The organism is Piscinibacter gummiphilus (genome assembly GCF_032681285.1).
In the GTDB taxonomy this organism is placed as follows: domain Bacteria; phylum Pseudomonadota; class Gammaproteobacteria; order Burkholderiales; family Burkholderiaceae_C; genus Rhizobacter; species Rhizobacter gummiphilus_A.
On the sequence record NZ_CP136336.1, the window covers coordinates 2509182 to 2620484 of the forward strand.

Genomic DNA, 111303 nt, shown 5'->3' on the forward strand with positions numbered 1-111303 from the left:
CTCCACGGCCGACGGCCTGCTGCTCACGATCTCGAATGCGCTCTCGCACGACGTGTACTTCAAGGTCATCGACGCGAGCGCATCCAACAGCCGGCGTGTCACCACCTCGAAGATGCTGCTGCTGGTCGTTGCCTTGAGCGCAGCGGCGGTTGCGGCGCAGAAGCCGGCCGACATCGTCTTCCTCGTGTCCGCCGCTTTCTCGATCGCGGGCTCGGCGCTCTTCTCGGCCTTGGTGCTGGGCGTGTTCTGGAAACGAGCCACGGCGACTGGCGCCGTCGCGGGCATGGTGGCTGGCCTCTCGGTCACGCTGTACTACATGATCCGCAACGAAGCCTGGATGCGTGACATCTTTCACGTCGTGGTGCCGGTGGACCTCTGGCTCGGCATCCAGCCGATCTCGGCGGGGGTGTTCGGCGTGGCCGCCAGCCTCGTGGTCACCATCGTGGTAAGCCTGCTGACGCCGGGCCGCTCCTCGGCGAGCGAGGCCTTCCTGGAGCGCATCCGCTCTCCGCGCGTTCCTCAGTAAGGGCTGCGCCGCCGCGGAGTGGTTTCAGAGTACAATCGCGGGCTTACCTTGCCACACCCGGTCTGATGGTCGCTTCGCCTGGATTTCGCCAGGCCTCCTGCCAGAAAGACAAGACGCTCACGGGGTGGCTTCCACACTGGAAACCAGAAGGAGTCTTATGCGTCATTACGAAATCATCCTGCTCATCCATCCGGATCAGAGCGAACAGGTTCCGGCCATGCTGGAGCGCTACAAGGGCATCGTCACCAACGGTGGTGGCAAGGTGCACCGAGTGGAAGATTGGGGCCGTCGTCAGATGGCTTACCTGATCCAGAAGCTGGCCAAGGCCCACTACCTCTGCATCAACATCGAATGCAGCAAGGAAGTGCTCGGCGAGCTCGAGACCGGCTTCCGCTTCAACGACGCCGTGCTGCGTCACCTGACCGTCGTCAAGGACAAGGCCGAGACCGGCCCGTCGGTGATGATGAAGTCGGTGGAAAAGGACGAGGCTCGCAAGGCCCCCCAGCAGGAGGCTTCGGCCTGATTGAAAGTGCCCCGGCGCTCCTCACGGCGAGGCTGGCATGAACCGAATGGTTCTGTCGGCGCAGCTGGTGGAGCGAGGTGCAGTGCGCTACACCCCCGCTGGTCTTCCAGCTTGCGATTTCGGGCTCAAGCACGAATCGCAGGTCACCGAAGCCGGCATCCCCCGCAAGGTCTCGCTGGAGATGCGCGCGGTGGCGATCGGGGATCTCGCACAGCGGCTCATGAAGCTGGAGATCGGATCGACCGGCACCTTCGCTGGTTTTCTGACCCACCAGCGCAATGGCCGAGGCACCGTCCTGCATGTGACCGAATTCGAATGAGCTGCAGTCGCCGAAGACCAGCTCTTGTTTGTTCCGGATTGAATTTCTAGAGAGGTGAAATATGCCCCCGCCACGTGGTAAAGGTCGGTTCTCGAAGGACCGCAAGCCCAAGCGCAACCAACAGTCCCTGCTGTTCCGCCGCAAGCGCTTCTGCCGCTTCACGGTGACCGGTGTCGAACAGATCGACTACAAGGACATCGACACGCTGCGCGACTTCATCGGTGAAAACGGCAAGATCACGCCCGCCCGCCTGACCGGCACGCGCGCGTTCTTCCAGCGCCAGCTCACCACCTGCATCAAGCGCGCTCGCTTCCTGGCCCTGCTGCCGTACAGCGACCAGCACAAGGTCTAAGGAGCAATCGACATGCAAGTGATCCTGCTCGAAAAAGTGGCCAACCTCGGCAACCTGGGCGACGTCGTCAAGGTGAAAGACGGTTATGCCCGCAACTTCCTGATCCCGACCCGCGCCGCACGCCGTGCGACCGAGGCCGCGATCAAGGAATTCGAAGCCCGCCGTGCCGAACTCGAGAAGGCCGCCGCTGAAAAGCTGTCGGCCGCTCAAGCCCTCGGCGAGAAGATGAACGGCCGCACCGTCCACATCACGCAAAAGGCGGGTGTGGATGGCCGACTGTTCGGCTCGGTGACCAACCACGACGTGGCCGAAGCGCTCAGCCGCATCGACTTCAAGGTGGCCAAGGCCCAGGTGCGCATGCCCAACGGTCCGCTGAAGACCGTTGGCGAGCACACCGTGACCGTGGCACCGCACACCGATGTGGTGGTCGAGGTCAAGGTCGTGGTGGTTGGTGAAACCGACTGAGGTTTACCCGCGCTCTGCGATGAAGGGTCGGCTCTGCCGGCCCTTTTTCTTTGCGGGCTCTTGATTTCCACCCAAGGCCCACCGAATTTCCCCAGGCTTGTCCACAGGCGTGGCAGGAGCCCCTTCGTATCATTTCCCGATGGCCGCCGTCTTCTCGAATAACGATTTCCCGGGCTCTTCCAGGGGGGACGACGAAGTCGCTCGCCTGCGCATCCCACCGCATTCCATCGAAGCCGAGCAGAGCGTGCTTGGCGGTCTGCTGATCGACAACAGTGCCTGGGACCGCGCCGGTGACCTGCTCAATGACAGCGACTTCTATCGCCATGAGCATCAGCTCATCTATGCGGCCATCGGTGGCCTGATCAACAACTCCAAGCCTGCCGACGTCATCACCGTTTTCGAGCAGTTGCAAGGGCTTGGCAAGGCCGAAGCCTGCGGGGGCCTCGTGTACCTCAATGCGCTCGCGCAGAGCGTGCCGAGCGCGGCCAACCTGCGGCGTTACGCCGAGATCGTGCGCGAGCGGGCGGTGCTGCGCAAACTGGTCGCTGCCAGCGATGAGATCGCCACCGCCGCCTTCAACCCGCAAGGCCGGCCGGTGCCGCAGATCCTCGACGAAGCCGAGAGCAAGATCTTCAAGATCGGCGAAGAAGGCTCTCGCTCGCGCCAGGGTTTCATCAGCATGGACACGCTCGTGGTGCAGCTGATCGATCGCGTGAACGAGCTGCACGAGAACGGCGCCGAAGAAGTGACCGGCGTGCGCACCGGCTTCTACGACATGGACAAGATGACCGCCGGCCTGCAGCCCGGCGACCTCATCGTGCTGGCCGCGCGCCCCTCGATGGGCAAGACGGCGTTCGCGCTCAACATCGCCGAGAACGTGGCGGTCAACGAAGGCCTGCCGGTCGTCGTGTTCTCGATGGAAATGGGCGCGGCCCAGCTGGCCTTGCGGATGGTCGGCTCGCTCGGCCGCATCGACCAGGGCCACCTGCGCACCGGCAAGCTGCACGACGACGAATGGGGACGCCTGTCCGAGGCGGTCGAGAAGCTCGGAAAGGCTGCCGTCTTCATCGACGAAGGCTCGGCCCTGAGCCCGAGCGAGCTGCGCGCCCGGGCGCGCCGCCAGGCCCGCCAATGCGGCCAGCTCGGCCTGATCGTGGTCGACTACCTGCAGCTCATGAGCGGCAGCGGCGGTGGTTCGGAAGAGAACCGCGCCACTGTGATCGGCGAGATCTCGCGCGGCCTGAAGTCGCTCGCCAAGGAACTGAAGTGCCCGGTGATCGCGCTCTCTCAGCTCAACCGAAGCGTGGAGACCCGCACCGACAAGCGGCCGATGATGAGCGACCTGCGCGAGTCGGGCGCGATCGAGCAGGACGCCGACGTGATCATGTTCATCTACCGCGACGACTACTACATGAAGGAGCAGTCGAAGGAGCCCGGCGTGGCCGAGATCATCATCGGCAAGCAGCGTAACGGCCCGACCGGCACGGTGAAGCTGGCATTCCTCAAGCCGCTCACGAAGTTCGAGAACATGGCCCCGGGGAGCGGGGGCGACGACTTCTACTGAGCCGCTGCCGGTGCGCGCCGAAAGCCGTGCCGCCACGAGGGGCAGACCTGCGCAAGAGCAAATCAGCGAACCTGGTCTCGGCATAAGGTGGGCAATCAACGCCACTCACCCGCTCGCAGCGGGTCTCACAGGAGCCACCATGCCATCGTCTCGCGCCGTTCTCTGGATCGACCACCACAGCGCTCAGCTCGCGCCGCTCGATGAACCGGCGAGTGAGGTACGGCGGATCCACGAGCACACGCATCACACGCGCCAGCATGGCAGTGCCGTGCGCAGCGAACATGAATTCTTCGCCGACGTGTGCGAGGCGCTTTCCGGGGTGGCCAAGGTGCTGGTCACGGGCTCTCATCAGGCACAGGCCGATTTCGCCCGCTACGTCGAAAAGCACCGGCCCGCCATCTCGCCGCGCATCGTGGGCTGGGAGACCGTGGATCACCCCACGCCGGCGCAGCTGCAGGCGCTGGCGCGCGAGTTCTTCGTCAAGTACGAACTCTTCGCGAGCGGCCCGACCACGCCGGTCTGAAGAAGGCCCAGCCGTCGGCCCTGCGGAGGATCATTCGGGGACCGGCGCGAAGACGATTTCGACCCGCCTGTTCATCTGGCGGCCTGCGGGCGTGCTGTTGTCGGCGATCGGAGATTCTTCGCCTCTTGCCTGGGTCGTGAGGTGGGCCGATGGCACGCCCAGGTTCACCAACGCCGCCATCACCGCATCGGCACGTCGGCCAGAGAGTTCCAGGTTGGCGCTTTCCGTTCCCACGCTGTCGGTGTAGCCCTCGATCGATGCAGTGCGTTGCGGGTCGCGCCTGAACGCATCGGCCAGCTTTGCCATGTTGCGCATGCCTTCGGCGCGGAGCTGCGACTTTCCGCTGTCGAAGAGCACGTCGCCCAGCGTGACCACGATGCCGCGCTCGGTCTTCTTCGCTTTCATGTCGGCAAGAAGCCCCTCCAGGTTGTTCACCCGTGCATCGCGGCGCTCGACCATCTCCTTGTCGCGTTCCGCCTGCGTCTTGGCCACGGCCAGGTCGGTGGTCTTCTGTGCGTTGATGCGCTGAGACTCGGCCAGTTGCTGTTTTGCGGTGTCGGCTTCGGAGGTGCGCACCGCCAGGCGGACGCGATCGCGCTCCATCGATGCCTGTGCGGTGACGGCCTGGTCGGCCAGGCTGGTGGCGGTGTCCTGGGCGATCGTCACGCGCTGGCCGGTCATGTAGGCGAGGTGGTCGATGGTGGCCGTGTTCTCGCCTGCCGACCAGGCTTTTTCCGCCAGTCGGAGGGTGTCGTCGGCCCGCTTGAGCTCTTGCGGGGCGAGTGACACCACCTGCGCGTCGCCCTGAGCCGAGCGCACTCGGGTGCGGGCCTGCTCAAGGGCGCCGTTGGGGGTGGGGCCTGTTGCACAGGCCGTGAGGGTGGCGGCCAGGGCCGAAAGACAAAGTGTGCGGTGGTTCATGACGGGCTCCGTTCAGCGCGTGGACTTGCGGTTGAGTTCTTCGCGAAGGGCGCGTGCGGCCTCACGCGTTTCCTGGGCCGCCAGACGAGAGCGTGCGGCCTCCGCCCGGACCTGGGCCACTTGGGCATCGATCTGTGCCTGCTCGGCCAGCATGGCCGCGCTTTCATAGTCGCTTCGCGCGTCGGCCCGCTGGGCGCTGGCGAGCTTGTCTTGCGCGCGCTGCAACTCGAGTGGGGCGAGCTCGGCCGTGCTGCCGGTGCTGGCGCGCCGGACGGCGGCGTCGGCAACCGCCATCTCCTGGGTGGGTCGCGGTGGGCTCGCGCAAGCGCCAAGCGCGGTCGCGAACACCAAGCAGAGTGCGGCGGTGGCAACGGGTGTGGAGATGAAGGCTCTCATGTGAATCCTCGGTGGTACAGCACGAACCGCATGCTTGCGGGCCGGCCCGAGGCTGGCGATCAGAGCCTGCAGTGTGGTGCGTCTCGTGCAGACGGTCTGTCTGCCAGCGCACCCTCAGCTGGCAACGTCAGGCGGCAGGAGTCGGTCGTACTCGCGCTTGACGACCGCGTAGCACTCGCAGGCGCGCTTCTCCAGCGCCGGGCGGTCAAGCACGCTGATGTGGCCGCGGCGGTAGCTGATGAGGCCAGCGTCCTGCAGCCGACCCGCGGCCTCGGTCACGCCTTCGCGGCGGACGCCCAGCATGTTGGCGATCAGCTCCTGGGTCATCACGAGTTCGCTGGAACGCAGGCGGTCCAGACTCAACAGCAGCCAGCGGCACAGCTGCTGGTCGAGCGAGTGGTGGCGGTTGCACACGGCCGTCTGCGACATCTGCGTGAGAAGCGCCTGGGTGTAGCGCAGCAGCAGGTGCAATACCGGCCCCGCACGGTTGAACTCCAGCATCATCACGCTCGCACGCAGTCGGTAGCCGCGGCCGGCACTCTGCACGACGGCACGGCTGGTGGTGGAGTCGCCACCCATGAAGAGCGAGATGCCCACCACGCCCTCGAAACCCACCACGGCGATCTCGGCCGAGGCGCCGTCTTCCAGCACGTAGAGCAGGGAGGCGATGGCGGTCGTGGGGAAGTAGACGTGGCTCAATCGCATGCCGCTTTCGTAGAGCACCTTGCCGAGCGGCATGTCGATGGGCTCCAACTCGGGCAGCCAGCGCTCCCGCTCGGCTGGTGGCAGCGCGGCGAGCAGATGGTTTTGCAGGGGATCGTCACCGATGGTCATGCGCGCGCCTCCTTTGCCCGAGGGCAACCCGGCCATCGCGTGGAGCATGACGCGCGGTGACAGCACCCGCGGTGCTTGCAACGAGTATAGGCAGGGGCTCCGGCGGCGGCAGGAGAACCCTTCGTCTGCCGTGGCGTCAGCGATTCAGGGTGACGCGCTTTGTGCAGCCCTCGCGACCGGCAGCGACACCCGGAACTCGCTGCCCATCAAGTGGCCTTCGCTTCGCGCGGTGACGGTGCCTCCATGGGCATGCACCAGGTCGCGCACCACCCACAGGCCCAGCCCCAGCCCGCCGGAATTCATGCCCACGGCTCGCGGCTCTTGCGTGAAGAGGTCGAAGATGTGCGGCAGCGCGTCCGCCGAGATGCCCAGTCCGGTGTCGCTCACCGCGACTTTCACCGCATCCGGCTCCACCACCACCGCCAGCGCGATGTGGCCCTCGGCGGGCGTGTAGCGAGACGCGTTGTCCAGGAGGTTGCCGAACACCTGCGTGAGGCGCACCGCGTCGCCTCTGACCTCGGGAACGCGCTCGGGAATGTCGATCTGCAGATGTTGTCGCCGCGATTCGATGGCCGGTCGGCAGGCTTCCACCGAGCTCGCAAAGACGCCGTGCATGTCGACGACCGCGTGCTCCAGGCGAAACTTGCCCGTGCTTCCGCGGGCCACCTGCAACAAGTCACCGATCAGCCGGTCCATGCGGGCGACTTGCCGAGCGATCACGGCACCGAGCTTTTGCTGGCGCGCCTGGTCGTCTGACGTGCGCGCCAGCAGTTCGGCTGCATTGCGCAGCGGAGCCAGCGGGCCGCGCAATTCGTGCACCACCGCCGCGAGGAAGTTCATGTCCTGTTCCGGTGGCAGCGCAGGGCTGGCATCGCCGAGGGCCGCCTGGCCCCCGGCGGCCCCAGGCTCGGAGTGCCGGCGAGGCTCCTGTCGCGCCCCGGCGGGGCGGAAGAACGCCAGCCTCCCGCGCCCCTGCTGCTTGGCCGCGTACATCGCCTCATCGGCCCGGGCGATGAGCGCCGGGGCATCGGATCCGTCTTGCGGGAACAGGCTGATGCCGATGCTGGCCGACATCTCCAGCGCATTGCCCTCGGCTACAAGGGGCTCGGCCAGCGCGGCCAGCACCTTGCCGGCGATGGCGGCGGCGTCGGCCTGACGGGCTGCGTCCGACAGCAGGATCACGAATTCATCTCCGCCGTAGCGGCTCACGGTGTCGGTGTCTCGCACGGCCGATTCGAGACGCCGCGCCACCTGGCACAAGACCTCGTCGCCCGTCGCGTGGCCCCGCGTGTCGTTGATGTGCTTGAAGTGGTCCAGGTCCACGAAGAGCACTGCAAAGCCCGTCTCGTGTCGGTGGGCATGCGAGATGGCATGCTGCAGCCGGTCGATCAGCAGAGTGCGGTTCGGGGTGCCGGTGAGTTCGTCGCGTTGCGAGCAGCGCGCGAGTTCGTCGAGTGACTGCCGCGCCGATTCGGCTGCGTCGCGGGCCGTGAGTGCGGCCAGCACGAGTTGCTCGTTGGCTTGCACCACGAGCCCCATGTGCTGTGCGTCGACAGCTTGCTGCCCCGCGACCCTCTTCATGCGACAGGTGCTACCCATGGCGATTCCTCTGAGTCAGGTGCCCGGTGCGGACGACGCCGCGTAGGCTGGCCGCTCAGCAAGCCTTCGTGGTCGGGCAGCATCTCGCCGAGGTGGATGCCGTCGTCGTCGATGCTGAACAGGCGCAGCTGATCGGAATGTGCACTCACGCGCACCTTGACGACGGCCATCACCCGCTTCAGGTGGCTGTCGATCTCGACGTAGCGCTGCACGACGATGGCGTCGGTGAGGAACGCCGTGCCGTAGGGGCTGAAGCGAAGGTCGCTGTAGCGGTCTTCGAGCTCGGAGGTCATCAGCACCGACACCCCGGTGCTCGCAAGCGCCGCCACCAGGCGAGACAGCGCCTCTCGGAATTCGCCGCGAAAGGTCGGCGCGAGGGCCAGCTCGAAGCCGGAGAGCGAGTCGATGACCACACGGGTGGCCCGCCGGCGCGCGATCTCGGCCAGCAGCAGCTGAGCGATCTCATCGACCGACAGGGCCGGCGCGCTCGTGTCGACCACGGTCACCGCCCCCTGTTCGATGAGGTCGCCCATCTCGTGGCCGCGCAGGCGGTCGGGTTGCTGCTCGAACACCGCGAGCACTCCGGCCTCTCCTGCGCGGGCGCCTTCGGCGAGGAAGGCCGACGCCAGGATGCTCTTGCCCGATCCCGATGGCCCGGCCACCAGCAGTGAGTAGCCGCGCGGCAGGCCGCCGCCCATCATCGCGTCGAGCCCAGGCACGCCCATGTGCAGACGGTGCTCGGTCGGCCGCGGCGGTCTGTCCGACCCGGCATTGCGCACGATGACGGGTGGGGCAAACACGTGCAGGCCTCCTGCACCGATGCGAAACGTGTGCAGGCCCGGCAGGGTGGCCTGGCCGCGCATCTTGGTAATCTCCAGTTTGCGGACCATCGCGTTGTGCTGCACGCTCTGGCGCAGCCAGATGAGGCCGTCGGCCACCGTGAGGATGGGGTTCATGGCGGCGTCGTTCATGTCGTCGTCGACGAGGAAGGTGGTGGCCTGCCAACTGGTCATCAACACGCCGAGCTTCTGGACGAACCGTTGCAGGCTCAAGCCCGAGCGGTCTTCGCGCTGGCTGGCCAGGGCGACGGAGCGGAACGAGTCGACGAACACCAGCGCCGGCTGGTGGGCTTCCACCTCGGCGACGATGCGGTCGAGCACCTGGGCTGGGTCGCCCGCAGCGGTCTCGTCGGCGAGGTTGCAGAACCGGATTGCGCGATTGAGCCGGTCGAGGTCGAAGAAGTCGTACTGCTGCTGGTAGCGCAGCATCTTGATCGGCGGCTCGCCCACGAGGGTGAAATAGACGGCCGGCCGCTCGGCGCTGGCCTGCGCAAACATGATCTGGTGAGCGAGCGTGGTCTTGCCGCAACCCGGCGCGCCGGCGATGACGTTGAACGAAAACTCCGGAAGGCCGCCACCGAGCACTTCGTCGAGCCCGGGCACGCCGGTGGCGAGGCGGCGGATCGTGGCGGTGCCGACGGTCATCGCTCGAGCCCTGCCGAGCTGCGCAGCGCCTGCCGCAGGAGCGGCTTGCCGATGAGCCAGACCAGCAGCCCGTGGAAGCGCTTCATCAGCGCACCTTGCGCAAGCGCTGCCTGCCGACCCCTGCAGTGCCCCAGGGCGCCGTGGAGGGCGGCGAAGTCATCCGTTCCGCAGACGCCCGCGTGCGCATCGGCCAGCCAGGGGGCCTCTGGGGCTTGCTGCGTCACGCAGTGCCGATACAGGGTTGCAAACCCGAGCCGGCCGATGACGGGTGACAGCGCGGCATCGTGGCGCCGCCAGGTGAGCACGGCCACATCCGCGAGACGCCGGGCGTTTTCGCCAACGGCGGGCGGGCGCTCGAACGCGGCGACGTGATCGGTCGGCATGCATGTCATGGGGGGCTCCTGTGGTCGATGCGTTCGAGCCTAGCGAAACGGCAGGTTTCATCGGTGCGCCAGCGCACGGAGCGAAGGCCCCCGGACCGCCACACTGCGGCATGCCTGAGACCTCCACCATGAGCCGCGACGCCTTCTTCCACGAAGAATCGCGCGCGGTGCGCTTCTACGTGTCCATCGAAGGCGAGTTCGTCGGCGCCAGCATCGGACAGCTGACCTTGCACTACTGCTTTCGCCCGAACGGGCGCGAAGAGGATCCGATCGAGACCTTCAGGGCACATGCCGATGAGATCGAGGCCGCCGTGCGGCGGCGCGTCGAGAACGGTGCTTACAAGCCGGTGCTCCTGCGCGAGAGCGATCTGCGGCATGCAAAGGGCCCTGACTAAGTGCGCTGGCGCACAGACCGCCGGGCGCACCCGGTACAACCTGTGCAAAAGGCCGAGAAAGCGTCACCGTCGTGGCGCGCATGGTCAGAGGTTGAACTGCCATGAGTCTGGACAGCAAGCACACGCAGGACGAACGCCAACGCGCGCAGGCCGAAGAGGTCTTCACCGATGAGGGCGGTGCTGCCGCCAGCACGGCCGGGGCACGCCGGCCCGCTGCCAGCGACGTGACGCTGCCCCAGCCGGCATTGGCGGCGATCCGTCGCTTCCGGCGTGGGCGCTGGACGCTCATGGAAGACCAGCGCTGATCGCCGCGCACCGAACCGTGCGGCGCTCGGGTCCACAAGAGAGACTCCGATGATCCGGCTCGAGCTGTCGATCGAGTTGGAGTACGAGGTGAACGACCCGGCCGGTGCCGACTTCATCTTCAACCTGCACGCCGCCCAGACCTCCTGCCAGACCGTCACTGCCGAGCGGTTGGTGCTGAGCCAGCCCGTGGTGCCCGTGGTGGCCACCGACCCCACGACGGCGTCGCGCTTCATGCGCGTGCATGCCGATACCGGCACCCTGCGCGTCAACTACGACGCGGTGGTCGACATCCATCACCACCTGGCCGAGCCCGACACGCTGGCCGAAGTGCCCGTCCACCGTCTTCCGCTGGACGTGATGCCCTACGTGTACCCCAGCCGCTACTGCCAGTCCGACCGGCTGCTGCGGCTTGCGGCGGACGAGTTCGGCGGCTACTGGCACGGCTACAGCCGGGTGCTGGCCATCCAGCATTGGGTGCAGAAGCACGTCACGTTTCGATCGAACTCGAGCGACTTCACCACGTCGGCCGTCGACACGCTCCTCGAGCGCGTGGGGGTCTGCCGTGATTTCGCCCACTTGATGATTGCGCTGTGCAGGGCTCTCAACATCCCTGCGCGCATCGTCTCCGGCACCGACTACGGTGCCGATCCTGCGCTCGGCCCGCCCGATTTCCATGCCTACGTGGAGGTTTACCTGGGCGACCGCTGGTACCTCTTCGACCCGTCGGGCACGGGCATTCCGATGGGGTTCGTGCGCCTGGGCACGGGGCGCGACGCGGCCGACGTGGCTTTCGCCACGATGTTCGGCAGCGTGACGCCCGCGGCGCCGCGCATCTCGGAGCGCGCGCTCGACAGCGACGGCGCCGAAGCTCCGCGGCACTGCCGCGAGGCCTTGTCGACGTCGGACCGGACGCTGGCAGAGAGCGACATCGGCGCACCGCCGTCCCCGGGACGCGCTGCGCACGGCGATATGTGCCCGATCCGGCAATGGCCCCACTGAAATCCTCCTGAGAGAAGTCTTGCCGAATACTGTATAAAGATACAGTATGCAAAAGCCCGATCGCCCTCAGGAACAGACACCGGTCAGGGGCCGCGGCACTGGCTGGGCCATCGTTCACCGCTACGCCCGCCAATCGGGTGAAAGCTTCGACGATGGTTGGGGCTCGATCGACCAGCTCGCCGAAGAAGAGCACCTGCCGCGTGAGACGCAGATCATCGAAGAGCGGGTGAAGTCGGTGCTGTCCAGCAACGACTCGCCCGACATCGGCTTCGACCTCTCGGTGAACCCGTATCGCGGTTGTGAGCACGGCTGCATCTATTGCTTCGCACGGCCGACGCACAGCTACCTCAATCTTTCGCCCGGCCTCGACTTCGAGACGAAGATCATCGCCAAGGTGAATGCCGCCGAGCGCCTGCGCGAAGCCTTCGCAAGCCGGGCCTACGAGCCTTCGATGATCAACATCGGTGCGGCCACCGATGCCTACCAGCCCATCGAGCGCAAGCTCGGCATCACGCGCTCCATCATCGAGTTGATGCATGAGTGCCGGCATCCGTTCTCGATGGTCACCAAGTCGTCGGGCATCGAGCGCGACCTCGATCTCGTGGCGCCGATGGCGAAGCAGCGCCTGGTGGCGATCTACGTGTCGATCACCTCGCTCGACCCGAAGCTCGCGCGGATCCTCGAGCCACGGGCCGCGGCGCCGCATCGGCGGCTGCGGGTGGTGGAGACGCTTGCCAAGGCGGGCGTGCCGGTGGGTGTGAGCGTGTCGCCGGTCATTCCCTTCATCAACGAGCCAGAGCTCGAGCGCATCCTCGAAGCTGCCGCCGAAGCGGGTGCGCAGTCGGCCTTCAGCATCGTGTTGCGCCTGCCGTGGGAGGTGAACCCGCTTTTCCAGCAGTGGCTGGAGCAGCACTTTCCCGAGCGGGCGGCGCGCGTGATGGCGCGCATCCGCGAGATGCGCGGCGGCAAGGACTACGACGCGAACTTTGCCACCCGCATGAACGGCACCGGCGTCTGGGCGCAGCTGCTGCGCCAGCGCTTCGACAAGGCCTGTGCCCGCCTCGGGCTCAACAAGACGCGGATCGAACTCGACCTGTCGCTGTTCCGCAAGCCGGTTGTCTCGAGGGCGGGCATGCCAGCATCCAGCAAGCACGCACCGCCGGATGACCGGCAGCGCGAGTTGTTCTGACGATCAGGCCGCCTCCGCTTCGGGCGGAGTCTCGTCCGCCGCGGGTTCGGCGGGGCGCACATCGCGCAGGTTCAATGCACCGGGCTGGCGGCCACCGGCCTGGCCCAGCATGGCCGCGCTGACCCCCACGGCGTAGAGGTCGCGCAAGGCGTCGGCACGCTCCGACAGGCTCGCGGCGTCGTCGATGCGTGCGCCATGGCGCTGTAGCGTCATGCGGGCCATGTCGATCAACTTGGCGTTGTAGGTGCGCTCGGCGTGCGCGAGCAGGGCCTGCACGGCGGTTCGGTGGTTGCCCTGCACGGTGTGGGTTACGGCTTGCTCGGCCATTTCGCTGATGCGCAGGTGGGCGGCGCGCACGCGCTCGGCAAACGGCGGGTGCACGGCGGCGGCGCCGGCCAGCAGCTCGGTCAGGCCCTTCGAGCTGGCGAAACGCAGGCCGAGCGTGTCGACCCAACCTTCGGAGCCGTCGAGCTGGATCTCGCCTGCGCTCAGCTGCGCCAGCAGGGCCAGCAGGTTGCAGCCGGCCTCCACGTCGAGGTTGGGTTCGTCGAGTTTGCTGAAGAGGGAGCGCACCTCGGCCACCACTGCCGCCACCTGCTTTTGCAGCATCAGGTTGAGTGCCGAGGCGATGCTGGCAAAGCGCTGCAGGCGCTTGCTGTTCGGCGCGCGTTCGAGGGCGTGCTGCAGGTTGTCGATGCAGCGCTGCAGCCCCTTGCTGTCGCGCTGCTGGAAGCGGCTGAAGGCGAGCAGCACCAGCGACTGGAAGTCGAACATCTTCGAGCTGATGCCGAGGGTCGCCGCACGGTCGAGCATCTTGGCGGCTTCGTCTCGGTCGCCCATGAAGAAGGCCAGCATGCCGTGCTTCTGCAGCCGGGCGATCGAGCTCGGCGTGAGCGAGCTGGCCTTGCGGAAGGTGTCGAGCGCTTCGTTGAGGTTGCCTTGCTCGACCTGCACCCGGCCCATCACGTCGTAGGCATCGACGTGGCTCGGGTGGTCGCCGATCAGCGTCTCCAGCGTGCGCATGGCTTGCGTGGGCTGGTTGGCGTCGATCTGCGCACGGGCGATGCCCAGGCGCGCCCAGGGGAGGGCGCCGGTTTCAAGCACGGCTTCGCACAGCTTCTTGGCCTCGTCGTGCATGCCCTGGCGCAGCAGCAGCTCCGAGCCGATGCGCGCGGCGTACAGCCAGTAGACCGAGCGGCTGGCAAAGCGCTGCAGGCACAGGCGGGTCGCGTGCTGGTAGTCGGCCTGCTCGATGGCGGTGAAGATGTCGGCCAGCGTCTTCTTGCGCTTGCGCGCCTGCGTCAGCCGCTCGCCGAGCGAGGTGGCGGTGTGCGGCTTGAGCAGGTAGCTGTCGAGCGCCGACTCGGCGGCGTCGGCGACCATCGTGTACGAGGCTTCGCCGGTCACGATGATGAAAACGGTGGAGAAGGGCAGCAGCTGCGCGCGGCGCAGGTCGTCCAGCAGGTGCTGGGCGGTGTAGTTGGGGTCTTCCGCGTCGAAGCGGTGTTCGCAAAGCACCACGTCGAAGGGGCGGGCTTCGAGCTGCTTGCGCGCATCCTTGATGCGGCCGCATTGCACGACCGTGCCCACGCCGAACTCTCTCAGCTGCGCTGAGAGGATGCTGCGCGAGGTCGGGTTGCCATCGACAACCAGGGCCTTGCAGTCGGCGATGTCACGGTCCAGCAGTTGCACGGGGTCTCCAGGGGCGCGACAGCGTGAACTACTGCCTGCGCACGGCGCCATTGCGCCTTCTCCCTGGAGTTATCGGCCCCGGCAGAGGCCGACTTGAACGCTCAGGCTTACTTGAAGAGGTCCTTGACCCGGTTGGTCCAGCTCTTGGCGTTGGGCGAGTGCCTGTCGGGTGACTTGGCCAGCGACTCGTCGAGCTCGCGCAGGAGCTTGCGCTGGTGCTCGGTGAGCTTGACCGGCGTCTCCACGCTCACGTGCGCGTAGAGGTCGCCCGGGTAGCTCGAGCGCACCCCCTTGATGCCCTTGCCGCGCAGGCGGAAGGTCTTGCCATGCTGCGTGCCTTCGGGCAGGTCGATCTCGGCCTTGCCGCCGAGCGTGGGCACCTCGATCGTGCTGCCGAGCGCCGCGGTGGTGATGCTCACCGGCACCGTGCAGTGCAGGTCGTCGCCGTCGCGTTCGAAGATGTCGTGCTGCTTGATGCGGATCTCGATGTAGAGATCGCCGGCCGGGCCGCCGTTGGTGCCGGGCTCGCCATTACCGGCCGAGCGGATGCGCATGCCCTCGTTGATGCCGGCGGGGATCTTCACCTCCAGCGTCTTCGTCTTCTTGGTCTTGCCCTGGCCGTGGCAGGTGGTGCACGGGTCGGGGATCACCCGGCCCGAGCCGTGGCAGTGCGGGCAGGTCTGCTGGATGCTGAAGAAACCCTGGCGCATGGTCACCGTGCCGGCACCGTTGCAGCTCGGGCAAGTCTTGGCGTGCGTGCCGGGCTTTGCGCCGGTGCCGTGGCAGGTGGCGCATTCTTCCCAGCTGGGAATGCGGATCTGCGTCTCCTTGCCGTGCGCGGCTTCTTCGAGCGTGATCTCCATCGTGTAGCTGAGATCGCTGCCGCGATAGACCTGCTGTGCGCGGCGCTGGCCACCTGCGCCGCCCTGGCCACCGAAGATGTCGCCGAAGATGTCGCCGAAGGCCTCGGCAAAGCCGCCGAAGCCTTCCGCTCCCGGGCCGCCCGGGCGGAAGCCGCCCGCATTGGGGTCGACCCCGGCGTGGCCGTACTGGTCATAAGCCGCGCGCTTCTGCGGCTCGGAGAGCATCTCGTAGGCCTCCTTGACCTCCTTGAACTGCTCTTCGGCCTTCTTCGCACCGTCACCCTGGTTGCGGTCAGGGTGGTACTTCATGGCCAGCTTGCGGTAGGCCTTCTTGATGTCGTCCTCGGAGGCGTTCTTCGCCACACCGAGCACTTCGTAGTAGTCGCGCTTTGCCATGTGCTTGTGCTGCTGATTCAGGTCGCTGTCGTTTCTACCGGCGCGCTTTTAAACGCGAAATCCCCCGCGTGCTGGTTTCGCCAGCCCACGGGGGAATAGTTGGCAGCGGCGCCGCCGCCGTGGGCCAGATTACTTCTTGTCCTTCACTTCCTTGAAGTCGGCGTCGACGACGTTCTCGTCGGACGACGGCTTCGCACCGGAGCTGCCGCCGGCCGGGCCTTCAGGCTGCGCCGCGGCACCGGCTGCCGCCTGTGCGGCCTGCGCGTCGGCGTAGACCTTCTCACCGAGCTTCTGGCTGGCCGTCATCAGCGCTTCGCTCTTGGCGTCGATCGCGTCCTTGTCGTCGCCCTTGATGGCTTCTTCGGCTTCCTTCAAGGCGGCTTCGATCTTTTCCTTTTCAGGGGCATCGAGCTTGTCGCCGTACTCGGTGAGCGACTTCTTCACGCTATGCACGAGCGCGTCGGCCTGGTTGCGGGCCTGCACGAGCTCGACCTTCTTCTTGTCTTCCGCGGCGTTGAGCTCGGCGTCCTTCACCATGGCCTGGATCTCGTCTTCCGACAGACCCGAGTTCGCCTTGATGGTGATCTTGTTTTCCTTGCCGGTGCCCTTGTCCTTGGCGCCCACGTGCAGGATGCCGTTGGCGTCGATGTCGAAGCTCACCTCGATCTGCGGCGTGCCGCGCGGTGCGGGCGCAATGCCTTCGAGGTTGAACTCGCCCAGGCTCTTGTTGCCCGACGCCATCTCACGCTCGCCTTGATAGACCTTGATCGTCACCGCCGGCTGGCCGTCTTCCGCGGTCGAGAAGACCTGCGAGAACTTGGTCGGGATGGTGGTGTTCTTCTTGATCATCTTGGTCATCACGCCGCCCATCGTCTCGATGCCGAGCGACAGCGGGGTGACGTCGAGCAGCAGCACGTCGGTGCGGTCGCCTGCGAGCACCTGGCCCTGGATCGCGGCACCCACGGCCACGGCTTCGTCAGGATTGACGTCCTTGCGCGGCTCCTTGCCGAAGAACTCCTTGACCTTGTCCTGCACCTTGGGCATGCGGGTCATGCCGCCGACGAGGATCACGTCGTCGATCTCGCTCGTGTTGACGCCGGCATCCTTGATGGCGGTGCGGCACGGGGCGATGGTGCGCTCGATCAGGTCTTCGACCAGGGCTTCGAGCTTGGCGCGGGTGAGCTTGATGTTGAGGTGCTTCGGGCCCGAGGCATCGGCCGTCACATACGGCAGGTTGATGTCGGTCTGCGAGCTGTTCGAGAGTTCGATCTTCGCCTTCTCGGCCGCTTCCTTCAGGCGCTGCAGCGCGAGCACGTCCTTCGACAGGTCGACGCCTTGCTCCTTTTTGAACTCGGCAATGATGTAGTCGATGATGCGCTGGTCGAAGTCTTCACCGCCGAGGAAGGTGTCGCCGTTGGTGGAGAGCACTTCGAACTGCTTCTCGCCGTCGACGTCTGCGATCTCGATGATCGAGATGTCGAAGGTGCCGCCGCCGAGGTCATAGACGGCGATCTTGCGGTCGCCCTTGGCGGCCTTGTCGAGGCCGAAGGCGAGGGCTGCCGCGGTGGGCTCGTTGATGATGCGCTTGACGTCGAGGCCGGCGATGCGGCCGGCGTCCTTGGTAGCCTGGCGCTGGCTGTCGTTGAAGTAGGCCGGCACCGTGATCACGGCTTCGGTCACGGTCTCACCGAGGTAGTCCTCGGCGGTCTTCTTCATCTTGCGCAGCACTTCGGCGCTGATCTGCGGCGGGGCGAGCTTCTGGCCACGCACTTCGACCCAGGCGTCGCCGTTGTCGGCGGCCGAGATCTTGTAGGGCATCAGGTCGATGTCCTTCTGCACTTCCTTCTCGGTGAACTTGCGGCCGATCAGGCGCTTCACCGCGTACAGCGTGTTGCGCGGGTTGGTGACGGCCTGGCGCTTGGCCGAGGCGCCGACGAGGATCTCGCCGTCTTCCTGGTAGGCAATGATCGAGGGCGTGGTGCGTGCACCTTCGCTGTTCTCGATCACCTTGGTGGTGTTGCCCTCCATGATGGCCACGCACGAGTTGGTGGTGCCGAGGTCGATGCCGATGATCTTTGCCATGTTCGTTTACTCCTGAAGTCCGCTGGACTGAATTTGGTTGTTCTCGAGTTGTGGATAACTGCGGTCTTTTCAAGGGCCGCGAGTCTGTGGATCGTTTTACTTGGGCGCGGCCACCGTCACGAGCGCCGGGCGCAGCACGCGGTCGGCGATGAGGTAGCCCTTTTGCAGCACGGTGACCACGGTGTTGGCGTCCTGATCGGCGGGCACCACGCTGATCGCCTGGTGCTGGTGAGGATCGAACTTCGCGCTGGCCTGGGGGTTGATCTCGATCACCTTGTTGCGCTCGAGCGCCTGCGAGAGCTGGCGCAAGGTGGCGTGCACGCCTTCGAGCAGCTGCTCGGGCGTGGCGGCCTGGATGGCGATGGCTGCTTCCAGGCTGTCTTTCACCGGCAGCAGGCTTTCGGCGAAACCTTCGACGGCGAACTTGCGGGCCTTGGAGACTTCTTCCTCGGCGCGGCGGCGGATGTTCTCGGCCTCGGCCTTGGCGCGCAGGTAGGCGTCCGACATCTCGGCGAGACGCGATTCGAGGGGGGGTTCGGCGCTCGCGGCGGAGGCGAAAGCCTCGGCGGTGGCCGGGTTCGGGGTGTCGGCGGCGCCGGGGGCGGCCGTGTCCTGGGTGTTGTCGTCCGTGTTCTGCATGGGTCGGATTACCTGTGGAAGCGGGGCATGTGGGTCATGCCCCGGGGATTTCAAGAGCCGGAAGTGCGTTTTTTTGGCTGCTGTCAGTCCGGGTCGATGGAGGCGCTCCAGCGGTCCCAGTCGGCCAGCTTGCGGCGGTCGCGCTTGGTCGGGCGGCCTTGCTCGATGGCGAGGGCCGGCTCGGGCGTTTCGCGGCGCTGGCGGGCCGCCTCTTCCCGGCGGGCGATGCTCTCGGCCGTCTCTTCGTAGAGCGCCTGGGCCACCGGCGCCGGGCCCCGCACATGGCTGAGCGCCACCACCTTGATCGAGCGGGCGCTCTGGGCCGTCTGGCGGATCTCGAGCAGGTCGCCGGGCTTGAGCTCGCGCGACGGCTTGGCGGCCAGGCCGTTCACCTGTACACGGCCCTTGTCGATCTCCTGGGTGGCGAGGCTGCGTGTCTTGTAGAAACGCGCAGCCCACAGCCACTTGTCGAGCCGCACGCCAGGGGTCGCCTTGTCGCTCATGGGCGAGGGGTCGAGGCGGGCACCTGGGTGTCCCAGCCCTGCAGGTGGCGCAGCGCCAGCGCGGCGAGGGCCGCCATCCATTCGTGCTGATCGTTGAGGCATGGCACGTAGTTGAAGTCGGTGCCGCCCGCCTTCAAGAAGGCATCGCGCGCCTCCTGGGCGATTTCTTCAAGCGTCTCGAGGTTGTCGGCCACGAATCCCGGGCACATCACGTCGACCTTCTTCACCCCCTGCTTCGCCAGCTTCACGAGCGTGGGCTCGGTGTAGGGCTGAAGCCATTCGGCGCGGCCAAGCCGGCTCTGGAAGGTGACGACCAGCTGTTCGGGCTTCACGTCGGCTCGGGCGGCCACCAGGCGGGCGGTTTCCATGCATTCGTCGAAATACGGGTCGCCGAGGTCGCGGGTGCGTTTGGGCATGCCGTGGAAGCTCATCACCAGCCGCTCGCCCCGGCCGTGCGTCATCCAGTGGTCGGACAGGCGCTTGGCCAGCGCGTCGATGTAGCGCGGGTCGTCGTGGAAACGGTTGACGAAGCGAAGCTCGGGCAAGGCGCGTTCCTGCTTCGCCCAGGCGTTCACCGCATCGGCGGTGCTGGCGGTGGTGGCGGCGCAGTATTGGGGGTACATGGGCAGCACCAGCACACGGCGTGCCCCACCGGCCTTGAGCTCGCCGAGCACGGAAGGGATCGACGGGTTGCCGTAGCGCATGGCGAAACGCACGGTGACCCGATGGCCGCGCTCGCCCAAGTAGCCGGCCAGGAGCTTGGCCTGCTTGTCCGACCAGACGGTGAGCGGCGAGCCCTCGGGCGTCCAGATGCTGGCGTAGCGCCTGGCCGACTGCGCCGGCCGCGTGCGCAGGATGATCCCGTGCAGGATGGGGCACCAGATGACGCGTGGAATCTCGACCACGCGCGGGTCGTGCAGGAACTGCGACAGGTAGCGGCGCACCGCGGGCGTGGTCGGCGCGTCGGGCGTGCCGAGGTTGCACAAAAGGACGGCGGTGTCGGGGGCGGTCATTGGCGGGTGGGGGCAGGTCGCCGCCGAGGTGCGGCGGGCAGGGCGCGATTATCGTGGCGCCGCCGAGGGGGCGGCCCTCGGCCGTTCAGGCGCCGCCGTGGCTGCGCTGCAGGCACTGCTCCACGTCGGCGAGGATGGTGCCCACGTGGATCGGCTTGGTCCAGTAGCCGATGAAGCCGGCTTCGTAGGCGCGCTGCACGTCGTCGGGCATGGCGTCGGCCGAGCACATGTAGGCCGGCACGTTGTCGAGGCCGGGCAGGGCGCGCAGCAGGTGCAGCACCTCGAAGCCCGAGGCGCCGGGCAGGTGGGCGTCGAGCACCAGCATCTCGGGCGGCCACTCCTGGGCAATGGACAACGCCTGGTCGCCGTCTTCCGCCACTCGCAGCTCGATGCGGTCGCCATGCAGGCGCATCGCTTCCTCGAAGAGGATGGCGTTGATGCGGTTGTCTTCGACGTAGAGCATCCGCAAGGGGCGCACCTGCGTGGGCGTGGCGAGGGTCTCGGTCTTGGCCGGCATGGCCGCGGGTGCATCGGCCGGCTGCAGATCGAGGCGCACGCTGGTGCCCAGGCCCGCGCGGCTCACGATGGACAGCCGCCCGCCGATGGCCTGGGTGAGGCTGCGCGCAATGATGAGGCCGAGCCCGGTGCCTTCGATGGTGGACGTCTCGCGACCCAGGCGCTCGAAGGGCTGGAAGAGCCGGCTCATCTGCTCGTCGGTCATGCCCGAGCCGGTGTCTTCGATGCACAGCGCCACGCGGTCGGGCAGGGCGTCGAGCCGCCAGCGCACGATGCCGCCGGGGTGGTTGTACTTGATGGCGTTGGAGCCGACGTTGAGCAGCACCTGCCGCAGCCGCTGCATGTCGGCCTGCACCCAGGTGGCGGGCGGCACGCTCAGCTCGAAGCGCACGCCGGCCGCTTGCGCCAGGGGCATCAGCAGCTCGCTCGCGCGCGTCACGGCCTGGTGCAGGTCGACCGGATTGAGTTTCAGCGTGAGCGCGCCTTCTTCGATCTTCTGCAGGTCGAGCACGTCGTCGATCAGGGCGAGCAGGTGTTCACCGGCTTCGAGCACGTGGCCGGCGTAGTCGCGAACGGTGGCGCCATCGAGGCCCGACGGGCTCAGGTTGAGAAGCTGGGCGAAGCCGATCACCGCGTTGAGCGGCGTGCGCATCTCATGGCTCATGCGCGAGAGGAACTCGCTCTTGGCATGGCTCGCCAGCTCGGCGGCCTGCTTGTCGCGCAGGGCCTGCTCGGAGCGGCGCTGTTGCGTGATGTCGCGGAAGGTCAGCACCACCGCGAAGGTCTGCGCTTCGGGGCGAAGCTGCAGCGGATGCGCGTTCAGCGCGACCCAGCGCTGCTCGCCATCGGCTCGGCGCAGGGCGTGGATCTGGTTGACCAGCGGCTGGTCGTTGGCGATCACGCGCAGCACCGGGTGCTGGTCGCTCGCCAGCGGGGCGGCGTCGGGGCCCAGCAGCTCGAAGGGCCAGGCATCGCCTGGGGCGTTCATGAGGGCGGTCTGCTCGGCGCCGACGATGTCGCAGCCCGCAGGGTTCACCGCGAGGATGCCGAGGGTCGGGGTGACCACGAGCAGGCCGTCGCTGATGGCCAGCGCCACCGAGCGGTACAGCTCCTCGGACAGGCGCAGCTTGTCGGCCGCACGCGTCTGCTCGGTCACGTCGCGCTGCACGCCGATGTAGTGGGTCAGCTGGCCATTCGCATCGCGCACCGGCGCCACGTGCACGGCGTTGGAGAACACGCTCCCGTCCTTGCGCACGTTGCGGACCGTGACCGACGCCGAGCGGCCCTGGTCGATGGCTTCGCGCAAGGTGGAGCAGCCGGGCTCGTCGCGCAGGTGGCCCTGGAGGAAGCGGCAGTTCTGGCCAAGCGCCTCGGCCCGGCTATAGCCGGTGAGCCGCTCGAAGGCCGGGTTGACGTAGATGAGCGGCATGTCGGGCTGCAACGCGTCGGACACGCACATCGACAGCGAGGCCTCGGCCTCGAACGCGCGCTGCATGATGAGGACGTCGCGCTCGAGGTTGCGCAGCTCGGTGAGGTCGCGCGTCACGTAGAGCACGCGCTTGTTGGGCATGGGCGAGATGCGCGCCTCGAAGGTTCGCATGACGCCGTCGCGTGTGGTGAGGTCGTACTGGATGCGCTGCACCTCGCCCGTGGCCAGGGCCTGCCGGATGGCGGGCAGGGCCAGGTCGGCGATGGGGCGCGGTACGCCGCTGTCGAAGGGAAGGCCGCGCACGCTGTCCCATGAGTGCACGAGCATCGGGTGCTTGTCGGAACTGCAGGCGAGGTAGCGGCCTTCGTCGTCGAGCACTAACCACAGGTCGGGCACGGCGCCCAGCACGGCGCTCAGCTGGTCTTGCGATTCGCGCAGCTGCTCCTGCTGGCGCGCCAGGGCGAGTTCGGCTTCCTTGCGGTCGCTGATGTCGATGGACAGGTGCACCACGCTGCCGTCGTTGAGCCGCCGGTCGCTCACGATCACCCAGCGGCCTTTCCAGCGCATCTCGTGTTGCTCGCCGCGCGGCGAGGCGAGTGAGAGCCGCCAGCGCACGAAGTCGTCGCGGCCCTGGGCCGCCGGGTAGTCGCCCGCGTCGGCCATGCGCTGCACGATCTCGGGCCAGCTCGGGTCGCCATGCATGTAGGCGGCCAGGCTGCGCCGCCACACGGCATTCGCGACCACGACGCGGCCTTGCGGGTCGGAGATCATCACTCCCGCGGTGAGGCTGTCCATCGCTTCGCTGAGCAGGCGCTCGGCCGCCTGCGCCGCGCGCTGGGCTTCGATCCGCTCGGTGACGTTGCTGGTGGTGCCGCGGTAGCCGCGGAAGGTGCCGGTTTCGTCGAACACCGGCGTGCCGCTGATGCTCACCGTGATGCGCCCGCTGGGCGAGGGGCGGTGCGCCAGCACGTCGCGAAAGGGGGCCTGCCGCGAGCGGGCGTCTCGATACCGTTCCCAGGAGCGGGTGGCGTCGTCCTCCACGGGCTCGTTGATCTGCTGCAGCGTGCGGCCGATCACGAGGTTGGGCGGCATGCCGGTGTGGGCCTGCACGCCCGACGACACCCACCGCACGCGTCCTTGGTCATCGCTCTCCCAGAGCCAGTCGGTGCTGGACAGGCTGGCCTCGCGCACACGCTCGGCGTGATAGCGCCAGAGGCTTTCCTTGAGGCGCGAGTCGAGCATCGCGCCGGCCAGCGTGGCGGTTTCGCGCAGCGCGGCGAGGGTGCTGTTGTCGAGACTGCTGCCCGGGTGCGTGAGGCCGAGGATGCCGACCGCGTGCTGCTGCGCCACCACGCGGCATGCGGCCCAGCCGTTGCCCGATGGGTCGATGCCCTGCTGCAGCGCGGTGTCGTCGAGGGAGAGGGTCAGGGCCAGCTCGGTCGCCAGCAGCGGGAGCTTGGGTTCGGCCAGGCCGACTTGGGCCTTGAGGTGCGGGCGCTGGTGCTGGTCGAGCACGGCGAGCCAGACGGAGGCACCGGGAAGCTGGCGCGCGAGCATGCGCACCAGGATGTCGAACTCTTCTTCGGGGGCTCCACCGAGCTTGCTCACCGCGCGCAGCGTGCCTTCGCGGCTGGCCTCGACGGTGGTGGTGGCCATGACCGGCGCGGACGCTGTTCAAAGCGTCGCCAAAGCGACGTCAACGAGGCAAGAACCGGCCCACAACATGTGGACGACTTTAGCGGAGAAGCTCGAATCCAAGGGAGCAGGATCGCCCGCACTTCCGCGCAGTGATGCACGAAAAGCGAACGAACAACCCGGGCGAATTACAGCGCGTCTTGCGGCTGCGTGTCGGCGAACTTGAGGACCTCGAAGCGCACGCATGGTGCGGTCGGGTCGGTGAGCGTGGCGCCCAGGCCGATGAGGCCCGAGCCATGCAGCGTGCAGGTGCCGCGGCGCAGCGACACGATCTCAGAGCCGGTGGAGAAGCGCACGTAAGTGCCGTTGTAGCTGAGGTCGGTCAGCTGGAAGGCGCCGCCGTGCCAGTCGATGCGGGCATGGGAACGCGACACACGCGAGTCGTCGATGCAGTAGGTGACCTGGGGGCTGCGACCGAGCACCACGGGCAGGCTCGGGCCGGCGTAGACGCGGTTGAGGTCGAGCCACACGAGGCGTATGCCTTCCGGCTCGGCCTGCGGCAGCAGCTCGCCGTAGGCGGTGGCGGCGGTGTCGCCGAAGCGGCGGCCTTCGATGAGGTACACATGCACCGGCTCCACACGGCCGCGCAGCTGCACCTTGTCGAGGCTGCGGCAGCGCTCGCGCATGTCGGAGCTGAGACCGGCCACCACGCTGGCAGTGGCAAGGGTCTCGTTGTCACCGGCATGGTCGAGCAGGCGGGCGGCGACGTTCACGGCGTCACCAAAGCAGTCGCCCGACATCTCGACCACCTCGCCGTGGGCGAGGCCGACCTGCAGCTTGAGCACCGGCACGCTGCGCTGGCCGGAGGGCGGCACGATGCGGTCGAGTGAATCGTGCATCTCGTCGGCCGCGACCACCGCAGACACCGAATCGGCGAACACCGCCATCAGCCCGTCGCCCAGGGTCTTGACCACGACGCCGCCCGAGGTGGAAACGATCTGCGAGATCAGGGCGACGCTGCGCGTGACCACGGTCGTGGCCTCGGTGTTGCCAAGCGTCTCATACAGCGCGGTGCTGCCGCGCAGGTCGGCAAAGAGGACGGTGCGCTGAAGAATCTGCGTCATGTCAGTGCTGCCCGGCCGCCCGAAACCACTGGCCGCCCCCTCGGGGGGCAGGAGCGAAGCGACGTGGGGGTTGTGCCATCTGTGAAGTTTATGGCACTCCACAAGCAAAACGCCCCGGCGAAATGGGCCGGGGCGTCCTGTCTTTTTGGTAGATCAGAGATTGTCGAGATAGGTGCGCAGCTTGTCCGACCGGCTCGGGTGCTTGAGCTTGCGGATCGCCTTGGCCTCGATCTGGCGGATGCGCTCGCGCGTCACATCGAACTGCTTGCCGACCTCTTCCAGCGTGTGGTCGGTCGACATCTCGATGCCGAAGCGCATGCGCAGCACCTTCGCTTCACGCGGGGTGAGGCTGTCGAGGATGTCCTTCACCACGTCGCGCAGGCCGGCCTGCATGGCGGCTTCGATCGGCGCGGTGTTGTTGGTGTCCTCGATGAAGTCGCCGAGATGCGAATCGTCGTCGTCGCCGATGGGGGTTTCCATCGAGATCGGCTCCTTCGCGATCTTCATGATCTTGCGGATCTTGTCCTCGGGGATCTCCATCTTCTCGGCCAACGTCGGGGCGTCGGGCTCGAAGCCGAACTCCTGCAAGTGCTGGCGCGACAGGCGGTTCATCTTGTTGATCGTCTCGATCATGTGCACCGGGATGCGGATGGTTCGCGCCTGGTCGGCGATCGAGCGGGTGATGGCCTGACGGATCCACCACGTCGCATACGTCGAGAACTTGTAGCCGCGGCGGTATTCGAACTTGTCGACCGCCTTCATCAGGCCGATGTTGCCTTCCTGGATGAGGTCGAGGAACTGCAGGCCGCGGTTGGTGTACTTCTTCGCGATCGAGATCACGAGGCGCAGGTTGGCCTCGATCATTTCCTTCTTCGCGTCGCGCGAGGACTTCTCGCCCTCGTTCATGCGGCGGTTGATTTCCTTCAGGTCTTCCAGCGGCACGACGGCGCGCGCCTGCTGATCGATCAGCTTTTGCTGCAGTTCCTGGATGGCCGGCAGGTTGCGCGTGAGGATGGCGCTGTAGGGCTTGCCAGCCGCGGCCTCCTTCTCGGGCCACTTCAGGTTGAGCAGGTTGGGCGGGAAGTTCTTGACGAAGTAGTCCTGCGGCATGCCGCACTTGTCGACCAGGATCTTGCGCAGCTCGCGCTCATAGCGGCGCACGTCGTCGACCTGCGAGCGCAGGATGCCGCACAGCTTCTCGATGTTCTTGACCGTGAAGCGGATCGTCATCAGCTCGTCGCTGATGGCTTGCTGGGCCTTGTTGTACGAGGGCGACTGGTAGCCTTCCTTCTCGAAGGACTTGCGCATCTTGTCGAAGTTGGTGCGCAGGCTTTCGAACTTGATGAGCGCCGCGGCCTTCAGCTCTTCGAGCTTCTTGGTCAGCGCCTTGCTGCCGCCGTTGCCGTCGTCGTCGTCTTCCTCATCGAAGAAGTCGACGTCTTCCTCGGCCACATAGTCGTCGGCCTCGTCTTCCGAGACGAAACCGTCAACCACCTCGGAGATCTGCATCTCGCCGGCGGCGATCTTGTCCGCGTAGGCGAGGATTTCCGCAATGGTCGTCGGCGACGCGCTGATGGCCAGCATCATGGCCTGCAGGCCGCCTTCGATGCGCTTGGCGATCTCGATTTCGCCTTCGCGCGTGAGCAGTTCGACCGTGCCCATTTCGCGCATGTACATGCGGACCGGGTCGGTCGTGCGGCCGAATTCGGAGTCGACGGTCGAGAGCGCCGCTTCGGCGGCTTCTTCGGCTTCTTCTTCCGTCGCGGTGGCGGTGCCGCTGCCGGCGATCAGCAGGGTGGCAGCGTCGGGGGCCTGCTCGTAGACGGCGATGCCCATGTCGTTGAGCATCGACACGATGGCTTCGAGGATTTCCGCGTCGACCAGCTTCTCGGGCAGGTGGTCGTTGATTTCCTGGTGCGTCAGGAAACCGCGCGTCTTGCCCATCTTGATGAGGGTCTTCAGCTCCTGGCGGCGCTTGGTGACTTCCTCTTCGGTGAGGGCGGTCTCGTCGAGACCGAACTCACGCATCAGCGCGCGCTCCTTGGCGCGCGACACCTTCATGCGCAGCGGCTTGGCCTTGGCGGCCTTTTCTTCGCCCGCGTCGGCTTCGGCTTCGGGTTCACCGGCCAAGTCGGCTTCGATGTCGGAGAAGTCCTCTTCGGGCTCCTCCTTTTTGGCGGCGGCGCCGGCCTTGGGCTTGCGGCCCGGCTTGCCCTTTTCAGCAGGCGCGGCGGCCTTGGCGGCCGGCTTCGCAGGCGCAGCTGCGGCCTTGGTCTTCTTCTTGTCTTCGGCGTCGGCCTTCGTGGCCTTGGCGGGCGCAGCGGGGGCTGCCTTCGCGGGAGCGCTCTTCTTCGCGGTCATGCAAATCCTCGGATGGTGATGGGCGTCACGGCTTGGTGCCGGGGCCTCGAGGGCGCACCAAACGACGGACCGAACCTGCTGTAGATGCAGACGTGAACCGTGCGTTCAAGGGCGACGAAGAGAGACCCGGCATGGCGCAGCCACTTCAAACGGTCGAAACCGGACGAAGTAGCCGTGTGCGGACAAGCTGGCGTGACCATCGAAGAAGCGCAGCCCTTGCGGGAGAAGGTGGCCTTGTATGGGGACCCTGGGTCAGAGGGTGGCCGGGACCGGAGGTGCTGCTGTCACTCTTGCCGCGTAACAAACCCTCCATTATCGGCGAAGAGCGGGCTTACGTCAAAGAGGTCTGCGAAGCGCTCAATTGGCGGATGCGGGAGTCGAGCTCGCGCCAGCGTGCGAGCGCTGCCGGGTCGCTGCCAGCGCGCTCGATGAGCGCACGCTGGGCGTCTTTCAGGGCATCGATGCGCAGGCTGTCGACCACCCGGCGCAGGTCGGCGAACTGGATCTCGTCGGCCAGCACGCTTTCGGGCATCCAGCGGGTGACGGTCTCGGCCCATTCGGTGTCCTGGAGGGCTTGTTCGAGCACGGCCCAGGGGGTTTCGCCCTGGTCGTGCAGGTGGCGCTCCAGCCAGGAACACAGCGGCCCGTGAGGGGCGGGCAACTCAGCGAGCAGCTCATGGTCGTCGGCGTCGAGCTGCTGCCACCATTCGCTGTGCAGGAGCAGCATCCGCAGGGCCGTGTCTTCCTTGCGGGCCGGCGCGGCGCGGCCGGCAAAGCGGGGCGCACGGGAGCTGCCCCGGGGTGATGACTTCGCGGGGGGCGCGAATGATTCCCTCTCGTCATCGTCGGAAGGCGGAGGGCGCCGCGCGCCGCCAGCCGACTGCCACAGCCGTGACAGGTCCGGCCCGGACAACCCTGCCATTTGAGCCAGCTCGCCGAGCAATTGCAGCTTCAACGCGCCTTCGGGGAGCGCGGTCCAGAGCGGTTTCGCGTTCGCGAGGAACTTGGCACGGCCTTCTGCGCTGTCGAGATCGACGCCTTCACGGGCCGCTTCGACGAGCTGGCGCGACAGCGGCACCGCCTGCGACACATAGGCCTCGAACGCCTCCGTGCCGTGCTCCCTCACATAGGAGTCCGGGTCATGCTCGGTCGGCAGGAAGAGGAAGCGGATGCTGCGGACGTCGCTCGCATGGGGCAGCGAGGCTTCGAGGGCGCGCCCCGCGGCCCGGCGGCCGGCCGCGTCGCCGTCGAAGCTGAACACCACCGACTCGGTGAAGCGAAAAAGCTTCTGCACGTGCTCGGCCGTGCAGGCGGTGCCGAGCGTGGCCACCGCATTGGGAAACCCCAGCTGCGCGAGCGCCACCACGTCCATGTAGCCCTCGACCACCAGCACGTAGCCCTTCTGGCGGATCGCGGCCCGTGCCTCGTGCAGGCCATAGAGCTCGCGCCCCTTGACGAAGACCGGCGTCTCCGGAGAGTTGAGGTATTTCGGCTCGCCCTTGTCGAGCACGCGACCTCCAAAGCCGATCACCTCGCCTTGCACCGAGCGGATGGGGAACATGATCCGGTCGCGGAAGCGGTCGTAGCGCTTGCGCTCCTCCTCGGTGTCGCCCTGGGCGATCACGAGGCCGCTTTCTTCCAGAAGCGGGTCGTCGTAGTGAGGAAAGACGCTGGCGAGGCCGCGCCAGCCGTCGGGTGCGTATCCGAGGCCGAATGCCGCAGCGATCTCGCCCGTGAGCCCGCGGCCCTTCAAGTACTCCACCGCGCGGGGGCTGCCCTTGAGCTGCTTGCGGTAGTGCTCGGCGGCTTTTGCCAGCACGTCGGTCAGCGTGGCCTGCTTCTGCTTCAACTCGGCGGCGCGTTCCCGTTCCTGGGGCGAGCGGTCGTCCTCCGGCACGGTGAGGCCCACCTGCTGCGCCAGGTCGCGCACGGCATCGATAAAGCCCATGCCGCTGTTTTCCATCAGGAAACCGATGGCGTTGCCATGCACGCCGCAACCGAAGCAGTGGTACGTCTGCCGGGTGGGGCTGACGATGAAACTCGGCGTCTTTTCGCCGTGAAACGGGCACAACCCCTTGTGGTTGATGCCGGCCTTCTTGAGCTGGACGTAGCGGCCGACGACTTCGACGATGTCGACGCGGGAGAGCAGTTCCTGGACAAAGCTGGGCGGGATCACCCCGCCAGTCTAGAGCCTCACCGCAGCTTCACCGGGCCTCAGAGCGCGAAGTCGTCGAGCTTCTTTCCCGAGGCGATCGCGGCCTTGAGCCAGTTGGGCTGCAGCCCGCGGCCGCTCCAGGTTTCGCCGGTCGCGCTGTTGCGGTATTTGGGCGCGACCTTCGTGCCCTTGCCGACACCCGCCTTGGGGGCAGCGCCCTTCGTCGACAGGTCGGCCACCGTGAGCCCATATTCGGCCATGATGGATTTGACCTTTGCGATGGCGTCTTGGCGCTCCCGCTTTTGGGTCGCCTCGATTTCCTGTTCGAGTGCCGCGCGTTTTGCCAGCAGGTCTTGCAGTGACGACATGAGAATCTCCCTTGGGTAGCACCTGGGTATTAAGGCCGCGATTTTATGGCCTGGAAACTTTAGTGCGCCAAACTGGATTTGCACGTCGGGTCAAATGAGACTCGCTCCCCAGAATTGAGGAGTCGCCCATATTGCGCTTGCGCCAGATAAACGTCAGGCCGAAGGCGGCACATACCCCGCAGGCTGTTCGGCGCCCTCGCCGAAGAAGAATCGTTCCATCTGGCGCGCCAGATACTGGCGTGCACGCTGATCGGCGAGGTTCAGGCGGTTCTCGTTGACCAGCATGGTCTGGTGTTTCATCCACAACTGCCAGGCTTCCTTGCTGATCTCGTTGTAGATACGTTTGCCCAGCTCGCCCGGGTACGGAGCGAAATCCAGGCCTTCGCCTTCTTTCTTCAGATACGCGCATTGAATGGTGCGGGCCATGAGGTACTCCTGTGAAATTGAGAATCTGAAAATTGTCTTCAGGCCAGTTTCTTCACCAGCACCTGGGAGCGGCGGTCCCAGTTGTATTTGCGCTTGCGTGACTCGGGCAACCAGTCGGGGTCGACCTGCGCGAAACCGCGTTTGATGAACCAGTGCATGGTGCGGGTCGTCAACACGAAGATGCTCGTCATGCCCATGGCCTTGGCGCGCTGTTCGATGCGCTTCAGGATGCGCTCGCCGTCGCCTTGGCCTTGCACGTTGTTGCTCACGGTGAGCGCGGCCATCTCGCCGGTCTTGGCTTCGGGGTAGGGGTAGAGCGCTGCGCACCCGAAGATCACACCGTCGTGTTCGATCACGGTGTAGTGGTCGATGTCGCGTTCGATCTCGGTGCGGTCGCGTTTGACAAGCGTGCCGTCTTTTTCAAACGGTTCGATCAACTGCAGGATGCCGCCGATGTCGTCGGCGGTGGCTTCGCGCAGGCTTTCGAGCTTCTCGTCGACGATCATGGTGCCGATGCCGTCGTGGGTGAAGACTTCCATCAGCACGCCACCGTCGACGTTGAACGGCAGGATGTGCACCCGTTCCACGCCTTCCTTGCTGGCCTTCACCGCGTGCTGGAGATAGAAGGCGGTGTCGGTCGGCTGGGTGGGGTTGGGCAGCTGGGCGAGCAGCTTTTCGGCCTCGGCCAGCGCCAGCTCCTGGTCGATCTCGACGTCTTCATCGCGCGGGTCGCCGGCGTGCGGGTCCTGCGGGATGCCGCGCACTTCGGTCACGAAGAGAAGCTTGTCGGCCTGCAGTTCGATGGCGGCGCTGGTGGCCACGTCTTCCATGCTGAGGTTGAAGGCCTCGCCGGTCGGCGAAAAGCCGAAGGGTGAGAGCAGCACCAGCGAGCCGGCGTCGATGTTCTGGCGGATGGCGATGGCGTCGATCTTGCGCACGAGGCCGGTGTGCTGGAAGTCCACGCCGTCGACGATGCCAACGGGCCGTGCGGTGATGAAGTTGCCTGAGATCATGCGCACGGCCGCGCCGGCCATGGGGGTATTGGGCAGGCCTTGCGAAAACGCCGCTTCGATCTCATATCGGAGCTGGCCCGCGGCTTCCTGCGCGCAGTCGAGCGCCACCGGGTCGGTGACGCGCATGCCGTGGCTGAAGCGCGAGACGTGGCCCTTGGCCTGCAACTGCTCTTCCACCTGCGGGCGAAAGCCGTGCACCAGCACGAGCTTCACGCCCATCGCCTGCATCAGGGCGCAGTCTTGAGCGAAAGCCGTGAGCTTGCCCGCGGCAATCAGCTCGCCAGCGATCGCCACCACGAACGTCTTGCCTCGGTGTGCGTGGATGTGCGGCGCAACCGAGCGGAACCACGGGACGAAGGTGTGCGGAAAGATGAGGTCCATGCGCGCGCCACAGGCGAGAGGCTGAAATAATCCGCGATTTTGCACGACGACCCTTGACGACAGACGCTTCCGCGCGTCGCGGCCGGCCCGCACCGGTCACCGCGACGCCCTTGCCCCCGATCAACTTCCCTGAATCGCTGCCCGTCTCGGGCAAACGCGAGGAGATCGAACGCGCGCTGTCTGAAGCCCAAGTGGTGATCGTCTGCGGCGAGACCGGCTCCGGCAAGACCACCCAGCTGCCGAAGATTGCCCTCGCGATGGGCCGAGGCCGTGCCAACACCGGCAAGCTCATCGGCCACACCCAGCCGCGGCGCATCGCCGCATCGAGCGTGGCCAAGCGCATCGCCGACGAGTTGAAGACGCCGCTCGGCGAAATCGTGGGCTACAAGGTGCGCTTCCAGGATCGCCTGCAGCCGGGCGCGAGCGTGAAGCTCATGACCGACGGCATCCTCCTCGCTGAAACGCAGACCGACCCGCTGCTCAAGGCCTATGACACGCTGATCATCGACGAGGCCCACGAGCGCAGCCTCAACATCGACTTCCTGCTCGGCTACTTGCGGCAGATCCTGCCGCGCCGGCCCGACCTGAAGATCATCGTCACGTCGGCCACGATCGATGCCGATCGGTTCGCGCAGCACTTCGCATCGCGCCACGGGCCGGCGCCGGTGATCATGGTGTCGGGGCGGCTCTTTCCGGTCGAGCAGCGCTACCGGCCGTTCGAGGAAAGTCGCGAGTACGGGCTCAACGATGCGATCGGCGATGCGGTCGACGAACTCTGGCGCGAAGGTGCGGGTGACGTGCTCGTCTTCCTGCCCGGTGAGCGCGAGATCCGCGAGGCGGCCGACCACCTGCGCCGCCACCATCCGCCCGGCGTCGAGGTCGTGCCGCTGTTTGCGCGCCTGTCGCAACAGGAGCAGGACCGCGTCTTCGAGCCCCACAGCGCGCGCCGCATCGTGCTGGCCACTAACGTGGCCGAAACCTCGCTCACGGTTCCCGGCATCCAGTACGTGATCGACGCCGGCACCGCGCGCGTCAAACGCTACAGCTACCGCAACAAGGTCGAGCAGCTGCAGATCGAGGCCGTGAGCCAGGCGGCGGCCAACCAGCGCGCCGGCCGCTGCGGCCGCGTCAGCAACGGCATCTGCATCCGCCTCTACGACGAGAAGGACTTCAACGAGCGCCCGCGCTTCACCGACCCGGAGATCCTGCGCTCGTCGCTGGCGGGTGTGATCCTGCGCATGAAGTCGCTCGGGCTGGGCTTGGTCGAAGAGTTTCCGTTCCTCGAACCGCCCCCGCGGCGCGCGGTGGCCGATGGCTACCAACTGCTCAACGAACTCGGTGCCGTCGACGACCAGAACGAGCTCACCGCCACCGGGCGCGAACTCGCCAAACTGCCGCTCGACCCCCGTGTCGGCCGCATGATCCTGGAGGCGCGCAACCGCCAGGCCCTGGCCGAAGTGCTCGTGATCGCCTCCGCCCTGAGCGTGCAGGACGTGCGGGACCGCCCCATCGAGCAGCAGCAGGCGGCCGACAACGCGCACAAGAAGTTCGACGACGAGAAGTCGGAGTTCGTGGGCACGCTCAAGCTCTGGAAGTGGCTGGAAGACAGCAAAGGTGGCCAGGGCGAACACAAGCTGTCGAACCGCAAGCAGGAGCAGCTGCTGCGCGAGAACTTCATCTCGCCGCGGCGCGTGCGCGAGTGGCGCGACATCCATTCGCAGCTGCACACGGTCGTCGCCGAACATGGCTGGCGCCTCAACGGCTCGTCCGCCACCTACGACCAGCTCCACATGACGATGCTGGCCGGCCTGCTCGGCAACATCGGCCTCAAGAGCGACGAAGACGACTGGTACCTTGGTGCGCGGGGCATCCGCTTCTACAAACACCCTGGTGCCAACCTCAGCAAGAAGCCTGGCCGCTGGATCGTCGCGGCCGAACTCGTCGAGACCACTCGCCTTTTCGGCCGTGGCATTGCCAACATCGAGCCGCAGTGGCTGCCCATCGTCGGCGCGCACCTGCTGAAGACGCAGCTGCTGGAGCCGCATTGGGAGAAGAAGGCCGGCGAGGTGGTGGCCCTCGAACGCGCCACGCTCTACGGCATCGTGGTCTACAGCAACCGTCGGGTGAACTTCGGCAACGTCGACCCGGCGGCGGCCCGCGAGATCTTCATCCGCGAGGCGTTGGTGAACGGCGAGTGGTCAGACGAGATGGCGCGCCGCCTGCCGTTTCTCGCTGCCAACCGCAAGCTCATCGCGCAGGTCGAGGAGCTGGAGCACAAGTCGCGCCGGCAGGACGTGCTGGTCGACGACGAGCTGATCCACGCCTTCTACGACCAGCAACTCCCAGCCGACGTGATGAGCGCCTCGACGCTGGAGCGTTGGTACCGCGACGAAGTGAAGCGCCAGCCGAAGCTCCTGCAGCTCACGCGCGAAGAGTTGATGCGCCACGAAGCCGCGGGCATCACCACCTCGGCCTTCCCGAAGACCATCCGGCTGGGCGGGGTGGACTGCAGCGCAAGCTACCTGCACGAGCCGGGTGATGCCAAAGACGGCGTCACCGTCACCGTGCCCATCTTTGCGCTCAACCAGGTGAGCGATGAACGGTGCGAATGGCTGGTGCCCGGCATGTTGAAAGACAAGGTGCTCGCGCTCGTGAAGAGCCTGCATCAGCGGCCACGCTCGCGTCTGGTGCCGCTGCCCGACTACGCGGCCGAGTTCTGCGAGCTCACGCCGTTTGCGCAGGGTTCCTTGGTCGACAGTCTGCTCAAGGCGGTGCGCGAGCGCACCCAGCTCGCCGTGCAGCGCAACGACTTCAAGCTCGAACAGCTGGCGCCGCACCTCTTCATGAATTTCCGCGTGGTCGACGAGCACGGCCGGCAGCTCGCGATGGGCCGCAATCTCGCGAGCCTCAAAGCCGAACTGGGCGGGCAGGCGCGCTCGGCGTTTCAGGCACTGGCGGTGTTGCGCCCCGGCCTCCCGAAAGCGGATGAGCCGCCTCCGGCGCCCCCCGCCGCGCAGAGATCCAACGCGCCGGTCAAGGCCGAACTCGTGGCACCGCCGCCTTCCACCACCGATGTCCGCTACACCGACTGGACCTTCGGCGAGCTGCCCGAGTTAATGGAAGTGAAGCGCGGCAGCCAGAGCCTCGTCGGGTTCCCGGCGCTGATCGACAAGGGCGACCATGTGCTGATCGAGGTGTTCGACGAGCCCGAGATCGCTGCGGCCAAGCACCGCGCCGGCTTGCGCCGCCTGGTGGCGCTGCAGATCCGCGACGCGCTCAAGTACCTCGAGAAGAACATTCCAGATCTGCAGAAGATGGCCGTCTTCTACATGCCGCTCGGCACGGCTGACGAGCTGCGCCAGCAGATCGTCGACCTCGCGCTCGACCGGGCTTTCCTCGGCGAGCCGTTGCCCACCGACGCGCAGGCGTTTCGCAAGCGCATCGACGAGGGCCGCGGGCGCCTCACGCTGATCGCCAACGAGGTGGCGCGCAGTGCGCTGGCGATCCTCACCGAGTACGCCGCGGCGGCCCGCAAGTTGAAGGATGCCCGCCCGACCAAGGACGTCGCCGACGACATCCAGGCACAGCTCGCGCGCCTGTTGCCCAAGCGCTTCGTGCTCGACACACCCTGGACCCAGCTGGCGCACCTGCCGCGCTACCTCAAGGGTGTGACGATGCGGCTCGACAAGCTGCGCGGCGACCCGGCTCGTGACGCCACGCGCCTCGCCGAGATGCGCCCGCTGGAGCAGCGCTACCTGCGGCTGATGGCCGACCGGCGTGGCGTACGTGATGCACGGCTCGATGAGTTCCGCTGGCTGCTCGAGGAGCTTCGCGTCAGTCTCTTCGCGCAGGAGTTGCGCACCCCTCAGCCCGTGAGCGTGAAACGGCTCGAGAAAGCTTTGCAGCAAATCAACGCGTGAGCGCCCGAAGACCCTGGGTACAATGCGCGCCGATCGGAGCGTAGCGCAGCCTGGTAGCGCAACTGGTTTGGGACCAGTAGGTCGCGAGTTCGAATCCCGCCGCTCCGACCATTCTTCTGTGGGTCACCCCCTCACTGCCCGTAGCTCAACTGGATAGAGCAGCTGCCTTCTAAGCAGCAGGTCGGGGGTTCGAGTCCCTCCGGGCAGGCCAAGTCTGGCCGCCGTCTCACACCATCAGCCGAACAGTTGCCAGGCGAGGGCGCCAATGGTGGCGATCAGCACCGCGGCCATCGCGGCAATCACCGGCAGGCGTTGCTTCCACGGGTTGCGCGGGCGGATGCTCGGCATCGGCGTATAGGGCAATGGCTCGTAGTCGGATTGCTCGTCCACCGAGAGCGTGGGCAGCGAGTCGCGGCTTTCCAGGTCATCGAACGGGTTGACGATGCGCAACGGAGGCAAGGTGGGCTCGGCCTCTTCGGTGAGCGTGGGCACTTCCGGGACCTGAAACGGCTCCACGTCTTCTGCGGAAGGCGCCGGGCCACGCTCGAAGTTGGCGAGCAGCGCCAGCACGCTCTCGCTGGAGCTCAAGGGATACGCGGGCGGAGCCGGTGGGATGGGCTCACGCCTGGGGCGCTTGGCACGCTTCTTTTCAACCGTGCCGCCCGGCTCCAGCAGCGGGACGGGCGACGAATCGGCGGCAAACAGCGCGCGAAACTCGGTGATCGTGCCCGGCCCGTCCTGCACCGGTTGAGCCAGCGCCGCATCGATGGCGGCAAGGAACTCGGGTCTGTACTCCAACGCCGAGGCGCTGTCCTTGAAGCGCAGCAGCACGTCGGACAACGGCGGGTAGCGCACCGCCTGCCCGGGGCGCACCGGCGCCCAATCACCGCTGATCGCGAAGTGCAGCACCGCCGCAACCGCGCGCAGATCGGTGCTCATCATCGCCTCCACGCGCGCGGGGTCGGCATAGGCGTCGACGTAGGGCTTGTCGGGGTCGCTCTGCACCGCCTGGTGGACGGCGTCGAAGTCCATCAGCACGGCTTGGCCATCTTCGCCGATATAGATGTTGAGAGGCTCGACCTGGCCGTGTGCCAGGCCGGCCTGGAAGAGCGTCCGCAGGGCCTCGAGCAGACCTTCCAGCAAGGCTTCCATCTGCGCTTGCGAAGCGGGCTCAGCGAGGCCCGTCCGCCACGCCAGCAGCGTGGTGCCGGTGAGGTAGGGCATCGAGCGGTAGGCGGTGCCGTTGTCTTCCCACACGGCGCTCACACGCAGGAGGTTCGGTTGCTCGAACTGCGACAGCGTTAGCGCCTCGGCCAGGAAGGCCTGCAAGCCGCGTTCGAACGCCTGCACATGCGCTGGGTCGGTGACTTCGACCCGGCCATCGCGCGTGCGGATAGCCAGGCTCGACGGCATGTACTCCTTGATGGCGACCGTGCTGCCGTCTTGCAGCTGGCGGCCGAGGTAGAGCACGCCGAAGCTCGTGAGCCCGATCACCTGCACGATCTCGAAGTCGCACAGCCTTTCACCCGGAAGGAGCGTCTGGCCGGCGATGGCGGGCATCGGGCCTGAAGGCTGAAGTGGCTCGGACAAGTTCATCGGGCGCGCTAAACCATCGCCCAAGCGGGCGAAAGTGTGTATTTTGACGCGGACAGTACGCCCTTTCGCCGTTTTCGCGACCCCGGGTCTAGGGGGCGCAAGACACCGCGAACGTCACCGCAGACAGGCTGGTCAGCGGCGCTCGTACTGCTGCTTGCCGAAGAGCACGTCGCGCGCTTGCGAGTCGACGAGCGGTTTTCGCAAGTCGGCCAGCACCTCGACCCCGCGCTGCACGGCCGGCCGCGCAGCGATCTCGTCGAACCAGCCTTTGAGGTGGGGATAGTCGGCCCAGTCGATGCCCTGGTTCTTCCAGGAGCGCAGCCACGGGAAGATGGCGATGTCGGCGATGGTGTATTCGTTGCCCGCGATGTACTTGCTCTTGGCCAGGCGCTTGTCCATCACGCCGTAGAGCCGCTTGGCTTCGTTGGTGTAGCGGTCGATCGCGTAGGGCAGCTTCTCGGGTGCGTAGATGCGAAAGTGATGCGCCTGGCCGAGCATGGGCCCCACGCCGCCCATCTGGAACATCAGCCACTCGAGCGTCTCGTAGCGCCCGCGTACCGTGCTGGGCAGGAAACGGCCCGTCTTGCCAGCGAGGTAAAGCAGGATGGCGCCCGATTCGAACAAGGAGATCGGCTCGCCATCCGGCCCGTCGGGGTCGACGATGGCGGGGATCTTGTTGTTCGGGCTGATCGCCAGGAATTCCGGCTTGAACTGGTCTCCGGCGCCGATGTTCACTGGATGCGCGCGGTAGGGCAGGCCGCATTCCGCGAGCATGATGTGGACCTTGTGGCCGTTGGGGGTAGCCCACGAATACACGTCGATCATCGCTATAGTCTCCTGTCATCGCGGCACCTGCCGTGTGCCCACTCTAGTGGATGCCACCTCATCATGCTTGATGCCTTCAAGAAGCTGATTTCCCGCCCGGCCCCAGGGCCCGAGTGGCGCGAGGTGGTGGAATGGGCCCGGCACAACAAGCTCAAGTACAAGCGCGAAGCCGAGGGCGAGGGTTTCGTCATCACCGGCGGCATGGAAAGCAAACCGTGGCGTCTCGAGTGGGGCCCGCCGCAGCGCCAGTACATCGACGGGCATGAGCTGCGGCTGCGCATGGAGTTGGGGCTCTCGCACAACCTGCAGGTGCTGTTGATCTCGCAAGGTCTGCTCGAGAACCTGGAGCGCCAGGCCTTCGAGCGTTTCACCGAGAGCACGCAGACCGTGATCGACGCCAACACGCCGGAAGAGATGCGCTGGCTGGCGATGTTCCCGAAAGTGCCGTACAAGGCTGCGAAAGAGGTGCGCTCGCGCTTCGGTCTGGTCAGCAGCGCGCAACCCGAAGCGGCGTCGTGGGTCGAGGGTGCGCTGGCCAAGCAGCTCGAAGAGTCGCTGGCGGGCTTCCTGAGATCCGAGCCGCCTTTCGTGCTGATGCTGCTGCGCGGCCGCGCCTATCTGCGCATGCAGTTGCCAGAGCCTGAAGTGGCGCTCATGACGCAGGCGGTGGGCCTCTTCGAGGTGGCCGTGCTGCAGGCATTGCGCGTGGCCGGCGTGGGCGCCGAGGGTTCGCCCGATTGGCACAGCACCGGCTCCACGGCCTGGCAGACGCAGCTCGGCCCCGAAGACTCACCGAAGGGGCGCTGAGGCCCCTTCGGCCACTCGACGTCACGCGGCTGCGTAGCGCCCGAGTTCCAGCTTGGCGATCGCATTGCGGTGCACTTCGTCAGGGCCGTCGGCGTAGCGTAGCGTGCGGGCCATGGCGTAAAAGTAGGCGAGCGGGAAGTCGTCCGACATGCCGCCGCCGCCATGCACCTGCATCGCCCAGTCGATCACCTGGCAGGCCATCGACGGCGCCACCACCTTGATCATCGCGATCTCGGCCTTGGCGGTCTTGTTGCCGGCCACGTCCATCATCCAGGCCGACTTGAGCGTCAGCAGGCGGGCCTGCTCGATGCGGCAGCGGGCTTCGGCGATGCGCTCGCGCGTCACGCCTTGCTCGGCCACGGTGCGGCCGAAGGCCACACGCGAGCTGGCACGCTTGCACATGAGTTCGAGCGCACGTTCGGCCAGCCCGATCAGGCGCATGCAGTGGTGGATGCGGCCTGGGCCGAGGCGGCCTTGTGCGATCTCGAAACCGCGGCCTTCGCCGAGCAGCACGTTGCTCACCGGCACGCGCACGTTCTCGAACAGGATCTCGCAATGGCCGTGCGGCGCGTCGTCGTAGCCGAAGACGGGCAGGGGGCGGATCACCGTGATGCCCTTGGTGTCGGCCGGCACCAGGATCATCGACTGCTGGCTGTGGCGCGGCGCGGTCGGGTCGGTCTTGCCCATGAAGATGTAGATCGCGCAGCGCGGGTCGCCGGCGCCCGAGATCCACCACTTGCGGCCGTTGATGACGTACTCGTCTCCCTGGCGCTCGATGCGGGCTTCGATGTTGGTCGCGTCCGACGAAGCCACGGCCGGCTCGGTCATCGCAAACGCGCTGCGGATCTTGCCGTCGAGCAGCGGCTCGGCCCAGCGCTTCTTATGCTCGGCAGTGCCATAGCGAATGATGGTTTCCATGTTGCCGGTGTCGGGTGCCGAGCAGTTGAAGACCTCGCTCGACCACATCACGCGGCCCATGATCTCGGCCAGCGGCGCGTATTCCTGGTTCGACAGGCCGGGGCCGTATTCGGCTTCGCGCACCGAACCGTCGGCGCTTGGTGGCAGGAAGAGGTTCCACAGGCCCTGTGCGCGCGCCTTGACCTTCAGCTCTTCGATGGTTTCGAGCGGCGTCCAGCGCTTGCCGGCCTTGGTGTTGGCTTCGATCTCGGCGGTGTAGCGCGCTTCGGCCGGGTAGATGTAGTCGTCCATGAAGCGCAGCAGCTTGGCTTGCAGCTCCTGGGTGCGCGGTGAATAGGCGAAGTCCATGTATGTCTCCTTGGGTGATCCGGGGGTGAGAGAGGGGTCAGGCCTGCTGGGCGAACTGCCAGGCCATGTCGGCCAACGGGCGGGCGCTGGCGGCGACCTGGCGCGCTTCGGCGCTGGAGGCGGTGCCGTTCTCCACGCGCTTGGCGATGCCTTGCGAGATGCCGGCGGCGCGGAAGAGGTTGTAGGCGAGGTAGAAATTCCAGTCGGCTTCGACGGTCGCCACGTCTTTGCGGCCGGTGCGCTCACAGTAGCGGCGCAGGTAGTCCGCTTCGAGCGGGATGCCCAACGACACGAGGTCGAGCCCGCCAATGCCGCGGAAGGTCGCCTGCGGGATGTGCCACGACATGCAGTGGTAGCTGAAGTCGGCGAGCGGGTGGCCGAGTGTCGACAGTTCCCAATCGAGCACCGCGATGGCACGCGGCTCGGTGGGGTGGAACATCAGGTTGTCGAGGCGGTAGTCGCCGTGCACGATCGACACTTGCGATTCATCTCGCGCGCTCGCCGGCATGTGCGCCGGCAGCCACTCCATCAGGCGGTCCATCGCCTCGATGGGCTGGGTGATGGAGGCCACGTACTGCTTGCTCCAGCGTGCGATCTGGCGTTCGAAGTAGCTGCCGGGCTTGCCGTAGTCGGCCAGGCCCACGGCCTTCACGTCGACCTGGTGCATGGCCGCGATCACGCGGTTCATCTCGTCATAGTGCGCGGCGCGTTCTTCGCGCGACATGCCAGGCAGGGACTGGTCCCACAACACGCGCCCCTGCATGAACTCCATGATGAAGAAGGCACGGCCAATCACAGACTCGTCTTCGCACAGCAGGTGCATCTTCGGCACGGGCACGGCACTGCCTTGCAGCGCCGACATCACGCGGTACTCGCGCTCGATCGCATGGGCCGAGGGCAGCAGCTTGGCCACCGGCCCCGGCTTGGAGCGCATCACATACGAGTGCTCCGGCGTGACGAGCTTGTAGGTGGGGTTGGACTGGCCGCCCTTGAACTTCTCGATCTGGAGCGGGCCGCGGTAGCCGGGCAGGTGGGCTTGCAGGTAGCGTTCGAGCGCCTGCGTGTCGATCGTGTGGGAACTGGTGTCGGTACTCATGGGTCACCGGCACCAGGGTGCCGTCAACGTTCGGAAAGTGAAATCAGCTTCTCGCGCGAAAGCACGACGAGACGTGTGGGCTCGATGCGCACGGCACCCGCCCGTTCGAAGCCTTTGAGCTCCTGGTTCACGCGCTGCCGCGAAGCGCCGAGCAGTTGCGCGAGGTCTTCCTGCGCGAGCTGCAGGCCGATGCGGATCTCGTCGCCCTGCTTGACGCCATAGCCGCGCGCCAGCAGCAGGATCTGCTTGGCCAGGCGTGCCGACAGTGGCCGCGTGTTCAGGTCTTCGATCATGTCGAACATCAGGCGCAGGCGACGGCAGTTGAGGCGCAGCAGCGCTTCGTACAGCTCGGGGAATTGCGCGAGCAGCTCCTGGAAGTCGGGCTTGCGCACCACGAGCAGCGTGGTCTCGCCATGTGCGTATGAATCGTGCGTCCGCGGGAAGTTGTCGAACAGCGAGATGTCGCCAAACCACACACCGGGCTCGACATAGGTGAGCGTGATCTCCTTGCCCGACAGGGACACCGAACTCACGCGCACCGCGCCCTTGGCCACGCCCGACCAGCTCTCGGCCTGAGCGCCGCGCGACGCGAGCATCGCGCCATCGGCCAGGCGCCTCACATGCGCTCTCGACAAGATGGCTTCCCGCAGAGGCTGTGAGAGTTTGGAGAACCACGCGCCGGACTCGATGTTGGACTGCTCTTCGATTGTAAGAACGGGGCTGTTCATGGTTGTCTCTGTCGCGACAGCGTTGGCTGCGGTCTCTGCGCTGTGGTCTTACTCGAATGTCGGGGGCCGCTTGTCCAGGAAAGACTGAAGGCCTTCGCCGCTGTTCGGGTGGAAGAGGTTGTCGAGGAAATGCTCGCGTTCGAGGTCGAGCTGCTGAGCCAGGCTGCGCTCGGGCCACTGGTTCACGAGCTCCTTGGCGCTCGCGATGGCATTGGGGGCGCAGGCCGCGAGCTTCTCGGCGATGGCAAACGCCTGTGCGCTCGTCTGGCCTTTGGGCACGACCCAGTTGACGAGTCCGTGCGTGTGCAGCTGCGCTGCCGTCACGGGCTCGTAGAGCCACAGCATCTGCAGCACGAGGTTGCGTGGAAGGCGCTGCATGAGCTGCCAGGTAGCGCCACCATCGGGCGAGAGGCCGATGCGGCCATACGAGAGGATGAACTTCGCGTCGTCGGCGGCGACGATGAGGTCGCATGCCAACGCGAGCGAAAAACCACCGCCCGCGGCAGCGCCTTCGACGGCGGCGATTACCGGCTTCGGAAAGACGCGCAGCGCTTCGACGAAACCGTGGAAGCGCTCAAGCATGTTGTCTTGGACGGAGCGGTCCGCCTGGCGGCTGGACTTGAGTCGGTGCAGGTCGCCACCCGCACAGAAGAAGTCGCCGTCACCGCGCAGCACGATGCAGCGCACGCTCGGGTCGCTCTCGGCCACGTCGAGCGCCTCGATGCCGGCGGCGAAGACCTGCTCCGACAGCGTGTTGCGCGTGGCCGGATCACTGAGGGTCAGGACCAGGGCCGCATCACGGCGTTCGGCGTGCAGTTCTGAGGGCATGTGGCGAGTGTCGATAGGTGCTCGAGGCACACGGGGCATTGTGTCATGCAGCATGGAAGGCCGCTCTGTGCGCCCCGGTTCGCCTCGGAGGATGGGTGCTTCATGCTAGAGTGATTTGATACCCCCGCCGCCCCACGAATGCAGAGATTTGTCACCTCGCTCGCGCTGTCGCTCGCCCTCGGGCTGGGCACGGATGCCGCGACGGCGCTGGGGTTGGGCAAGGTCGGCACCACGGCCGCTTTGGGGCAGCAGCTCAACTTCACCATTGGCCTGCGCCTCGATGCGGGGGAAACCATCGAGTCCCGGTGCGTCAAGGCCGAGGTGAGCTTCGGTGACCGCGTGCTGCCCGACAACGTGGTGCGCACCCGGCTCGAGACCGCGACGACCACGGGCGAGCGCCGCATCCGCGTGACCACCACCCTGGCGGTGGACGAGCCCGTCGTGGCGGTGCACCTCCAGCTGGGCTGCCCGTCGAGCCTCTCGCGCAACTTCACGCTGCTGGCCGATCCGCCGGGGTCGGTGGCCGTGGCATCACCCTCGCAAGACCGTTGGGAGGCGGACCGAGCGGAGACTGCGGTGTCGCCCGTGCTGTCTGCCGTACCGCCCGCCGCGCAGGCGCCGACACCGGCTACGACTGCTCCTCGCACCCGCCCGCGGCGTGCCGAGACGCAGGGCACTCCATCGCCAGACGCTGCCGAGGCGGACGCGACCAACCGGCACCGCGCCAAAGTCCCGGTCGCCAAGCCGCGCGGGCCGGTGCTGCGGCTGGACCCGGTCGAGGCCGATGCGCTGATCCTGCCGCAACTGCAGATGGAGACCCGGCTGAGCCTGTCGCCGGAGGGCGCGGCCTCGGGGGCGACCCCGCGCTACGTCGATCCGGAGGTGGCGCGCAGACGCGAGGAATTGGAGCGCCTGAAGGCCATGGAAACCGCGCTGCAGAAGTTGCGAGTGGATGGCGAGGCCACGCAGAAGTCGCTCGAGCAGATGCAGGCGCGCGTGCGTGAAGCCGAAGCAGGCCGCTACGCGAACCCGCTGGTGTACCTGCTGGTGTTTCTCTGCCTGCTGCTCACCGGCGCCGTGGTGGCGATGTGGTGGCTGCGCCGGCGTGACCGCGCGGCCGCCGCATGGTGGGCCGAGCAGCCGGGCGCGGCAGGGGCTGCGCCCTCCGTTCTGGACGACGGCTTGGATGACCCCACCAAGGCGCCCAGCGTCTCCGGCGTCGTCTCGGCGCCATCGCCCCTGCCGGCTTCCGCACCGCCTGCCCAGAGCGTGCCGCCGGCCCCCGCTCCCGCGGCGCCGGTTCGAGCCTTGGAGCCCGATGCCGCGGTCGAGCCGCGCCGGCCCATGTCGGCCGAAGAGCTGATCGACCTGGAGCAGCAGGCCGAGTTCTTCGTCGTGCTGGGCCAGGACGAAGCGGCCATCGACCTGCTCATGGGCCATGTGCGCAGCACCGGCGGCGTGAGCCCGCTGCCCTACCTGAAGCTGCTGGAGATCTACCGCCGCCGCGGTGAGCGCGAGCCCTACGACCGCATCCGCGAACGCTTCAACCGCCGCTTCAACGCCTACGCGCCCGAGTGGGACGTCGACCCCGAAGCCGGCCTCAACCTCGAGGGCTACCCCGAGGTGATGCAGCGCCTGCAAGACGCATGGAGCCGCCCGTCACAGGCGATGGAGCTGCTAGACACTGCGCTCTTCCGCCGCGATGCCGGTCCGACCTTCGACGTGCCTGCCTACCGCGAGCTGCTGTTCCTCTACAGCACTGCGCGCGACCTGGCCGAGCGTGCCGTGGACGTGGAAGGCGTGGACCTGCTGCTGCCGATCGGCGATCAAGCCGTTTCGACCGTCACCAGCGTGCCGGCATCGCCCGAGGCCGCCGAGCCCCCAGCGAGCTTCTCGCTCGACCTCGACGTGTCGAGCGACCGGCCGCCGTTGACGCTCGATGACCTCGACTTCAAGGACGAGTTCAAGAACGACATCAAGAAGCAAAGCGATCGTTGAGCCGCTCCAGTGCGAGCTTCAGCGTTTCGTCTTTCTTCGCGAAGCAGAAGCGCGCGAGCTTCTGCTCGAAGCCCCCCGGGTAGAAGGCTGACAGAGGAATCGCCGCCACACCCACTTCGCTCGTGAGCCAGCGGCAGAACGCCTCTTCGCTCAGGTCGCTCACCTCGGAGTAGTCGACGCTCTGGAAATAGCTGCCCGTGGTGGATAGCAGCTTGAGCCGGGTCGATGCGAGGCCGTCACGGAAGAGGTCGCGCTTGCGTTGGTAGAAGCCGGGCAACTGCTCGTAGGGCGTGGGGTCGGCCATGTAGTCGGCGAGGCCGTGCTGCACCGGCGTGTTGACGGTGAACACATTGAACTGGTGGACCTTGCGGAACTCGGCCATCAGCGGTGCGGGTGCGGCGACGTAGCCCACCTTCCAGCCGGTCACGTGGTAGGTCTTGCCAAAGCTCGACACCACGAAACTGCGTGCCGCCAGCTCCGGGCTGCGTGACACGCTCTCGTGCTGCGCGCCATCGAACACCATGTGCTCGTAGACCTCGTCGGCGATCACGAGGATGTTGGTCGGGCGCAGCAGCTCGGCGAGGCGCTGCATGTCGTCGGCCGACCAGACGGTGGCACTCGGGTTGTGCGGCGTGTTGATGACGATCGCGCGGGTGCGCGGGCCGATGGCTGCGGCGATGCGGTCGAAGTCGGGCCGGAATGTGCGTGGGGTCAGCGGCACGTGCACGGCGCGGCCGCCCGCCAGCTCGATGTTGGGTTCGTAGCTGTCGTAGCTCGGGTCGAGCACGATGACTTCGTCGCCGGGGTGCACGATGGCGAGGATGGCGGTGAGGATGGCCTGCGTGGCCCCGGCCGTGATGGTGATCTCGTTCACCGGGTCGTAGGCATGGCCGTAAAGCCGGGCGAGCTTCTGCGCAATCGCTTCACGCAGCGGCAGCACGCCGGCCATGGGCGGGTACTGGTTGAGGCCGCGGCGCATCGCGGCATTCACCGCATCGAGCAGGCGCGGGTCGCAGTCGAAATCGGGGAAGCCCTGGCCGAGGTTGACGGCGTTGTGCTGCTGCGCCAGGGCCGACATCACGGTGAAGATGGTGGTGCCGACCTTCGGCAGCCGACTCGTGATCGCAGGAGGGGAATAGCTGGTGCTCATAGCTGGTAGTCGCTGGTGTCGGTGCCGCCCTCGCGAGACGACATGGCCTTGGTGATGAGGGCGCGGCTGAGCCGCTCTGACAGCATCTCGGCAAACGAGAACACGAAGTTGCGCAGGTACGCTCCGCGCTTGAAGGCCACGCGCGTGATGCTGCGGCCGAAAAGGTGCCCGACCGGGCGCGAGACCAGGTCGCCTCCGGGCGGGTCGTCGCGCACCGCGATCTCGGCCACGATGCCTACGCCGAGACCGAGGCGCACGTAGGTCTTGATGACGTCGGCGTCAATGGCTTCCAGCACGATGTTGGGCTTGAGGTGGCGCGCCGCGAAGGCCTGGTCGACCCGCGTGCGCCCGCTGAACGACGGGTGGTAGGTGACGATCGGCTCGCGCGCCAGGTCTTCCAGGCTCAGGCGCTCGTGCTGCGCGAGCGGGTGGTTCGCCGGCATCACCACCGCATGCTGCCATTCGTAGCAGGGCAGCGAAACCAGCTCGTCCACATCGCCGATGGATTCGGTGGCGATGCCGATGTCGGCCACCTCTTCCTGGAGCATCTGCGCCACCTGCGCGGGCGAACCCTGGTGCAGGCTGATGTTGACCTTGGGGAAGCGCTTGCGCAACTGGGCCAGCGGCTCGGGCAGGAAGTAGCGCGCCTGGCTGTGGGTGGTGGCGATGGAGAGCGTGCCGCTGTCCTGCTTGGAGAACTCTTCGCCGATGCGCTTCAGGTTGTTGACCTCGCGCATGATGATCTCGATGCTCGCCAGCACGTGCTGGCCGGGCTCGGTCACGCGGCGCAGGCGCTTGCCGTGGCGGGCGAAGATGTCGACGCCCAGCTCGCCTTCGAGTTCGAGGATCGCCTTCGAGATGCCGGGCTGCGAGGTGAACAGGGCCTTGGCGGTCTCGGTGAGATTGAGGTCACGCCGGACCGCTTCTTGGACAAACCGGAACTGGTGGAGGTTCATATATCCAGAGCAGTATGTGAGCTGCCCGGATTATTCCACTCGATGTATTAAGAAGCGAGACGAAGGGCCGCCTCCGCCATGGCCTGGACGACGCTGTCGACCTCGCCAATGGCTGGCTGGAGCGACCAGCTGACCTGTGGGTAGGCCGCGGCCAGGCTGGCCAGCAGGGCGGGCAGGTCTTTGCGCACATGGCCACCGGCCCCAAGGAAGAGCGGCACCACGGCCACTTCGGTGCAGCCTTGCGCGGCGAGCCGTGCGCCCGCTTCGGGCAGCGGCGGGCTCATGAACTCCAGGAAGGCCAGCTGTACCGGCATGTCAGGGCGTTGGGCGCGCACGAGGGCGGCCACGGCCTCGAAGGGCAGGGCCCAGTTCGGGTCGCGTGCGCCGTGGGCGAAGAGCAACAGGCCGGGCGTGCTCATCGGTATCGCACCAGCCAGCTGAAGGCGGCCATCGACAACAGCAGGTAGAGCAGGCTGGGCGTGGCCGCCACGATCCATGGCGTCCAGCCTCGCAGCAGCCCGAGGTGCTGGGCCACGTTGTTGAGCAGCACGAAGCTGATGCCCAGCATGATCCCGCCGAAGACCTTGAGGCTCACGCCACCGGCACGGCTGTGCAGGTAGGCGAAGGGCAGGGCCAGGCCGATCATCACCAGGCAGGCCAGCGGGTAGAGCGCACGCTTCCAGAAGCGGATCTCGTAGCGCTGCGCGGCCTGTTCGTTGTCGGCCAGGTGGTTGATGTAGCGGAAGAGTTCGAGCGTCGACATCGACTTCTCGGACAGCACGGCCGCCGCCACCACACTCGCGGGCAGCGAACTCGCCCAGTCGTAGGTGGCGCGCTTCTCTTCGGTGACGCTGGGCTGGAAGCCGGGGGTGTCGATGGTGCTCCAGTCGGTGAGAGTTACGTTGGCGAGCGACCAGACGCCATCCTTGCTGACGATGCCGCTGGCCGCGCCAATGCGGCGCAGCAGGCGGCCGTTCTGGTCGAACTCGAAGACGCGCACGTTGAGCAGCTCCCCGCCCGAGTTGGCGCGCTCGACGTTGATCGAGTACGAGCGCTCGCCTTGAGGCGTCATGGTCTTGTCTTTCAGCCACGCGCCCGAGCCGCCGACGCTGAAGCCGCCCTTGGCGCGCGACTGCACCAGGGTCGCGGCCCGCTCGCTGAGCGGCGCCACGTAGTCGCCCACCACGAAGGTCATCACCGCGAAGGCCACGCCGAGACCGGCCAGCAGGGTCAACGCTCGGCCTGGCGCCAGGCCTCCGGTGCGCAGGATGGTGAACTCCGACGACTGCGCCATGCGCGAGAGCGCATAGATGGTGCCGATCAGTACCGCGATCGGCACCAGTTCATACAGGTGCCCTGGCAACTCGAGGATCGAATGCAGCGCGGCATGGAAGGCGGTGTAGCCCTTGCCCACGTCGGCCAGCTCGTCGACGAAGTCGATGAAGAAAAAGAGCGACAGGAAGGCCAGCGCCACGAAGAACACCGACGAGACGATGTCGCGGTAGAGCAGTCGGCGGACGGTCCTCATGCCGTGGCCGCCTTCCGTGCCGGCCGCAACTGCAGGTGAGTGCCGTGGTCGCGCCACCAGATGAGCCCGACCGCCGCCACGAAGGCGCCGCCGTGGATCACCGCCAGCGCTGCGCCCATGTCGAGCCTGCCGCTCGACACCCACGCCTTGGTCAGGTTGATGAGGTTGTAGTAGACGACGAAGGCCAGCAGCGCGAAGAGCAGATTCCAGTTGCTCGCGCGGCGCGGCGAGGTGGCCGACAGGCCGATGCCCAGCAGCAGCAGGTTCCCCGCGCCGAGCGCGAGCCCGAGTCGCCACGCCAGCTCGCCGCGGCCGGCGGCGTCGGTGTCGCGCACGAGGTCGGCGCTGCGCTGCGCCTTGGGCGGGAGCTTCTCCACGTTGCTCAGAGCCTTCTCGCCGGCCTGCACCCGATAGGTCTCGAAGCGTGAGGCGGTCTTCTCGTTCGTCTTCAGGTTCTGCTCGCTGCGCTGGCCGTTGTCGAGCACCAGGAAGTTGGCTTCCGGCGTGTTCTCGATGCGCCCGCTGCGGGCCGAGGTGACCGATTCGCTGTCGCCGTGGCGCGCGAGGATGAAAACGTTGCGCGCGTCGCGGCCGTTGTCGGTGGTGCGCTCGATGAAGAAGACGCGCTGCCCGTCGCGCGAAGTCTGGAACTGGCCCGGCGCCACCCGCGACAGGTCGGAGCGCTGCTCGAAGCGCTCGCGCATCTCGTTGCTCTTCTGGTTGACCCAAGGCCACACGAAGAGCACCAGCAGCGCCACCACGAGCAGCACCGGCCAGCTCACCCGCAGCACCGGCCGCACGAAGCGCGACAGGCCCACGCCGCTCGCAAACCAGATGGCCATTTCGCTCTCGCGGTACATGCGCCCGAGCGTGGCCACGACCGAGATGAAGAGCGACAGGGCGAGCATCGTCGGCAGGTGGGCGAGGGCGAAATAGCCCAGCAGCAGCACCACGTCTTGCGGCGAAATGCGGCCCACCGCAGCCTGCCCGAGCGTGCGGATCAGCATCATCGTCACGACGATGGTGAGGATCACGACAAGGGTCGCGCCAAAGGAGCGCGACAGGTCTCGCCTCAGAGAGGAATCGAATAACATCGTTGGATCATTGAAAGGGCCGCCGCATTATGGACTTCCGTCATCAGATCGCCGCAGCTGCGGCCTTGTCTTCCGTCACTGCCGATGCACTGGTGCTCGTGGTGGCGGGCGAGGCGGTCGATGCGTCGCTCGATGCGAAGCTCGCGTCGCCGCTGAACGACGCGCTGGCCCAGCAAGACTGGAAGCTCAAGTCAGGCAACAAGCTCTACCTGCATCGCCCGGCCGGCGTGAAGGCCGCGCGCGTGGTCGCCGTGGCCGCCGGCAAGGGTGGGGTGAAGGAATTCAAGTCGGCCGTGGCGGCCGGCGTGGGCCAGGTCAAGGGCCTGGGCGTGCGCCATGTGGCGGTCGCGCTCGTCGGCGGAGAACTCGACGATGCGCATGCAGAAGCCGCGGCCACCGCCACTGCCGATGCGGTCTACCAGTACCGCGACACCAAGCCCAGCGCGCAGCCGGCCCCGCTGGTCGACAAGCTCACGCTCCTCTGCACCAAGGCCCAGGCCAAGTCCGTGCAGGCCGGCCTGGAGCGCGGCCAGGCCATCGCGGCCGGCGTGACCTTCGCCCGCAACCTGGCCAACCGCCCGGCCAACCACTGCACGCCCAGCTACCTGGCCGATCAGGCCAAGAAACTCGGCCGCACCCATGAACTCAAGGTCGAGGTGCTCGACCGGAAAGATGTCGAGAAGCTCGGCATGGGCTCCTTCCTTGCGGTGGCCCAGGGCTCGCACGAGCCCTTGAAGTTCATCGTCGCCCGCTACCACGGCGCGGCCAAGACCGAGGCGCCCGTCGTGCTCGTGGGCAAGGGCATCACCTTCGACACCGGTGGCATTTCCATCAAGCCCGCGGCCGGCATGGACGAGATGAAGTTCGACATGGGCGGCGCGGCGAGTGTGCTCGGCACCCTGCGCGCTGTCGCCGAACTCAAGCCCAAGCTCAACCTGGTGGTGATCGTGCCGGCCTGCGAGAACATGCCCGACGGCCGCGCCATCAAGCCGGGTGACGTCGTCACGAGCATGTCGGGTCAGACCATCGAGATCCTGAACACCGATGCCGAAGGCCGGCTGATCCTGTGCGATGCGCTCACCTATGCCGAGCGCTTCAAGCCGGCCGCCGTGGTCGATGTGGCCACGCTCACGGGCGCATGCGTGGTCGCGCTCGGCAACCTCAACACCGGCCTTTTCTCGCCAGACGACGCGCTCGCCGACGACCTGCTCGCCGCCAGCCGCGCCGCGCTCGACCCGGCCTGGCGCATGCCGCTCGACGATGAATACGCCGAAGGCTTGAAGAGTAACTTCGCCGACATCGGCAACGTCGGCCCCCGCGAAGGCGGTGCGATCACTGCCGCGATGTTCCTCAAGAAGTTCACCGGCAAGTACCGCTGGGCCCACCTCGACATCGCCGGCACCGCCTGGAAGTCCGGCACGGCCAAGGGCTCGACCGGCCGGCCGGTGCCCTTGCTGACGCACTTCGTGCTGGCGTTTGCCTCGCGACAGGCGGGTTGACGTCTCGTTCGAGCCGTGACCGAGGTCAGCTTCCATTTCAATGTGCCCGATCGCATGGCCTATGCGTGCCGCCTGCTGCGCAAAGCGGTGCGCCGTGGCGCCAAAGTGGTGGTCAGCGCACCAGGAGACGTTCTCGCGCGCTTCGACAAGCAACTCTGGGTCTTCGAGCCGCTCGACTTCGTGCCGCACGTTTATGCGCGGACTGGCCAGGAGCCTGCGGCACGCCTGCGCGACACCCCGGTGTGGTTGAGCGAGCAGGTGCGCGAAGCACCCCACCATGAGGTGCTGCTCAACCTCGGCAACGAGCTGGTCGACGGCTTCGAGGGCTTCGCGCGCGTGATCGAGTTGGTCTCGCACGACGGCGAAGACCGCCAGGCCGGCCGTGCCCGCTGGAAACACTACAGCGACCGTGGCTATGAGATCACCCGCCACGATGTCGCCCAGGAAGCGCAGCCGTGAAGCCGAACGCCCCGCCGCCACAACCGCCGCAGCGTGTCCCGGTGCTCACCGAGGTCGTGGTGCTGCCCAAGACGCAGCCCGTGGTCGAAGACGATGAATTCCCGCCGCTGCCGCTCGACCCTGCGTTCGCTGCGACGGCACCCACGCCGCTCGGCCGCCCTGAGCGAGCGGCGGTGGTGCCGGCTGCAGCCGTGGCACCGGCGCCGGCTCCGCTACCTACCCCGTCAGCGCCGGCCGCTGTCGTCGACGAGGCCCGAGTGGTGCAGCGCGTGCTCGCCGATCTCGACAAGCAGCTTGACCTGATGTTCGAGCACCGCCTGCGTGAGTCGCTCTCGCCGGTGCTTGCTCGGATGACCGACAGCCTGGTGCGTGAGATGCGCGCGCAGCTCGCTGCCAACCTGCGTGAGATGGTCGCCCGGGCCGTGTCGCTCGAACTCGACCGGCTGCAAAAGCGCTGAGCCGAGAGGCCCGCGTGGCGGGTGTTTTAGAGCAACACCTCGTATTGCTTTTTCGCCGGGATTCGAGATCATGGCGGCCTGTCTGAGACAGCAGGCATAGGCACAAGCTTTGCTCATCAGCTTTCCCAACCCTCAAGGAAACACTTATATGAAGAGATCGACCTTTGCGCTCTCCGCGATGGCCACCGTCGCCCTCGTGATGTTGTCGGCCTGCGGCAAGAAGCAAGAAGCCGCCGCACCGGCTGCGTCGGCACCCGCCTCGGCCCCCGCTGCCGCTGCCGCCACCGACTCGTCGGTGATCAAGATCGGCCACGTCGCACCCACCAGCGGCGCCATCGCCCACCTCGGCAAGGACAACGAGTACGGCGCGCGCATGGCCATCGACGAGCTGAACGCCAAGGGCGTGACGATCGGCGGCAAGAAGGTCACGTTCGAGCTGGTCGCCGAAGACGACGCAGGCGACCCCAAGCAAGGCACGGCCGCGGCACAGAAGCTGGTCGACTCCAAGGTCAACGGCGTGGTCGGCCACCTGAACTCCGGCACCTCGATCCCGGCCTCCAAGATCTACAGCGACGCCGGCATTCCGCAGATCTCGCCCTCGGCGACCAACCCCAAGTTCACCCGCCAGGGCTTCAAGACCACCTTCCGCGTGGTGGCTGATGACGTGCACCTCGGCGGCACGCTCGGCAAGTACTCCATCGCCCAGCTCAAGGGCAAGTCGATCGCCGTGATCGACGACCGCACCGCTTACGGGCAGGGTGTGGCCGAAGAGTTCGAGAAGGGCGTGGCGGCCGCAGGCGGCAAGGTCGCGGCTCATGAGTTCACCACCGACAAGGCAACCGACTTCACCGCCATCCTGACCAAAGTGAAGGCCGTCAAGCCCGACGTCGTGTTCTACGGCGGCATGGACGCGGTGGCCGGCCCGATGATCCGCCAGGCCAAGCAGCTGGGCATCAAGGCCAAGTTCATGGGCGGCGACGGCATCTGCACGGGCGAGTTGCCCAAGCTGGCCGGCGGTGCGATGGCTGATGGCCAAGTGGTGTGCGCTGAGGCCGGTGGTGTCGAAGGCGAACAGAAGGCCGGTCTGGAAGAGTTCAAGACCAAGTTCAAGGCCAAGTTCAACACCGACGTGCAGATCTACGCACCGTATGTGTACGACGCCGTGAACGTGATGGTCGCCGCGATGGTCAAGGCCGACTCGGCCGACCCCGCCAAGTACCTGCCCGAGCTGGCCAAGACGGCCGACTTCAAGGGCGTGACCGGCACCATCTCGTTCGACGAGAAGGGCGACGTGAAGAACGGTGCGCTGACGCTCTACACCTACAAGGGTGAGAAGCGCGAGCAGATCGCCGTGGTGCGCTGAGCTTTCAGTTCAGGGCAAAAGAAAAGGGCGCCGCGAGGCGCCCTTTTTCATGTCTGGCGGGAGGGCGGCGTCCACATGTCAGCGGCTATGGCGCATCAATGCTTGATTCCGGCCGCCCTGAGGGATTCGCATACCCCGATCCGTACCCCACGCATCGGAGCCCTTAGATGGGCTCGGGTGTGGACTGCCCAAAGGTGGCCACACGACCACGGTCGTCTCAAGAATCGTCGCGATGACGCAACTGAGCCCGGGTTTTCCGCGCCCCCGCGGCGGGGGGCATGGCCGACCTGTGTCGCTCGACTCGGCTAACCTGTCGCCCACAGGGAGCGGCGACGTCGCCGCCATGATGGATTCGGAGGACCGATGGCCAGCGCAGCCCAAGTAAAGCAAATCACAGAACTAGCGGGAGTGATCACCGATACACCGATTCGGGATCTGGTAAGCCAGCCGGCAAAGTGGGGCAGCATCAACTTTGAAGGTGCCACAACAGACCTCGAACTCATCTTTGGCCTGTGCAAGCATCTGAAAGAGCTACCGATCGAGATCCTGCCCCCACCAGTTGCGGACAGCTTTACTCAGGTCCTCGGCGTTGTGCGCGATGCAGTAGCCGCCATCAAAGGCTTCAGCTTGGAGATGTCCAACCCAGCTGGCCAGCGTGACTCAATGGTCCAGTCACTACATGGAGCAGCCGAGCAACTTCTCATGACGGTTCAAAGTTGGATCGCCTTTCTGGCTTACCAGAAAGGTGATGTGCAAAAGAACATTGAGGCGCTCAGCTCAGCTGTTGGTCAGGCATCAGACATCCTCGATGACGCGAAGGGTGATGTCGAGCAAAAGAAGACTGAGATCGCGGGAATCGTGACTGCAGCTCGAGAGGCATCGGCAAGCGCTGGCGTCGGCGTGTTCACGAGTGACTTTGCGGGTGAAGCCACATCGCTTGAGGACGAAGCGAAGGGGTGGCTGAAGGCTACCGGCGGTTTCGCTGCCGCGACTATGGCGGTAGCAGTCGGATCGGGCTTGTTTCATGTAGACCCAGCCGCAACAAATGCGCAAGTACTTCAGTTCATGACCTCAAAGATTGTTCTGCTCGTTGCGCTTCTAACTGCGACGATTTGGTGCGGGCGACTGTACAAAGCGACCAAACATCAAGCGTCGTCAAACAGGCACAGGGCGAACTCGCTGAAGACGTTCCAAGCCTTCATCAAGGCTGCGAGCGACGATGCAACGCGAAACGCCGTCCTGATCGAAACGACGCGATCGATATTCGCAGCATCACCGAGCGGATACCTTGAAACTTCGGAGCCGGCGGCGGACACAAGTACCAAGGTGCTTGAGATCATCAAAGGTAGTGCTAGCGCTAAACCGTAGCCTCATCGAGGGGACTAGCTCGAGACAACATGGGAGCACTGGAATGTTGCGAGTAGTTTGGATTTGGGCTTCAGCGGCCTTGCTGGCGCTGGTTACGGGCTGCGCATCGACGCAAAGCCAAGTGTCGCCTGGCGCGAACTTGAAGAGCTACAAGCAGGTCTTCATTGAGCAGCCCGCAGAGGACAAGTGGGCGATCTATCCAGCGCTGTTTGCCGAGCTCACCGACATGGGAATGGTCGTCGTCGGGAAGCCGTTCTCCGACCCCAAAGAGACTGACCTGATCGTGAAGTTCAGCTACGAAACTGGCTGGGACCTCACACAGTATCTGCATTCATTCCAATTCCAGTTCATCGAGGCGCAGTCGGGGCGCATCGTCGCTTTGCAGTCCTTTCACTCGAAGGGAATCTGGCTTGGTGTCCGCGATGGCCGATTGAAGGCCGCCTTCAACGAGCTGAGAGAGAAGAACGGCTATCCACCGACAAAGCAATTTCCGTAGTCGACGAGCCGGCCGCGGGAGGCAGCGGCTAGAGGAGGCGGTATGTTCGATGTGAACAGCGTGCCAGAGAGCCCGACGGATCAAGTGCTCGACTGGCTCCGAACCAGTCCGAAGACGAGGGTGTCCTCGTCAAGAGAGCACGCGAAGGGAAAGTTCACTGAGCGCCAATACGAGTGCGTGAGCGATGGCAACCCGGCAATTCGCTTCCGAGTCTTTGTCTCGTGGAATACGCGATACCCGCGGGTCTCTTTCTCCGCTGGCCTGCAAGCATTGCTGCCAAAGCGCAGCATCACGCTTTGCCGCTACAACGCGGGCGGGCACCTTCACACGAATCGTATCGAGAAGAACTGCCTTCGCAATGTGGCGCACATTCACCGTGCCACCCAGCGGTACATGGAATCTGGCGCCGATGCGGAAGGCTATGCCGAGGAAACGGACCGCTACTTGGACGTCGAGACGGCATTGCGCTGCCTAGTCAAAGACTGCAACATCAGGGGCATCTTGAAGGATGACCCAGATGGCTCCGTAAGATCGACGCCAGACCTGTTTGACCCGTCGTGAACTCGCCCACCGAACTCCAGCACCTGCTTTGTCAGCAATGGTGCGCCAGCGCAGACGTCTCCAACGACGATGCCGGCTTGCGCGTGTCTTTGCCAATGATTGAAGGCGATGGCGATCACGTCACGCTGTGGGTCCAACCCGAGCCGGGCGGCTGGGTTGTGCGCGACCTTGGCACAACACTCATGCGCATGTCCTACGGCATGGACACCGATTTGCTTGAAGATGGCCAGCGCGCGCGAGTGGTCGAATCGATCCTGGGCAGCGCAGACGTGTCGCTAGAGGATGGCGAGTTGCTCGCAAGGGTTCCTGAGGGAGGCTTGGGCCTCGCAATGATGCAGATGGGCCAAGCAGTTCTCAGGCTGCGCGACGTGCAGCTCTGGAACAAGTCTAGGGTCGCGACAACCTTCTACGAAGACCTAGCGCAGCGTCTGAATGCGCTTGCCGGAGGTGTTCGCCTTGAGCGCAACTACGTCGTGCCACAGATTGCGGACGCAGCAAGCTACCCGGTTGACTTCGCGTTCTTGACCGAGGGGCTGCCCTTGTACGTCTTTGGCGTCCCGACCAACGACAAGGCGAAGCTGGCGACCATCATCCTCCAGCATCTGCAGCAATCTCATCACGCCTTCAATTCGCTCGTGGTGGCGGCGGATCTGGAAGCTTTGTCGAAAGGCGACCGGAAGCGCCTCATCAATGCAGCAAACGACGTCGTCACCAGCCTAGACGAAACAGACGCCTTAGCCCGAAAGGTGCGAGCGCGCATCGCAGCCTAGGCACCGAGCCCGCCCATCCGCCCACCAAGCCCGCCGCGAGCGGGCTTTTTCACGCCCTTTCGGGTGCCCACCCCAGTGCGATAGCACCGCAGCCCGCCCGGTCGAACAATCCCGCCACCAACAAGGAGGGCGGGATGAACGAATGGCTGGAACAAGCCGCTAAGGGCCTCAAGGCATGGGCGCCTCTGCTCGATGACAAAGGCGCGCTAGAGATCGCGCAGGAGCTCTACATGGCGTGGGGGAACGACACACCCGGCATCGCTCTGAGGAAGTTTCTGCACGAGGTGCCGGTGGACTGGAACCAGATGCCCGAGCTGGCTTAGCGACGCCTGACCAGTTCCATCACCGCATCGAGCGGCAACGGCTCATCCGCCGGCTGGCAGATGCGACGAGCTCGTCAGCCACGCTCGTGCGCTGAACCGCCGCTGCGGCGCGGTCCTTCCCGCCGAGCAAACGGGCAAGCCGGTCGATCTCGGGCCTCAGTTCTCGATCCTTCGAGGCTGCGCTGTTGAGGATGTAGCGTGCATTCGTCGCCGCTTGGCCAGTCTGGTTCAGTCGATCGGTTGCCTCCTGGCGCTCCTGGTCATTCAGTTGACGCCCGCGGAAGGCTTGCTTCGCATCCTCATGAGCAGCTTCGGCAGCAGAAGCTGCATGCTGTGCCGACTTGAGGCCGACGGCGGCCGCACGTGCCCGCAGATCAGCCAGTTTCGTCCTGAGGGTCTCTTCGGTCAGTGGCATTGGTGAACTCGCCTTGTTGGGATTCATCAATGCTGCGGAGGCCGTTTGCCAACTCAGGGCCTGAAATGGCAGAACTTCGCGGCCCGAGATCCAACGCTGCGCTAATTACGCGGTACGCGGTTCGCTCGGACATTCCTTGCGCCACCAAGCGACCACAGACTCGGACGCGCGGCATGCTGGCCTCCAGCATCTGCAACGCCGCGCGGACCGCGATCAGGTGCTCCAGGTCTCGCAACGCGGCGCGATGGCCGATCTGCTGGACGAAGCGGCGCGTCGTCTCTTCGCCGGTCAGGTCGAGCATCTCCGACAGGACCGCGGCCGATCGGTCATCCATGGCCGCGCCTGCCTGGGTGCCGCGCAGCCTCGATCGCCGCCTCCGTGTATCGCTCGCTGCACGCATGGGCTTGAAGCACCAAAGCTGCCGACGCGCACAAGGCATTGAACATCGCTTCGGCGAAGACGGGCGGCAGTAGCGCCGAGTGTTCTTGCAAGGCGTCGCCAGCTTGAACGATGGCGGCCATCAGATCTCGGGCGGGCGAGCCTTCCTGAAGCTCAAGGAACGTGCTCATGGTTTCGCTGCGCCAAGAAAAAGCCCTCGGCAAACGCGCGAGGGCTGAAGGGGCAGAAGCCCCGAGGAAGACCCCCCGACGCACAGCGGCGGGTGTTGCCAGTCTACGGAGGCGATCAACATCGCTTAGCCCGCGTTACGCGCTGCGCGCACCGCCGCGGCGAGTTCCACTGAGCTCACACCCAGCATCTGATGGGAGAGTGGCGTGCCGCCAGGCCCTGTCACTTCGCGGCGTCCGGTGTACACGCCGCCTACCTCCTTCGCGGCAATCTCTAGGACCTTCATCACCATCTGCGTGTTGCCTCGCTCCTCGGCTTTGATCAACTCACGCTGGAGGGCGCGGAGCCGATAGGCCCGGTGAGAGATCGGGATCTCGTGGAGATCCGAGTGATGCGCCGCACGAGCTGCGTCGAAGACCGCTCGCCACTTCGCACTCACGTCCGAGCCTGACGCAGTTGGGTCGTATCGGCCAACGTGCTGACGTGGGACGTCGACGCCAAAGAGCTCCTTGATGCTGCGGCTGACTTGGCTCGGCGTCTCGTAGCACGCGAGTGCCCTGACGATGTGCAGCTTGATCTCTGCTGAAAGTTGAGGCATCTGGTCGAATCCGTCTAAGTCCTGTCAAGGAAATGCTAGGCAGCGGACGGGCGCGCTACGTGTTCACAATGTTCAGAAACTCGGCTGGCAATGAGCGGAAATTCACCCTCACAGTGGCCTCGGCCACTTGAGCAAGCGGAGGCAACTTGTTGCCCTGGTGGAGGTTTCGCCCGCCCCCGCTTTTGACGCGATGTGCGGAAATCGGCCGACTGCGCGGAAATTTGTTTCGAAGCTCATTTCGAAACGCATGCGTCGTTTCCATTGCGCGAGGGCTTCGATGGAACGCCTTGGGGAGCCCGATGGGGGTACGGCTTGCCATCACGCCTGCTCGCTTCCATCGTCTGCCTGGCGCGCGCTCCGACGTTCGGAGGCTTGCTGGTCAGCCACACCGCACCCTGCAGCCGCCTGGGCGAGCGCTGCGCGCCAAGCTTGCCGCTGGAAGGCAGACAGCCGGGCGCCACCCCGTTCCATGGTCCGCAGAGTGCGGGCCCAGTCCAGCTGATCTGCCGCGGGCCGGGCGCCATCGAAGCGGGCGCGGACGGCGGCCAGTTCACTGATCGGGGAGGGCGTCGCCGTTTGCTGCCGCTGCCGGTGCCTGAAGTTCATGTTCCGCCTCCGTGAGAAAGGTCGACGGTGGACTCGGACCACTGTTGCGTACCCCCTTGGAAGGCGAGTGCGATGCGCCCGCGGCGACCCTGCCGGTTTTTCGCCAGGATCGCAGCGATGAGCTGGGAGCCGTCTGGGAGGTCGTCCTTCGGGTGCAACAGCATCACGGTGTCGGCATCCTCCTCGATCGCTCCCGACTCTTTGAGGTCTGACAGAAGGGGCTCACCGTCGGCCCTGTTCGCGGCCTGCCGGTTGATCTGCGATAGCACGAGCACGCAGACACTCAACTCCTTGGCCAACTGCTTGAGCCCTCGGCTGATCGCTTCGATCTGGTGGTGGCGGCTCTCCTTGCCGCCAGCGCTCGCGCACAGCTGCAGGTAGTCCACCGCCACGACCTTGATGCCGTGAGCCTGTTTCATGTGCCGCGCCGTTGCGCGCAGCTCGAGCAGACTGAGGGCGGGCCGATCGTCGATGTAGACCGGCAGTCTGCTACCACGCTCTGCGGCCTCGCTGAGCCGGCCCCAGTCGCCATCTGCGAGCTTGCCCGTGATCACCCTGCCAAGGTTGACCCGTCCCAGGTTAGACGCGGCACGGTCCGCCAGATCGCCGGCCAGCATCTCCTGGCTGAACAGGAGCACCGGCTCGCCGTCGGCCGCCACATTGAGCAGAATCTGCAGCGCGAGGCTCGTCTTGCCGACGCTGGGCCTCGCCGCGAGCGTCAGCACCATTCCGGGTTTCAGGCCGCCTCCTAGAGCGCTGTCGAGAGTCGGGAGGTGCGTGGGCATGCCCGGGAGCGCGGTGCCGTTCTCGAGTGCTTCCCAGTGGGCCGAGCGCTGCAGCAGGGCATCGCCGATGCTGACCGGCTCACGCGCGACGCCGCTGGACCGCTGGAGAGCCGTGAAGAGCGAGATGACCTCCTCCAGCTTCTCCAGCCCATCGCCGGGCTGCAGGGCGATTTGCTGCGCGGCCTCCGCGGCCTCGACCAGCGAGCGGCGCAGCGCCCGGTCCCGAACGGTTTGGGCGTAGCGCTGGAGGTTCCGCGAGCTCGGGACGCTCTGCGCCAGCGCCGTGAGGTAGGCAATGCCGCCCGCAGCTTCCGCCTGACCGCGCTCGACTAGGTGCGAATTGACGGCGATGACGTCGACGGGAACCCGCTGCGCGCTCAGGGCTGAGATGGCGGCCCAGATGAGTCGGTGCGCCTGGCGGAAGAAGTGCTCGGGCTTAAGCGGCGCGCCGGCCATGCCATCGATCGCATCGGAAAAGCTGAGGGCCACGCCGAGCACGGACTGCTCCGCCTGCTCGTCAAAGGGGACGCGTTGCGGGTCCATCACGCCTCCGAGCGAAACTGATGATCAGCGCGAAGTTCTCCGGCTGGGCGGTGCCGCGCTCCGTTCCGGCCGCGCTCGGGGGCTTCGTCCATCCATCGCTCGTCGTTGAGCCACGAAGCTGGGTAGGGAATGAACTGCCCGCCATCGCGCTGCCACTCATCGGTCGCGCGCTGCTCTTCGATCGCCGCGACCATCCGGTCGACCAGCTCGGGCGTCGGCTTGCGCCTCGTAAAGGCTTTGAGCGCCGAAGGCCTAGCCTTTTTCTTCGGGTAGGCCTGCCAGAAGCGGTCAAACAGGGGGGTCTGCGACACGTGCGCAGAGAGTGTTTCCTGCTTCCTGCTTCCTGCTTCCTGTTTCGCCATACCCTTCGTGGGAGGCTTCGCCGATGGAGTCTCGAAAGGCTTCCCGCAAGCCTCTTGGAAAGCCTTTCCAAAGGCGTCGCTCACCTCTGTCAGAGCGGCCTGCAGATGCGCTTGGATTCGGCCCCGCATGGGGCATTCCGGGAGCAAATTCCAGTACGAACGCCACGACTTCACGACGTTGGGATTCGGCGGCATGTTGTGTTTGATGGCGTTCGGGATAAACCACAAACGAGTCTTTTCGTCGAACTCCACCAGCGCTTCGCGCAAAACTTCGGCAAAGGCTTTGGCGAAGGCTTCGCCGTCCCATCCAAGGGTCTCGGCCAGGGCGGCGCGGCCGACTTGGAAGACGCCGGGAATGGGCCCCGTGTGCGGGCCGGTGAGGAGGTACAGCCACAGGGCCTGCCCAGATGGCTGCAAGGGCGTGAGGCGCATGAATCGCTCGTCGCCGTACATCCGCACGGTCACTCGGCGATAGATGCCTTCGGCTGGAGGGCGAACGCTTTTCACGCCACCCCCATCTGCTCAAGGACGCGCTCGACTTCGCCGAGGTCCGCGAGCACGCGCACGTTTCCCCAACGGGCCAGGAAGAAGCGCTGCGGGCCGTCAGCGGCGTCGGAGCGCCAGAGCTGCCAGCCGCGCAGAGCTGCCTTCGCGGCGAGCGTGGACCAGGTCTTGGAGTCGGTCGTTTCGTTGGTGCGATCGCTGCTCATGCAGAAGCCTCCGAGGCCTTCTTGGCCATCCATGCGTCGATGGCGTTGCTGTCCCAAGCGGTGAGGCGAGGACCGAGTTTCACGGGTGCGGGAATCCGCTTCTCCCGGGCCCAGCGCCAGACGGTCGGCTCTGAAGCGGTGAGGGTCTTCGCCAACTCCTTGACGCGTATCCAGCGTCGAGGCTGAGCGACATCAATCGCAGGATTCGCCTGCAGCGGCGTGACTGATCTCATATTCGGCCTCACTGCTGGATAGGCGGAATGCCCAGAACCCGGCGCAGCTCGGCCGTCGGCCACAGCAGGCGGCCGTGGACGCGAACTGGCTTGATCGGCCCGATGGCTTTGCAGGCCCAGAGGCGCAGCGTCTGAGCCGAGCGGTTCAGGTGAAAGGCAGCATCAGCGGTCGGCAGGTTGGCCCGCTGCTCCCGATCGAGCGGTGGTGGCGCACAGTTGGTAGCCATGTCTGAATCTTTCGATTCGTTGAGATGGCGAAACTGTCGGGCTGCAACCCCGGTTGCACGCAAGACGATGTGTTCCGTCCGCGGGGAAGCCTTATTTCATGCGGGTTCTAGCCTCACGCCGCTGCAACCCCTGCAAGGGGTTTCACTTCTTTGCGCGCTTGGGAGAGGTGCGGCCAAACGGGTCGCTCGGCGGGTGGACTGTCCCGCGATCGCCCCCTGCCTCATACAGCGAGATCGTTGGGCGCGAAACACCAAACTTCCGGGCCAATGAGGCCTTCGATTCCCCGCGGCTAAGGCGGACCCGGATGTCGGTCTCCTGGTCGCAGGTGAGCCGCCGCACAGCGGCACCTGGCGCGGCTGGCGTCGACGCAACCCCCCCGGCGGCGAATCGCCGTCCCTCGAACTGCTCAGCAGCACTCAGCCTGCCCAGCTCGGCTGATCGGGCCAATTCAAATGCTTCCTGAAGTTGGATCTGCTTGATGCGATCGAGAGAGGTCCTGACGTCGGGGATCTGCGCAGCAACTGTCTCCTGGCCGCTGGCTGGCTCAGCCTGCGCAGACAAGAACCTGCGCGCGTCTGACAGGGGGCGCAAAGAATTTCCTACCTGCGATCTTGCCGTCGCAACCGCCGTGGCGAGCGCGAGCGCTGTCATCGCGAAGTCGAACGCAGCTCCCGCCCTCTCTGCGTCGGCGCGAGCTTGATCAATGGAGCGCAGCAGCTCGGTCGACCCCTCATACGAAACGCCGCAGGTCGACAGATGCTTCCAGGTCGGAACGCTATGCATGCTGCTCAACAGGGATGCGAAAGATGTGCAGGGCAGCGCGCCAGCGTTGGGCGCGGCGACGCAGGATCTGCACGCAGCCCCCTGGGGCTACCCCTTGAGCCTTCATCTTTGCCCGTCCTTCGGCTGGTCAAGGGCGAGGGCCGCGACGAATTCGAGCGCCGACCTGTCGCTCTTGGCAAGGTTGCATGCCGGGCAGGCCGCAACCAAGTTGATGGCGCTGTCACCGCCGCCCAGTGCCTTTGGCAGCATGTGCTCGATATGCCACTTCCCATTGAGCGTGAGGGGTGTGGTGCAGTAGTGGCAACGTCCTTCGCTGCGCCCGAAGATCTCGCGACGGCGACGAGACACAGCCTTGGCTTTGTCCGGGCGTGAGACCGGGAGCTCGTTGTCTGGCCAGAGCCCTGGCTGCTCCCATTGGTCGTCGTTGGCCGCGGGTGGGCTGGCAAGGCACAGGACACGTCGCGCGCTCGAAAGGGCCTGCAGCTTGTCGAAGGCAATGCTCAGCACGCCGCCGCTGTCGTCGATCACCATGAAGCGGACCGCATGCAGGCCATTCTGAAGGCATGGCTGAGTTGCGAGGGCGAAGCGCCCATCGCGGCCGAATGGACCGCCATAGAGCGGGCGATAGAGGAGGCTCATGTTGCTAACCCCTCTACCCACGAATAGGCAACGGGTCGCCTAGCGCGATATGTCGTCCAAGTACGTCGCCGAGGACGCTGACAACTCCCCTCGTAAAGGTCGGACTGTCGGCACACTCCCCGGCCACGTAGACCGAATAGTTTCTGTGTTGACGTACCTCGACCCACGCCAGGCCTTCCAGCTCGCCCGCTAAGGCTTGATCGAGAAGTTCTCTAAGTGCCAGCACGGTTTGCTGCGCAGCGCGAGACATGACTGGCATGCCGGATGCCTGCTGCGGCACGACCCGAAGCGGCACGACATTGCCGCGCATCGGCACTTCATTCTTCGCCGGGCGGTCGGACTTAGGCATGGTGACTCTCCCGTTCTAGCGTGGCCAACTTCCTAAGGACTACGTCATTGACTTTGTCGCGCGCCAACTCCATGAGGCGATACACGCCCCAAAGCACCTGCTGGTCCTTGTCCTCTGCAACTACATATAGAACCGAAGCTGCAACTGCCAACTTGCACGAGGCCGCCTCGAATGCATCGGTTGCGCCAGTCGCGCCAGGACGAAGCGCCCTAAACGCTTGATCGGCTTTGTCGTGGGCCACCTTCATCAGATCAAAGGCGCCATATGCAACGTCATCGCATAGGACCATGAGCTGCGTTTCAAGGATGGCTACGGCCTCACTCGCCATCGCCACGGCATCCATTGCTTCGAGCTCGAGATCGTTCCAAGCTTTGGAATGATCTGCGCCCTTTACAGTTCGCTTAGCCATAGTGCACGGTCCTTTCACGGTTTGTGCGTTGTGGTCAGGCGGGCCGCGAGTTGCACCTCGCGGTTCCGCCGCTTGCCTCAGGTCGCTGAGGCGCCGAGAAATCAAACCTCGGGGTCCTTTGCTTTGTCGATGCGATCACGCACCCATGTCGCGCCGCCGAGGCGCTGCAGCTTGTCGCGCTGAGCCGGCCTCATCTTTAAGGTGACAGGCACCATCGCTTCTCCTTCCGGTAGTGGTTTGCGGCCTTGACCGCGCCCAGCACCTCCGCGGCCATCAGGTGGTTTGCTCATGTCTATATGGTAATACCGAAATCAAAAGTCGCGCAAGCGGCTCACGCTGCTTTCAGGGGTTGAACTTGAGGACTGGCGCGCAGGCCATCGAGGTGATCAGCCCAGTCCTGCATCATCTTGGCTCGTTGGGGGACATAGGTCGCGTGGTTGTAGGCGGCCGACACCTCGTTCTGCTCTTGGTGGGCCAGCTGCAATTCGATGAGGTCGTGGCGGTAACCGAGCTCATGAAGGATGGTCGAGGCGACTCCGCGGAAGCCGTGCCCCGTCATTCGAGAGTGATAGCCCATGCGATAGAGCGCGTACAGGATGGTGTTGTTGCTCATCGGCTTTTCGTGGTCACGCTCGCCGGGAAACACCATCTCGCTCAGATTCCGGAATGTCTGAAGCTCGGCGACGACGGCCAGCGCCTGGCGAGACAGCGGCACGATGTGTGGCCGGCGCTTCTTCATCCGCTCGGCCGGGATGCGCCATTGCTTCGCGTCGACGTCTATCTCAGACCAGCGAGCGCCGATGAGCTCGGTTGTTCGCACGAAGGTGAGCGCCATGAGCTTGAGCGCGCATCGCGTCAGCGGGGAGCCGTCGTAGGCGTCGATGCGCCTGAGCAGCTCGGGCACATCCTTGGCATCGAGCCGCGCATGGTTCACCTTGCGGGTGGGGAGCAGCGCATCGGAAGGGCGCACGTCTGCAGCTGGATTTCGATCGGTCAGACCATGTGCTATCGCATAGCGGAAAATTTGGCTGCACCCCTGGTAGGCACGCTTTGCGATGTCGGCCGCGCCGCGGTTCTGAACTTTGAGGCAAACCGATAGCAGCATTGGTGCTGTGATAGTCGAGAGGGGAAGGGTGCCCAGATCCGGGAAAACGTCCGCCTCAAGTCGGCGAAGCACCTGCTCGGCGTGGCGCTCGGTCTTGTTCGCCTTCCAGTTCTGCCACCAGGCTCGAGCGACGCTTTCGAAAGAGTGATCAGTCGCCGTGCGGCGCAAGAGCTTGTCGATCTTCCGCAGCTGACCAGGATCCTCGCCCTCGGCCACCTGCTGGCGCGCGCGATCGCGTCGAGTGCGGGCGTCTTTGAGACCCACCTCAGGATAGGCGCCCAGCGCTAGCAGCTTCTCTTTTCCACCGAATCGGTACTTGAAGCGCCACAGCTTTGAGCCCGTGGGCTGCACAAGCAAGAAGAGGCCGGACGCATCGAACATCTTGAGCGGCTTGGCCGCCGGCTTTGCGTTGCGGATCGCAGTGTCAGTGAGGGGCATGGGGGTAGTTCCGGCAGCGCCAGGGGTATGGCGCTGGAAATCTACCCCCGCAGTTCGTGAGCTGTCAAAACCGCGCATGAGCGGTCCTGATAGGAACTCGCCCAGTAAAAACGAGCCCTTGCGGCCCGTTTTGATAGGACCTGAGCGGTCCTGATATGTATCCCTGGCGGAGAGGGCGGGATTCGAACCCGCGGAGGGCTATTAACCCTCACACGCTTTCCAGGCGTGCGACTTAAACCGCTCATCCACCTCTCCGGAAGCGGCGGATTCTAGCCGACTCAAACTGGTGTCTTCTGCTTGATGAGCGCCATCGACGTCGAGATCAGCGCGGCGACTTCGCTCATGTTGCCGGGCACGATCATCGTGTTGTTCTTCTGCGCCAGCTGAGCGAAGGCCTCGACGGCCTTCTCGGCCACTTTCAACTGCACCGCCTGCTCACCGCCCGGTGACTGGATCGCCTGCGCCACCTTGCGAATGGCATCGGCTGTCGCATCGGCCACGGCCACGATGGCAGCGGCTTCACCCTGGGCCTGGTTGATGTCGGCCTGGCGCTGGCCTTCGGAGCGGGCGATGAAGGCTTCGCGCTCGCCCGTCGCGATGTTGATCTGCTCCTGCTTGCGGCCTTCGGAGGCGGCGATCAGCGCGCGCTTCTCGCGCTCGGCGGTGATCTGCGCCTGCATCGCGCGCAGGATTTCGGCGGGCGGGGTCAGGTCCTTGATCTCGTAGCGCAGCACCTTCACGCCCCAGTTGGCGGCGGCCTCGTCGAGTGCGTTGACGACGGAAGAGTTGATCGCGTCGCGCTCCTCGAAGGTCTTGTCGAGCTCCATCTTGCCGATCACTGAACGCAGCAGCGTCTGTGCGAGCTGGGTGATGGCCATGATGTAGTTGCTCGAGCCGTAGCTTGCGCGCATCGGGTCGGTCACCTGGAAGTAGATGATCCCGTCGACCTGCAACTGCGTGTTGTCGCGGGTGATGCAGACCTGGCTCGGCACGTCGAGCGGCACTTCCTTCAGAGAGTGCTTGTAGGCCACACGCTCGATGAAGGGCACGACGAACTTCAGGCCCGGGGTGAGCGTGCGGTCGTATTTGCCGAGGCGCTCGACCACCCAGGCGTGCTGCTGGGGCACGATCTTGAAGGTGCGGACGATGAAGATGACGGCGATGACCGCCAGGATGAGGGCGATTTCCATGGGCGAGGGCCTTCTCAGTGGGGTGAAGCGGGGGCGAGCACCAGCCAGTTGCCTTCGACGGCCTTGACGAGGTGCGGGCCGGGGTGGGCAGGGCTGTCGGGGACCAGGCGGGCGGTCCAGAGCGTGCCGCGATAGCTGACGCGCGTGGTGCGGTCGCTGCCCCAGGCGTCGACCTGCACGCGTTCGCCGATGTCGAGGTTGACGTCGCGGTTCTCGGCCACGGGGGCAGACCTCGGGAGTTTCATGCGCCGCCAGTGCCACAGCGCGGTGGCGCCTCCGGCGACGACCGCGGCGATTGTGATCTGCAGGCTCGCCGACAGGCCGAGGTGCGCTGACACGGCTCCGGCAGCCAGGCCGAGCGCGATCATCAAAAGGTAGAAGGTTCCGGTGGTCAGCTCTGCGGCCACGGCCACACCGGCCAAGACCCACCAGAACGTTGCCGTTGAAAGGTCCATTCCTCCTCCAGGAAGGTTGTTGACGGGGCAGTGTATTCCCGTCGCATCCTGGTTCTACACTTCGCGCTTTTCCAAAGTTGCCTCCCCGGGGTTGCCATGCTGCGCTTTCGTTTTCCCATCGTGATCATCGACGAGGACTATCGGTCCGAGAACACCTCAGGCCTCGGCATCCGGGCGCTGGCGCAGGCCATCGAGAAGGAAGGCTTCGAGGTGCTCGGCGCCACGAGCTACGGTGACCTCGCGCAGTTCGCGCAGCAGCAGAGCCGGGCGAGCGCCTTCATCCTGTCGATCGACGACGAAGAGTTCGCCGGTGGCCCGGAGCTCGACCCCGCGGTGCTGAACCTGCGCAAGTTCATCCAGGAGATCCGCTTCAAGAACGCCGAGATCCCGATCTACCTCTACGGCGAGACGCGTACCTCGCAGCACCTGCCCAACGATGTGCTGCGCGAGTTGCATGGCTTTATCCACATGTTCGAGGACACGCCGGAGTTCGTGGCGCGCCACATCATCCGCGAGGCCAAGTCGTATCTCGACGGGCTGGCGCCGCCGTTCTTCCGCGCGCTGGTTGACTACGCACAGGACGGCTCGTACTCCTGGCACTGCCCCGGCCACTCGGGTGGCGTCGCGTTCCTCAAGAGCCCGGTGGGCCAGATGTTCCACCAGTTCTTCGGCGAGAACATGCTGCGCGCCGACGTGTGCAACAGCGTCGACGAGCTCGGCCAGCTGCTCGACCACACCGGCCCCATCGCGGCCAGTGAGCGCAACGCGGCTCGCATCTTCAACGCCGATCACTGCTTCTTCGTGACCAACGGCACCAGCACCAGCAACAAGATGGTGTGGCACCACGCGGTGGCGCCGGGCGACGTGGTGGTGGTCGACCGCAACTGCCACAAGTCCATCCTGCACGCGATCATCATGACGGGCGCGGTGCCGGTGTTCCTGCGGCCCACGCGCAACCACTACGGGATCATCGGGCCCATTCCCGAGAGCGAGTTCTCGAAAGAAGCCATCCAGCAGAAGATCGCCGCCAACCCGCTGCTGGCTGGCGTGGATCCGAAGAAGGTCAAGCCGCGGATCCTGACGCTCACGCAGAGCACCTACGACGGCGTGCTCTACAACACCGAGACCATCAAGCACTCGCTCGACGGCTACATCGACACGCTGCACTTCGACGAGGCCTGGCTCCCGCACGCCGCCTTCCACACCTTCTACAGCACGTATCACGCGATGGGCCGCGCGCGCCAGCGTCCGAAAGATCAGCTGGTGTTCGCCACGCAGTCGACGCACAAGCTGCTCGCCGGCATCAGCCAGGCCTCGCAGGTGCTGGTGCAAGATTCTCAGACCCGCAAGCTCAACCGCCACCTCTTTAACGAGGCCTACCTCATGCACAGCTCCACGAGCCCGCAGTACGCGATCATCGCGAGCTGCGACGTGGCGGCGGCCATGATGGAAGCGCCAGGCGGCCATGCGCTGGTGGAAGAAAGCATCCAGGAGTCGCTCGACTTCCGGCGCGCCATGCGCAAGGTCGACAAGGAGTACGGCAAGGACTGGTGGTTCAAGGTCTGGGGCCCGGAGAAGCTCGCGACGTCGGGCATCGGCACCAGCTCCGACTGGATGCTCAAGGCCGGTGAGAAGTGGCATGGCTTCGGCGACCTGGCCGATGACTTCAACATGCTCGACCCGATCAAGAGCACGATCATCACGCCGGGGCTCGACATGTCGGGCAAGTTCGCCAAGACGGGGATCCCGGCGAGCATCGTCACCAAGTTCCTCGCCGAGCACGGCGTGGTGGTCGAGAAGACGGGCCTGTACTCGTTCTTCATCATGTTCACCATCGGCATCACCAAGGGCCGCTGGAACACGCTGCTCACCGCGCTGCAGCAGTTCAAGGACGACTACGACCGGAACGCGCCGCTGTGGCGTGTGCTGCCCGAATTCGTGGCGCAGCACCCCCGCTACGAGCGCATGGGCCTGAAGGACCTGAGCCAGGCCATCCACGAGGCGTATGCCAAGAGCGACATCGCGCGCCTCACGACGGAGATGTACCTGTCGAACCTGCACCCGGCAATGAAGCCGAGCGATGCCTTTGCGCGCATCGCCCACGGCCAGACCGAACGGGTGGCGATCGACGATCTGGAAGGGCGCATCACCGCCTCGCTCGTCACGCCGTATCCGCCGGGCATCCCGCTGCTGATCCCGGGAGAGCGATTCAACAGCAAGATCGTCGACTACCTGCGCTTCACCCGCGCGTTCAATGCCCAGTTCCCCGGCTTCGACACCGACGTGCATGGCCTCGTCGAGGAAGACGGCGATGCGGGCACCCATTGCTACTACGTGGACTGTGTGCGCGATGAGTGAGTCTTCCTACCCCCGGCTGCTGGGCGATGTGGGCGGCACCAACGCGCGGTTTGCGTGGCAGGCCGCCCCGGGCCAGTTGATCGAATCCGTCTGCACCTATCCGTGCAAGGACTACGTCTCGCTGCTGGCGGCGCTCCAGCACTACCTGAAGGAGCAGGGCAAGCCCGTGCCGCATTCGTGCAGCATCGGCATCGCCACGCCGCTCGTGGGCGACGAAGTGAAGATGACGAATCACCATTGGTCGTTCTCGATCTCGGCCCTGGAGCGCGCGCTCGGAGTGAAGCGGCTGCTGGTCATCAACGACTTCACGGCGCTGGCCTTGTCCTTGCCCAGCCTGCCGGCCGAAGACCTGGTGCAGGTGGGTGGCGGTGCGCCGAAGGCGGGCGCGCCGGTCGCCTTGCTGGGGCCCGGAACGGGGCTCGGCGTGTCAGGGCTCCTGCCCGCGCCGCGTGGCGGCGGGCTGGTGCCGATCATGGGTGAGGGCGGGCACGTGACGCTGTCGCCGACGAATGATCGGGAAGAGGCGGTCACGCGTGCGCTGCGCGACCGTTTCGGTCATGCGTCTGCCGAGCGGGCCCTGTCGGGGCCGGGGCTCGTCAACTTGTACCAAGCCTTGTGCGGATTGGACGGCGCCAACGCCAGCCTGAGCACGGCGGCTGAGGTCAGTGATTCGGCGATTGGCGGCAGCAACACGCAGGCGGTGGAGTCCCTCGCGCTCTTCCTGAGCATGCTGGGGACGGTGGCCGGAAACCTGGCGTTGTCGCTGGGCGCTCTGGGTGGCGTGTATGTTGGCGGCGGGATCCTGCCGAGGCTCGGTGGCGACCGCATTGCACGTTCGGGCTTCCGGGCGGCCTTCGAGCAGAAGGGCCGCTACCGCGACTACATGGCGGCGATCCCGGTGTACGTGATCGTGGCCAAGCAGTCGCCCGCGCTGGCGGGTGCCTCGCGGGCGCTGGACGAGCTCTGATCAGCCTTCGCCGCCGCCCATCACCTGGCTGAAACCGCCGTCGACGTAGGTGATCTCGGCGCTGATGCCGGCGGCCAGGTCCGACAGCAGGAAGGCTGCGGCGTTGCCAACATCGTCGATCGTCACGTTGCGGCGGATCGGTGCTGCGGCGGCGAACTCGGCTTGCAGCTTGCCGAAGTCCTTGATGCCCGAGGCGGCGAGCGTCTTGATCGGCCCAGCCGAGATGCCGTTCACGCGGATGCCCTTGTCGCCCAGCGCCTGGGCGAGGTAGCGCACGCTGGACTCGAGCGAGGCCTTGGCCAGACCCATCGTGTTGTAGTTGGGCACGTAACGCACGGCGCCGAGGTAGGTGAGCGTCAGCAGGGCGGCGCCGGGGCGCAGGTGCGGCACGGCGGCCTTGGCCATCGCCGGGAAACTGTAGGCCGAGATGTCGTGGGCGATGCGGTAGTTCTCGCGGGTCAGCCCGTCGAGGAAGTTGCCGGCGATGGCTTCACGCGGGGCGAAGCCGATGGAGTGCACGAAGCCGTCGTACTGGCCCCAGGCTTCGGCGAGGCCCTTGAAAGTCGACTCGATCTGCTCGTCGTTGCCCACGTCGCAGTCGAACACCAGCTTCGAGCCGAATTCGGCGGCGTACTCGGTCACGCGCTCCTTGAAACGATCGCCGACGTGGCTGAACGCCAGCTCGGCACCTTCCCGGTGGCAGGCGCGGGCGATCCCATAGGCGATGGAGCGGTTGTTGAGCACTCCGGTGATCAAGAAACGTTTACCGGCCAGGAATCCCATGCTGTCTCCGCACTGTTGAGAAAAAAGTCAGGGGGCGATTCTGGCACGCAGGCCGGGCCTCACTCCCAGGGCGAGCGAACGCGACAACTCCTTGGCAGCCCTGCAAAACCTGCAGACTTGACAACCCAAGGTCTTGCCGGTACCCGCACTGCCCGCTACAATGCGCTTTTCGCAAGAAAACTGCATGGGCGGATTCTTCCAGCCCTTTTTTTTTGCTTCGCGCTTTTTGAAGCCTTTGACCCTGAACGCTGACGCAAGTTGAACTGGCAAGCTGTTGTTGAAAGTACCGTAACCGGCCTCGGTTACGAGCTCGTGGACTGCGAACGCAGCGCCAAGGGGCTGCTGCGCGTCTACATCGACCGGGTGGCGAATGACCCCGCGGGTGAGTTCATCGTCGTCGAAGATTGCGAGAAGGTCACGCGCCAGCTGCAGCATGTGCTCGAGGTCGAGGGTTGTGCCTACGAGCGGCTGGAAGTTTCGTCGCCTGGTCTCGATCGGCCGCTGAAGAAGCAGGCCGACTACGAGCGTTTCGTAGGCCAGGAAATCGACCTGGCCTTGAAGGTCGCGTTCAAGGGCCGCAAGCACTACAAGGGCACGCTCGAGGCGCTACCGGAAGGGTGGCGCCTGGTCTTCCCCGACGGCAAGACCGAGACGGCCCTGGATTTTTCGCTCCAAGAAGTAAAGGAGGCCCGCCTGGTGCCCCAACTGGACTTCAAGGGCCGGCGTTTTCTGCCGGCCACTGAATCCGACGTGGGCAACGCGGCGACGGCTGATGAAGTAGACGGAGATCACAAGCAATGAATCGTGAACTGCTGATGCTGGTGGACGCCATCTCGCGCGAAAAGAGCGTGGATCGCGAAGTCGTGTTCAACGCCGTCGAGGCCGCCCTCGCTTCGGCCAGCAAGAAGCTGCATGGCGGCGAGGTCGACATCCGCGTCACCATCGATCGCGAGAGCGGCGACTACGAGACCTTCCGCCGTTGGCACGTGGTGCCCAACGAGGCCGGCCTGCAACTGCCTGACTCCGAGATCCTGCTGTTCGAAGCGCAGGAGCAGATCCCCGACATCGAGGTCGACGACTACATCGAGGAGCCGGTCGAGTCGGTGACCATCGGCCGCATCGGTGCGCAAGCCGCCAAGCAGGTGATCCTGCAGAAGATCCGCGACGCCGAGCGCGAGCAGCTGCTGAACGACTTCCTCGCCCGTGGCGAGAAGATCTTCGTCGGCACCGTCAAGCGCCTCGACAAGGGCGACATCATCGTCGAGTCGGGCCGTGTCGAAGGGCGCCTCAAGCGCAGCGAGATGATCCCTAAGGAGAACCTGCGCTCCGGCGACCGGGTGCGTGCCTTCATCACCGGCGTCGACCCGACCCTGCGTGGCCCGCAGATCATGCTGTCGCGCAGCGCCCCCGGTTTCATGATCGAACTCTTCGGCCAGGAAGTGCCCGAGATCGAACAGGGCCTGCTCGAGATCAAGAGCTGCGCCCGCGACCCGGGCTCGCGCGCCAAGATCGCCGTGATTTCGCATGACAAGCGTGTCGACCCCATCGGTACCTGCGTCGGCGTGCGCGGCTCGCGCGTCAATGCCGTGACCAACGAACTGGCCGGCGAACGTGTCGACATCGTCTTGTGGTCCGAAGATCCGGCCCAATTTGTGATCGGTGCGCTGGCCCCGGCCAACGTGCAGTCGATCGTGGTCGATGAAGAGCGCCATGCGATGGACGTGGTGGTCGACGAGGAGAACCTTGCGATCGCCATCGGCCGCGGTGGCCAGAACGTGCGCCTCGCCTCCGAGATGACCGGCTGGCGCATCAACATCATGACCGCCGAAGAGTCGCAGGCGAAGCAGAACGAGGAGAGCGATGCGGTGCGCACGCTCTTCGTCGAGAAGCTCGACGTCGACGCCGAAGTGGCCGACATCCTCATCGCCGAAGGTTTCAGCAGTCTGGAAGAAGTGGCCTACGTGCCCATGCAGGAAATGCTGGAGATCGAAGGCTTCGACGAAGACACCGTCAACGAGCTGCGCACCCGTGCCAAGGATGCGCTGCTCACGATGGAGATCGTGCGTGAAGAGAAGGTCGACGATGTCTCGCAGAACCTGAAAGACCTCGACGGCCTCACGCCGCAGCTCATCGCCAAGCTCGCCGACGGTGGCGTGCACACCCGCGACGATCTGGCCGATCTGGCCGTCGACGAACTCACCGACATGACGGGTGTGGGCGAAGACGAAGCCAAGGCGCTGATCATGAAGGCGCGTGAACACTGGTTCACCACCTGATCGCCTCGACCGAACGCCCGCCCACCGACCGCAGCAGCACCGCAAGACCCACGCAAGGAATTCCACAATGGCTGTGACCACCGTTGCCCAGTTGGCCGCCGAGCTGAACCGCTCCGCCGCGGCGCTGCTCGAGCAGCTCCAATCGGCCGGCGTCGCCAAGAAATCGACCGAAGACGCGCTGACCGAATCCGACAAGGAGCGGTTGCTCGACTTCCTGCGCACTTCGCACGGCACGGCCGGCGCCGAGCGCAAGAAGATCACGCTGACGCGCAAGTCGACGAGCGAAATCAAGCAGGCCGATGCCAGCGGCAAGGCGCGCACCATCCAGGTCGAAGTGCGCAAGAAGCGCACCTTCGTCAAGCGCGACGAGGCTGCCCCCGAGGAGCCGGCCGCACCCGTGGTGAGCGAGGAAGAACTCGCCCGCCGCCAGGCCGAAGCCGATGCTCAGGCCGAGCTCCTGCGTCGCCAGGAAGCCGAGCTGGCCGAGAAGCGCCGCCTGCGTGAAGAACAGGAGCAGCGCGAGCGCGAAGCTGCCGAGCAGCGTGCCCGCGAGGCCGCTGAAGCCGCTGCCAAGGCTGCGGCTGAAGCCGCCGAGGCCGCCAAGGCGACCGCTGCCGCCGGCAAGGCCGCACCGGCTCCCGAGCCTGCGCCTGCCCCGGCACCTGCTGCTCCGGCCGAGCCTGCCAAGCCCGCACTGCGCGTGGTCAAGGCCGCCGACGTGGTGGACGAAGAAAAGAAGCGCGCAGAGGACTTGGCCAAGCGCCGCAAGGCTGCCGAAGACGAGGCGATGGCCATCCGCGCCATGATGAATGCGCCGAAGAGGGTGCTGCAGGCCAAGCCGCCAGAGCCGAAGCCGGAAGCGGCCAAGGAAGGCATCAAGGGCACCATCCACAAGCCGACCGCGGCCCCTGGCGCTGCGCCGGCACCCGGCACTGCGGCCAAGCCGGGCGACAAGAAGTCCGTTAAGTCGGAGAAGCTGTCGTCCAGCTGGGCCGACGATGCCGCCAAGAAGCGTGGCGCCGTCAAGGGTCGCAGCGATGCACCGGCCGGCGCCAGCGCGCGCCCGGGCTGGCGTGCTCCGCGCAGTGGCCGTCGTGGCGACCGTGGCGATTCGGGTCAGTCGACGTTTGTCGCGCCGGTCGAGCAGCAGGTGCAGGAAGTGCACGTGCCCGAGACCATCAGCGTGGCTGATCTCGCACACAAGATGTCGGTCAAGGCGTCCGAGGTCATCAAGCAGATGATGAAGCTGGGTCAGATGGTCACCATCAACCAGCAGCTCGACCAGGAGACGGCCATGATCCTCGTCGAGGAAATGGGCCACAAGGCGTTTGCCGCGAAGCTCGACGACCCCGATGCCTTCCTCGAGGAAGAAGCCGTCGAGGCGCAATACGAGCAGCTGGCGCGCGCGCCGGTGGTGACCGTCATGGGCCACGTCGACCACGGCAAGACCTCGCTGCTCGACTACATCCGCCGTGCCCGCGTGGCTGCGGGTGAAGCGGGCGGCATCACGCAGCACATCGGCGCTTATCACGTCGACACGCCGCGCGGCATGATCACCTTCCTCGACACTCCCGGCCACGCGGCGTTCACCGCCATGCGTGCCCGCGGCGCCAAGGCCACCGACATCGTGATCCTGGTGGTCGCGGCCGACGACGGCGTGATGCCGCAGACGAAGGAAGCCATCCACCATGCCAAGGCGGCGGGCGTGCCCATCGTCGTGGCCATGAACAAGATCGACAAGCCCGAAGCCAACCCCGAGCGCGTGAAGAGCGAACTCGTGGCCGAGGAAGTCGTGCCTGAAGAATTCGGCGGCGATTCCCCGTTCGTGCCGGTGTCGGCCAAGACCGGCCAGGGCATCGACGCTCTGCTGGAACAGGTGCTGCTGCAGGCCGAAGTGCTGGAACTCAAGGCAGCCAAGGACGCTCCTGCCAAGGGCCTCGTGATCGAAGCACAACTCGACAAGGGCCGTGGCCCGGTGGCCACCGTGCTAGTGCAGTCGGGCACGCTCAAGCGTGGCGACGTGGTGCTGGCCGGCTCGACCTACGGCCGCGTGCGCGCCATGCTGGACGAAAACGGCAAGAACGCGACCGAAGCCGGCCCGTCATTGCCGGTGGAGATCCAGGGCCTGACCGACGTGCCGCAGGCCGGTGACGAGTTCATGGTGTTGAGCGACGAGCGCCGTGCGCGCGAAATTGCGACCTTCCGCCAGGGCAAGTACCGCGACGTGAAGCTCGCCAAGCAGCAGGCTGCCAAGCTCGAGAACATGTTCGAGAACATGGGCGAAGGCCAGGCGCAGACCCTGCCGCTCATCATCAAGGCCGACGTTCAGGGTTCGCAGGAAGCGCTGGCGCAGTCGCTGCTCAAGCTCTCGACCAGCGAGGTCAAGGTGCAGATCGTGCACGCCGCGGTGGGTGGCATCAGCGAGTCCGACATCAACCTTGCCATTGCCTCGAAGGCAGTGCTCATCGGGTTCAACACGCGCGCCGATGCCGGTGCGCGCAAGCTGGCCGAGCACAACGGCGTCGACATCCGCTACTACAACATCATCTACGACGCCGTCGATGACGTGAAGGCGGCGATGACCGGCATGCTGGCGCCCGAGCAGCGCGAAGAAGTCATCGGCACGGCCGAGATCCGCACGGTGTTTGTCGCTTCCAAGATCGGCACGGTCGCGGGCTCGATGGTCACGGCTGGCGTCGTGCGCAGAAACGCGCGCTTCCGCCTGCTGCGCGAGAACGTGGTCGTCTACACCGGCGAAGTCGAATCGGTACGCCGGCTCAAGGACGACGTGCGCGAGGTGGCGGCTGGGTTCGAGTGCGGTATCAAGCTCAAGAACTACAACGACATCAAGGAAGGCGACCAGCTCGAGTTCTTCGAACTCAAAGAGGTTGCCCGAACGCTGTAAGGCGCGGAGTTGGCCTCGAACGCAAACCCCGCCCGCAACAAGGCGGGGTTTGTTTTTGAGGGGCCCGACAAAGGAGTACCCCGATGCGACACAAACGATCCATTCCCAACCGAGGCTTCCGCATTGCCGACCAGATCCAGCGCGATCTGTCGGAGCTGATCCGCGAGCTGAAGGATCCGCGCATCGGCATGGTCACGCTGCAGGCGGTCGAGGTGTCGCCCGACTACGCGCATGCCAAGGTGTTCTTCTCGGTGCTGGTCGGTGACGTGGCCGAGTGCGAAGCCGCGCTCAACGAAGCGGCCGGCTTCCTGCGCAACGGCCTCTTCAAACGCCTGCAGATCCACACCGTGCCCACGCTGCATTTCCAGTTCGACCGCACCACCGAGCGTGCGGCCGAGCTGAGTGCGCTCATCCAGCAGGCGAACTCCACGCGGGCCAAGGAAGACTGACCTGCCATGCAGCCGCAACGCGTCCGCATCCCCAAGCGCGCCGTCCACGGCGTGCTGCTGCTCGACAAGCCGCTTGGCCTGTCGAGCAACGACGCATTGCAGAAGGCCAAGCGCCTCTACCGAGCCGAGAAGGCCGGCCATACCGGCACGCTCGACCCGCTGGCGACCGGGCTGTTGCCCTTGTGCTTCGGCGCCGCCACCAAGTTCTCGCAGGTGAGCCTCGACGCCGACAAGCGCTACACCGCCACGCTGAAACTTGGCGAAACCACGACGACGGCCGACGCTGAAGGCGAGGTCACGAAGACCCGCGAAGTCGCTGTCACCCGTGAACAGATCGAGAGCGCCTGCCGCCGCTTCACCGGCGCCATCGACCAAGTGCCGCCAATGCACTCAGCGCTGAAGAAGGACGGCAAGGCCCTCTACGAATACGCCCGCGCCGGCCAGGAAGTCGAGCGCGAAGCCCGTAGCGTCACGATTCACAGCATCGACATCCTCGACTGGCAGCATGACCGCCTCGTGATCGACGTCCGCTGCAGCAAGGGCACCTACATCCGAACGCTCGCCGAAGACATCGGCGAGGCGCTTGGCTGCGGCGCGCATTTGTCCGCATTGCGCCGCACCGGCAGCGGCCCGCTGACGCTCACGGGCGCCGTGACCCTGGAACAATTGGCAGCCAAGACCGAAGCCGAGCGCGATGCGCTGCTGCAACCCGCCGACACGCTGCTGGCCGACTGTCCGCTGGTGCGCCTGAACGACGAAGACGCCGGCCGTTTCCTGAGTGGCGTGCGCCGCCGCACACCGCTCGCCGACACCAAACAGGTGCGTGTCTACGGCCCGCAGCCCCAGGCTTTTCTGGGCAGCGGCCACATCACCGCCGGTGAACTGATTTCAACGCGGCTCCTGAGTCCGCTGGAGGTGCAGGGCCTCCTCAACACCCATCCTGCGCAAGAGAGCTTCACATGACAAGACAGATCCGCAACATCGCCATCATCGCCCACGTCGACCATGGCAAGACCACCATGGTGGACCAGCTGCTCCGCCAGTCGGGTACCTTTGCCGAGCACGAAAAAGTGGTCGACACCGTGATGGACAACAACGCCATCGAACGCGAGCGTGGCATCACCATCCTCGCCAAGAACTGCGCGGTGAGCTGGCAGGGCACCCACATCAACATCGTCGACACCCCGGGTCACGCCGACTTCGGCGGCGAGGTGGAGCGCGCGCTGTCGATGGTCGACGGCGTGGTGCTGCTGATCGATGCACAGGAAGGCCCGATGCCGCAGACGCGCTTCGTGACCAAGAAGGCGCTGGCGCTGGGCCTCAAGCCCATCGTCGTGGTGAACAAGGTCGACAAGCCCGGCGCGAAGCCCGATGCGGTCATCAACGCCGCCTTCGACCTCTTCGACAAGCTTGGCGCCAGCGACGAGCAGCTCGACTTTCCCGTGGTCTATGCCTCCGGCATCAACGGCTGGAGCTCCCTGACCGAGGGCGCCCCTGGTGAGCAGTGGGGCCCCGACATGTCGGCGCTCTTCGACACCATCCTGAAGCACGTGCCGCCGAACGCCGGCGACCCGAATGCCCCTCTGCAACTGCAGATCTCGGCGCTCGACTTCTCGAGCTTCGTCGGCCGCATCGGCGTGGGTCGCATCAGCCAGGGCACGATCAAGCCCGCAATGGACGTGCTCGTGATGGAAGGCCCGGACGGCAAGGCCACCAAGGGCCGCATCAACCAGGTGCTGACCTTCCAGGGCCTGGACCGCATGCAGACCACTGAAGCCGGCCCCGGTGACATCGTGCTGATCAACGGCATCGAAGACATCGGCATCGGCGTCACCGTCACCAGCCCCACCGACCCGGCCCCGCTGCCGATGCTGAAGGTCGACGAGCCGACGCTCACGATGAACTTCTGCGTCAACACGAGCCCGCTGGCCGGCCGCGAAGGCAAGTTCGTGACCAGCCGCCAGATCTGGGACCGCCTGCAGAAGGAACTGCAGCACAACGTCGCCTTGCGCGTGAAAGAGACCGAAGAAGACGGCATCTTCGAAGTCTCGGGCCGCGGCGAACTGCACCTGACCATCCTCCTGGAAAACATGCGCCGCGAAGGCTACGAGCTCGCCGTGAGCAAGCCGCGCGTGGTCTTCAAGGACATCGACGGCGTGAAGTGCGAGCCGATCGAGCTCGTCACCGCCGACGTGGAAGAGCAGCACCAGGGCGGCGTGATGCAGGCCCTCGGCGAGCGCAAGGGGGAGATGGTCAACATGGAGCCGGACGGCCGTGGCCGCGTGCGCCTCGAGTACCGCATCCCGGCGCGTGGCCTCATCGGCTTCTCCAACGAGTTCATGAACCTGACCCGCGGCTCGGGCCTCATCAGCAACATCTTCGACGGCTACGAGCCGCACAAGGGCGACATCGGTGGCCGCAAGAACGGCGTGCTGATCTCCATGGACGACGGTGAAATCTTCACCTACGCCCTGGGCAAGCTCGACGACCGTGGCCGCATGTTCGTGAAGGCGAACGACCCGGTGTACGAGGGCATGATTGTCGGCATCCACAACCGCGACAACGACCTCGTCGTGAACGCGACCCGCACGAAGCAGCTCACCAACTTCCGCGTGTCGGGCAAGGAAGACGCGATCAAGATCACGCCGCCGATCGACCTCACGCTCGAATACGGCGTGGAGTTCATCGACGACGACGAGCTGGTCGAGATCACGCCCAAGTCGATCCGTGTGCGCAAGCGCCACCTCAAGGAACACGAGCGCAAGCGTGCTTCGCGTGAGGCGGCTTAAAGCCCTGGCTTGATCGCGATGCGGCTCACCCACGGCCGCGCGGCCGCGCTGATGGTGCTGGTGACGCTCCTGTGGAGCATCGCCGGCGTCGTCACCCGCCACCTGGATGCGGCCGCGAGTTTCGAAGTCACCTTCTGGCGCAGCGCCTTCAACGCGCTGGGGCTGGGCATCGCCTTGCATTGGATGCGCGGGCCGGCGCTCTGGCGCGGGCTGGTGCATTCGCCTTGGTCGGTGTGGGTGTCGGGGCTGTGCTGGTCGGTGATGTTCACCGCGTTCATGGTGGCCCTGACGCTCACGCGCGTGGCCAACGTGCTCGTGACGATGGCGCTCGGGCCCCTCATCACCGCGCTCTTCGCGCGCCTGTTCCTGCACCACAAGCTCGCGCCACGCACCTGGGCCGCCATCGTGGTGGCGGGCGCCGGCATCGGGTGGATGTTCAGCCAAGGTGCCTCGGCCAATGAAGCCGGCGCGTTGGCAGGCATCGCCGTGGCGTTTGCCGTGCCGGTGGCGGCGGCAATCAACTGGACCGTGCTGCAGCACGTGAACCATGGCAACGACGAGACGCACGACATGCTGCCCGCGGTGCTCATCGGCGCGGTGATCTCGTCGCTCGTGACGCTGCCCTTGGCTCTGCCGTTCAAGGCCACCCCGCACGACGTGGCGTTGCTGGGCATGTTGGGTGTGGTGCAACTCGCCATTCCCTGCCTGCTGGTCGTGCGGCTGAGCCGCGTGTTGCCGGCGCCCGAGCTCTCGCTGCTGGGCCTGCTCGAAGTGATCTTCGGCGTGCTGTGGGCCTGGTGGGGCGCGGGTGAAGCACCGGGCACGACGGCTCTCACCGGCGGCGCACTCGTGATCGGTGCCCTGGTGGCCAATGAACTGGTGGCGATGCGGTCACCGCAACGAGCGTCGGAGAAACAGACATGAGCGACAACGCCGTCCTCGCCGAGCTGCGGGGCCAGCTCGGCGTGATCACGCTGAACCGGCCCTCGGCACTCAACGCGCTGTCGCTCTCGATGATCCGTGAGATCACCGCGGCGTTGCTGCGCTGGCGTGATGACGACGACGTGACGGCCGTGCTGCTGCGCGGCGCCGGCCGCGACGGCAAGGCACCGGCCTTCTGCGCGGGCGGCGACATCCGCTTCTTCCACCAGGCCGCCCTCGCGGGCGACCCGACGCTCGAAGACTTCTTCACCGAGGAATACAGCCTCAACCACCTGATCCACACCTACGGCAAGCCGACGGTGGTGTTGATGGACGGCATCACCATGGGCGGCGGCATGGGCCTCGCGCAGGGTTGCAGCCTGCGGGTGGTGACGGAGCACAGCAAGCTCGCCATGCCCGAAACCAACATCGGCCTGTTTCCCGATGTGGGTGGCGGTTGGTTTCTCGCGCGCTGCCCGGGCCACCTCGGCGAATATCTTGCGCTCACCGGCCATGCGCTCGGCGCGGCCGATGCCATCGGTGCCGGTCTCGCCGACGTGTTCATGCCGTCTGCCGAGTTGCCGGTGCTGGTGGAGTCGCTCACCGATCAGCCGATGGAAAACGGCGCCCAGGCGCTGGCCGCGGTGCGCGCGCGGGCTCGGCCGGTCGGGGCGGCGCGCCTCGCGGCCCAACGCGATGCGATCGACCGGCATTTCGCCGCGGCCTCCACGGTGGACATCGCCACCTCATTGGCGGCCGACCGCAGCGCCTGGGCGGTCGACACACTGAAGGCCTTGCGCCAACGCTCGCCCCTCATGCTGGCCGTGACGCTGGAGCAGGTGCGCCGCGCCTGCACGATGTCGCTCGCCGACGAGCTGCGCATGGAACGCGGGCTCGTGCGCCACTGTTTCCACCTGCGCCCCGGGGCGGCGAGTGAAACGGTGGAGGGCATCCGCGCGCTCGCCGTCGACAAGGACCACCAGCCGCGCTGGCAGCCTGGCGCCATCGAGTCCGTCGACGCCGCGATGGTGGAAGCGTTCTTCGCGAGCCCGTGGCCTGCACACGCCCATCCGCTGCGCGATCTGCGTTAAGGCCAAACCCCCAGCGCGACTAGAGGCGCTGCCTCACGCAAACGACATGTGGGCTGGGTACGATGGTCGCAACGCGACCACGTCTTCTTTTCCTGATGCTGCCCTCCGATCCTCATCCCGCCGACCCCAAGGCGCCCAATGCCTTGCTGCTGCTGATGGAAGGGCGTGCGCCGTGGGAACTGGCGGCAAGCGTGGTCGCCGCACCGCTCTTCCACCGGCTGCCGGCCGGCGACGGGCACCCGGTGCTCGTCTTCCCGGGCCTGAGCGCTCCCGACCTCACCACCTTCCCGCTGCGCACCTTCCTGCGTTCGCGCGGGTACACGCCCTACGAATGGGAGCAGGGCTTCAACCTCGGCCCGCGCGAAGGGGTGTTGGAGCGTTGCCGCGAGCGCGCCGAGAGCATCGTGCAGAAGCACGGCGAATCGCTGAGCCTCATCGGCTGGAGCCTGGGGGGCATCTACGCGCGCGAGATCGCCAAGGAGCTGCCCCAGCAAACACGCTGCGTGATCACGCTCGGCACGCCCTTCAGCGGCCATCCGCGCGCCAACAACGCCTGGCGTCTGTACGAGTTCCTGAGCGGCCACAAGCTGAGCGAGGCCGACCCGCTGATCGACCAGGTGCGCCAGGCGCCGCCGGTGCCCACCACCTCGGTGTATTCGCGCACCGATGGGGTTGTGTCGTGGCGTTGCAGCCTGAACGAAGCGTCGCCGCTGGCCGAGAACATCGGCATCCACGCCAGCCATTTCGGCCTCGGCATGAACCCTCTCGCGCTCTACGTGGTGGCCGATCGCCTCGCCCAGAAGCCGGGCGCGTGGCATCCGTTCCAGGCGCGAGGGGCTGTCAAGTGGCTCTTCAAGAGCTGACCGTTTCGCGGATCAGCAGCAACGGCGTTTGCCGGCAGCGCCAAGGTCGCTCCCCTGAATAAGCCTCAGGCCGCAGCGAAGAACTCGCTGCGAGCCGCTTCTTTGATGGCTGCAACGCCGGGATGGGAAATGCGCCGCTCGATCGAGATCGCGTAGAACTCTTCCACCAGATCGTCGGGTGCCCCGATCCTCTCGACCTCGAACTGGCGGGAGATTTCCTTGGCAAGCACGGCGGGCGCCGCGAACACGCCCAGGCCTTCGCGGGCGAACGCCTTCATCAAGGCCGTGTCCTGGAACTCGGCTGCGATGGTGGGGGCAATGGCGTGCTGGCGCAACCAAGCATCCAGTCGCGGGCGGAGTGCGGAGTCCGCGGCTGGAAGAAGCATTGGAAGCTGCTGGAGCGACTGAGGGAACTTCGCCCGGACCTGCCGCACGTTGGTGCCGTGCTTCTGAAGCATCTTCTCGGACGCGAAGAAGGCGATGCCACTGCCGCCCAGCAGATGTGTGAACGCCTTGATGCCCAGGTTTCCGGGCAGGGGCACATCGGAGATCACCAGGTCGACCCGTCGCATGGCCAGCTCGGCCATCAATGCCGGCAACTTTCCTTCCGGGCATTGCAGTCGAGGAGTCGGCACCAGACGCAGCGCTGGCTCGAGCACGTGGTACGCGATCAGCTTGGGGACTGAATCGACGAACCCGACCTTCAGCATCGGCGCACGCGGCGCCTCCTTGCCGCCGCGCAGTGCATCTTCCATCTCCTGCCCGAGGGTGAAGATCTCGTCGGCGTATTGCATGACCATGCGGCCCGCCTCGGTGGGCTCCACGTTGCGCCCGACCTTCTTCAGCAATGGCCGGCCCAGGCGTTCTTCCAGCAGGTTGATCTGGCCGCTGAGCGTCTGTGGCGAGAGGTGAAGCTCCTCGCTCGCTCTGAGCACACCACCAGAGCGGACGACGGTCCAGAAGTAGTGCAGGTGCTTGTAGTTCATGGACGATCCTCTTTTCTCGAATGGTTCGCTGGAAATTTCGATTATTCAGGACTGTCTTCGTTCCATAGAGTTGCGTTCAGCAACAAGGAGCGACTCATGTACTGCCCCACATGCTCGACCACACGTCTCGTGCAGACCCAACGCCAGAAGGTGGAGGTCGACTACTGCCCGCACTGCCGCGGAATCTGGCTCGACCGCGGCGAACTCGAGAAGCTGCTCGACAAGGCCTCCGGTGCGCAGCACGCCGTGTTCGAGCCACCTGCCGACGGCAAGGGCGGCGGGTTCGACCGACATCTTGGCCGGCGCCAGCGCCGCAAAAGCTGGCTTTCCGAAATCCTCGACTGAAAGGGGCGGACATGCGTCGATATCCCATCAATTCGCCTGAAGCGGCTGCGCGGGTGATCGCGATGACCCTGCTGGCCGATGGCACCGTCTCCAGGGGTGAACTCGGCTCGCTCACGAGCTCGGGGATGTACGAGCGCCTGGGCGTGGACCCCGATGTCATGCAGACGGTGCTCGTCGACCTCGCACGCGACCTCTATGAGTTCGGCGTGCCGGCCTGGGACCACACCGGTGGGCTCCATCCGATCGTGATCCGGAGCGTGCTCGACGATGTGACCGACCCGCAAGTGCGCGAGGAGATCTTCCAGGTCTGTCTCAGTGTCGCCGGGGCCGACACCCACTTGTCCGACGGTGAACAGGCGTTGCTGCATCTCGCGAGCTCGCAGTGGCGCCTGGCCGACCATCCTCATCAACCTGTCCAGAAAGGAACATCATGAAAGTCGATGTTCGAGGCGAGGGCCTGACGCCCGATCAGACCCACGCGGTTGCATCCACCGTGCGCACGACCTTTCGCGAGTTCGCTCAGCGCATCGCCTCCGTCCTGGTGGTGGTGTCGACTCAGGCGGAGAAGCGCCATGCGGCTCGCAACTGCGTGATCGAGGTGTACATGGCCGATGGTCATGTCGAGTACGTCCAAGAGCGCCAGCGGCGCCTGGGCTCTGCATTGCGGCGCGCCGTCCAGCGCGCGTGGAGGGCGGCTTGCACATGGCTCAAGCAGCAGCTGCCGGTACGCCCGGCTGCAACGCCCCCTCTGGCGATGGCCCCCGTTCCCGTGCTGTCATCCCGTGCGGCGCGTCCGGGCGATCGATGAGCCTGAATGAGACGAACCAGGATCTGACGTGACCGATTTCCTCCAAGCGGACCTTCTCGGCCAAGCCGTGTGGCTGTGGCTGGCCTTCATCTCGATCGTCGCGGCCTTGCTCGCGTTCGACCTCGGCGTCCTGCACAAGGACGACCGGGAGATCGGCGTCAAGGAGAGCCTGTGGCTCTCCTGTGGCTACATCGCCGTGGCGGCGATCTTCGGCGCCTGGCTGTGGTGGCATCTCGGGCCGCAGCGGGGCATCGAGTACTTCACCGGCTACCTGATCGAGAAGTCGCTGTCGATGGACAACGTGTTCGTCATCGCGATGATCTTCACCTTCTTCTCGATCCCGAGGCATTACCAGCACCGTGTGCTGTTCTGGGGCATCCTGGGCGTCGTCGTCTTGCGCGCGGTCATGATCGGCCTGGGCGTGGCGCTCATCAGCCAATTCGCCTGGGTCCTGTACATCTTCGGCGCGTTCCTGGTGCTCACGGGCATCAAGATGCTGTGGATGGCGGACCACGAGCCGAACCTGGAGAAGAACGTCGTGCTCACGTGGCTGCGCAAGGTGATGCGCGTGACGCCGCAGGCGAGAGGCAATGCGTTCTTCGTGCGCGAGCCCGATCCGGCGACTGGCAAGCCAGTCATGTGGGCAACGCCGCTGTTTCTCGCGTTGTGCATGGTGGAGTTCGTCGACCTCGTCTTCGCAGTGGACTCCGTGCCGGCGATCCTGGCGATCACCGACGACACGTTCATCGTCTACACGAGCAACATCTTCGCCATCCTGGGCTTGCGTGCGCTGTACTTCGCGCTGGCGGCCATGATTCACCGGTTCGCGTATCTCAAGTACGCCCTGGCCCTGGTGCTGATGTTCATCGGCAGCAAGATCTTCCTCGTCAACATCGTGGGCAAGATCCCCGCCGTCATCAGCCTCAGCGTGACGGCCACGCTGATCGCCGGTGGCGTCCTGGTGTCGCTGTACAAGACGCGAGGGCAGCCAGGTGCGAAGCCGCTTCGCAGCCTTCCGCGTGGCCAGTCCTGATCGACGGTGTGTGTCCAATGACGGGCCGACGGATGGTCGGCTCGTCGCTTCAATTCAAAGGAGTGGTGAATGACTGCAGCAATCTGGACCGTGTTTGCCGTCTTGCTGTCTCTGTGGACCGGCATCGTGTGGTTTGCGACCGCACTGATGCGGTGGTCATCTCAGGCGCTTGAGAGCGCCAGCGTGGGCGCGGTCGACTTGCCCGCGTGGATCGATCGGGCGCCAGCCTGGCTGACCGCCTGGATTCCCCCTGATGAGCTGCCACTCATCGTGGCACACGTTCAGCAGGTGGCACAGTGGATCGAAGCATCGTTGCCTTGGGCCGGTGCGGCGGTTGGCTGGTTGACACCGATGGTCTGGGTGGGCTGGTTCGTGGTCGTTCTCGTGATGACGGTTGCTGCCTTCCTGCTGCACGTGATCGTTCGGCGTTCGAGAGCGCACATCCAGCCAAGCAGTGCGTGACGCAGCAACCCATGAAGACCACGCCGGGCGCAGCGGTATCCGCCCCGCGCCTGCCGTCCATCGCCTGATACGGTTCACAGTCGTCGCTTCCAAGGAGAGCCGCCTGTGAATCCCCACGACACCCCCACCCGCACCGAGCACGACAGCATGGGTGCCCTGGCCGTGCCGGCCGAGGCGCTCTACGGCGCGCAGACCCAGCGCGCGGTCGACAACTTCCCGGTGAGCGGGCGCGGCATGCCGGCGGCGTTCGTCCGTGCGCTGGTGCTCGTCAAGCAGTCGGCGGCGCTGGCCAATCGCAAGCTGGGGCAGCTTCCGGACCCCATCGCTGCGGCGATCGACGCAGCGTGCCAGCAACTGCTCGCCATGCCCGACGACGAACTGCGCACGCATTTCCCGGTCGACGTCTTCCAGACCGGCTCGGGCACCAGCAGCAACATGAACGCGAACGAGGTGATCGCCACGCTCGCCACCCGCACGCACGGGTCGCCCACCCACCCCAACGACCATGTGAATGCAGGGCAGAGCAGCAACGATGCGATCCCGACGGCACTGCACCTGAGTGCCGCGCTTGAGTTGCATCGCCATCTGCTGCCCGCGCTCGACCACCTCGCGCAGGTGACGCGACACAAGTCGGCCAGCGTGCACCGGCATGTGAAGACCGGCCGCACGCATCTGATGGACGCGATGCCGGTGCGCATGAGCCAGGTGCTGCAAGGCTGGGCGCATCAGGTGGAGGCCGGTGTCGAGCAGCTGCGGGGTTTGCAGCCGGCGCTGCTGCAGCTTGCCCAAGGCGGCACGGCGGTCGGCACTGGCGTCAACGCGCATCCGCAGTTCGCGCAGGCCTTCGCAGCCGAGCTGGGCGAGCTCACCGGCCTTCCGTTTCGCCCGGCCGACAGCTTCTTCGCCGCGATGGGCTCGCAGGACACGGCGGTCGCGGTGTCGGGCGGCCTGAAGCGTGTGGCCGTGTCGCTGATGAAGATCGCCAACGACCTGCGGTGGATGAACTCCGGCCCGCTCGCCGGCCTGGCCGAGATCGAGTTGCAGGCGCTGCAGCCGGGCTCGTCGATCATGCCGGGCAAGGTGAACCCGGTGATCCCCGAGGCGACGACGATGGTGGCGGCGCAAGTGATCGGCTTCGATGCCGCCATCACCGTGGCCGGGCAGTCCGGCAACTTCGAGCTCAACGTGATGCTGCCGCTCATCGCCCACAACCTGCTGGAGAGCTGCAACCTGCTGGCCAACGTGAGCCGGCTGTTGGCCGACAAGGCGATCGCGACTTTCACCGTCAACGAGCGCCAGCTGCAGCAGGCCTTGGCGCGCAACCCCATCCTCGTGACCGCACTCAACCCGCTGATCGGCTACGAGCGTGCGGCCGAGATCGCCAAGCAGGCTTACCGCGAGGGGCGGCCGGTCCTCGACGTGGCCGACGAGAAGACCGACCTGGGGCGCGAGCGCCTCACTCAGTTGCTCAACCCGGAGAAGCTCACCGGGTCAGACTGACGGAGCAGGCGGAACGGCGATTGCCGCATCCAGCTTTTCACGCATGGAGCACCGCATGAACCGCAACACCGAATCAGCCGAACAGCGCATCGACGTGCAGCGCAGCGACGACCTGGCGCAATGGGCGCAAAAGCTCGACGCCTCTGAAGCGCAGATCAAGGAGGCCGTGCAGGCCGTCGGAAGCCGCGCCTCGGACGTGGAGGAACACCTCAAGGGCAGCCGCAGCACCACCAATGCCGAACGCACGAAGCAGGCGCTGAAGCCCGGCTCCGAGCGGCCCCGCTGATCCTTTGCGAAAATGCGGGCCCTGCGCCACCGACGGCGCAGCCTCCCGCATGGCTGCACACGAAACTTCTCCCTGGCGCTTGTCCGTCGCCCCGATGATGGACTGGACGGATCGGCATTGCCGCTACTTCCACCGCCTCATCACCCGCCACACCCGCCTGTACACCGAGATGGTGACCACCGGCGCACTGCTGCATGGCGACGTACCCCGCCACCTCGATTTCAACCCCGAGGAGCACCCCGTCGCGCTGCAGCTGGGGGGCAGCGAGCCCGATGACCTCGCCAAGTGCGCGAAGCTCGCGCAGACCTGGGGCTACGAGGAGGTCAACCTCAACTGCGGCTGCCCGAGCGAGCGTGTGCAGCGTGGCGCCTTCGGCGCCTGCCTGATGAACGAGCCCCAGCTGGTGGCCGACTGCGTGAAGGCAATGCGCGATGCGGTCACGATCCCGGTGACGGTGAAGCACCGCATCGGCATCGACCAGAGCGAGAGCTACGGCTTCGTGAGCGACTTCATCGGCACGGTGGCCGCGGCCGGGTGCGAGGTGTTCGTCGTGCATGCGCGCAACGCCTGGCTCAAGGGCCTCTCGCCGAAGGAGAACCGTGAGATTCCGCCGCTGCGCTACGAGGTCGTGCACCGGCTCAAGCGCGACTTCCCGTCGCTCACCATCGTGCTCAACGGCGGTCTCGAGACCCACGAGCAGATCGACGAGCAACTCGCGCATCTCGACGGCGTGATGCTCGGGCGCGAGGCCTATCACAACCCCTGGCTCATGGCTGATTGGGACGAGCGCTACTTCGGCGCGGCGGCGCAGACGCTCACCCGCAGCGAAGCGGAGGGGCGCATGGTGGCCTACATGAGCCGCCTGCAGGCGGCCGGGGTGCCGTGGTCACATGCGTCACGCCACATGCTCGGTTTGTGGAACGGCACGCCCGGCGCGCGCAAGTGGCGCCAGGTGTGGTCGGATCACAAGCTCAAGGGCGAAGCGCCAGAGCGTGTGTCAGACCTCGCGCACCGGCGCAGCGCGGCCGTCTCGGTCGCGGCCTGAAGGCCAGGTCGCGAGCACCACGCCCACGAGGGCCAGCGCAAACGCGCCGACCTGCAGCCCGTCGAAACGCTCGCCGAGGAAGAGCACGCCCACGAGCGCCGTGCTCACCGGCAGGAACACGGTGAACACGCCGGCCGACGAGGCCTGCACATGCTTGAGCCCCGTCATCCACAGCCACACCGTGACCATGCTGGCCGCGAGCGAATAGAAGACGAGCAGCGTCCATGACGGCATGGCGACCGCGCTGAAGTCGAAGCGCCAGGCCTGCCAGACGCCGAAGGGCGTCACGAGCGCGAGGCCCCACAGGTTCACGAGGGCGCTGATGCGCTTGGCCGAGACCTTGCCGGTGAGCTTCTTGCCGATCACCACGTAGCTGGCCTCGCAAGCCACGGCGCAGAAGAGCAACGCGTTGCCGAGCAGCGAGGTGCTGCCGCCGCCTTCATGCTTGACCAGCGACACGAGCGCGATGCCACCCACAGCGCAGGCAATGCCACCTGCCACCTGCGCGGTGATGCGCTCGCGCAGGGCCACCCACGACATCAGCGCCACCATCGCCGGAATGGCCGCCATGATCACGCCCGCCGCCAGCGCCGACGTCATCGACACACCGAAAAGCATGCACACCGAGAATAGGAAGTTGCCGAAGAAGGACTCGAAGAAGAGCAGGGTGCGGTCATGCCGGCTCAGCGGCGCCTCGTCGGGCGCGCGCCTGACCCAGGAGGCCATCGCGACGGCCGCGATGCCGAAGCGCAACCAGGCGAGCAGGAAGACCGGGAACACGATCACCAGCGTCTTCGACAGCGCGACATAGCTGCCCACGAGCGCCATCGAGCTGGCGAGGAAAAGGTAGGCGAGAACGGGAGGGCGGTGCGTCATGAGGCCGCGATGATGCGGCATCAACCGTCGATGCGCAGCCAGGTGGTCTTGAGTTCGGTGTACTTGTCGAACGCATGCAGCGACTTGTCGCGCCCGTTGCCGCTCTGCTTGTAGCCGCCAAAGGGCACGGTGATGTCGTCTTCGTCGTACTGGTTCACGTGCACGGTGCCGGCACGCAGCGCCCGGGCCACGCGGTGCGCGCGGTTGAGGTTGCTGCTCCAGACGCTCGCTTGCAGGCCGTAGGTGGAGTCGTTGGCCATCGCGATGGCTTCTTCCTCGGTCTTGAAGCGGATGACCGAGAGCACCGGGCCGAAGATCTCGTCGCGGGCGATCCTCATGCCGTTGGCGACGCCGTCGAAGACCGTGGGCTGCACGTAGAAGCCGCCCGTCTCGGCACGGGCCCGCTCGCCGCCCGCGACGAGCTTCGCGCCTTCCTGGCGGCCGGCCTCTATGTAGCCGAGCACGGTCTTGAGCTGCGTGTCGTCGACGAGCGCGCCCATTTCGGTCTTCGCATCAAGCGGGTCGGCCGGTTGGTGGGCGGGCGCGGTGGCGGCGACGACCTTCACGAAGTCGTCGGCAATGCTCTCGTGCACGAACACGCGCGAGGGCGCGTTGCACGACTCGCCCTGGTTGAAGAACATGCTGCCGGCGACCGTCTTGGCGGCGCGCGCGAGGTCGTCGAAGTCGGGAAAGACGACGAAGGCCGACTTGCCGCCGAGCTCGTTGTAGACGCGCTTGAGGTTGCTGCGGCCCGCGTACTCGAGCATCTTTCGGCCCACGCGCGTGGAGCCGGTGAAGCCGATGGCATCGACCTCCATGTGCAGCGCGAGGGCTTCGCCCGCCTCGTGGCCGTAGCCGGGCACGACGTTGAACACCCCCTCCGGCAAGCCCGCTTCGATGGCCAGCTCGGCCAGCCGCAGTGCGGTGAGCGGCGATTTCTCGCTCGGCTTGAGCACCACCGAATTGCCCGCCGCGAGCGCCGGCCCGAGCTTCCAGGCGGCCATGATCATGGGGTAGTTCCAGGGCACGATGGTGCCGATCACGCCCATCGGCTCGCGCGTGATGAGGGCGAGCGAGTTGTGCGGCGTGGGCGCGATCTCGTCGTAGACCTTGTCGATGGCCTCGCCGTACCAGCCGATGCAGCGCACGGCGAGCGTCACGTCGACCGACAGGCTGTACTGGATGGGCTTGCCCATGTCGAGCGTCTCCAGCAGCGCGAGTTCTTCGCGGGCCGCGTGGATCTTCTCGGCGAAACGCATCAACACCTGCTTGCGCGCGGCCGGCGCCTGGCGGGCCCAGCGGCCATCGGCGAAGGCCTTGCGCGCGCTGGCGACGGCGTGGTCGACGTCGGCCTCGCGGCTGCGGGCGACCTGCGTCAGCGTGCGGCCGTCGATGGGTGAGATGCAGGCGAAGGTTTCGCCGTCGGCGGCGGCGATGCGCTGGCCATCGATGAACGCCCGGCCATCGAGCCGCACCTGGGCGGCACGGGCATGCCAGTCGGGCAGGGGGGTGTTCATCGGTCGACCTCGCCTTTCACTTCAGAAGCTCACAACGACACCGAGGCCGATCAGGTGGTTGGTCTTCTTGTAGCCGCCGTTCTTCGCATCGAGGAACACGGCTTCGGTGGCGCGGTCGAGACGGTACTCCGCCTTCAGCGTGGTGTTGAGGTTGAAGAGGTAGCCCACGCCGAGCGAGAGGGCAAATCGGTTCGCTCCGTTGCTGCAACCTTCGGTGGCGGGGAAAACCAAGCAGTCAAGTGTGCCATCCGGACCAATGCCGTTACGGTCGTCTGAGGTGGTGTAGCCGAGCAAGCCGCCGCCGTTCTTTCGATTGTTGAGATAGTCCATGCGCATGATGCCCTCGAAGCGAGGTGTGAACTTGTGCGCCACGAGGGTTGAGAGTCCCCACCATTGGGCATCGCGTAGGTCATTGGTCACCGGATCGACTGTGACGGCGGCATTGCGCTGCATACCGTAGGTAACCTGGGCCTGCGCCGTCCAGTCACCGCGGATGAAGTAGGCGTCGAACTCAAATAGATTCACTGTTGAGTCTCGTTGCGGAACTGGTTCACCGAGGATATCGACGACGTTCTCGGTGAGGTTGGCCGCCTTGCCATGCACGCCCGCAAAACCGAAGCCCTGGAACTCGCCGCGCGAGTAGTCCACGCGGTAGGCAAACACCGGCGAGCGCTCGCGCTGGTCGCGCGTGCTCTTGTTCATGTTGGCGATCACCGCCTTGTAGATCCACTTGCCGCGAGTGATGTCGAACCCGGCGCCGGTGTACGCGGTGGGCAGCGTGAAGTCGAAGAGCAGGTTGTGGGTGATCAGCTTGTTGAGCGTGGGCTGCAGGTACTCGTAGCCCGACCAGTCGGGGATCTGCCCAGCGATGAAACGCGTCTGCAGGTCACTCAGCGGGATCGAGACCGTGGCCTCGTGCACCGGCGAGTTGCCGTCAAACACCGAGCCCACGCCGCGGTTGGGCGCGAGCGTGAAGCGCCACTTGGTGCCGCCTTCCAGTTCCTTCTGGAAGTCGAGGATGGCCATGCCGAAGTAGGAGTTGTCGTAGTTGTAGCCGCCGTCTTCCACCTTGTTCAGGAACTGGAAGCCCGAACGCCGCTGCAGCTTGTTGTAGATGAAGCTCGGGTCCATCTGCCCGCTGATCTTGAGCAGTCTGAAGCCCATCGCTTCTTGCGAATCCTCCAGCGCCTCGGTCTTGATGGCGATGCGGTTGAAGTCGCGCTGCTGCTCCTCGGTCATGCCACCGGAGGCGGGTTTGGCCTCCGCGTCTTTCAGCTTCTTTTCCAGCGCGTCGACCTTCTCCTTGAGCGCACGCTGCTCTCGCCGCAACTCGTCGATGGACTGCGCCTGCACCGCAAGCGGGAAGGCGGCAAGCAAAGCCAGGGGCAGGATCTTCTTCATTGGTTCTCTCCTAGTGGCTGCAGTGAGTTGTCGTCGTCAGGATCGGTAAGCTTCGGCCATCTCGCGCTGCCGCTGGCGTTCGCGGCGCGCGATCAAGAGGCTGGCGAATGCCACGCCGACGGCCACGAAGAGCACGATCAGCGTGGCCACGGCGTTGATGCTCGGGCTCAGGCCCAGGCGGGCGCGCGAGAAGATGACCTGCGGCATGGTGGTGGCACCCGGCCCCGAGAGGAAGGCGGAGACCACCACGTCGTCGAGCGAGAGCGTGAAGGTGAGCAGCCAGGCCGACAGCAGCGACTGCGCGATCATCGGCAGCGTCACCAGCATGAAGACCTGCGCGGGGCGAGCGCCGAGGTCCATGGCTGCTTCTTCGAGCTGCGGGTTGAGGTCTTGCAGACGGGCCTGGATCACGACCGTGGCGTAGGCCATGCCGAGCAGCATGTGGCCAAGCCAGATGGTGAGCATGCCGCGCTCGGGCACGCCGATCAGGCGCTGCACCGAGACCAGCGTGAGCAGCAGCGACAAGCCGATGATGACCTCGGGCATCACCAGCGGCGCGCTCACCATGCCGGTGAAGAGCGTGCGGCCGAAGAAGCGCTTGTACTTGACGAGCGCAAAGGCCGCGAGCGTGCCCAGCACCACCGAGCCGCAGGCGGTGAAGAAGGCGATCTTGAGCGAGAGCCAGAAGCCGGCGAGCAGCTCGTGGTCGTCGGCCAACTGGGCGTACCAGTGCAGCGTGAAGCCGCGCCAGATGTTGGGGACGGGCGAGTCGTTGAACGAATAGATGACGAGTGCCGCGATCGGCAGGTAGAGGAAGAGGTAGCCGGCAGAAAGCCACCCGCGCCCGAACCATTTCTGCATCCCGTTCATCGCCGCGCCTCCTGCGCCTCAGCCTGGTATTTGCTGAAGAGCGCCAGCGGCACGATGATGAGCAGCACCATCACCACGGCCACGGCTGAGGCCATCGGCCAGTCGTTGTTGCTGAACATCTCGTCCCACATCACGCGGCCGATCATGAGCGTCTGCGGGCCGCCGAGCAGCTCGGGCACCACGAGTTCGCCCACGCAGGGGATGAATACGAGCATGCTGCCGGCGATGATCCCGGCCTTCGAGAGCGGCACCGTCACCTTCCAGAACGCGACCCATGCGGTGGCCCCGAGGTCGGCTGCGGCCTCAAGCAGGCGCAGGTCCATCTTGGCGAGATTGGCGTAGAGCGGCAGCACCATGAAGGGCAGGTAGGTGTAGACCATGCCCAGCACGAGCGAGAACGGTGTATGCAGCAGGAGCCCGGGTGTCTGGATGATGCCGAGCGCGGCCAGCAGGTGGTCGAGCCCGAGGCCGGTGATGAGCTGGTGCGCCCAGCCGTGTTCGCTCAGCAGCCCCTTCCAGGCGTAGACGCGCAGCAGCAGCGAGGTCCAGAAGGGCAGCATCACGAGCATCAGCAAGGCGGGCTGCAAGGTGGCCCTGGCCCGGGCCATGAAGTACGCGAAGGGATAGCCGATGACGAGGCACAGCAGCGTGGCCACGCCGGCGTATTTGAGGCTCGCGAGGTAGGTCTTGAAGTAGAGATCGTCTTCGGCAATGAAGAGGTAGTTGCGCAGCTGGATGGCGAACTGCAAGCTGCCGTCCTTGAAGGTGATGAGGTCCTTGAAGTGGACGGCCTCCATCTCCGAGACGCTGATCTTCATGACCACCAGGAAGGGCAGCAGGAAGAAGGTCAGCAGCCACAGATAGGGCGCGCCGATCACCGCGCTGCGGCCCCGTGTGGCCGCATGGGCCAGTGCCTGCAGGCGCGTGGCGAGCTTCATGCGGTGAGCACCACTTGGGCGGTGGGCGACCAGTGCGCCCACACGCTGTCACCCCGCGCGATGGGCAGGTCGCAGTGGCGCTCGGTGTTGCTCTCGCTGACCTTGAGCTGCTTCCCGTTCGCGAGGAGCAGGTGGTAGACGGTGAAGCTGCCGAAGTACGACATGTCTTTCACCGTGCCCTGCAGCTGGTTGTGCGGGCCGTGGGGGCCGGCGGGCGGCGTGGCGTCGAGCCGGATCTTCTCGGGCCGCAGCGCCACCGTGACGGGCATGCCCACCGTGCCCGTGATGCCGTGGCCGACGTAGTGGGTGCAGCCCTCGCAGGTGATGACCACGTGGTCGGGCTCGTCGACGGTGAGCGTGCCGTCCATCAGGTTCACGTTGCCGATGAAGTCGGCCACGAAACGGGTGGCCGGTGTTTCGTACACCTCTTCCGGCGCACCGACCTGCAGCAGGCGGCCTTCGCTCATCACGCCGATGCGGGTGGCCATGGTCATGGCCTCTTCCTGGTCGTGCGTGACCATCACGCAGGTCGCGCCCACGTTGTGGATGATGTTGACGAGCTCGATCTGGGTTTCTTCGCGCAGCTTCTTGTCGAGCGCGCCGAGGGGCTCGTCGAGCAGCAGCAACTGCGGCTTCTTGGCGAGGCTGCGGGCGAGCGCCACCCGCTGCTGCTGGCCGCCCGAGAGCTGGTGCGGCTTGCGCTTCGCGTACTTGCCGAGCTGTACGAGCTTGAGCATGTCTTCGACCTGCGCGGCGATCTGGTCTTTCGGCAAACCGTCGCGCTTCAGGCCGAAGGCGATGTTGTCCCACACGGTGAGGTGCGGGAAGAGCGCATAGCTCTGGAACATCATGTTCAAGGGCCGCTCGTAGGGCGCGAGGCCGGCGAGGTCTTGGCCGTTGAGCACGATCCTGCCGGTGGTCGGCGTCTCGAAGCCCGCGAGCATGCGCAAGAGCGTGGTCTTGCCACAGCCCGAGGAGCCAAGCAGCGCGAAGATCTCGCCTTTTTCGATGTCGAGGCTGACGTCGTTGACGGCCTTGACGCCGTCAAAGTCCTTCACCACCTGCTCGATCTGCAGGAAAGCCATGCGGGCCTCCGAAGGAATCAGAGGCCGGTCTTGAACGAGGTGTAGGTGCGCGTCATCAGGCGCCGCAGATCGTTGGCGATCGCGTCGGGCGCCGACATCTTCTTCATCTCGGACTCGGGCGGGAACACCGTCGGGTTGTTGGCCACCTCGGGCTTGATGAACTTCTTCGATTCCTTGTTGGGGTTGGCGTAGAACACCTTGTTGGTGAGCGACGCATGCACCTCGGGCTTCAAGATGTAGTTGATGAACTTGTGCGCGTTGCCGGGGTGGGCCGCGTCGTTCGGGATCACCATCACGTCGAAGAAGAGCAGGCCGCCGGTCTTGGGCAACAGGGCTTCGACCTTCTGGCCGGTCTTGCCGTCGATGGCGCGCTGGCGGGCGATGTTGATGTCGCCCGACCACCCGAGCGCCAGGCAGATCGAGCCACTGGCCATGTCGTTGATGTAGCCCGACGAGCTGAAGAGCGTCACGTAGGGGCGGATGGTCTTGAGCAGGTTGGCGGCGGCCTGATAGTCGGCGGTGTTCTTGCTATAGGCGGGCTTGCCCAGGTAGTAGAGCGCGGCGGGCACCACTTCGGTGGGCGAGTCGAGGAATGACACGCCGCAGCTCTTGAGCTTGCTGATGTACTCGGGCTTGAAGACGAGATCCCAGGCGTTGTCGGGCATCGGGGTGCTGCCGAGGGCGGCCTTCACCTTGTCGACGTTGATGCCCACCGTGGTGTAGCCCCACAGCCAGTTGACCATGTACTGGTTGCCCGGGTCGAGCTTGGCGAGTTGCGCCTGCACGTCGGCGTCGAGGTTCTTGTAGTTGGGGATCAGGCTGCGGTCGATCTTGCGCAAGAGGCCACCGTCGATCTGCAGCTTGGCCCAGTGGGAAGAGGGCACGACGATGTCGTAGCCGGTCTTGCCGGCCACCAGCTTGGCGTGGACGATCTCGTTGTTGTCGAAGTTGTCGTAGCGGACCTTGATGCCGGTCTCTTTTTCGAAGTTGCGAAGCGTGTCTTCGGCGATGTAGTCGGACCAGTTGTAGATGTTGAGGATCTTCTCTTCCTCCTGTGCGTTGGCGGCCGTGCCCCAGATCAGGGCCGTTGCCGCCATCACTGCACCCACCACACCTGCCAATCGCTTCATCGCTCTCTCCTTGATGTTGGGATTCTTCGCTGCGCGAGTCTAGGCAGCGCGCCGACAGGGGGCTCTAGAGGCAAACCCCGTGCCATGTTTGGGACTCTGTCACCACCAGCCGCGCTGCTTCAACTCCTGTTGCGTCAGATCAAGACACTTGCGGATCAGCACGGCCATCTCGTCGATCTGCGCCTTGGTCATCACGAGCGGCGGCGCGACGATCATGCGGTCACCGACGGCGCGCATGATGAGCCCGTTGCCGAAGCAGTGCGCGCGGCAGACCATGCCCACTTCGAGCTTGCCGTCGAACATCTCGCCCGAGGCCTTGTCTTTCACGAGCTGCAGTGCGCCCATCATTCCGCAGGTCTGCACTTCGCCCACGAGCGGGTGCTCGGCGAGCGCGGCGAACGTCTCGGCGAGGTAGGGCCCGATCTCGGTGCGCACACGCTCGACCAAGCCCTCGCGCTGGATGAGCTTGATGTTGGCGATGCCCACCGCGCAGGCCACCGGGTGGCCCGAGTAGGTGTAGCCGTGGGCGAACTCGCCACCTTCCTCGATGAGCACCTTGGCCACACGCTCGCCGACCATCACGCCACCGAGCGGGATGTAGCCCGAGGTCACGCCCTTGGCGAACGTCATGAGGTCGGGCCTGTAGCCGAAGGTCTCGCAGCCGAACCACTGGCCGGTGCGGCCGAAGCCGCAGATGACCTCGTCGGACACGAGCAGGATGCCGTGCCTGTCACAGATGCGCTGGATCTCGGGCCAGTAGGTGGCCGGCGGCACGATCACGCCCCCGGCGCCTTGCACGGGCTCGCCGATGAAGGCGGCGACCTTGTCGGCACCGATCTCCAGGATCTTCTGCTCCAGCGCCCGCGCCGCCTTCAGGCCGAACTCGTCGCGGCTGAGTCTCCGGTCGCTCTCGTACCAGAACGGCTGCTCGATGTGCACGATGCCGGGGATGGGCAGGCCGCCTTGCTCGTGCATGCCGCTCATGCCGCCCAGTGAGGCACCGGCCATCGTGGAGCCGTGGTACGCGTTGTGGCGGCTGATGATGACGCTGCGCTCCGGCTGGCCCTTCAGGTCCCAGTAGCGGCGGACCATGCGCACGATGGTGTCGTTGCCCTCGGAGCCCGAGCCGCTGAAGAACACATGCTTGAACTGCGGCGGCGTCACCTGTGCGAGGAGCTCTGCGAGCTCGATCGCGGGCGGCGTGGTGGTCTGGAAGAAGGAGTTGTAGAAGGGCAGGGTTTCGAGCTGCTTCGTGGCGGCATCGATCAGCTCGCGGCGGCCGTAGCCGACGTTCACGCACCACAAGCCGCTCATCGCGTCGAGGAGCTTGTGGCCCTCGCTGTCCCAGAGGTAGATGTTGTCGGCGCGCGTGATGATGCGCGAGCCCTTGCCGGCCAGTGACTTGAAGTCGGTGAACGGGTGGAGATGGTGCGAGGCGTCGGCGGCCTGCCAGTCTTTGGTGGTTCTGGTGTTCATGGGCGGTGCCTCAGACGTGCAGCAGCAGGTGTTCGCGTTCCCACGGCGAGATCACCTTCATGAACTCGTCGTGCTCGATCTCCTTGATCTCGGAATAGACCGTGATGAACTCCTTGCCGAGCACGTCGTGCAGGTCTTTCTCGTCGCTGAGCCAGCCGAGCGCTTCGGAAAGCGAACGCGGCAACTGGTATTCGGAGAGATAGGCGTCGCCCTTGCATTCGGGCGAGGGCTCGATGCGGTTCTTCATGCCGAGGTAGCCGCAGGCGAGCGTGGCGGCCAGCGCCACATACGGGTTGGCATCGGCGCCGATCACGCGGTTTTCGATGCGGCGCGCCGAGGGCGTGGCCACTGGTGAGCGGATGCCGACCGTGCGGTTGTCGGTGCCCCACTGGATGTTGATCGGCGCCGACATCGAGCGGGCGAGCCGCCGATACGAGTTGACGTAGGGCGCGAAGAGCGCCATCGCCGCCGGCGTGTATTTCTGCAGGCCGCCGATGTACCAGTAGAACTCCTTGCTGGGCGTGCCGTCTGGGTTGCTGAAGATGTTCTGCCCGCTGCCGGAGTGCACCACGCTCTGGTGCACGTGCATCGCGCTGCCCGGCTCGTTGGCCATCGGCTTGGCCATGAAGGTGGCATACATCTCGTGGCGCAGCGCCGTCTCGCGGATGGTGCGCTTGAAGAAAAACACTTCATCGGCCAGGCCCAGCGGGTGGTCGTGGAAGAAGTTGATCTCCATCTGCCCGGCGCCCACTTCATGGATCAGCGTGTCGACGTTGAGCTCCATCTGCTCGCAGTACGCGTAGATGTCTTCGAACAGCGGGTCGAACTCGTTCACCGCGTCGATGGAATAGGCCTGGCGCGAGGTCTCGGCCCGGCCACTGCGGCCCTTGGGCGGGCGCAGCGGGGTGTTGGGGTCGGAGTTGCGCTCGACGAGGTAGAACTCGAGCTCGGGCGCCACGACCGGGTTCCAGCCCTCGGCCGCGTAGAGGTCGCAGATGCGGCGCAGCACCGAGCGCGGCGCGTAGGGAATCATGTTGCCGTCGCGGTCGAAGCAGTCGTGGATCACCTGTGCGGTCGGGTCCACCGCCCAGGGCACGATGCGCACCGTGCTCGGGTCGGGTCGCAGGTGCATGTCGCGGTCGGTCGCGTGGATGACGTCGTAGTACGGGCCTTCGTCCGGGAACTCACCCGTGACGCCGATGGCCACGATGGCCTCGGGCAGCCGCATGCCGCGGTCTTCGGTGAATTTCTCTCGCGGCAGGATCTTGCCGCGCGCCACGCCGGTGAGGTCGGGCACGAGGCACTCGATCTCGGTCACGCGGCGGTCGTTGAGCCACTGTTCGAGGTCGCTGAAGCTGAAGTTGTTCTTGTCCACCATCTGATCACCTGTGTAGTCGTTGAATCGTGTAGCGGCGGTCCGGCGCTGGCCGGAGCAAGACAGCTAGCGATCCGGATCAGGTTGCCGATGACGGTCGCGGTAGGCGCGGCAGGCGTCGCCGAAGGCGGTGAACAGTCGAACGGAGATGGGGTTGCTGGCGGCCTTCCACTCGGGGTGCCACTGCACGCAGAGGTTGAAGCCCGGCGCGTTGGCCATCGAGAAGGCTTCGACCAGCCCGTCGGGCGCTCGAGCCTCGACGCGCAGGCCGGGGGCGAGTTGTTTCACGCCCTGGCCGTGCGCGGTGTTGACCTGGAACTCGCGTGTGCCGACGACGGCCTCGAGCGTGCCGCCGGCTTCGACGAGCACCTCGTGCGCGAAGTCGTATTGCTCCTCGGGTGTCTTGTCGGTGATGCCGCGGTGGTCTCGCTGGCCGGGCACTTCCTGCACGGCCTGGTAGAGGCTGCCGCCGAGCGCGACGTTGGCCTCCTGGAAACCACGGCAGATGGCGAAGAGCGGGATGCCCCGGGCCAGCGCGCGCGGGATCATCGGCAGCGTCCAGGCGTCGCGGTCCTGGTCGAGCGGGAGGCTCGGGTCGTACACGTCTTCGCCGAAGTGGCTGGGGTGCACGTTCGACGGTGAGCCGGTGAGCAGCACGCCATCGGCATGGTCGAGCAGCTCGTCGAGCTCGTCGGATTGAACGAAGGGCACGATCAAGGGCAGGCAGCCGGCGAGCCGGATCGCGTCGATGTATTTCTTGCCAGCGATGTGGAAGGGATGTTCGCCCACCATGCGGTTGCAGGCGGGAACCAGGACCGCAGGCTTGCGGGCTGGCGCGGAAGCGGGAAGGGCGCTCATTGGGCTTGCTGCATGCCGGTTCTTGGCCGGTTTGCACTGGGCTTGCTGTTGACCATGTGGTTGCAAACAGTTTGCCCGGCTGCGGCGCGAAGTCAACAGCCAGATGCCCGCGGCATGGGCTTCGTCACAACAGATCGCGCAGCCGGTAGTACGCCATGCCGAGCACGAGCGCGGGCGTGCGCAGCAGGCGGCCTCCGGGGAAGGGGCGATGCTTGAGCCGCGCGTAGACATCGAAACGCTCGGCTTGCCCCGCGATGGCTTCGGCGACGAGCCTGCCTGCCAGCCCGGTGAGGGCCACGCCGTGTCCCGAGAAGCCTTGCAGGTAGTACACGTTGGGGTGCAGGCGCCCGAAATCGGGCGCACGGTTCATCGTGATGTCGACGAAGCCGCCCCATGCATGGGCGACGCGTGCGTTCGCGAGCTGCGGAAAGGTCTGCGCCATGCGCCGCTGCATGCTGGCGGCCAGGTTGGCCGGCGTGGCGGTGCTGTAGCTCACGCGGCCGCCATAGAGCATGCGGTGGTCGGCGGTCGGGCGGAAGTAGTCGAGCACGAAATTCGTGTCGCAAACAGCCGAGCGGCTGGGGATGAGGCGCTGGAGCAGGGCGGGGTCGAGCGGCTCGGAGGCAATGATGTAGGTACCGACCGGCATGATGCGGTCGGCCAAGGCGGGTGCGAGGCCCTGCAGGTAGACATTGCCGGCGAGCAGCACGTGCGCGGCGTGCACATCGCCGTGCGGTGTGTGCAGGCGCACGGTCGAGCCGGGCGTGATGGCGGTGACGGGTGTGCCTTCATGGATCTGCACGCCCAGCTCGCGCGCGGCGCGGGCCAGGCCCAGCGTGTACTTGAGCGGATTCAGGTGGCCGGAGCGTGGGTCGTGATAACCGCTGTGAAAGCACGGGCTGTCGATCCAGCGGGAGATCTCGGCTGGTGCGATCCACGTCGTGTCATACCCGTGGCGGCGCTGCATCTGTTCGAGCCAGTCCTGCAGGGCCCGCCCTTTGCGCGCACTGACGGCGAGACTCAGATAGCCGGGCTGCCACTCGCACTCGATGCCGAAGCGGGCGCTGCGCTGCGCGATCAGGTCCAGTGCTTCGAGCGTTGTGTTCCACACCATGCGGGCGTCGGCGTCGCCGAGCTGCGCTTCGATGGTGGACAGGTCGCAGGCGAGCCCCGCGATGGCTTGGCCGCCGTTGCGGCCCGAAGCACCCGTGCCCACCTGGCGCGCTTCGAGCACCGCCACGCGGTAACCCCGGTCGGCCAGCTCGATGGCGGCCGACAGCCCCGCAAGTCCGGCGCCGACGATGGCCACGTCGCACGCGAGATCGCCCTGCAGCGGGGGCTGTGGCGTCGGGCGCGCGGCCGTCGCGTCGTAGTACGAATCGCGGGCCAGCGCCTGGTCGGTGGCGAGAAAACCCACCACGAGAGCGTCAGGCGGCGCGCTTCAAGGCATCGGAGATCGTGCCGATGATCTGGTCGATGTGCTGGTTTTCGATGATGAGCGGCGGCGAGAGGGCGATCGTGTCGCCGGTGGTGCGGATCAGCACGCCCTTTTCCCAGCAGTCGAGGAAGACCGAGAACGCGCGCTTGCCCGGCTGCCCGTCGATCGGCTTGAGTTCGATGCCGCCGACGAGGCCGATGTTGCGAACGTCGATCACGTTCGGGTGGTCGCGCAGCGAATGCACTACGTTCTCGAAGGTGGCGGCCATCTTCGCGCCACGGGTCAGCAGGCCTTCATCGGCGTAGGTGTCGAGCGTGCCGAGTGCGGCGGCGCAGGCGAGTGGGTGGCCCGAGTAGGTGTAGCCGTGGAAGAACTCGATCAGGTGCTCCGGGCCGGTCATGAACGCGTCGTGGATCTTCTGGCTCGCGAACACGGCGCCCATCGGCACGCAGCCGTTGGTCAGGCCCTTGGCAACCGTCATCAGGTCGGGCGTCACGCCGAAATGCGTGGCGGCGAAGGGCGAGCCGAGTCGGCCGAAGCCGGTGATGACCTCGTCGAAGATCAGGAGGATGCCGTGCTTGTCGCAGATGGCGCGCAGGCGCTCCAGGTAGCCCTTGGGCGGGATCAGCACGCCAGTCGAGCCCGCGACCGGCTCGACGATCACGGCGGCGATGGTCGAGGCGTCGTGCAGCGCGACGAGGCGCTCCAGGTCGTCGGCCAGGTCGGCGCCGTGCTCGGGCTGGCCGCGGGTGAAGAGGTTGCGGGTGTCGTGCGTGTGGCGGATGTGGTCGACGCCCGCGAGCATTGCGCCAAACATCTTGCGGTTGGCGACCATGCCGCCCACCGAGATGCCGCCGAAGTTGACCCCGTGGTAACCGCGCTCGCGGCCGATGAGGCGGGTGCGCTGCCCTTCGCCGCGCACTCGGTGGTAGGCGAGGGCGATCTTGAGCGCGGTGTCGACCGACTCGGATCCCGAATTCGTATAGAAGACCTTGCTGAGGCCGGGCGGCGTGAGCTTCACCAGGCGCTCGGCCAACTCGAACTGCTTGGGGTGGCCCATGTTGAAGGGCGGGGCGAAGTCCATTTCGGCGGCCTGTGCGCGGATCGCCTCCACGATCTTCGGCCGCGCATGCCCCGCGTTTACGCACCAGAGGCCAGCCACGCCGTCGAGCACCTTGCGGCCTTCGGGGGTCCAGAAATGCATGCCTTCGGCGCGGGAGATGAGGCGCGGTGCTTGCTTGAACTGCCGGTTGGCAGTGAAGGGCATCCAGTAGGCGTCGAGCTGGTCGTTCATCTTTGCACTCCTCAGAGGGTGTGATTTATGGGTTGAATCAAATGGCCGTGGAACGGAGGGTTTGCGAATGAGCGGCGAGCCATCGTCGGGTGATCGTACGACTGCCGCGTTGTGCCGTCAGGCGGGCCGAGGATTCCACGTTGAGCACGATCAGTGTTGTCGCCGCTTTTCCACATCGAGGAATTGGCGTTTCACGATATGAGAGCCTGCGTTGTTGCGCCGCCGCAATTTCTCTCATATCGGAAGAAATGATTTCGTATACAGAAACAAATGCGCTAACTTGTTGATTTAATTCACTTCGACGGCGTGTCTTATATAAGACATAAGTCTTCCCCTTCTCGCGTTGCGCCGCTATCCTTCTTGCAGTTTTCCGACGCGTTCGTTTTCTCTCAACCTCTGGAGTTCGTCATGACCAGTCAGACCCGTGAGCAACAAATTGCCGCCCTTGAAAAGGATTGGGCCACCAACCCGCGCTGGAAGGGCGTGAAGCGCGGCTATTCCGCCGCCGACGTCGTGCGCCTGCGCGGCAGCCTGCAGCCTGAGTACACGCTGGCCAAGCGCGGCGCTGAAGTGCTGTGGGACAAGGTCAATGGCAGCGCCAAGAAGGGCTACGTGAACGCGTTCGGCGCCATTACCGCCGGCCAAGCCATGCAGCAGGCCAAGGCTGGCCTCGAGGCCGTGTACCTGTCGGGCTGGCAAGTCGCCGCCGACGGCAACACCTCGGAAACCATGTACCCCGACCAGTCGCTGTACGCCTACGACTCGGTGCCGACCATGGTTCGCCGCATCAACAACACCTTCAAGCGTGCCGACGAGATCCAGTGGTCGCGCGGCATCGGCCCGGGCCACAAGGAGTTCATCGACTACTTCCTGCCCATCGTGGCTGACGCGGAAGCCGGCTTCGGCGGCGTGCTGAACGCCTTCGAACTGATGAAGAACATGATCGCCGCGGGCGCTGCCGGCGTGCACTTCGAAGACCAGCTGGCCGCCGTGAAGAAGTGCGGCCACATGGGTGGCAAGGTGCTCGTGCCGACGCAAGAAGCCTGCGAGAAGCTGATCGCTGCCCGCTTCGCCGCTGACGTCATGGGCGTGCCGACCATCGTGCTGGCCCGCACCGACGCTGAAGCTGCGAACCTGATCACGAGCGACCACGACGCCAACGACAAGCCCTTCCTGACCGGCGAGCGCACGCAAGAAGGCTTCTACCGCGTGAAGAACGGCCTCGAGCAGGCCATCAGCCGCGGTGTTGCCTACGCGCCGTACGCCGACCTCGTGTGGTGCGAAACCGGCACGCCGGACATCGGCTTCGCCCGTGAATTCGCCCAAGCCGTGCACGCCAAGTGCCCGGGCAAGCTGCTGTCGTACAACTGCTCGCCGTCGTTCAACTGGAAGAAGAACCTCGACGACAAGGCCATCGCCGAGTTCCAGCAGAAGCTGTCGGACCTGGGCTACAAGTACCAGTTCATCACCCTGGCTGGCATCCACATCAACTGGTACAACACGTTCCAGTTCGCCCACGCCTATGCCCGCGGCGAAGGCATGAAGCACTACACGGAAATGGTGCAGGAGCCCGAATTCGCAGCTCGCGAGCGCGGCTACACCTTCGTGTCGCACCAGCAGGAAGTGGGCGCCGGTTACTTCGACGACGTGACCACCGTGATCCAGGGCGGTTCGTCCTCGGTCAAGGCGCTGACCGGCTCGACGGAAGAAGAGCAGTTCCACTGATCTTCTTCAACTCAGCTCTTCGATGAGCTGTTGATGTAGTGGGTTGAGGCCCGAGAGTCTTTTGGCTCTCGGGCTTTTTTCTTGGGCTACATCGACGCGGCGATGATCTCGCGGTACTCGCCCTCCGTGGCCACGCGCGGGTTGGTCTTGTGGCAGTGATCCTTCATCGCGCCTTCGATGATGCGGTCGAAGAGGTCTTCGCCGACACCCATCGCGCGCAGGCCGGACGGCAGGCCCAGCCGGCGGTTCAGATCGCGCAGCGCTTCGGCCAGCTCCGTGCCCTTCGAGTCGCACGAGCCGATGCCGATGGCGTGCGCCATGCGTTGCAGCCGCTGCTCCTTCTGGATCGACCCGGCCGCCGCGTTGAACTTCACCACCTCGGGCAGGAACATCGCGTTGAGCGTGCCGTGATGCAGCTTCGGGTTGGCTCCGCCCAGGCTGTGGCTGAGCGAATGCACCGCGCCGAGACCTTTCTGGAAGGCCATCGCGCCTTGCATGCTGGCGCTCATCATGTTCCAGCGGGCCTCGCGGTCGGCGCCGTTTTCAGTCGCACGCACGATGTGCTTCCATCCGCGCTCCAGGCCGTCGAGCGAGATCCCGTCGGCGGGTGGGTTCACGGCCGGGGCCATGAAGGTTTCCATGCAGTGGGCGATGGCGTCCATGCCGGTGGCGGCGGTGAGCAGCGGGGGCAGGCCCATCGTCAGTTCGGGGTCGCAGATCGCGGTCTTGGGCAGCAGGTGCCAGCTGTGGAAGCCGAGCTTGCGGCCGTCGTCGACGATCACGATGGCGCCTCGTGCGACTTCGCTGCCGGTGCCGGCCGTGGTGGGCACGGCGATCACGGGGGCGACGGCCTCGGTGATCTTGGGACTGCCGCCTTCGATGGTGGCGTAGGTCTTCAGCGGGCCGGGGTGCGTGGCGGCGATGGCAACGCCCTTCGCGAGATCGATGCTCGACCCGCCGCCGACCGCGATGAGGCCATCGCAGCCTTCGCGCTTGTAGATCTCGACGGCCGCACGCACCGCCGCTTCGGTGGGGTTGAACGGCGTCTGGTCGAACACCGCATGCGAAACCTTGCCGAGCGCAGCCAGGGCCTTGTCGAGCACGCCGGCCGCGCGGATGCCGGGGTCGGTGACGACCAGGGGCTTCTTCATGCCGGTGCGTTCGCACTCCTGCGGCAGCAGGCTCACGGTGCCGAAGTCGAGCTGGATCTGGGTCAGGTAGTAGATGAAGGCCATGTTGGAACTGCTGACGCGAGAGGAGGGGAGCGGCCAGTATGCTCTGGCCCTCCGCCCGGCTCCATCGGGTCATCCCATAAAGCTCACGCGTGAGTCGCCATCTCCTGACCCCCTCCATGCGCAGCCTGCTCGAGCGCATTCACCGCGCCGGCGTGCCGCCTCTCTATTCGCTGCCGGTGCGCGAGGCGCGAAAGGCCTACACGTTGCGCTCGGAAGTGCTCGACCTGCCGCGCGCGCCGCTCGCGCGTGTCGAAGACATCACCATCCCCGCAGCCGATGGCACCCCGCTCGCCGCGCGCCTGTATGCGCCCTCCAGCGCCGTGTTGCCCGTGATGCTCTACACGCACGGGGGCGGCTTCACCATCGGCAACCTCGAAACGCATGACAGCCTGTGCCGCCAGCTCGTGCTGCGCAGCGGCGTCGCGGTGGTGGCGCTGCATTACCGGCTCGCGCCCGAACACCGTTTCCCCGTTGCGGTGGAAGACAGCTGGTCGGCCATGACCTGGCTGGCGCGACACGGCGCCACGCTCGGGCTCGACGGCACCCGCCTCGCCGTGGGCGGCGACAGCGCCGGTGGCACGCTCGCCGCCGTGTCGGCCCTGCATGCCCGCGACATTGGCCTGCCACTCGCCCTGCAGCTGCTCATCACCCCCGGCACCACCGCGCATCAAGACACCGCCTCGCACGAGCAGTTCGAAAGCGGCTTCCTGCTCGAAGGCGAGGGCATCGCCTGGTTCTTCAACCACTACATCGACCGCGCCCACCGCGACGACTGGCGCTTCGCGCCGCTCAACGCCGACGATGCCGAAGGCGTGGCGCCGGCCTGCATCATCCTTGCCGAGTGCGACCCGCTGGTCGACGAAGGCATCGCCTACGCCGACAAGCTGCGTGCCGCGGGCGTGCCGGTCGAGCTCGAGCTCTACCGCGGCGTGACGCACGACTTCATCAAAATGGGGCGGGCGCTGCCCGAGGCGATCGCCGCACTCGACGCCGCCGCCCTGGCTCTCAAGAAAGCGCTAGCACCATGAAAAGAAACGAGTTCCGCTTTGCCGAACGCCTGCGTGTGCGCTGGGCCGAGGTCGACATGCAGAAGATCGTCTTCAACGGCCACTACCTGATGTACTTCGACACGGCCGTGGGCAGCTACTGGCGCGCACTGGCGATGCCCTACACCGAGACCATGGAGTACCTGGGCGGTGATCTCTTCGTGCGCAAGTCGACCCTCGAGTACATGGGCTCGGCGCGCTATGACGACGTGCTCGACGTCGGCGTGCGTTGCGCGCGCATCGGCAATTCGTCGCTGATCTTCCAGTGCGCAGTCTTCCGCAACGACCAGGCGCTCGTCACGGGCGAGCTGGTCTATGTGTTTGCCGACCCGGCCACGCAGACCTCCAAGCCGGTGCCGCAGGAGCTGCGTGAAGTGCTGCAAGGCTTCGAAGCCGGCAAGGCGATGGTCGATGTGCGGGTGGGAGGCTGGAGCGAGCTGGGCAAGGACGCACGCCAGATCCGCACCGCCGTCTTCATCGAAGAGCAGGGCATCCCGAAAGACATGGAGTGGGACGAGGCGGACCCCGACCCGGGCTGCGTGCACGCCGTGGCCTACAACCGGTTCGGCCAGCCGCTGGCCACCGGGCGTCTGCTGGAGCATGTGCCGGGCGTCGCCAAGATCGGCCGCATGGCGGTGTCACAGACGATGCGGGGCAGCGGCGTCGGCCAGTCGGTGCTGGAAGCGCTGATGAAAGCTGCCCGCGAACAGGGCTACCGCGAAGCGGTGCTGCATGCGCAGATGTCGGCCGCGGCCTTCTACACGCGGGCAGGCTTCGTCACGCGCGGGGCGATGTTTGAAGAGGTCGGGATTCCGCACATCGAAATGGTGCGGACCCTCTGATCAGACGCTCGGCGCTGGCGCCCGGCGCCGCCGCGAGCCTTCCGGCTTGAGCAGGCTGCGCACACGGGTCTTGCGGGCCGGCTCGGCCGTCGTCTCTTCGCTTTCGGTCACCACGCCCTGCGCCGCGGGCACCTCCGAGGCCTCTTCGGTGTAGCGCGGCGGCCAGTCCTTGAGCGACGAGCGGCGCAGGAGCGCCATGCCGCCGGTCGGGCTGTAGGTGCGCTCCAGCACGTGCGTGACGAGGCGCTTGTTGACGCGCTCGGTGATGACGAGCGTGGTGCTGCGGGTGCCGTAGGCGCCATCGGGCGTGCGGATGAAGGCCGGCGACAGCGCTTTCTCCAGTTCGTGCGGCACGCCGGTCATGGGCAGCTGCTCATCGGGCGCGGGGGTGCGGTCGTTCATCGCGTCGAACAACTCCACGGCGAGCATGTCGAGCGACTCGGCGCCATCGACGGACTCGCGCACCCGCTCCTTGAGCTGCGTGACCTTGGGCCAGGGGGTGTCAAGCGATGCGTTCGACAAGCCGTAGAGCCCGCGCTCCAGCCGCATTGGATTGGAGTCCTGGCTCGAGGCGAAGAAACACTCGCCGCGGCGGAAGTCGGCCGCCACGAGGTTGAAGCCGTTGTAGCCCGACAGCGCCGTGTGCATCCAGAAGCGGTCGGCGCTCAGGTCGCCGTTGAGCCAGCGGGTGACGATGCTGCCGCGCGACGGTGCATTCGGGTCGCGATTGGCCGGGTCGCGCACGTTGGTGATGAGGGCGAGCCGGCCCTTGGCCGTGAGGCCGAGCCAGGTGCCGCCGGCTTCGAGGTCGCGGCCCCCGAGGATGTCGGGCTGGCCTGCGCCGGGCGACCACCACGCCAGGCGTGCGGCCGGGCGTTGGAAAAACTCATCGCGGTTTGCCGCGATCACGAGCGGGAAGCGCCGCGATTGGTCGAGCGCGATGGCGACTAGGCACATGCGTCGAACTCCTCGGTGTGGCGTGGGCCTTCGATCCAGGGCGCGAGGGCCAGGGCGGCGCTTTCGATCGCACCTTGCAGTGCGCTGTCGATGCCGTCAGGGGAGGAGTAGGTTTCCATCCAGGTGTGCAGTCCATCTGCCGCTTGTGGGCGGCGCAGCAGCCGGGCTTGCAAACCGGGGTGGCGTGCGCGCAACTCGGTCTGCATGCGCGACACCTGGGCGTGCAAGACGCTGGCGTTCTCTTGTGTCGCTCGATAGTAGATGAACAACTCGCGCACGATCCGCCTCCGCCGAGCAGCGCCGTGAACTGTTGCCGCGCTGGCGCAGCGCGTTGTGTCAGGCCGTTTCGGCCGACGGCAACAAGTACGGCAATTCCTCACGAATCAGGGCCGGCCCGTCGGCCGCACCCGCGTGCACCGTGCCGCCGTCCAGCGCCGCAAGCTTGAGCTCGACAAGCGCCAGCCGGGACGCCGCGTTCACCACCAGACCGGCCGGCTGCGACGGGTCGGCGTCGTGGAAAACCTCCTGCCCGGCCTTCAGCTCGGCCGGGCCGCTGAAGAGGAAACTGCGCCGCTTGATCGTGCCGCGGTACTGGCTGCGCGCGACCACCTCCTGGCCCGGGTAGCAGCCTTTCTGGAAGTCCACGCCTCCCAGCACTTCGTAGTTGAGCATCTGAGGCACGAACTGGTCGACGGTGGCGGCTTCGATGCGGGCCACGCCGCTCTTCACTTCGCCCAGGCGCCATGCGGCCTCGTCGAGCGTCGGGAGCGCAGGGGAGGGCACGTCGAGCGGCGCGGCCCACAAATAGCGGCGTGCGCCCTCCACATCGGGCAGGCGCACGACGTCGGCGCCACCGTGCACGCTCTTGCCCCACACCTGCGTGGGCGCGGCCGCGCCGAGGAAGGCGTCGGCCGAGGGGCCGGCAAGGCCGAGCAGGCGCCACTGGCCCGAGGCATCGCTCAGCTTGCACTTGGCTCGCAGCACGAACATCGACAGGCGCTTCTGCGTGGTGGCCAGCAGGTCGGCGCTGCAGGCGAGCAGGATGTCGTCGGCGCTGCGCTTCCAGCCGATGAAGCTTGCGAGCAGTCGGCCCTTGGCGGAGCAGTAGCCGGCCAGGCGCGCTTCGGCGGTGCCGAGCTGCGAGAAGTCGTTGGTGAGCTGGCCGTGCAGGAAGCTTGCGGCGTCGTCGCCTTGCGCGCGGATCAGGCCCCAGTGCGGCAGCGGCGCCGCGCCGTCCAGTGAGAGAGAGGTCGTCATGCGGCGATTATCATCAGCCGCCATGATCCCAGTGCTTGTAGGTGTGATGTCGGGTGTGATGCGCCACGACGGCGGAGCGGGCCGCTCGTGAGATTCCTGAAGCGACTTTTCTGGCTGCTGGTGCTCGTGCTGCTGCTGGCCGCGGGTGCCGTGGCAGGTGCGGCCTATTGGTGGCTCGAGCAACCGCTGCCGCTGGCCAACCCGTCGATCGAAGTCTCCATCGAGCCCAAGACCTCGCCACGCGAGGCGGCCCAGGCCTGGGTGCAGGCCGGCGTGCAGACCGATGCGCGGCTGCTTTACGAATGGTTTCGCTGGTCGGGCCAGGCGCGCAAGATCCGCGCGGGCAGCTACCAGGTCGGCACCGGCGTCACGCCGCGCACGCTGCTCGACAAGATGGTCAAGGGCGACGAGGTCATGGCCACCGTCCGCCTGATCGAAGGCTGGACCTTCCGCCAGTTCCGCGCCGAGCTGGCCAAGGCGCCCGACCTCAAGCAGACCACCGCCGCGATGACCGAAGCCGAGCTGATGGCCGCCATCGGCTCGCCCGACCTGCGCGCCGAGGGCCGCTTCTACCCCGACACCTACGCGTTCAGCAAGGGCGCAAGCGACCTCGCCGTGCTCAAGCGCGCCCACCGCGCCATGCAGCGCCAGCTCGACGCCGCCTGGGCCGAGCGCAGTGCCGACACGCCGCTCAAGAGCCCCGACGATCTGCTCAAGCTCGCCTCCATCGTCGAGAAGGAGACCGGCGCGGCGAAAGACCGCGGGCTCGTTGCCGGTGTGTTCATCAACCGCCTGCGCATCGGCATGCCGCTGCAGACCGATCCGACCGTCATCTACGGCCTGGGCGAGCGCTTCGACGGCAACCTCCGCAAGGTCGACCTGCTGACCGACGGCCCGTACAACACCTACACCCGCGGCGGCCTGCCGCCCACGCCGATCTCGATGCCGGGGCGTGCCTCGCTGCTCGCCACCGTGCGGCCCGACAAGACGAAGGCGCTGTACTTCGTCGCCAAGGGTGACGGCTCCAGCCACTTCAGCGAGTCGCTCACCGAGCACAATCGTGCGGTGAACCAGTACCAGCTCAAGCGATGACCCGGCGCTTCATCACCTTCGAGGGCATCGACGGCGCCGGCAAGTCCACGCACATCGAGGCGCTCGCCGAGCGCCTGCGTCAGCGCGGCGGTGAAGTGGTGATGACGCGCGAGCCCGGCGGCACCGCGCTCGCCGAGAAGCTGCGC

General features: G+C 66.0%; 112 protein-coding genes and 3 tRNA genes (2 of these 115 running past the window's edge). 49 read left to right on the forward strand and 66 right to left on the reverse strand.

The annotated features are described in order from the left end of the window. The 7 genes from RXV79_RS11760 to RXV79_RS11790 all read left to right on the forward strand — a co-directional run. Window positions 1-526 carry the 3' end of a sodium:solute symporter family protein gene (locus tag RXV79_RS11760; protein WP_316703599.1) on the forward strand. It extends 1574 nt beyond the left edge of the window, so only the last 526 of its 2100 coding nucleotides appear in the window; its start codon lies off the left edge, out of view; the stop codon is at window positions 524-526. A 157-nt stretch (window positions 527-683) separates the two neighbouring features. Next, the gene (rpsF, locus tag RXV79_RS11765) at window positions 684-1049 is read left to right on the forward strand and encodes a 30S ribosomal protein S6 (protein ID WP_296719403.1); all 366 of its coding nucleotides are present in this window, start codon (window positions 684-686) and stop codon (window positions 1047-1049) included. A gap of 37 nt (window positions 1050-1086) precedes the next feature. After that, window positions 1087-1368 carry a primosomal replication protein N gene (gene priB / locus RXV79_RS11770; RefSeq protein WP_316703600.1) on the forward strand — a complete coding sequence of 94 codons (282 nt, stop codon included), beginning with the start codon at window positions 1087-1089 and terminating at the stop codon, window positions 1366-1368. A gap of 61 nt (window positions 1369-1429) precedes the next feature. Beyond that, window positions 1430-1720: a 30S ribosomal protein S18 gene (rpsR, locus tag RXV79_RS11775; RefSeq protein ID WP_296719397.1), complete on the forward strand. Its 291-nt coding sequence runs from the start codon at window positions 1430-1432 to the stop codon at window positions 1718-1720. A gap of 12 nt (window positions 1721-1732) precedes the next feature. Continuing rightward, the gene (gene rplI, locus RXV79_RS11780) at window positions 1733-2185 is read left to right on the forward strand and encodes a 50S ribosomal protein L9 (protein ID WP_316703601.1); all 453 of its coding nucleotides are present in this window, start codon (window positions 1733-1735) and stop codon (window positions 2183-2185) included. A gap of 139 nt (window positions 2186-2324) precedes the next feature. Next, on the forward strand, window positions 2325-3749 hold the full coding sequence (gene dnaB, locus RXV79_RS11785) for a replicative DNA helicase (RefSeq protein WP_316703602.1): 1425 nt from the start codon (window positions 2325-2327) through the stop codon (window positions 3747-3749). Window positions 3750-3888: 139 nt separating this feature from the next. Then, window positions 3889-4272 carry a hypothetical protein gene (locus RXV79_RS11790; protein ID WP_316703603.1) on the forward strand — a complete coding sequence of 128 codons (384 nt, stop codon included), beginning with the start codon at window positions 3889-3891 and terminating at the stop codon, window positions 4270-4272. Between the two features lie 30 nt (window positions 4273-4302). Here RXV79_RS11790 and RXV79_RS11795 read toward each other — a convergent pair whose 3' ends face one another. The 6 genes from RXV79_RS11795 to RXV79_RS11820 all read right to left on the reverse strand — a co-directional run bounded on the left by RXV79_RS11795 (window position 4303) and on the right by RXV79_RS11820 (window position 9889). Then, window positions 4303-5193 carry an OmpA family protein gene (locus RXV79_RS11795; protein ID WP_316703604.1) on the reverse strand — a complete coding sequence of 297 codons (891 nt, stop codon included), beginning with the start codon at window positions 5191-5193 and terminating at the stop codon, window positions 4303-4305. A gap of 12 nt (window positions 5194-5205) precedes the next feature. Continuing rightward, window positions 5206-5589: a DUF4398 domain-containing protein gene (locus RXV79_RS11800; RefSeq protein ID WP_316703605.1), complete on the reverse strand. Its 384-nt coding sequence runs from the start codon at window positions 5587-5589 to the stop codon at window positions 5206-5208. A 114-nt stretch (window positions 5590-5703) separates the two neighbouring features. After that, window positions 5704-6423: a Crp/Fnr family transcriptional regulator gene (locus RXV79_RS11805; protein ID WP_316703606.1), complete on the reverse strand. Its 720-nt coding sequence runs from the start codon at window positions 6421-6423 to the stop codon at window positions 5704-5706. A gap of 144 nt (window positions 6424-6567) precedes the next feature. Continuing rightward, on the reverse strand, window positions 6568-8004 hold the full coding sequence (locus RXV79_RS11810) for a diguanylate cyclase domain-containing protein (RefSeq protein WP_316703607.1): 1437 nt from the start codon (window positions 8002-8004) through the stop codon (window positions 6568-6570). Continuing rightward, window positions 8001-9506, reverse strand: a complete 1506-nt coding sequence (locus RXV79_RS11815) for an ATPase domain-containing protein (protein WP_316703608.1) — start codon at window positions 9504-9506, stop codon at window positions 8001-8003. Before RXV79_RS11815 ends, RXV79_RS11810 begins: the two co-directional genes overlap by 4 nt. Beyond that, window positions 9503-9889 carry a hypothetical protein gene (locus RXV79_RS11820; protein ID WP_316703609.1) on the reverse strand — a complete coding sequence of 129 codons (387 nt, stop codon included), beginning with the start codon at window positions 9887-9889 and terminating at the stop codon, window positions 9503-9505. The genes RXV79_RS11815 and RXV79_RS11820 overlap by 4 nt, the downstream gene beginning before the upstream one ends. Window positions 9890-10017: 128 nt before the next feature. On the opposite strand from RXV79_RS11820, the gene RXV79_RS11825 reads away from it, so the two are divergent. The 4 genes from RXV79_RS11825 to RXV79_RS11840 all read left to right on the forward strand — a co-directional run bounded on the left by RXV79_RS11825 (window position 10018) and on the right by RXV79_RS11840 (window position 12778). Further along, a complete protein-coding gene (locus RXV79_RS11825; RefSeq protein WP_316703610.1) occupies window positions 10018-10284 on the forward strand; it encodes a DUF1488 family protein in 267 nt (88 codons plus the stop codon). Window positions 10285-10385: 101 nt separating this feature from the next. Next, window positions 10386-10589 carry a hypothetical protein gene (locus RXV79_RS11830; RefSeq protein ID WP_316703611.1) on the forward strand — a complete coding sequence of 68 codons (204 nt, stop codon included), beginning with the start codon at window positions 10386-10388 and terminating at the stop codon, window positions 10587-10589. A 49-nt stretch (window positions 10590-10638) separates the two neighbouring features. After that, a complete protein-coding gene (locus tag RXV79_RS11835; RefSeq protein WP_316703612.1) occupies window positions 10639-11589 on the forward strand; it encodes a transglutaminase-like domain-containing protein in 951 nt (316 codons plus the stop codon). Between the two features lie 46 nt (window positions 11590-11635). Further along, window positions 11636-12778 (forward strand): PA0069 family radical SAM protein, encoded by a 1143-nt coding sequence (locus RXV79_RS11840; RefSeq protein ID WP_316703613.1) that lies wholly within the window; start codon window positions 11636-11638, stop codon window positions 12776-12778. A gap of 3 nt (window positions 12779-12781) precedes the next feature. Here RXV79_RS11840 and RXV79_RS11845 read toward each other — a convergent pair whose 3' ends face one another. From RXV79_RS11845 to argA, 13 genes are all read right to left on the reverse strand, one after another. Next, window positions 12782-14470: a tetratricopeptide repeat protein gene (locus tag RXV79_RS11845; RefSeq protein ID WP_316703614.1), complete on the reverse strand. Its 1689-nt coding sequence runs from the start codon at window positions 14468-14470 to the stop codon at window positions 12782-12784. Between the two features lie 107 nt (window positions 14471-14577). Then, window positions 14578-15729 carry a molecular chaperone DnaJ gene (dnaJ, locus tag RXV79_RS11850; RefSeq protein WP_316703615.1) on the reverse strand — a complete coding sequence of 384 codons (1152 nt, stop codon included), beginning with the start codon at window positions 15727-15729 and terminating at the stop codon, window positions 14578-14580. Window positions 15730-15858: 129 nt separating this feature from the next. Next, on the reverse strand, window positions 15859-17811 hold the full coding sequence (gene dnaK / locus RXV79_RS11855; protein WP_316703616.1) for a molecular chaperone DnaK: 1953 nt from the start codon (window positions 17809-17811) through the stop codon (window positions 15859-15861). A 96-nt stretch (window positions 17812-17907) separates the two neighbouring features. Continuing rightward, on the reverse strand, window positions 17908-18450 hold the full coding sequence (gene grpE / locus RXV79_RS11860; RefSeq protein WP_316703617.1) for a nucleotide exchange factor GrpE: 543 nt from the start codon (window positions 18448-18450) through the stop codon (window positions 17908-17910). A gap of 83 nt (window positions 18451-18533) precedes the next feature. Further along, on the reverse strand, window positions 18534-18953 hold the full coding sequence (locus RXV79_RS11865) for an RNA-binding S4 domain-containing protein (RefSeq protein WP_316703618.1): 420 nt from the start codon (window positions 18951-18953) through the stop codon (window positions 18534-18536). Further along, on the reverse strand, window positions 18950-19966 hold the full coding sequence (gene hemH, locus RXV79_RS11870; protein ID WP_316703619.1) for a ferrochelatase: 1017 nt from the start codon (window positions 19964-19966) through the stop codon (window positions 18950-18952). The genes RXV79_RS11865 and hemH overlap by 4 nt, the downstream gene beginning before the upstream one ends. Before the next feature lie 85 nt (window positions 19967-20051). After that, window positions 20052-23567 carry a PAS domain S-box protein gene (locus RXV79_RS11875; protein ID WP_316703620.1) on the reverse strand — a complete coding sequence of 1172 codons (3516 nt, stop codon included), beginning with the start codon at window positions 23565-23567 and terminating at the stop codon, window positions 20052-20054. 167 nt (window positions 23568-23734) lie between these two features. Next, the gene (locus RXV79_RS11880; protein WP_316703621.1) at window positions 23735-24670 is read right to left on the reverse strand and encodes an adenylate/guanylate cyclase domain-containing protein; all 936 of its coding nucleotides are present in this window, start codon (window positions 24668-24670) and stop codon (window positions 23735-23737) included. A gap of 153 nt (window positions 24671-24823) precedes the next feature. Beyond that, complete coding sequence (gene rpoD, locus RXV79_RS11885; RefSeq protein WP_316703622.1) at window positions 24824-27031, reverse strand: RNA polymerase sigma factor RpoD; 2208 nt, start codon at window positions 27029-27031, stop codon at window positions 24824-24826. Between the two features lie 331 nt (window positions 27032-27362). Further along, entirely contained in the window at window positions 27363-29207 is a 1845-nt protein-coding gene (dnaG, locus tag RXV79_RS11890) for a DNA primase (protein ID WP_316703623.1), read from the reverse strand. Window positions 29208-29245: 38 nt separating this feature from the next. After that, window positions 29246-29554, reverse strand: a complete 309-nt coding sequence (locus RXV79_RS11895; protein ID WP_316703624.1) for an H-NS histone family protein — start codon at window positions 29552-29554, stop codon at window positions 29246-29248. A 153-nt stretch (window positions 29555-29707) separates the two neighbouring features. Then, window positions 29708-29980 (reverse strand): oxidative damage protection protein, encoded by a 273-nt coding sequence (locus tag RXV79_RS11900; protein WP_316703625.1) that lies wholly within the window; start codon window positions 29978-29980, stop codon window positions 29708-29710. Between the two features lie 38 nt (window positions 29981-30018). Continuing rightward, a complete protein-coding gene (argA, locus tag RXV79_RS11905; RefSeq protein ID WP_316703626.1) occupies window positions 30019-31374 on the reverse strand; it encodes an amino-acid N-acetyltransferase in 1356 nt (451 codons plus the stop codon). Window positions 31375-31484: 110 nt separating this feature from the next. On the opposite strand from argA, the gene hrpA reads away from it, so the two are divergent. The 3 genes from hrpA (at window position 31485) to RXV79_RS11920 (ending at window position 35505) form a co-directional block, all read left to right on the forward strand. After that, on the forward strand, window positions 31485-35294 hold the full coding sequence (hrpA, locus tag RXV79_RS11910; RefSeq protein WP_316703627.1) for an ATP-dependent RNA helicase HrpA: 3810 nt from the start codon (window positions 31485-31487) through the stop codon (window positions 35292-35294). Between the two features lie 34 nt (window positions 35295-35328). Continuing rightward, window positions 35329-35405: transfer RNA gene (locus RXV79_RS11915), tRNA-Pro, on the forward strand. 23 nt (window positions 35406-35428) lie between these two features. Further along, window positions 35429-35505: transfer RNA gene (locus RXV79_RS11920), tRNA-Arg, on the forward strand. 23 nt (window positions 35506-35528) lie between these two features. On the opposite strand, the gene RXV79_RS11925 is transcribed toward RXV79_RS11920, so the two are convergent. Beyond that, window positions 35529-36854 (reverse strand): protein kinase domain-containing protein, encoded by a 1326-nt coding sequence (locus RXV79_RS11925; protein ID WP_316703628.1) that lies wholly within the window; start codon window positions 36852-36854, stop codon window positions 35529-35531. A gap of 168 nt (window positions 36855-37022) precedes the next feature. Beyond that, window positions 37023-37715, reverse strand: coding sequence for a glutathione binding-like protein (locus RXV79_RS11930; protein ID WP_316703629.1), 693 nt, complete (start codon window positions 37713-37715; stop codon window positions 37023-37025). 63 nt (window positions 37716-37778) lie between these two features. Here RXV79_RS11930 and RXV79_RS11935 point away from each other — a divergent pair, with 63 nt between their 5' ends. Further along, window positions 37779-38522: a hypothetical protein gene (locus RXV79_RS11935; RefSeq protein ID WP_316703630.1), complete on the forward strand. Its 744-nt coding sequence runs from the start codon at window positions 37779-37781 to the stop codon at window positions 38520-38522. A 21-nt stretch (window positions 38523-38543) separates the two neighbouring features. Here RXV79_RS11935 and RXV79_RS11940 read toward each other — a convergent pair whose 3' ends face one another. Genes RXV79_RS11940 through RXV79_RS11955 form a run of 4 tightly spaced genes read right to left on the reverse strand, consistent with a single transcriptional unit; the run spans window position 38544 to window position 42440 of the window. Continuing rightward, window positions 38544-39788, reverse strand: a complete 1245-nt coding sequence (locus RXV79_RS11940; RefSeq protein WP_316703631.1) for an acyl-CoA dehydrogenase family protein — start codon at window positions 39786-39788, stop codon at window positions 38544-38546. Between the two features lie 37 nt (window positions 39789-39825). Further along, window positions 39826-40884, reverse strand: coding sequence for a phosphotransferase (locus tag RXV79_RS11945; RefSeq protein WP_316703632.1), 1059 nt, complete (start codon window positions 40882-40884; stop codon window positions 39826-39828). A 23-nt stretch (window positions 40885-40907) separates the two neighbouring features. Next, window positions 40908-41612: a Crp/Fnr family transcriptional regulator gene (locus RXV79_RS11950; protein WP_296719328.1), complete on the reverse strand. Its 705-nt coding sequence runs from the start codon at window positions 41610-41612 to the stop codon at window positions 40908-40910. A 48-nt stretch (window positions 41613-41660) separates the two neighbouring features. Then, entirely contained in the window at window positions 41661-42440 is a 780-nt protein-coding gene (locus RXV79_RS11955; RefSeq protein WP_316703633.1) for an oxepin-CoA hydrolase, alternative type, read from the reverse strand. A gap of 138 nt (window positions 42441-42578) precedes the next feature. Here RXV79_RS11955 and RXV79_RS11960 point away from each other — a divergent pair, with 138 nt between their 5' ends. Beyond that, entirely contained in the window at window positions 42579-44438 is a 1860-nt protein-coding gene (locus RXV79_RS11960; protein ID WP_316703634.1) for a type IV pilus assembly protein FimV, read from the forward strand. On the opposite strand, the gene RXV79_RS11965 is transcribed toward RXV79_RS11960, so the two are convergent. The 5 genes from RXV79_RS11965 to lptF are packed head-to-tail and all read right to left on the reverse strand — an operon-like array spanning window position 44416 to window position 49166. Then, window positions 44416-45588, reverse strand: coding sequence for a pyridoxal phosphate-dependent aminotransferase (locus RXV79_RS11965; protein WP_316703635.1), 1173 nt, complete (start codon window positions 45586-45588; stop codon window positions 44416-44418). The two genes, RXV79_RS11960 and RXV79_RS11965, sit on opposite strands and share 23 nt — an antisense overlap. After that, entirely contained in the window at window positions 45585-46544 is a 960-nt protein-coding gene (locus RXV79_RS11970; protein WP_316703636.1) for a CysB family HTH-type transcriptional regulator, read from the reverse strand. The genes RXV79_RS11965 and RXV79_RS11970 overlap by 4 nt, the downstream gene beginning before the upstream one ends. Before the next feature lie 47 nt (window positions 46545-46591). Then, a complete protein-coding gene (locus RXV79_RS11975; RefSeq protein WP_316703637.1) occupies window positions 46592-46963 on the reverse strand; it encodes a sirohydrochlorin chelatase in 372 nt (123 codons plus the stop codon). After that, window positions 46960-48072, reverse strand: coding sequence for an LPS export ABC transporter permease LptG (lptG, locus tag RXV79_RS11980; protein WP_316703638.1), 1113 nt, complete (start codon window positions 48070-48072; stop codon window positions 46960-46962). The genes RXV79_RS11975 and lptG overlap by 4 nt, the downstream gene beginning before the upstream one ends. Next, window positions 48069-49166 (reverse strand): LPS export ABC transporter permease LptF, encoded by a 1098-nt coding sequence (gene lptF, locus RXV79_RS11985; RefSeq protein WP_316703639.1) that lies wholly within the window; start codon window positions 49164-49166, stop codon window positions 48069-48071. The genes lptG and lptF overlap by 4 nt, the downstream gene beginning before the upstream one ends. A gap of 29 nt (window positions 49167-49195) precedes the next feature. On the opposite strand from lptF, the gene RXV79_RS11990 reads away from it, so the two are divergent. From RXV79_RS11990 to RXV79_RS12030, 9 genes are all read left to right on the forward strand, one after another. Further along, window positions 49196-50665: a leucyl aminopeptidase gene (locus RXV79_RS11990; RefSeq protein WP_316703640.1), complete on the forward strand. Its 1470-nt coding sequence runs from the start codon at window positions 49196-49198 to the stop codon at window positions 50663-50665. A 15-nt stretch (window positions 50666-50680) separates the two neighbouring features. Further along, window positions 50681-51124, forward strand: a complete 444-nt coding sequence (locus RXV79_RS11995; RefSeq protein WP_316703641.1) for a DNA polymerase III subunit chi — start codon at window positions 50681-50683, stop codon at window positions 51122-51124. Next, window positions 51121-51582 carry a hypothetical protein gene (locus tag RXV79_RS12000; protein ID WP_316703642.1) on the forward strand — a complete coding sequence of 154 codons (462 nt, stop codon included), beginning with the start codon at window positions 51121-51123 and terminating at the stop codon, window positions 51580-51582. The genes RXV79_RS11995 and RXV79_RS12000 overlap by 4 nt, the downstream gene beginning before the upstream one ends. A gap of 148 nt (window positions 51583-51730) precedes the next feature. After that, on the forward strand, window positions 51731-52945 hold the full coding sequence (locus RXV79_RS12005; protein WP_316703643.1) for a branched-chain amino acid ABC transporter substrate-binding protein: 1215 nt from the start codon (window positions 51731-51733) through the stop codon (window positions 52943-52945). 363 nt (window positions 52946-53308) lie between these two features. After that, on the forward strand, window positions 53309-54313 hold the full coding sequence (locus RXV79_RS12010; RefSeq protein ID WP_316703644.1) for a hypothetical protein: 1005 nt from the start codon (window positions 53309-53311) through the stop codon (window positions 54311-54313). Window positions 54314-54452: 139 nt separating this feature from the next. Beyond that, the gene (locus tag RXV79_RS12015) at window positions 54453-54809 is read left to right on the forward strand and encodes a hypothetical protein (RefSeq protein ID WP_316703645.1); all 357 of its coding nucleotides are present in this window, start codon (window positions 54453-54455) and stop codon (window positions 54807-54809) included. Window positions 54810-54851: 42 nt separating this feature from the next. Further along, complete coding sequence (locus RXV79_RS12020; RefSeq protein ID WP_316703646.1) at window positions 54852-55370, forward strand: hypothetical protein; 519 nt, start codon at window positions 54852-54854, stop codon at window positions 55368-55370. After that, a complete protein-coding gene (locus RXV79_RS12025) occupies window positions 55367-56140 on the forward strand; it encodes a DUF1828 domain-containing protein (protein WP_316703647.1) in 774 nt (257 codons plus the stop codon). The genes RXV79_RS12020 and RXV79_RS12025 overlap by 4 nt, the downstream gene beginning before the upstream one ends. 134 nt (window positions 56141-56274) lie before the next feature. Continuing rightward, window positions 56275-56463: a hypothetical protein gene (locus RXV79_RS12030; RefSeq protein WP_316703648.1), complete on the forward strand. Its 189-nt coding sequence runs from the start codon at window positions 56275-56277 to the stop codon at window positions 56461-56463. A gap of 19 nt (window positions 56464-56482) precedes the next feature. Here RXV79_RS12030 and RXV79_RS12035 read toward each other — a convergent pair whose 3' ends face one another. The 18 genes from RXV79_RS12035 to RXV79_RS12115 form a co-directional block, all read right to left on the reverse strand. Continuing rightward, window positions 56483-56878: a hypothetical protein gene (locus tag RXV79_RS12035; RefSeq protein WP_316703649.1), complete on the reverse strand. Its 396-nt coding sequence runs from the start codon at window positions 56876-56878 to the stop codon at window positions 56483-56485. Continuing rightward, entirely contained in the window at window positions 56838-57212 is a 375-nt protein-coding gene (locus RXV79_RS12040) for a hypothetical protein (RefSeq protein ID WP_316703650.1), read from the reverse strand. The genes RXV79_RS12035 and RXV79_RS12040 overlap by 41 nt, the downstream gene beginning before the upstream one ends. After that, window positions 57205-57447 carry a hypothetical protein gene (locus tag RXV79_RS12045; RefSeq protein WP_316703651.1) on the reverse strand — a complete coding sequence of 81 codons (243 nt, stop codon included), beginning with the start codon at window positions 57445-57447 and terminating at the stop codon, window positions 57205-57207. The genes RXV79_RS12040 and RXV79_RS12045 overlap by 8 nt, the downstream gene beginning before the upstream one ends. A gap of 125 nt (window positions 57448-57572) precedes the next feature. Beyond that, on the reverse strand, window positions 57573-58043 hold the full coding sequence (locus tag RXV79_RS12050) for a DUF2280 domain-containing protein (RefSeq protein WP_316703652.1): 471 nt from the start codon (window positions 58041-58043) through the stop codon (window positions 57573-57575). Between the two features lie 318 nt (window positions 58044-58361). Continuing rightward, a complete protein-coding gene (locus RXV79_RS12055) occupies window positions 58362-58649 on the reverse strand; it encodes a hypothetical protein (RefSeq protein WP_316703653.1) in 288 nt (95 codons plus the stop codon). After that, the gene (locus RXV79_RS12060; RefSeq protein ID WP_316703654.1) at window positions 58646-59977 is read right to left on the reverse strand and encodes a replicative DNA helicase; all 1332 of its coding nucleotides are present in this window, start codon (window positions 59975-59977) and stop codon (window positions 58646-58648) included. Before RXV79_RS12060 ends, RXV79_RS12055 begins: the two co-directional genes overlap by 4 nt. Beyond that, window positions 59977-60846 carry a hypothetical protein gene (locus RXV79_RS12065; protein WP_316703655.1) on the reverse strand — a complete coding sequence of 290 codons (870 nt, stop codon included), beginning with the start codon at window positions 60844-60846 and terminating at the stop codon, window positions 59977-59979. Before RXV79_RS12065 ends, RXV79_RS12060 begins: the two co-directional genes overlap by 1 nt. Further along, window positions 60843-61049, reverse strand: a complete 207-nt coding sequence (locus tag RXV79_RS12070) for a hypothetical protein (protein ID WP_316703656.1) — start codon at window positions 61047-61049, stop codon at window positions 60843-60845. The genes RXV79_RS12065 and RXV79_RS12070 overlap by 4 nt, the downstream gene beginning before the upstream one ends. Further along, window positions 61046-61282 (reverse strand): helix-turn-helix transcriptional regulator, encoded by a 237-nt coding sequence (locus RXV79_RS12075; protein WP_316703657.1) that lies wholly within the window; start codon window positions 61280-61282, stop codon window positions 61046-61048. Before RXV79_RS12075 ends, RXV79_RS12070 begins: the two co-directional genes overlap by 4 nt. 8 nt (window positions 61283-61290) lie before the next feature. Continuing rightward, a complete protein-coding gene (locus tag RXV79_RS12080) occupies window positions 61291-61509 on the reverse strand; it encodes a DNA-binding protein (protein WP_316703658.1) in 219 nt (72 codons plus the stop codon). Between the two features lie 142 nt (window positions 61510-61651). Continuing rightward, on the reverse strand, window positions 61652-62293 hold the full coding sequence (locus RXV79_RS28160) for a hypothetical protein (protein WP_413816697.1): 642 nt from the start codon (window positions 62291-62293) through the stop codon (window positions 61652-61654). A 102-nt stretch (window positions 62294-62395) separates the two neighbouring features. Beyond that, on the reverse strand, window positions 62396-62932 hold the full coding sequence (locus tag RXV79_RS12085) for an HNH endonuclease (protein WP_316703659.1): 537 nt from the start codon (window positions 62930-62932) through the stop codon (window positions 62396-62398). A gap of 13 nt (window positions 62933-62945) precedes the next feature. Next, window positions 62946-63281: a hypothetical protein gene (locus RXV79_RS12090; protein ID WP_316703660.1), complete on the reverse strand. Its 336-nt coding sequence runs from the start codon at window positions 63279-63281 to the stop codon at window positions 62946-62948. Further along, on the reverse strand, window positions 63274-63690 hold the full coding sequence (locus RXV79_RS12095) for a hypothetical protein (RefSeq protein ID WP_316703661.1): 417 nt from the start codon (window positions 63688-63690) through the stop codon (window positions 63274-63276). Before RXV79_RS12095 ends, RXV79_RS12090 begins: the two co-directional genes overlap by 8 nt. A gap of 331 nt (window positions 63691-64021) precedes the next feature. Continuing rightward, the gene (locus tag RXV79_RS12100; RefSeq protein WP_316703662.1) at window positions 64022-65233 is read right to left on the reverse strand and encodes a tyrosine-type recombinase/integrase; all 1212 of its coding nucleotides are present in this window, start codon (window positions 65231-65233) and stop codon (window positions 64022-64024) included. A 164-nt stretch (window positions 65234-65397) separates the two neighbouring features. Beyond that, a tRNA-Ser gene (locus RXV79_RS12105) sits at window positions 65398-65488 on the reverse strand. Window positions 65489-65511: 23 nt separating this feature from the next. Beyond that, window positions 65512-66423, reverse strand: coding sequence for an SPFH domain-containing protein (locus tag RXV79_RS12110; protein ID WP_296719295.1), 912 nt, complete (start codon window positions 66421-66423; stop codon window positions 65512-65514). 14 nt (window positions 66424-66437) lie between these two features. After that, entirely contained in the window at window positions 66438-66878 is a 441-nt protein-coding gene (locus tag RXV79_RS12115; RefSeq protein WP_316703663.1) for an NfeD family protein, read from the reverse strand. Between the two features lie 96 nt (window positions 66879-66974). Between RXV79_RS12115 and RXV79_RS12120 the strand changes: the two genes are divergently transcribed. Together RXV79_RS12120 and RXV79_RS12125 are read left to right on the forward strand one after the other, a co-directional pair. Continuing rightward, window positions 66975-69236: an Orn/Lys/Arg family decarboxylase gene (locus RXV79_RS12120; RefSeq protein ID WP_316703664.1), complete on the forward strand. Its 2262-nt coding sequence runs from the start codon at window positions 66975-66977 to the stop codon at window positions 69234-69236. Further along, window positions 69229-70203: a glucokinase gene (locus RXV79_RS12125; protein WP_316703666.1), complete on the forward strand. Its 975-nt coding sequence runs from the start codon at window positions 69229-69231 to the stop codon at window positions 70201-70203. Before RXV79_RS12120 ends, RXV79_RS12125 begins: the two co-directional genes overlap by 8 nt. On the opposite strand, the gene fabI is transcribed toward RXV79_RS12125, so the two are convergent. After that, entirely contained in the window at window positions 70204-70986 is a 783-nt protein-coding gene (fabI, locus tag RXV79_RS12130; RefSeq protein WP_316703667.1) for an enoyl-ACP reductase FabI, read from the reverse strand. It abuts the gene before it with no gap. 258 nt (window positions 70987-71244) lie between these two features. Here fabI and rimP point away from each other — a divergent pair, with 258 nt between their 5' ends. The 9 genes from rimP to RXV79_RS12175 all read left to right on the forward strand — a co-directional run bounded on the left by rimP (window position 71245) and on the right by RXV79_RS12175 (window position 82280). Continuing rightward, on the forward strand, window positions 71245-71787 hold the full coding sequence (rimP, locus tag RXV79_RS12135; protein ID WP_316703668.1) for a ribosome maturation factor RimP: 543 nt from the start codon (window positions 71245-71247) through the stop codon (window positions 71785-71787). Then, window positions 71784-73262 (forward strand): transcription termination factor NusA, encoded by a 1479-nt coding sequence (gene nusA / locus RXV79_RS12140; RefSeq protein WP_296719275.1) that lies wholly within the window; start codon window positions 71784-71786, stop codon window positions 73260-73262. Before rimP ends, nusA begins: the two co-directional genes overlap by 4 nt. A 67-nt stretch (window positions 73263-73329) precedes the next feature. Then, on the forward strand, window positions 73330-76167 hold the full coding sequence (gene infB / locus RXV79_RS12145) for a translation initiation factor IF-2 (protein WP_316703669.1): 2838 nt from the start codon (window positions 73330-73332) through the stop codon (window positions 76165-76167). A gap of 83 nt (window positions 76168-76250) precedes the next feature. Continuing rightward, the gene (gene rbfA, locus RXV79_RS12150; RefSeq protein ID WP_296719269.1) at window positions 76251-76616 is read left to right on the forward strand and encodes a 30S ribosome-binding factor RbfA; all 366 of its coding nucleotides are present in this window, start codon (window positions 76251-76253) and stop codon (window positions 76614-76616) included. Between the two features lie 6 nt (window positions 76617-76622). Continuing rightward, window positions 76623-77579 carry a tRNA pseudouridine(55) synthase TruB gene (truB, locus tag RXV79_RS12155; protein ID WP_316703670.1) on the forward strand — a complete coding sequence of 319 codons (957 nt, stop codon included), beginning with the start codon at window positions 76623-76625 and terminating at the stop codon, window positions 77577-77579. Beyond that, window positions 77576-79405 carry a translational GTPase TypA gene (gene typA / locus RXV79_RS12160; RefSeq protein WP_316703671.1) on the forward strand — a complete coding sequence of 610 codons (1830 nt, stop codon included), beginning with the start codon at window positions 77576-77578 and terminating at the stop codon, window positions 79403-79405. Before truB ends, typA begins: the two co-directional genes overlap by 4 nt. 18 nt (window positions 79406-79423) lie before the next feature. Then, window positions 79424-80329, forward strand: coding sequence for a DMT family transporter (locus RXV79_RS12165; protein ID WP_316703672.1), 906 nt, complete (start codon window positions 79424-79426; stop codon window positions 80327-80329). Continuing rightward, entirely contained in the window at window positions 80326-81417 is a 1092-nt protein-coding gene (locus RXV79_RS12170; RefSeq protein ID WP_316703673.1) for an enoyl-CoA hydratase/isomerase family protein, read from the forward strand. Before RXV79_RS12165 ends, RXV79_RS12170 begins: the two co-directional genes overlap by 4 nt. Window positions 81418-81512: 95 nt before the next feature. After that, complete coding sequence (locus RXV79_RS12175) at window positions 81513-82280, forward strand: esterase/lipase family protein (RefSeq protein ID WP_316703674.1); 768 nt, start codon at window positions 81513-81515, stop codon at window positions 82278-82280. A gap of 65 nt (window positions 82281-82345) precedes the next feature. Here the strand turns inward: RXV79_RS12175 and nhaR are convergent, their stop codons facing one another. After that, window positions 82346-83266, reverse strand: coding sequence for a transcriptional activator NhaR (nhaR, locus tag RXV79_RS12180; protein ID WP_316703675.1), 921 nt, complete (start codon window positions 83264-83266; stop codon window positions 82346-82348). 96 nt (window positions 83267-83362) lie between these two features. Between nhaR and RXV79_RS12185 the strand changes: the two genes are divergently transcribed. The 8 genes from RXV79_RS12185 to dusA all read left to right on the forward strand — a co-directional run bounded on the left by RXV79_RS12185 (window position 83363) and on the right by dusA (window position 88745). Beyond that, on the forward strand, window positions 83363-83611 hold the full coding sequence (locus tag RXV79_RS12185) for a TFIIB-type zinc ribbon-containing protein (protein WP_316703677.1): 249 nt from the start codon (window positions 83363-83365) through the stop codon (window positions 83609-83611). Window positions 83612-83622: 11 nt separating this feature from the next. Beyond that, on the forward strand, window positions 83623-84045 hold the full coding sequence (locus RXV79_RS12190) for a tellurite resistance TerB family protein (protein ID WP_316703679.1): 423 nt from the start codon (window positions 83623-83625) through the stop codon (window positions 84043-84045). Next, entirely contained in the window at window positions 84042-84419 is a 378-nt protein-coding gene (locus tag RXV79_RS12195; RefSeq protein WP_316703681.1) for a hypothetical protein, read from the forward strand. The genes RXV79_RS12190 and RXV79_RS12195 overlap by 4 nt, the downstream gene beginning before the upstream one ends. Window positions 84420-84447: 28 nt before the next feature. Further along, entirely contained in the window at window positions 84448-85452 is a 1005-nt protein-coding gene (locus tag RXV79_RS12200) for a TerC family protein (RefSeq protein WP_316703683.1), read from the forward strand. Window positions 85453-85521: 69 nt separating this feature from the next. After that, window positions 85522-85914, forward strand: a complete 393-nt coding sequence (locus tag RXV79_RS12205; RefSeq protein WP_316703684.1) for a hypothetical protein — start codon at window positions 85522-85524, stop codon at window positions 85912-85914. A gap of 147 nt (window positions 85915-86061) precedes the next feature. Continuing rightward, on the forward strand, window positions 86062-87414 hold the full coding sequence (locus RXV79_RS12210) for a class II fumarate hydratase (RefSeq protein WP_316704096.1): 1353 nt from the start codon (window positions 86062-86064) through the stop codon (window positions 87412-87414). Between the two features lie 55 nt (window positions 87415-87469). Continuing rightward, on the forward strand, window positions 87470-87700 hold the full coding sequence (locus RXV79_RS12215) for a DUF3606 domain-containing protein (RefSeq protein ID WP_316703685.1): 231 nt from the start codon (window positions 87470-87472) through the stop codon (window positions 87698-87700). Window positions 87701-87749: 49 nt separating this feature from the next. Next, a complete protein-coding gene (gene dusA / locus RXV79_RS12220; protein WP_316703686.1) occupies window positions 87750-88745 on the forward strand; it encodes a tRNA dihydrouridine(20/20a) synthase DusA in 996 nt (331 codons plus the stop codon). Here the strand turns inward: dusA and RXV79_RS12225 are convergent. From RXV79_RS12225 to RXV79_RS12280, 12 genes are all read right to left on the reverse strand, one after another. Further along, window positions 88698-89621 (reverse strand): DMT family transporter, encoded by a 924-nt coding sequence (locus tag RXV79_RS12225; protein ID WP_316703687.1) that lies wholly within the window; start codon window positions 89619-89621, stop codon window positions 88698-88700. The two genes, dusA and RXV79_RS12225, sit on opposite strands and share 48 nt — an antisense overlap. A gap of 20 nt (window positions 89622-89641) precedes the next feature. Next, a complete protein-coding gene (locus RXV79_RS12230) occupies window positions 89642-91138 on the reverse strand; it encodes an aldehyde dehydrogenase (protein WP_316703688.1) in 1497 nt (498 codons plus the stop codon). Window positions 91139-91159: 21 nt separating this feature from the next. Beyond that, window positions 91160-92539: a DUF3138 family protein gene (locus RXV79_RS12235; RefSeq protein WP_316703689.1), complete on the reverse strand. Its 1380-nt coding sequence runs from the start codon at window positions 92537-92539 to the stop codon at window positions 91160-91162. A 36-nt stretch (window positions 92540-92575) separates the two neighbouring features. Beyond that, window positions 92576-93409: an ABC transporter permease gene (locus RXV79_RS12240; RefSeq protein ID WP_316703690.1), complete on the reverse strand. Its 834-nt coding sequence runs from the start codon at window positions 93407-93409 to the stop codon at window positions 92576-92578. Next, window positions 93406-94347, reverse strand: coding sequence for an ABC transporter permease (locus RXV79_RS12245; protein WP_316703691.1), 942 nt, complete (start codon window positions 94345-94347; stop codon window positions 93406-93408). The genes RXV79_RS12240 and RXV79_RS12245 overlap by 4 nt, the downstream gene beginning before the upstream one ends. Next, a complete protein-coding gene (locus RXV79_RS12250; protein ID WP_316703692.1) occupies window positions 94344-95432 on the reverse strand; it encodes an ABC transporter ATP-binding protein in 1089 nt (362 codons plus the stop codon). The genes RXV79_RS12245 and RXV79_RS12250 overlap by 4 nt, the downstream gene beginning before the upstream one ends. A gap of 17 nt (window positions 95433-95449) precedes the next feature. Beyond that, complete coding sequence (locus tag RXV79_RS12255; RefSeq protein WP_316704098.1) at window positions 95450-96529, reverse strand: polyamine ABC transporter substrate-binding protein; 1080 nt, start codon at window positions 96527-96529, stop codon at window positions 95450-95452. Between the two features lie 132 nt (window positions 96530-96661). Next, window positions 96662-98038: an aspartate aminotransferase family protein gene (locus RXV79_RS12260; protein ID WP_316703693.1), complete on the reverse strand. Its 1377-nt coding sequence runs from the start codon at window positions 98036-98038 to the stop codon at window positions 96662-96664. 10 nt (window positions 98039-98048) lie between these two features. Beyond that, window positions 98049-99416: a glutamine synthetase family protein gene (locus tag RXV79_RS12265; RefSeq protein ID WP_296719223.1), complete on the reverse strand. Its 1368-nt coding sequence runs from the start codon at window positions 99414-99416 to the stop codon at window positions 98049-98051. Between the two features lie 63 nt (window positions 99417-99479). Continuing rightward, on the reverse strand, window positions 99480-100271 hold the full coding sequence (locus RXV79_RS12270) for a gamma-glutamyl-gamma-aminobutyrate hydrolase family protein (RefSeq protein ID WP_316703694.1): 792 nt from the start codon (window positions 100269-100271) through the stop codon (window positions 99480-99482). 124 nt (window positions 100272-100395) lie between these two features. Beyond that, the gene (locus tag RXV79_RS12275) at window positions 100396-101688 is read right to left on the reverse strand and encodes an NAD(P)/FAD-dependent oxidoreductase (RefSeq protein WP_316703695.1); all 1293 of its coding nucleotides are present in this window, start codon (window positions 101686-101688) and stop codon (window positions 100396-100398) included. Window positions 101689-101698: 10 nt separating this feature from the next. Next, on the reverse strand, window positions 101699-103003 hold the full coding sequence (locus tag RXV79_RS12280; RefSeq protein WP_316703697.1) for an omega-aminotransferase AptA: 1305 nt from the start codon (window positions 103001-103003) through the stop codon (window positions 101699-101701). A gap of 408 nt (window positions 103004-103411) precedes the next feature. Between RXV79_RS12280 and aceA the strand changes: the two genes are divergently transcribed. Further along, window positions 103412-104728 carry an isocitrate lyase gene (gene aceA, locus RXV79_RS12285; RefSeq protein WP_316703698.1) on the forward strand — a complete coding sequence of 439 codons (1317 nt, stop codon included), beginning with the start codon at window positions 103412-103414 and terminating at the stop codon, window positions 104726-104728. An 86-nt stretch (window positions 104729-104814) separates the two neighbouring features. On the opposite strand, the gene RXV79_RS12290 is transcribed toward aceA, so the two are convergent. Further along, window positions 104815-105963 (reverse strand): iron-containing alcohol dehydrogenase, encoded by a 1149-nt coding sequence (locus RXV79_RS12290; protein ID WP_316703699.1) that lies wholly within the window; start codon window positions 105961-105963, stop codon window positions 104815-104817. A 116-nt stretch (window positions 105964-106079) separates the two neighbouring features. On the opposite strand from RXV79_RS12290, the gene RXV79_RS12295 reads away from it, so the two are divergent. Both RXV79_RS12295 and RXV79_RS12300 read left to right on the forward strand, forming a co-directional pair. Continuing rightward, entirely contained in the window at window positions 106080-106991 is a 912-nt protein-coding gene (locus RXV79_RS12295; protein ID WP_316703700.1) for an alpha/beta hydrolase, read from the forward strand. Next, a complete protein-coding gene (locus RXV79_RS12300) occupies window positions 106988-107851 on the forward strand; it encodes a YbgC/FadM family acyl-CoA thioesterase (protein WP_316703701.1) in 864 nt (287 codons plus the stop codon). Before RXV79_RS12295 ends, RXV79_RS12300 begins: the two co-directional genes overlap by 4 nt. Here the strand turns inward: RXV79_RS12300 and RXV79_RS12305 are convergent, their stop codons facing one another. Genes RXV79_RS12305 through RXV79_RS12315 form a run of 3 tightly spaced genes read right to left on the reverse strand, consistent with a single transcriptional unit; the run spans window position 107852 to window position 110089 of the window. Next, window positions 107852-108808, reverse strand: a complete 957-nt coding sequence (locus RXV79_RS12305) for an NRDE family protein (RefSeq protein WP_316703702.1) — start codon at window positions 108806-108808, stop codon at window positions 107852-107854. Beyond that, a complete protein-coding gene (locus tag RXV79_RS12310; protein ID WP_316703703.1) occupies window positions 108799-109086 on the reverse strand; it encodes a DUF4936 family protein in 288 nt (95 codons plus the stop codon). The genes RXV79_RS12305 and RXV79_RS12310 overlap by 10 nt, the downstream gene beginning before the upstream one ends. Before the next feature lie 58 nt (window positions 109087-109144). Next, window positions 109145-110089: a CAF17-like 4Fe-4S cluster assembly/insertion protein YgfZ gene (locus RXV79_RS12315; protein WP_413816681.1), complete on the reverse strand. Its 945-nt coding sequence runs from the start codon at window positions 110087-110089 to the stop codon at window positions 109145-109147. Window positions 110090-110152: 63 nt separating this feature from the next. Here RXV79_RS12315 and mltG point away from each other — a divergent pair, with 63 nt between their 5' ends. Continuing rightward, window positions 110153-111157, forward strand: coding sequence for an endolytic transglycosylase MltG (mltG, locus tag RXV79_RS12320; protein ID WP_413816682.1), 1005 nt, complete (start codon window positions 110153-110155; stop codon window positions 111155-111157). Beyond that, window positions 111154-111303, forward strand: the 5' portion of a protein-coding gene (gene tmk / locus RXV79_RS12325; RefSeq protein WP_316703707.1) for a dTMP kinase. The gene runs 462 nt beyond the window's last position; only the first 150 of its 612 coding nucleotides appear in the window; it begins with the start codon at window positions 111154-111156; the stop codon falls past the right edge of the window. The genes mltG and tmk overlap by 4 nt, the downstream gene beginning before the upstream one ends.

Excerpts from the sequence above, each read along its gene's own strand:
- RXV79_RS12040 (WP_316703650.1), bottom strand. The coding sequence starts at position 57,212 with ATGGATGACCGATCGGCCGCGGTCCTGTCGGAGATGCTCGACCTGACC.
- RXV79_RS12235 (WP_316703689.1), bottom strand. The coding sequence starts at position 92,539 with ATGAAGAAGATCCTGCCCCTGGCTTTGCTTGCCGCCTTCCCGCTTGCG.
- truB (WP_316703670.1), top strand. The coding sequence starts at position 76,623 with ATGCAGCCGCAACGCGTCCGCATCCCCAAGCGCGCCGTCCACGGCGTG.
- RXV79_RS11835 (WP_316703612.1), top strand. The coding sequence starts at position 10,639 with ATGATCCGGCTCGAGCTGTCGATCGAGTTGGAGTACGAGGTGAACGAC.
- dnaK (WP_316703616.1), bottom strand. The coding sequence starts at position 17,811 with ATGGCAAAGATCATCGGCATCGACCTCGGCACCACCAACTCGTGCGTG.
- lptG (WP_316703638.1), bottom strand. The coding sequence starts at position 48,072 with ATGAGGACCGTCCGCCGACTGCTCTACCGCGACATCGTCTCGTCGGTG.
- RXV79_RS11960 (WP_316703634.1), top strand. The coding sequence starts at position 42,579 with ATGCAGAGATTTGTCACCTCGCTCGCGCTGTCGCTCGCCCTCGGGCTG.
- RXV79_RS11795 (WP_316703604.1), bottom strand. The coding sequence starts at position 5,193 with ATGAACCACCGCACACTTTGTCTTTCGGCCCTGGCCGCCACCCTCACG.
- RXV79_RS11825 (WP_316703610.1), top strand. The coding sequence starts at position 10,018 with ATGAGCCGCGACGCCTTCTTCCACGAAGAATCGCGCGCGGTGCGCTTC.
- RXV79_RS28160 (WP_413816697.1), bottom strand. The coding sequence starts at position 62,293 with ATGCATAGCGTTCCGACCTGGAAGCATCTGTCGACCTGCGGCGTTTCG.
- hemH (WP_316703619.1), bottom strand. The coding sequence starts at position 19,966 with ATGACCGCCCCCGACACCGCCGTCCTTTTGTGCAACCTCGGCACGCCC.
- RXV79_RS11895 (WP_316703624.1), bottom strand. The coding sequence starts at position 29,554 with ATGTCGTCACTGCAAGACCTGCTGGCAAAACGCGCGGCACTCGAACAG.
- RXV79_RS11880 (WP_316703621.1), bottom strand. The coding sequence starts at position 24,670 with ATGACGCAGATTCTTCAGCGCACCGTCCTCTTTGCCGACCTGCGCGGC.
- RXV79_RS12110 (WP_296719295.1), bottom strand. The coding sequence starts at position 66,423 with ATGGAAATCGCCCTCATCCTGGCGGTCATCGCCGTCATCTTCATCGTC.
- RXV79_RS11800 (WP_316703605.1), bottom strand. The coding sequence starts at position 5,589 with ATGAGAGCCTTCATCTCCACACCCGTTGCCACCGCCGCACTCTGCTTG.
- RXV79_RS12215 (WP_316703685.1), top strand. The coding sequence starts at position 87,470 with ATGAACCGCAACACCGAATCAGCCGAACAGCGCATCGACGTGCAGCGC.
- RXV79_RS12050 (WP_316703652.1), bottom strand. The coding sequence starts at position 58,043 with ATGCCTCAACTTTCAGCAGAGATCAAGCTGCACATCGTCAGGGCACTC.
- RXV79_RS12165 (WP_316703672.1), top strand. The coding sequence starts at position 79,424 with ATGCGGCTCACCCACGGCCGCGCGGCCGCGCTGATGGTGCTGGTGACG.
- RXV79_RS11805 (WP_316703606.1), bottom strand. The coding sequence starts at position 6,423 with ATGACCATCGGTGACGATCCCCTGCAAAACCATCTGCTCGCCGCGCTG.
- RXV79_RS12010 (WP_316703644.1), top strand. The coding sequence starts at position 53,309 with ATGGCCAGCGCAGCCCAAGTAAAGCAAATCACAGAACTAGCGGGAGTG.
- RXV79_RS12185 (WP_316703677.1), top strand. The coding sequence starts at position 83,363 with ATGTACTGCCCCACATGCTCGACCACACGTCTCGTGCAGACCCAACGC.
- RXV79_RS12245 (WP_316703691.1), bottom strand. The coding sequence starts at position 94,347 with ATGAAGCTCGCCACGCGCCTGCAGGCACTGGCCCATGCGGCCACACGG.
- RXV79_RS11830 (WP_316703611.1), top strand. The coding sequence starts at position 10,386 with ATGAGTCTGGACAGCAAGCACACGCAGGACGAACGCCAACGCGCGCAG.
- RXV79_RS11930 (WP_316703629.1), bottom strand. The coding sequence starts at position 37,715 with ATGATCGACGTGTATTCGTGGGCTACCCCCAACGGCCACAAGGTCCAC.
- RXV79_RS11955 (WP_316703633.1), bottom strand. The coding sequence starts at position 42,440 with ATGCCCTCAGAACTGCACGCCGAACGCCGTGATGCGGCCCTGGTCCTG.
- lptF (WP_316703639.1), bottom strand. The coding sequence starts at position 49,166 with ATGTTATTCGATTCCTCTCTGAGGCGAGACCTGTCGCGCTCCTTTGGC.
- RXV79_RS12170 (WP_316703673.1), top strand. The coding sequence starts at position 80,326 with ATGAGCGACAACGCCGTCCTCGCCGAGCTGCGGGGCCAGCTCGGCGTG.
- RXV79_RS11865 (WP_316703618.1), bottom strand. The coding sequence starts at position 18,953 with ATGAGCGACAAGGCGACCCCTGGCGTGCGGCTCGACAAGTGGCTGTGG.
- grpE (WP_316703617.1), bottom strand. The coding sequence starts at position 18,450 with ATGCAGAACACGGACGACAACACCCAGGACACGGCCGCCCCCGGCGCC.
- RXV79_RS11950 (WP_296719328.1), bottom strand. The coding sequence starts at position 41,612 with ATGAACAGCCCCGTTCTTACAATCGAAGAGCAGTCCAACATCGAGTCC.
- RXV79_RS12260 (WP_316703693.1), bottom strand. The coding sequence starts at position 98,038 with ATGAACACCAGAACCACCAAAGACTGGCAGGCCGCCGACGCCTCGCAC.
- RXV79_RS12300 (WP_316703701.1), top strand. The coding sequence starts at position 106,988 with ATGAAAAGAAACGAGTTCCGCTTTGCCGAACGCCTGCGTGTGCGCTGG.
- rpsR (WP_296719397.1), top strand. The coding sequence starts at position 1,430 with ATGCCCCCGCCACGTGGTAAAGGTCGGTTCTCGAAGGACCGCAAGCCC.
- dusA (WP_316703686.1), top strand. The coding sequence starts at position 87,750 with ATGGCTGCACACGAAACTTCTCCCTGGCGCTTGTCCGTCGCCCCGATG.
- RXV79_RS11790 (WP_316703603.1), top strand. The coding sequence starts at position 3,889 with ATGCCATCGTCTCGCGCCGTTCTCTGGATCGACCACCACAGCGCTCAG.
- RXV79_RS11900 (WP_316703625.1), bottom strand. The coding sequence starts at position 29,980 with ATGGCCCGCACCATTCAATGCGCGTATCTGAAGAAAGAAGGCGAAGGC.
- RXV79_RS12095 (WP_316703661.1), bottom strand. The coding sequence starts at position 63,690 with ATGGCTAAGCGAACTGTAAAGGGCGCAGATCATTCCAAAGCTTGGAAC.
- RXV79_RS11820 (WP_316703609.1), bottom strand. The coding sequence starts at position 9,889 with ATGCCGACCGATCACGTCGCCGCGTTCGAGCGCCCGCCCGCCGTTGGC.
- RXV79_RS11840 (WP_316703613.1), top strand. The coding sequence starts at position 11,636 with ATGCAAAAGCCCGATCGCCCTCAGGAACAGACACCGGTCAGGGGCCGC.
- RXV79_RS12115 (WP_316703663.1), bottom strand. The coding sequence starts at position 66,878 with ATGGACCTTTCAACGGCAACGTTCTGGTGGGTCTTGGCCGGTGTGGCC.
- RXV79_RS12035 (WP_316703649.1), bottom strand. The coding sequence starts at position 56,878 with ATGCCACTGACCGAAGAGACCCTCAGGACGAAACTGGCTGATCTGCGG.
- rpsF (WP_296719403.1), top strand. The coding sequence starts at position 684 with ATGCGTCATTACGAAATCATCCTGCTCATCCATCCGGATCAGAGCGAA.
- RXV79_RS12250 (WP_316703692.1), bottom strand. The coding sequence starts at position 95,432 with ATGGCTTTCCTGCAGATCGAGCAGGTGGTGAAGGACTTTGACGGCGTC.
- RXV79_RS12125 (WP_316703666.1), top strand. The coding sequence starts at position 69,229 with ATGAGTGAGTCTTCCTACCCCCGGCTGCTGGGCGATGTGGGCGGCACC.
- typA (WP_316703671.1), top strand. The coding sequence starts at position 77,576 with ATGACAAGACAGATCCGCAACATCGCCATCATCGCCCACGTCGACCAT.
- priB (WP_316703600.1), top strand. The coding sequence starts at position 1,087 with ATGAACCGAATGGTTCTGTCGGCGCAGCTGGTGGAGCGAGGTGCAGTG.
- RXV79_RS12240 (WP_316703690.1), bottom strand. The coding sequence starts at position 93,409 with ATGAACGGGATGCAGAAATGGTTCGGGCGCGGGTGGCTTTCTGCCGGC.
- RXV79_RS11935 (WP_316703630.1), top strand. The coding sequence starts at position 37,779 with ATGCTTGATGCCTTCAAGAAGCTGATTTCCCGCCCGGCCCCAGGGCCC.
- RXV79_RS12210 (WP_316704096.1), top strand. The coding sequence starts at position 86,062 with ATGGGTGCCCTGGCCGTGCCGGCCGAGGCGCTCTACGGCGCGCAGACC.
- RXV79_RS12090 (WP_316703660.1), bottom strand. The coding sequence starts at position 63,281 with ATGCCTAAGTCCGACCGCCCGGCGAAGAATGAAGTGCCGATGCGCGGC.
- rplI (WP_316703601.1), top strand. The coding sequence starts at position 1,733 with ATGCAAGTGATCCTGCTCGAAAAAGTGGCCAACCTCGGCAACCTGGGC.
- RXV79_RS12030 (WP_316703648.1), top strand. The coding sequence starts at position 56,275 with ATGAACGAATGGCTGGAACAAGCCGCTAAGGGCCTCAAGGCATGGGCG.
- RXV79_RS12315 (WP_413816681.1), bottom strand. The coding sequence starts at position 110,089 with ATGGCGGCTGATGATAATCGCCGCATGACGACCTCTCTCTCACTGGAC.
- RXV79_RS11970 (WP_316703636.1), bottom strand. The coding sequence starts at position 46,544 with ATGAACCTCCACCAGTTCCGGTTTGTCCAAGAAGCGGTCCGGCGTGAC.
- RXV79_RS12305 (WP_316703702.1), bottom strand. The coding sequence starts at position 108,808 with ATGTGCCTAGTCGCCATCGCGCTCGACCAATCGCGGCGCTTCCCGCTC.
- RXV79_RS12280 (WP_316703697.1), bottom strand. The coding sequence starts at position 103,003 with ATGAACGACCAGCTCGACGCCTACTGGATGCCCTTCACTGCCAACCGG.
- RXV79_RS11875 (WP_316703620.1), bottom strand. The coding sequence starts at position 23,567 with ATGGCCACCACCACCGTCGAGGCCAGCCGCGAAGGCACGCTGCGCGCG.
- RXV79_RS11990 (WP_316703640.1), top strand. The coding sequence starts at position 49,196 with ATGGACTTCCGTCATCAGATCGCCGCAGCTGCGGCCTTGTCTTCCGTC.
- dnaJ (WP_316703615.1), bottom strand. The coding sequence starts at position 15,729 with ATGGCAAAGCGCGACTACTACGAAGTGCTCGGTGTGGCGAAGAACGCC.
- RXV79_RS12195 (WP_316703681.1), top strand. The coding sequence starts at position 84,042 with ATGAAAGTCGATGTTCGAGGCGAGGGCCTGACGCCCGATCAGACCCAC.
- RXV79_RS12005 (WP_316703643.1), top strand. The coding sequence starts at position 51,731 with ATGAAGAGATCGACCTTTGCGCTCTCCGCGATGGCCACCGTCGCCCTC.
- RXV79_RS12230 (WP_316703688.1), bottom strand. The coding sequence starts at position 91,138 with ATGAACACCCCCCTGCCCGACTGGCATGCCCGTGCCGCCCAGGTGCGG.
- dnaB (WP_316703602.1), top strand. The coding sequence starts at position 2,325 with ATGGCCGCCGTCTTCTCGAATAACGATTTCCCGGGCTCTTCCAGGGGG.
- RXV79_RS12270 (WP_316703694.1), bottom strand. The coding sequence starts at position 100,271 with ATGAGCGCCCTTCCCGCTTCCGCGCCAGCCCGCAAGCCTGCGGTCCTG.
- nusA (WP_296719275.1), top strand. The coding sequence starts at position 71,784 with ATGAATCGTGAACTGCTGATGCTGGTGGACGCCATCTCGCGCGAAAAG.
- argA (WP_316703626.1), bottom strand. The coding sequence starts at position 31,374 with ATGGACCTCATCTTTCCGCACACCTTCGTCCCGTGGTTCCGCTCGGTT.
- fabI (WP_316703667.1), bottom strand. The coding sequence starts at position 70,986 with ATGGGATTCCTGGCCGGTAAACGTTTCTTGATCACCGGAGTGCTCAAC.
- RXV79_RS11940 (WP_316703631.1), bottom strand. The coding sequence starts at position 39,788 with ATGGACTTCGCCTATTCACCGCGCACCCAGGAGCTGCAAGCCAAGCTG.
- RXV79_RS12225 (WP_316703687.1), bottom strand. The coding sequence starts at position 89,621 with ATGACGCACCGCCCTCCCGTTCTCGCCTACCTTTTCCTCGCCAGCTCG.
- RXV79_RS12295 (WP_316703700.1), top strand. The coding sequence starts at position 106,080 with ATGCGCAGCCTGCTCGAGCGCATTCACCGCGCCGGCGTGCCGCCTCTC.
- RXV79_RS12120 (WP_316703664.1), top strand. The coding sequence starts at position 66,975 with ATGCTGCGCTTTCGTTTTCCCATCGTGATCATCGACGAGGACTATCGG.
- RXV79_RS12175 (WP_316703674.1), top strand. The coding sequence starts at position 81,513 with ATGCTGCCCTCCGATCCTCATCCCGCCGACCCCAAGGCGCCCAATGCC.
- aceA (WP_316703698.1), top strand. The coding sequence starts at position 103,412 with ATGACCAGTCAGACCCGTGAGCAACAAATTGCCGCCCTTGAAAAGGAT.
- RXV79_RS12190 (WP_316703679.1), top strand. The coding sequence starts at position 83,623 with ATGCGTCGATATCCCATCAATTCGCCTGAAGCGGCTGCGCGGGTGATC.
- RXV79_RS12080 (WP_316703658.1), bottom strand. The coding sequence starts at position 61,509 with ATGGCTACCAACTGTGCGCCACCACCGCTCGATCGGGAGCAGCGGGCC.
- RXV79_RS12290 (WP_316703699.1), bottom strand. The coding sequence starts at position 105,963 with ATGGCCTTCATCTACTACCTGACCCAGATCCAGCTCGACTTCGGCACC.
- RXV79_RS11810 (WP_316703607.1), bottom strand. The coding sequence starts at position 8,004 with ATGAAGAGGGTCGCGGGGCAGCAAGCTGTCGACGCACAGCACATGGGG.
- RXV79_RS12070 (WP_316703656.1), bottom strand. The coding sequence starts at position 61,049 with ATGAGCAGCGATCGCACCAACGAAACGACCGACTCCAAGACCTGGTCC.
- RXV79_RS12265 (WP_296719223.1), bottom strand. The coding sequence starts at position 99,416 with ATGGTGGACAAGAACAACTTCAGCTTCAGCGACCTCGAACAGTGGCTC.
- rpoD (WP_316703622.1), bottom strand. The coding sequence starts at position 27,031 with ATGACCGCGAAGAAGAGCGCTCCCGCGAAGGCAGCCCCCGCTGCGCCC.
- RXV79_RS12060 (WP_316703654.1), bottom strand. The coding sequence starts at position 59,977 with ATGGACCCGCAACGCGTCCCCTTTGACGAGCAGGCGGAGCAGTCCGTG.
- nhaR (WP_316703675.1), bottom strand. The coding sequence starts at position 83,266 with ATGAACTACAAGCACCTGCACTACTTCTGGACCGTCGTCCGCTCTGGT.
- RXV79_RS11815 (WP_316703608.1), bottom strand. The coding sequence starts at position 9,506 with ATGACCGTCGGCACCGCCACGATCCGCCGCCTCGCCACCGGCGTGCCC.
- RXV79_RS12100 (WP_316703662.1), bottom strand. The coding sequence starts at position 65,233 with ATGCCCCTCACTGACACTGCGATCCGCAACGCAAAGCCGGCGGCCAAG.
- RXV79_RS11945 (WP_316703632.1), bottom strand. The coding sequence starts at position 40,884 with ATGAGTACCGACACCAGTTCCCACACGATCGACACGCAGGCGCTCGAA.
- RXV79_RS12020 (WP_316703646.1), top strand. The coding sequence starts at position 54,852 with ATGTTCGATGTGAACAGCGTGCCAGAGAGCCCGACGGATCAAGTGCTC.
- RXV79_RS12205 (WP_316703684.1), top strand. The coding sequence starts at position 85,522 with ATGACTGCAGCAATCTGGACCGTGTTTGCCGTCTTGCTGTCTCTGTGG.
- RXV79_RS12255 (WP_316704098.1), bottom strand. The coding sequence starts at position 96,529 with ATGGCGGCAACGGCCCTGATCTGGGGCACGGCCGCCAACGCACAGGAG.
- RXV79_RS11965 (WP_316703635.1), bottom strand. The coding sequence starts at position 45,588 with ATGAGCACCAGCTATTCCCCTCCTGCGATCACGAGTCGGCTGCCGAAG.
- RXV79_RS12045 (WP_316703651.1), bottom strand. The coding sequence starts at position 57,447 with ATGAGCACGTTCCTTGAGCTTCAGGAAGGCTCGCCCGCCCGAGATCTG.
- RXV79_RS12085 (WP_316703659.1), bottom strand. The coding sequence starts at position 62,932 with ATGAGCCTCCTCTATCGCCCGCTCTATGGCGGTCCATTCGGCCGCGAT.
- RXV79_RS11975 (WP_316703637.1), bottom strand. The coding sequence starts at position 46,963 with ATGAGCACGCCCGGCCTGTTGCTCTTCGCCCACGGCGCACGCGACCCG.
- infB (WP_316703669.1), top strand. The coding sequence starts at position 73,330 with ATGGCTGTGACCACCGTTGCCCAGTTGGCCGCCGAGCTGAACCGCTCC.
- RXV79_RS11925 (WP_316703628.1), bottom strand. The coding sequence starts at position 36,854 with ATGCCCGCCATCGCCGGCCAGACGCTCCTTCCGGGTGAAAGGCTGTGC.
- RXV79_RS12075 (WP_316703657.1), bottom strand. The coding sequence starts at position 61,282 with ATGAGATCAGTCACGCCGCTGCAGGCGAATCCTGCGATTGATGTCGCT.
- rbfA (WP_296719269.1), top strand. The coding sequence starts at position 76,251 with ATGCGACACAAACGATCCATTCCCAACCGAGGCTTCCGCATTGCCGAC.
- RXV79_RS12055 (WP_316703653.1), bottom strand. The coding sequence starts at position 58,649 with ATGAACTTCAGGCACCGGCAGCGGCAGCAAACGGCGACGCCCTCCCCG.